The 115,343-nt window shown below is 56.8% G+C and carries 102 protein-coding genes, 1 tRNA gene and 2 pseudogenes (1 of these 105 running past the window's edge); 50 read left to right on the plus strand and 55 right to left on the minus strand.

Translation table 11 applies throughout. The features are described from left to right. Positions 1–319: 319 nt before the first annotated feature. The 3 genes from KOE80_RS03960 to KOE80_RS03970 all read right to left on the minus strand — a co-directional run bounded on the left by KOE80_RS03960 (position 320) and on the right by KOE80_RS03970 (position 3,134). Positions 320–1,294, minus strand: coding sequence for a Bug family tripartite tricarboxylate transporter substrate binding protein (locus tag KOE80_RS03960; RefSeq protein ID WP_009464016.1), 975 nt, complete (start codon positions 1,292–1,294; stop codon positions 320–322). Positions 1,295–1,315: 21 nt separating this feature from the next. Beyond that, entirely contained in the window at positions 1,316–2,209 is an 894-nt protein-coding gene (locus KOE80_RS03965; protein ID WP_035273671.1) for an MBL fold metallo-hydrolase, read from the minus strand. Positions 2,210–2,387: 178 nt separating this feature from the next. After that, positions 2,388–3,134: a GntR family transcriptional regulator gene (locus tag KOE80_RS03970; RefSeq protein WP_009464020.1), complete on the minus strand. Its 747-nt coding sequence runs from the start codon at positions 3,132–3,134 to the stop codon at positions 2,388–2,390. 195 nt (positions 3,135–3,329) lie between these two features. Between KOE80_RS03970 and KOE80_RS03975 the strand changes: the two genes are divergently transcribed. Next, on the plus strand, positions 3,330–6,938 hold the full coding sequence (locus tag KOE80_RS03975) for a BTAD domain-containing putative transcriptional regulator (RefSeq protein WP_083054517.1): 3,609 nt from the start codon (positions 3,330–3,332) through the stop codon (positions 6,936–6,938). 92 nt (positions 6,939–7,030) lie between these two features. Here KOE80_RS03975 and KOE80_RS03980 read toward each other — a convergent pair whose 3' ends face one another. Continuing rightward, positions 7,031–8,635 carry a phospholipase D family protein gene (locus KOE80_RS03980; protein WP_035273666.1) on the minus strand — a complete coding sequence of 535 codons (1,605 nt, stop codon included), beginning with the start codon at positions 8,633–8,635 and terminating at the stop codon, positions 7,031–7,033. A 154-nt stretch (positions 8,636–8,789) separates the two neighbouring features. On the opposite strand from KOE80_RS03980, the gene KOE80_RS03985 reads away from it, so the two are divergent. Next, the gene (locus KOE80_RS03985; protein ID WP_022983297.1) at positions 8,790–9,713 is read left to right on the plus strand and encodes an EamA family transporter; all 924 of its coding nucleotides are present in this window, start codon (positions 8,790–8,792) and stop codon (positions 9,711–9,713) included. Positions 9,714–9,716: 3 nt separating this feature from the next. Here KOE80_RS03985 and KOE80_RS03990 read toward each other — a convergent pair whose 3' ends face one another. The 11 genes from KOE80_RS03990 to KOE80_RS04040 all read right to left on the minus strand — a co-directional run bounded on the left by KOE80_RS03990 (position 9,717) and on the right by KOE80_RS04040 (position 22,917). Continuing rightward, positions 9,717–11,201 (minus strand): NAD(P)H-hydrate dehydratase, encoded by a 1,485-nt coding sequence (locus KOE80_RS03990; RefSeq protein WP_226348410.1) that lies wholly within the window; start codon positions 11,199–11,201, stop codon positions 9,717–9,719. A 188-nt stretch (positions 11,202–11,389) separates the two neighbouring features. Beyond that, positions 11,390–12,412 (minus strand): XdhC family protein, encoded by a 1,023-nt coding sequence (locus KOE80_RS03995; protein ID WP_226348411.1) that lies wholly within the window; start codon positions 12,410–12,412, stop codon positions 11,390–11,392. A gap of 24 nt (positions 12,413–12,436) precedes the next feature. Beyond that, positions 12,437–14,113 (minus strand): TRAP transporter large permease, encoded by a 1,677-nt coding sequence (locus KOE80_RS04000; RefSeq protein WP_226348556.1) that lies wholly within the window; start codon positions 14,111–14,113, stop codon positions 12,437–12,439. 11 nt (positions 14,114–14,124) lie between these two features. Further along, complete coding sequence (locus KOE80_RS04005) at positions 14,125–14,733, minus strand: TRAP transporter small permease subunit (RefSeq protein WP_179136468.1); 609 nt, start codon at positions 14,731–14,733, stop codon at positions 14,125–14,127. Between the two features lie 38 nt (positions 14,734–14,771). Next, the gene (locus KOE80_RS04010) at positions 14,772–15,533 is read right to left on the minus strand and encodes an ABC transporter permease (RefSeq protein WP_226348412.1); all 762 of its coding nucleotides are present in this window, start codon (positions 15,531–15,533) and stop codon (positions 14,772–14,774) included. Continuing rightward, positions 15,526–16,305, minus strand: coding sequence for an ABC transporter ATP-binding protein (locus tag KOE80_RS04015; protein WP_009464036.1), 780 nt, complete (start codon positions 16,303–16,305; stop codon positions 15,526–15,528). Before KOE80_RS04015 ends, KOE80_RS04010 begins: the two co-directional genes overlap by 8 nt. After that, positions 16,305–17,324, minus strand: a complete 1,020-nt coding sequence (locus tag KOE80_RS04020; RefSeq protein WP_137431454.1) for an ABC transporter substrate-binding protein — start codon at positions 17,322–17,324, stop codon at positions 16,305–16,307. The genes KOE80_RS04015 and KOE80_RS04020 overlap by 1 nt, the downstream gene beginning before the upstream one ends. A gap of 44 nt (positions 17,325–17,368) precedes the next feature. Then, positions 17,369–18,556: a xanthine dehydrogenase family Fe-S subunit gene (locus KOE80_RS04025; RefSeq protein ID WP_226348413.1), complete on the minus strand. Its 1,188-nt coding sequence runs from the start codon at positions 18,554–18,556 to the stop codon at positions 17,369–17,371. A gap of 3 nt (positions 18,557–18,559) precedes the next feature. Further along, the gene (locus KOE80_RS04030) at positions 18,560–19,396 is read right to left on the minus strand and encodes an FAD binding domain-containing protein (RefSeq protein ID WP_009464042.1); all 837 of its coding nucleotides are present in this window, start codon (positions 19,394–19,396) and stop codon (positions 18,560–18,562) included. After that, positions 19,393–21,795, minus strand: a complete 2,403-nt coding sequence (locus KOE80_RS04035) for a xanthine dehydrogenase family protein molybdopterin-binding subunit (protein ID WP_226348414.1) — start codon at positions 21,793–21,795, stop codon at positions 19,393–19,395. Before KOE80_RS04035 ends, KOE80_RS04030 begins: the two co-directional genes overlap by 4 nt. Before the next feature lie 24 nt (positions 21,796–21,819). Continuing rightward, a complete protein-coding gene (locus tag KOE80_RS04040) occupies positions 21,820–22,917 on the minus strand; it encodes a TRAP transporter substrate-binding protein (protein WP_226348415.1) in 1,098 nt (365 codons plus the stop codon). A gap of 382 nt (positions 22,918–23,299) precedes the next feature. Here KOE80_RS04040 and KOE80_RS04045 point away from each other — a divergent pair, with 382 nt between their 5' ends. The 4 genes from KOE80_RS04045 to KOE80_RS04060 all read left to right on the plus strand — a co-directional run bounded on the left by KOE80_RS04045 (position 23,300) and on the right by KOE80_RS04060 (position 26,811). Then, the gene (locus tag KOE80_RS04045) at positions 23,300–23,614 is read left to right on the plus strand and encodes a non-heme iron oxygenase ferredoxin subunit (protein WP_009460854.1); all 315 of its coding nucleotides are present in this window, start codon (positions 23,300–23,302) and stop codon (positions 23,612–23,614) included. A 31-nt stretch (positions 23,615–23,645) separates the two neighbouring features. Next, positions 23,646–24,923: an NAD(P)/FAD-dependent oxidoreductase gene (locus tag KOE80_RS04050; protein ID WP_115634381.1), complete on the plus strand. Its 1,278-nt coding sequence runs from the start codon at positions 23,646–23,648 to the stop codon at positions 24,921–24,923. Positions 24,924–24,989: 66 nt separating this feature from the next. Further along, positions 24,990–26,279: an aromatic ring-hydroxylating dioxygenase subunit alpha gene (locus KOE80_RS04055; RefSeq protein WP_009460850.1), complete on the plus strand. Its 1,290-nt coding sequence runs from the start codon at positions 24,990–24,992 to the stop codon at positions 26,277–26,279. Positions 26,280–26,292: 13 nt separating this feature from the next. Then, entirely contained in the window at positions 26,293–26,811 is a 519-nt protein-coding gene (locus KOE80_RS04060; RefSeq protein ID WP_115634382.1) for an aromatic-ring-hydroxylating dioxygenase subunit beta, read from the plus strand. A 1,234-nt stretch (positions 26,812–28,045) separates the two neighbouring features. Here the strand turns inward: KOE80_RS04060 and KOE80_RS04065 are convergent. The 4 genes from KOE80_RS04065 to KOE80_RS04080 form a co-directional block, all read right to left on the minus strand. Then, positions 28,046–28,669 (minus strand): N-carbamoylsarcosine amidohydrolase, encoded by a 624-nt coding sequence (locus tag KOE80_RS04065; protein WP_121739520.1) that lies wholly within the window; start codon positions 28,667–28,669, stop codon positions 28,046–28,048. Then, positions 28,656–29,708: a 2,5-dihydroxypyridine 5,6-dioxygenase gene (locus KOE80_RS04070; RefSeq protein ID WP_115634384.1), complete on the minus strand. Its 1,053-nt coding sequence runs from the start codon at positions 29,706–29,708 to the stop codon at positions 28,656–28,658. The genes KOE80_RS04065 and KOE80_RS04070 overlap by 14 nt, the downstream gene beginning before the upstream one ends. An 83-nt stretch (positions 29,709–29,791) precedes the next feature. Beyond that, positions 29,792–30,616, minus strand: a complete 825-nt coding sequence (locus tag KOE80_RS04075; protein WP_226348416.1) for an alpha/beta fold hydrolase — start codon at positions 30,614–30,616, stop codon at positions 29,792–29,794. A gap of 2 nt (positions 30,617–30,618) precedes the next feature. After that, positions 30,619–31,590 (minus strand): amidohydrolase family protein, encoded by a 972-nt coding sequence (locus KOE80_RS04080; RefSeq protein ID WP_083054534.1) that lies wholly within the window; start codon positions 31,588–31,590, stop codon positions 30,619–30,621. Positions 31,591–31,880: 290 nt separating this feature from the next. On the opposite strand from KOE80_RS04080, the gene KOE80_RS04085 reads away from it, so the two are divergent. Beyond that, positions 31,881–32,441 (plus strand): MarR family winged helix-turn-helix transcriptional regulator, encoded by a 561-nt coding sequence (locus KOE80_RS04085; protein WP_009460842.1) that lies wholly within the window; start codon positions 31,881–31,883, stop codon positions 32,439–32,441. A 15-nt stretch (positions 32,442–32,456) separates the two neighbouring features. Here the strand turns inward: KOE80_RS04085 and KOE80_RS04090 are convergent, their stop codons facing one another. From KOE80_RS04090 to KOE80_RS04105, 4 genes are read right to left on the minus strand one after another with little or no spacing between them, the layout of a single operon-like run. Beyond that, positions 32,457–33,224: an ABC transporter ATP-binding protein gene (locus KOE80_RS04090; protein ID WP_226348417.1), complete on the minus strand. Its 768-nt coding sequence runs from the start codon at positions 33,222–33,224 to the stop codon at positions 32,457–32,459. After that, the gene (locus KOE80_RS04095; protein ID WP_060186720.1) at positions 33,221–34,237 is read right to left on the minus strand and encodes a FecCD family ABC transporter permease; all 1,017 of its coding nucleotides are present in this window, start codon (positions 34,235–34,237) and stop codon (positions 33,221–33,223) included. Before KOE80_RS04095 ends, KOE80_RS04090 begins: the two co-directional genes overlap by 4 nt. After that, entirely contained in the window at positions 34,234–35,313 is a 1,080-nt protein-coding gene (locus KOE80_RS04100) for an ABC transporter substrate-binding protein (protein WP_226348418.1), read from the minus strand. The genes KOE80_RS04095 and KOE80_RS04100 overlap by 4 nt, the downstream gene beginning before the upstream one ends. Positions 35,314–35,352: 39 nt before the next feature. Beyond that, positions 35,353–37,398, minus strand: a complete 2,046-nt coding sequence (locus KOE80_RS04105; protein WP_035273513.1) for a TonB-dependent receptor plug domain-containing protein — start codon at positions 37,396–37,398, stop codon at positions 35,353–35,355. 363 nt (positions 37,399–37,761) lie between these two features. Between KOE80_RS04105 and KOE80_RS04110 the strand changes: the two genes are divergently transcribed. Then, on the plus strand, positions 37,762–39,075 hold the full coding sequence (locus tag KOE80_RS04110; protein WP_088452202.1) for a short-chain fatty acid transporter: 1,314 nt from the start codon (positions 37,762–37,764) through the stop codon (positions 39,073–39,075). Between the two features lie 49 nt (positions 39,076–39,124). Here the strand turns inward: KOE80_RS04110 and KOE80_RS04115 are convergent, their stop codons facing one another. Further along, on the minus strand, positions 39,125–40,030 hold the full coding sequence (locus tag KOE80_RS04115; protein WP_226348419.1) for a LysR family transcriptional regulator: 906 nt from the start codon (positions 40,028–40,030) through the stop codon (positions 39,125–39,127). Between the two features lie 117 nt (positions 40,031–40,147). On the opposite strand from KOE80_RS04115, the gene KOE80_RS04120 reads away from it, so the two are divergent. Together KOE80_RS04120 and KOE80_RS04125 are read left to right on the plus strand one after the other, a co-directional pair. After that, the gene (locus KOE80_RS04120; protein WP_226348420.1) at positions 40,148–41,635 is read left to right on the plus strand and encodes a chlorohydrolase family protein; all 1,488 of its coding nucleotides are present in this window, start codon (positions 40,148–40,150) and stop codon (positions 41,633–41,635) included. 26 nt (positions 41,636–41,661) lie between these two features. Further along, on the plus strand, positions 41,662–42,642 hold the full coding sequence (locus KOE80_RS04125; protein ID WP_226348421.1) for a Bug family tripartite tricarboxylate transporter substrate binding protein: 981 nt from the start codon (positions 41,662–41,664) through the stop codon (positions 42,640–42,642). Positions 42,643–42,664: 22 nt separating this feature from the next. On the opposite strand, the gene KOE80_RS04130 is transcribed toward KOE80_RS04125, so the two are convergent. From KOE80_RS04130 to KOE80_RS04155, 6 genes are all read right to left on the minus strand, one after another. Further along, positions 42,665–42,739, minus strand: a tRNA-Val gene (locus tag KOE80_RS04130). 94 nt (positions 42,740–42,833) lie between these two features. Beyond that, the gene (gene dnaQ, locus KOE80_RS04135) at positions 42,834–43,559 is read right to left on the minus strand and encodes a DNA polymerase III subunit epsilon (protein WP_009460833.1); all 726 of its coding nucleotides are present in this window, start codon (positions 43,557–43,559) and stop codon (positions 42,834–42,836) included. A gap of 86 nt (positions 43,560–43,645) precedes the next feature. Continuing rightward, positions 43,646–46,723, minus strand: a complete 3,078-nt coding sequence (locus KOE80_RS04140) for an efflux RND transporter permease subunit (protein WP_009460831.1) — start codon at positions 46,721–46,723, stop codon at positions 43,646–43,648. Positions 46,724–46,732: 9 nt separating this feature from the next. Beyond that, positions 46,733–47,779: an efflux RND transporter periplasmic adaptor subunit gene (locus KOE80_RS04145; protein ID WP_009460829.1), complete on the minus strand. Its 1,047-nt coding sequence runs from the start codon at positions 47,777–47,779 to the stop codon at positions 46,733–46,735. Positions 47,780–47,878: 99 nt separating this feature from the next. Further along, positions 47,879–48,322, minus strand: a complete 444-nt coding sequence (gene rnhA / locus KOE80_RS04150; protein ID WP_022983314.1) for a ribonuclease HI — start codon at positions 48,320–48,322, stop codon at positions 47,879–47,881. Further along, positions 48,319–49,080, minus strand: coding sequence for a class I SAM-dependent methyltransferase (locus tag KOE80_RS04155; RefSeq protein ID WP_009460825.1), 762 nt, complete (start codon positions 49,078–49,080; stop codon positions 48,319–48,321). The genes rnhA and KOE80_RS04155 overlap by 4 nt, the downstream gene beginning before the upstream one ends. A 23-nt stretch (positions 49,081–49,103) precedes the next feature. Here KOE80_RS04155 and gloB point away from each other — a divergent pair, with 23 nt between their 5' ends. The 10 genes from gloB (at position 49,104) to KOE80_RS04205 (ending at position 59,886) form a co-directional block, all read left to right on the plus strand. Beyond that, complete coding sequence (gloB, locus tag KOE80_RS04160; RefSeq protein WP_035273550.1) at positions 49,104–49,913, plus strand: hydroxyacylglutathione hydrolase; 810 nt, start codon at positions 49,104–49,106, stop codon at positions 49,911–49,913. A gap of 10 nt (positions 49,914–49,923) precedes the next feature. Then, positions 49,924–51,333 (plus strand): transglycosylase SLT domain-containing protein, encoded by a 1,410-nt coding sequence (locus KOE80_RS04165; RefSeq protein WP_026485385.1) that lies wholly within the window; start codon positions 49,924–49,926, stop codon positions 51,331–51,333. Between the two features lie 33 nt (positions 51,334–51,366). Continuing rightward, entirely contained in the window at positions 51,367–52,152 is a 786-nt protein-coding gene (gene fabI, locus KOE80_RS04170) for an enoyl-ACP reductase FabI (RefSeq protein WP_009460819.1), read from the plus strand. Positions 52,153–52,418: 266 nt separating this feature from the next. Next, positions 52,419–53,390 carry a tripartite tricarboxylate transporter substrate binding protein gene (locus tag KOE80_RS04175; RefSeq protein ID WP_060186711.1) on the plus strand — a complete coding sequence of 324 codons (972 nt, stop codon included), beginning with the start codon at positions 52,419–52,421 and terminating at the stop codon, positions 53,388–53,390. A gap of 9 nt (positions 53,391–53,399) precedes the next feature. Then, positions 53,400–54,392 (plus strand): 4,5-dihydroxyphthalate decarboxylase, encoded by a 993-nt coding sequence (locus KOE80_RS04180; protein WP_088452186.1) that lies wholly within the window; start codon positions 53,400–53,402, stop codon positions 54,390–54,392. Positions 54,393–54,404: 12 nt separating this feature from the next. Then, positions 54,405–55,280, plus strand: coding sequence for an FAD binding domain-containing protein (locus KOE80_RS04185; RefSeq protein WP_035273480.1), 876 nt, complete (start codon positions 54,405–54,407; stop codon positions 55,278–55,280). Then, a complete protein-coding gene (locus KOE80_RS04190; RefSeq protein WP_088452182.1) occupies positions 55,273–55,782 on the plus strand; it encodes a (2Fe-2S)-binding protein in 510 nt (169 codons plus the stop codon). The genes KOE80_RS04185 and KOE80_RS04190 overlap by 8 nt, the downstream gene beginning before the upstream one ends. After that, positions 55,775–58,135: a xanthine dehydrogenase family protein molybdopterin-binding subunit gene (locus KOE80_RS04195; RefSeq protein ID WP_226348422.1), complete on the plus strand. Its 2,361-nt coding sequence runs from the start codon at positions 55,775–55,777 to the stop codon at positions 58,133–58,135. Before KOE80_RS04190 ends, KOE80_RS04195 begins: the two co-directional genes overlap by 8 nt. Before the next feature lie 15 nt (positions 58,136–58,150). Beyond that, positions 58,151–58,945, plus strand: coding sequence for an SRPBCC family protein (locus tag KOE80_RS04200; RefSeq protein ID WP_115634393.1), 795 nt, complete (start codon positions 58,151–58,153; stop codon positions 58,943–58,945). A 380-nt stretch (positions 58,946–59,325) separates the two neighbouring features. Then, a complete protein-coding gene (locus tag KOE80_RS04205) occupies positions 59,326–59,886 on the plus strand; it encodes a MarR family winged helix-turn-helix transcriptional regulator (RefSeq protein WP_226348423.1) in 561 nt (186 codons plus the stop codon). Between the two features lie 53 nt (positions 59,887–59,939). On the opposite strand, the gene KOE80_RS04210 is transcribed toward KOE80_RS04205, so the two are convergent. Both KOE80_RS04210 and KOE80_RS04215 read right to left on the minus strand, forming a co-directional pair. Beyond that, complete coding sequence (locus KOE80_RS04210; RefSeq protein ID WP_042486267.1) at positions 59,940–61,280, minus strand: sigma-54-dependent transcriptional regulator; 1,341 nt, start codon at positions 61,278–61,280, stop codon at positions 59,940–59,942. Between the two features lie 2 nt (positions 61,281–61,282). After that, entirely contained in the window at positions 61,283–63,139 is a 1,857-nt protein-coding gene (locus KOE80_RS04215; protein ID WP_226348424.1) for a sensor histidine kinase, read from the minus strand. Between the two features lie 268 nt (positions 63,140–63,407). On the opposite strand from KOE80_RS04215, the gene KOE80_RS04220 reads away from it, so the two are divergent. After that, the gene (locus KOE80_RS04220; RefSeq protein WP_226348425.1) at positions 63,408–64,799 is read left to right on the plus strand and encodes a dicarboxylate/amino acid:cation symporter; all 1,392 of its coding nucleotides are present in this window, start codon (positions 63,408–63,410) and stop codon (positions 64,797–64,799) included. A 302-nt stretch (positions 64,800–65,101) separates the two neighbouring features. Here the strand turns inward: KOE80_RS04220 and KOE80_RS04225 are convergent, their stop codons facing one another. Then, a complete protein-coding gene (locus KOE80_RS04225) occupies positions 65,102–65,863 on the minus strand; it encodes an SDR family oxidoreductase (protein WP_226348426.1) in 762 nt (253 codons plus the stop codon). 259 nt (positions 65,864–66,122) lie between these two features. On the opposite strand from KOE80_RS04225, the gene KOE80_RS04230 reads away from it, so the two are divergent. Then, positions 66,123–66,545 carry a winged helix-turn-helix transcriptional regulator gene (locus tag KOE80_RS04230; RefSeq protein ID WP_226348427.1) on the plus strand — a complete coding sequence of 141 codons (423 nt, stop codon included), beginning with the start codon at positions 66,123–66,125 and terminating at the stop codon, positions 66,543–66,545. A gap of 100 nt (positions 66,546–66,645) precedes the next feature. On the opposite strand, the gene KOE80_RS04235 is transcribed toward KOE80_RS04230, so the two are convergent. The 5 genes from KOE80_RS04235 to KOE80_RS04255 all read right to left on the minus strand — a co-directional run bounded on the left by KOE80_RS04235 (position 66,646) and on the right by KOE80_RS04255 (position 70,507). Continuing rightward, positions 66,646–66,984, minus strand: a complete 339-nt coding sequence (locus tag KOE80_RS04235) for a tRNA-binding protein (RefSeq protein WP_226348428.1) — start codon at positions 66,982–66,984, stop codon at positions 66,646–66,648. Positions 66,985–67,050: 66 nt separating this feature from the next. Further along, a complete protein-coding gene (locus tag KOE80_RS04240; RefSeq protein WP_226348429.1) occupies positions 67,051–67,992 on the minus strand; it encodes a DMT family transporter in 942 nt (313 codons plus the stop codon). Beyond that, on the minus strand, positions 67,989–68,579 hold the full coding sequence (locus KOE80_RS04245; RefSeq protein WP_226348430.1) for a TetR/AcrR family transcriptional regulator: 591 nt from the start codon (positions 68,577–68,579) through the stop codon (positions 67,989–67,991). The genes KOE80_RS04240 and KOE80_RS04245 overlap by 4 nt, the downstream gene beginning before the upstream one ends. An 89-nt stretch (positions 68,580–68,668) precedes the next feature. After that, positions 68,669–69,352, minus strand: coding sequence for a glutathione S-transferase (locus KOE80_RS04250; protein ID WP_060186703.1), 684 nt, complete (start codon positions 69,350–69,352; stop codon positions 68,669–68,671). 147 nt (positions 69,353–69,499) lie between these two features. Next, complete coding sequence (locus KOE80_RS04255; RefSeq protein WP_226348431.1) at positions 69,500–70,507, minus strand: rhodanese-related sulfurtransferase; 1,008 nt, start codon at positions 70,505–70,507, stop codon at positions 69,500–69,502. 212 nt (positions 70,508–70,719) lie between these two features. Here KOE80_RS04255 and KOE80_RS04260 point away from each other — a divergent pair, with 212 nt between their 5' ends. Both KOE80_RS04260 and KOE80_RS04265 read left to right on the plus strand, forming a co-directional pair. Continuing rightward, on the plus strand, positions 70,720–71,823 hold the full coding sequence (locus KOE80_RS04260) for a metal-dependent hydrolase (RefSeq protein ID WP_035273464.1): 1,104 nt from the start codon (positions 70,720–70,722) through the stop codon (positions 71,821–71,823). Positions 71,824–72,035: 212 nt separating this feature from the next. Next, a complete protein-coding gene (locus KOE80_RS04265) occupies positions 72,036–72,989 on the plus strand; it encodes a DUF3829 domain-containing protein (protein ID WP_035273463.1) in 954 nt (317 codons plus the stop codon). Positions 72,990–73,290: 301 nt separating this feature from the next. On the opposite strand, the gene KOE80_RS04270 is transcribed toward KOE80_RS04265, so the two are convergent. Then, positions 73,291–73,674, minus strand: coding sequence for a DUF4168 domain-containing protein (locus KOE80_RS04270; RefSeq protein ID WP_035273462.1), 384 nt, complete (start codon positions 73,672–73,674; stop codon positions 73,291–73,293). A 116-nt stretch (positions 73,675–73,790) separates the two neighbouring features. Next, positions 73,791–74,210: a DUF411 domain-containing protein gene (locus KOE80_RS04275; RefSeq protein WP_096917395.1), complete on the minus strand. Its 420-nt coding sequence runs from the start codon at positions 74,208–74,210 to the stop codon at positions 73,791–73,793. A 117-nt stretch (positions 74,211–74,327) separates the two neighbouring features. Here KOE80_RS04275 and KOE80_RS04280 point away from each other — a divergent pair, with 117 nt between their 5' ends. Together KOE80_RS04280 and KOE80_RS04285 are read left to right on the plus strand one after the other, a co-directional pair. After that, complete coding sequence (locus tag KOE80_RS04280; protein WP_009460799.1) at positions 74,328–74,804, plus strand: YbaK/EbsC family protein; 477 nt, start codon at positions 74,328–74,330, stop codon at positions 74,802–74,804. A 352-nt stretch (positions 74,805–75,156) separates the two neighbouring features. Further along, a complete protein-coding gene (locus KOE80_RS04285; RefSeq protein WP_226348432.1) occupies positions 75,157–76,185 on the plus strand; it encodes a sigma-54 interaction domain-containing protein in 1,029 nt (342 codons plus the stop codon). 40 nt (positions 76,186–76,225) lie between these two features. On the opposite strand, the gene KOE80_RS04290 is transcribed toward KOE80_RS04285, so the two are convergent. Then, the gene (locus tag KOE80_RS04290; RefSeq protein WP_226348433.1) at positions 76,226–76,762 is read right to left on the minus strand and encodes a DUF4142 domain-containing protein; all 537 of its coding nucleotides are present in this window, start codon (positions 76,760–76,762) and stop codon (positions 76,226–76,228) included. Between the two features lie 235 nt (positions 76,763–76,997). Here KOE80_RS04290 and rpoN point away from each other — a divergent pair, with 235 nt between their 5' ends. Together rpoN and KOE80_RS04300 are read left to right on the plus strand one after the other, a co-directional pair. Then, complete coding sequence (gene rpoN / locus KOE80_RS04295; protein WP_226348434.1) at positions 76,998–78,368, plus strand: RNA polymerase factor sigma-54; 1,371 nt, start codon at positions 76,998–77,000, stop codon at positions 78,366–78,368. A gap of 63 nt (positions 78,369–78,431) precedes the next feature. Continuing rightward, complete coding sequence (locus KOE80_RS04300) at positions 78,432–79,832, plus strand: alpha,alpha-trehalose-phosphate synthase (UDP-forming) (RefSeq protein WP_226348435.1); 1,401 nt, start codon at positions 78,432–78,434, stop codon at positions 79,830–79,832. Here the strand turns inward: KOE80_RS04300 and KOE80_RS04305 are convergent. Next, positions 79,777–80,838, minus strand: a complete 1,062-nt coding sequence (locus KOE80_RS04305; RefSeq protein ID WP_226348436.1) for a mechanosensitive ion channel family protein — start codon at positions 80,836–80,838, stop codon at positions 79,777–79,779. The genes KOE80_RS04300 and KOE80_RS04305 overlap by 56 nt on opposite strands. Before the next feature lie 137 nt (positions 80,839–80,975). Here KOE80_RS04305 and KOE80_RS04310 point away from each other — a divergent pair, with 137 nt between their 5' ends. The 5 genes from KOE80_RS04310 to KOE80_RS04330 all read left to right on the plus strand — a co-directional run bounded on the left by KOE80_RS04310 (position 80,976) and on the right by KOE80_RS04330 (position 85,179). Continuing rightward, a complete protein-coding gene (locus tag KOE80_RS04310) occupies positions 80,976–81,398 on the plus strand; it encodes a KGG domain-containing protein (RefSeq protein WP_226348437.1) in 423 nt (140 codons plus the stop codon). An 85-nt stretch (positions 81,399–81,483) separates the two neighbouring features. Then, positions 81,484–82,455, plus strand: coding sequence for an SDR family oxidoreductase (locus KOE80_RS04315; RefSeq protein ID WP_022983321.1), 972 nt, complete (start codon positions 81,484–81,486; stop codon positions 82,453–82,455). Between the two features lies 1 nt (position 82,456). Further along, positions 82,457–83,251 (plus strand): trehalose-phosphatase, encoded by a 795-nt coding sequence (otsB, locus tag KOE80_RS04320; RefSeq protein WP_226348438.1) that lies wholly within the window; start codon positions 82,457–82,459, stop codon positions 83,249–83,251. A 45-nt stretch (positions 83,252–83,296) separates the two neighbouring features. Further along, a complete protein-coding gene (locus tag KOE80_RS04325) occupies positions 83,297–84,421 on the plus strand; it encodes a DUF3182 family protein (RefSeq protein WP_226348439.1) in 1,125 nt (374 codons plus the stop codon). Beyond that, a complete protein-coding gene (locus tag KOE80_RS04330) occupies positions 84,418–85,179 on the plus strand; it encodes an alpha/beta hydrolase family protein (protein ID WP_226348440.1) in 762 nt (253 codons plus the stop codon). Before KOE80_RS04325 ends, KOE80_RS04330 begins: the two co-directional genes overlap by 4 nt. Before the next feature lies 1 nt (position 85,180). On the opposite strand, the gene KOE80_RS04335 is transcribed toward KOE80_RS04330, so the two are convergent. From KOE80_RS04335 to KOE80_RS04350, 4 genes are read right to left on the minus strand one after another with little or no spacing between them, the layout of a single operon-like run. Then, positions 85,181–85,747: a cysteine dioxygenase gene (locus tag KOE80_RS04335; protein ID WP_060186695.1), complete on the minus strand. Its 567-nt coding sequence runs from the start codon at positions 85,745–85,747 to the stop codon at positions 85,181–85,183. Positions 85,748–85,802: 55 nt separating this feature from the next. Next, positions 85,803–86,555 carry an enoyl-CoA hydratase/isomerase family protein gene (locus KOE80_RS04340; protein ID WP_035273445.1) on the minus strand — a complete coding sequence of 251 codons (753 nt, stop codon included), beginning with the start codon at positions 86,553–86,555 and terminating at the stop codon, positions 85,803–85,805. Between the two features lie 43 nt (positions 86,556–86,598). Then, positions 86,599–88,701, minus strand: a complete 2,103-nt coding sequence (locus KOE80_RS04345; protein WP_060186693.1) for an acetate--CoA ligase family protein — start codon at positions 88,699–88,701, stop codon at positions 86,599–86,601. Positions 88,702–88,735: 34 nt separating this feature from the next. Beyond that, positions 88,736–89,734: a Bug family tripartite tricarboxylate transporter substrate binding protein gene (locus KOE80_RS04350; RefSeq protein ID WP_226348441.1), complete on the minus strand. Its 999-nt coding sequence runs from the start codon at positions 89,732–89,734 to the stop codon at positions 88,736–88,738. 342 nt (positions 89,735–90,076) lie between these two features. Between KOE80_RS04350 and KOE80_RS04355 the strand changes: the two genes are divergently transcribed. From KOE80_RS04355 to KOE80_RS04365, 3 genes are read left to right on the plus strand one after another with little or no spacing between them, the layout of a single operon-like run. Next, the gene (locus KOE80_RS04355; protein ID WP_035273442.1) at positions 90,077–91,063 is read left to right on the plus strand and encodes an MDR family oxidoreductase; all 987 of its coding nucleotides are present in this window, start codon (positions 90,077–90,079) and stop codon (positions 91,061–91,063) included. A gap of 45 nt (positions 91,064–91,108) precedes the next feature. Further along, positions 91,109–92,260, plus strand: coding sequence for a CaiB/BaiF CoA transferase family protein (locus KOE80_RS04360; protein WP_226348442.1), 1,152 nt, complete (start codon positions 91,109–91,111; stop codon positions 92,258–92,260). Then, entirely contained in the window at positions 92,257–93,009 is a 753-nt protein-coding gene (locus tag KOE80_RS04365) for an enoyl-CoA hydratase/isomerase family protein (protein WP_226348443.1), read from the plus strand. Before KOE80_RS04360 ends, KOE80_RS04365 begins: the two co-directional genes overlap by 4 nt. A 180-nt stretch (positions 93,010–93,189) precedes the next feature. Here the strand turns inward: KOE80_RS04365 and KOE80_RS04370 are convergent, their stop codons facing one another. Then, positions 93,190–93,939 (minus strand): IclR family transcriptional regulator, encoded by a 750-nt coding sequence (locus KOE80_RS04370; RefSeq protein ID WP_226348444.1) that lies wholly within the window; start codon positions 93,937–93,939, stop codon positions 93,190–93,192. Positions 93,940–93,964: 25 nt separating this feature from the next. Here KOE80_RS04370 and KOE80_RS04375 point away from each other — a divergent pair, with 25 nt between their 5' ends. Together KOE80_RS04375 and KOE80_RS04380 are read left to right on the plus strand one after the other, a co-directional pair. Then, entirely contained in the window at positions 93,965–94,411 is a 447-nt protein-coding gene (locus tag KOE80_RS04375) for a DUF2478 domain-containing protein (RefSeq protein WP_226348445.1), read from the plus strand. A 181-nt stretch (positions 94,412–94,592) separates the two neighbouring features. Beyond that, entirely contained in the window at positions 94,593–96,239 is a 1,647-nt protein-coding gene (locus tag KOE80_RS04380) for a long-chain-fatty-acid--CoA ligase (protein WP_226348446.1), read from the plus strand. Between the two features lie 222 nt (positions 96,240–96,461). Here the strand turns inward: KOE80_RS04380 and KOE80_RS04385 are convergent, their stop codons facing one another. Together KOE80_RS04385 and KOE80_RS04390 are read right to left on the minus strand one after the other, a co-directional pair. Next, a complete protein-coding gene (locus KOE80_RS04385; protein WP_226348447.1) occupies positions 96,462–97,766 on the minus strand; it encodes a hypothetical protein in 1,305 nt (434 codons plus the stop codon). 275 nt (positions 97,767–98,041) lie between these two features. Next, entirely contained in the window at positions 98,042–98,677 is a 636-nt protein-coding gene (locus tag KOE80_RS04390) for a LysE family translocator (protein ID WP_226348448.1), read from the minus strand. 363 nt (positions 98,678–99,040) lie between these two features. On the opposite strand from KOE80_RS04390, the gene KOE80_RS04395 reads away from it, so the two are divergent. Then, positions 99,041–99,919 (plus strand): LysR substrate-binding domain-containing protein, encoded by an 879-nt coding sequence (locus tag KOE80_RS04395; RefSeq protein ID WP_226348449.1) that lies wholly within the window; start codon positions 99,041–99,043, stop codon positions 99,917–99,919. 9 nt (positions 99,920–99,928) lie between these two features. Here KOE80_RS04395 and KOE80_RS04400 read toward each other — a convergent pair whose 3' ends face one another. Further along, positions 99,929–101,050, minus strand: a complete 1,122-nt coding sequence (locus KOE80_RS04400) for a transporter substrate-binding domain-containing protein (RefSeq protein WP_226348450.1) — start codon at positions 101,048–101,050, stop codon at positions 99,929–99,931. Between the two features lie 260 nt (positions 101,051–101,310). Between KOE80_RS04400 and KOE80_RS04405 the strand changes: the two genes are divergently transcribed. The 11 genes and pseudogenes from KOE80_RS04405 (at position 101,311) to KOE80_RS04455 (ending at position 109,263) form a co-directional block, all read left to right on the plus strand. After that, positions 101,311–101,634 carry an ArsR/SmtB family transcription factor gene (locus KOE80_RS04405; RefSeq protein WP_226348451.1) on the plus strand — a complete coding sequence of 108 codons (324 nt, stop codon included), beginning with the start codon at positions 101,311–101,313 and terminating at the stop codon, positions 101,632–101,634. 96 nt (positions 101,635–101,730) lie between these two features. Continuing rightward, the gene (locus tag KOE80_RS04410; protein WP_226348452.1) at positions 101,731–103,020 is read left to right on the plus strand and encodes an arsenic transporter; all 1,290 of its coding nucleotides are present in this window, start codon (positions 101,731–101,733) and stop codon (positions 103,018–103,020) included. Positions 103,021–103,042: 22 nt separating this feature from the next. Then, the gene (arsC, locus tag KOE80_RS04415) at positions 103,043–103,474 is read left to right on the plus strand and encodes an arsenate reductase (glutaredoxin) (RefSeq protein ID WP_125302597.1); all 432 of its coding nucleotides are present in this window, start codon (positions 103,043–103,045) and stop codon (positions 103,472–103,474) included. Then, positions 103,443–103,736: pseudogene (locus KOE80_RS04420) on the plus strand (NADPH-dependent FMN reductase); the annotation flags it as partial. The gene arsC and the pseudogene KOE80_RS04420, both read left to right, overlap by 32 nt. A gap of 222 nt (positions 103,737–103,958) precedes the next feature. Next, on the plus strand, positions 103,959–104,627 hold the full coding sequence (locus KOE80_RS04425; protein ID WP_063689874.1) for a response regulator transcription factor: 669 nt from the start codon (positions 103,959–103,961) through the stop codon (positions 104,625–104,627). Further along, positions 104,624–106,024, plus strand: coding sequence for an ATP-binding protein (locus KOE80_RS04430; protein ID WP_226348453.1), 1,401 nt, complete (start codon positions 104,624–104,626; stop codon positions 106,022–106,024). Before KOE80_RS04425 ends, KOE80_RS04430 begins: the two co-directional genes overlap by 4 nt. A gap of 87 nt (positions 106,025–106,111) precedes the next feature. Beyond that, the gene (locus KOE80_RS04435; protein ID WP_226348454.1) at positions 106,112–106,519 is read left to right on the plus strand and encodes a YgiW/YdeI family stress tolerance OB fold protein; all 408 of its coding nucleotides are present in this window, start codon (positions 106,112–106,114) and stop codon (positions 106,517–106,519) included. Positions 106,520–106,841: 322 nt separating this feature from the next. Beyond that, positions 106,842–107,645: a hypothetical protein gene (locus KOE80_RS04440; RefSeq protein WP_226348455.1), complete on the plus strand. Its 804-nt coding sequence runs from the start codon at positions 106,842–106,844 to the stop codon at positions 107,643–107,645. A 281-nt stretch (positions 107,646–107,926) separates the two neighbouring features. Continuing rightward, a pseudogene (locus KOE80_RS04445) lies at positions 107,927–108,043 on the plus strand (short-chain dehydrogenase); the annotation flags it as partial. A gap of 176 nt (positions 108,044–108,219) precedes the next feature. Then, entirely contained in the window at positions 108,220–108,978 is a 759-nt protein-coding gene (locus KOE80_RS04450; RefSeq protein ID WP_226348456.1) for a type 1 glutamine amidotransferase domain-containing protein, read from the plus strand. A 21-nt stretch (positions 108,979–108,999) separates the two neighbouring features. Further along, positions 109,000–109,263 (plus strand): hypothetical protein, encoded by a 264-nt coding sequence (locus KOE80_RS04455; protein WP_226348457.1) that lies wholly within the window; start codon positions 109,000–109,002, stop codon positions 109,261–109,263. A 91-nt stretch (positions 109,264–109,354) separates the two neighbouring features. Here the strand turns inward: KOE80_RS04455 and KOE80_RS04460 are convergent, their stop codons facing one another. The 5 genes in view from KOE80_RS04460 to KOE80_RS04480 are tightly spaced (at most 28 nt apart) and all read right to left on the minus strand, a layout consistent with a single transcriptional unit that may run on beyond the window. Continuing rightward, the gene (locus KOE80_RS04460) at positions 109,355–111,091 is read right to left on the minus strand and encodes a hypothetical protein (protein ID WP_226348458.1); all 1,737 of its coding nucleotides are present in this window, start codon (positions 111,089–111,091) and stop codon (positions 109,355–109,357) included. 17 nt (positions 111,092–111,108) lie between these two features. Next, complete coding sequence (locus KOE80_RS04465) at positions 111,109–112,401, minus strand: ABC transporter substrate-binding protein (RefSeq protein ID WP_226348459.1); 1,293 nt, start codon at positions 112,399–112,401, stop codon at positions 111,109–111,111. Between the two features lie 28 nt (positions 112,402–112,429). Then, entirely contained in the window at positions 112,430–113,557 is a 1,128-nt protein-coding gene (locus KOE80_RS04470; protein ID WP_226348460.1) for an ABC transporter ATP-binding protein, read from the minus strand. Positions 113,558–113,566: 9 nt separating this feature from the next. Further along, entirely contained in the window at positions 113,567–114,403 is an 837-nt protein-coding gene (locus KOE80_RS04475) for a carbohydrate ABC transporter permease (RefSeq protein WP_226348461.1), read from the minus strand. Next, a protein-coding gene (locus KOE80_RS04480; protein WP_226348558.1) for a carbohydrate ABC transporter permease crosses the window boundary here: on the minus strand, positions 114,396–115,343 show its 3' portion. It continues 42 nt past the right edge of the window; 948 of the gene's 990 nt are visible here — the last part of the coding sequence; its start codon lies beyond the right edge, outside the window; it ends in the stop codon at positions 114,396–114,398. The genes KOE80_RS04475 and KOE80_RS04480 overlap by 8 nt, the downstream gene beginning before the upstream one ends.

Here is a 115,343-nt window from a genome sequence, read left to right on the forward strand (position 1 = left end):
GGGATGCAAGGGGCGTGCTGTTTGAGGAGCACGCTTGCGGTTTGTCCGGGGGACAAACCGCGCTCCGAGTTCACGACCCGCCCGCCCCGGCACTCTGACAAGGGAACCCACGCGCAGCGTGGGCAAGAGACCCGCCAAGACAAGCCGTACCCGGGCCCCACAAGAAAACTAACCACCGCCCCCACGCAAAGCCCAAACAGCACGTCCAGAAGAAAGCCCCTTTCTGTCAGCTCCCCTCCCACTTCAAATAAACCCTCGCATACAAGGCTCGACAAAACACTCAATCCCAATCAAGCCAACCCTGTACCCAAGCGACATATCAATCCAAACTAATCCCAGCCTTAGTCACGATATCGTGCCAATAATCCGCCTCCGCAGGCAGTCCCTTCCGAAACTCCTCAGCAGAAACCTTGGACAGCAAATACCCTTGATCCAGCAACTTGCTGCGAATAGCCGGATCAGCCAGAACCTTCTCCAAAGCCCCTTCAATCCTGCTCACGATCTCCGTCTCCGTCCCGGCAGGAACAGCCAACGCCCACCAGTTGCTGATCACCACGTCCTTGTAGCCCAGCTCCTCCATCGTGGGGACATCAGGCAAAGCCGGGAAGCGCTCTGGCAAGGCCACTGCCAAGGCCTTCAAACGACCTTCAGGCAGAAAAGCCGCCCCCAAACCATAGCTACTGACAAACATCTGCACTTCATTGCTCAACAAAGCCTGAATCCCCGGCGCCGAGCCTCGGTAATGAATGCCCAACATGTCGCCCTCCAGGGCCTCGGACAACTTCCAGGCCGACAGCTCCGGCGTTGTGCCTGCTCCTGGCGTCCCGTAATTCACCTGCCCTTTGCGCTGCTGAACATAATCCCGGAATTCAGCCATGTTCTTGACCGGCAAATCCCCATTCACATAAACAAAAGCCGCCGCATCCGCCACCTTGTTGATCACATACAAATCCTTGAACGGGTCATAACCCATGTTCTTGTACAAGAACTGATTGATCACAAAATTATTGGTGGCTGAAAACAGCAAGGTGTAGCCGTCCGGCTTGGAGCGCGCCACCATCTGCGTGCCAATATTGCCGCCCGCGCCGGTCTTGTAATCCGTAATTACCGTCTGCCCCAGCTCCTTCGACAGTTCGGGCTGCAAGATACGGAAAATAATGTCACCCGCCGCTCCTGGAGGGTAAGGAATCACCACTCGCACAGGGTGATCGGGATAATCCGCCCAGACCGGACCTGCCGCAGCCAGACCAAGCGCAGCCACCAGGCCCACCACCGTCTTTTTAATTGCTTGCATCTTGTCTCCCCCGCGCGCCTTTTACAGGTCTATGCGCATCAAATCCGTTGCCAAGCGCAAATCGCCTTTGTAGCTTTTGCGAATATCCCGAGCCACTTCATCCAGACGCTCCGGCCCCATCAAATCAACCGGCAAATGATTGCCCGCCGCACGTTTAATCACCGGACTGGTGGAGTCGTAATGTCCAAAATGCGTGGCCACTAAACTCTTCACATTGGCTTTACGAGCGATCTCACCCAACTGCAAAGGACTGGTATGGGCAAACGTCCCTACCCCTGACTGCGCGCGATGCTTCAGGAAAGACTCCGGAAAAGTGCACTCATGTATCAGCAGATCCGCATCCTGCGCCAGGCGAATCATGGACTCACACGGAGCCGTGTCGCCACTGAACGCCACAACCTTGCCTTCAGCCTCCATACGAATACCAAAGCAGTCCGTAATTTCGCTAGGAATGTGGTCCACCACATCAATGTAGATTTTGACGTCCTCGTCCTCGTACATCAGACCTGGCTCCACCTCGAAGACCTCGGGGCGCACCGCTTCAATATTTTTCTGACGAGCCGGATAAGCCGCACGAGCCTGAATATCCACCCGGAACGCGCCATTCTCGAAGGAATGATCCACAAAATCCTGCGTGCCTTTGGGGCCAAAAACCTTCAGCTTGCCTTCACGGTTAAAAACCCAGCTGGACAGTACAAAAAAAGGCAGACCGCAAACGTGGTCATAGTGCAGATGGCTTAAAAACACCCAAGGCACATCGGCTGGATTGATATTGGCCTTCACCATCTGACGCGTGGACCCTTCGCCGCAATCAAACAGATAATTCTTGCCATTCTCCAGCGTCACCAAAATGGACGACTGAGCACGATCGGGATCTGGCAACGCAGCGCCGGTGCCAAGCATGGTTATCTTCACGTAAAACTCCTCCAAACAATAAAAACATCCAGCACCAGAACAGTGCCTTCCCTATAAAGTCATAAAGTTCTATTTTTAGGACTTTATGGAAAAAGTGTACACCTCGCTACCCAGCGGCATAACTTGGTGTTTTTACCTAGGAGTGTCGTAAAGGCGCAGCGCGCCTGGGATGGCAGCCTTAAAGGCCAGGTGTCAGCTCGGTCTGAATGCTGAGATATTTAGCGGGATAAAAGACCTGTGCCGCATAAACCAGTTGATTTGCACGGTTCACAATCAGGCGAATTACCCGCACCACAGGCATGCCTATGTCCATATTCAAATGGCGTGCTAAATCCGCATCGGCAACCCGTACGGTCAGTGTCTGACGAATAGTATGAATCTGCTCGCGAGCCAGACGATTTAACACCAGCAGCACTGGTTCCTGACTTAATTCCGGTTGCAAGGTCTGGGCCAGAGTATTCAACACGTAGACCGTATTCAGGCTGTAAGCCACGCCATCAGCGTAATTCACACGGCTGGTCCACCAATACTCATCGGGCAAGGACTGCCCGGTAATTTCAATGGGCAAGGCTCCCAGACCATTGCCCAGCTCCACCATGACCGAATCCAGACGCGTCAGATGTTCAATCAAGGCATCCCAATTGGTGGGCAACATCAGCCAATGGTCTTGCGCGACGTCGCCAATCACAAACGTGCCCTTGCCGCGTGTGCGCTCGATCAGGCCTTCGTGTTCCAGCTCATCCAGCGCCGCCCGCACGGTAGCGCGCGAGACGCCATACTCCTGCATCAACTCTTCCAGCGTGGGAATACGCGTGCCTACCGGCCATTCGCCACGCTCCAGGCGCGCTCGCAAGGTATATTTCACCTTGAGCGACAGAGGCAATTTGGACTGTTTGCGCAGCGATGAACGTGTGGGATCGACCATACCAAGAGGCAAGCAAGCACAGGAAAGTGACAAGTCCACATCATAGCCTGCGATGAGTTAAGCCGGAGTTATCCCAAAAAGGTTTAATCTTGAACAAGCAAAGCGTTTATTTTTGCAAAAGTTGGTAAACGAAAATTAAACGGATCGGATACATTATCCCAATCATTGCTTAACTCTTGATACGAGCCCGAGCCCATGGATGTTTTGCCTTCCTCCGCCTCGCACTTGGCCCAAATTTACCTGCTCGGTACCTACCGACTGCTGGTGAAAGGACAATGCCGCGCACAAATCATTAACTACGATAAAGCGCGTATTTTATTGTCCATGTTGGCCTTGGCCCAGGGCAAGCCGATTAGTCGCAGCCGTCTGGCTGAAACGATCTGGCATGAAGATCCCATCAGTGTGGGCCGCGCTCGTTTACGCCACGCGCTGCATGCCTTGCGCCGCGCCTTTGAGGGTTGTGATCAGGCCCTGCACATTACCAATGACACCCTGGCCCTGGACCCCAGCCACACCCAGGTGGATGTGCTCAGCCTGTTGCAACACCCCAGTCAGCCATCGCTTAACGATCTGGAGCGCCTGAACCTGTATCAAGGCCCCTTGCTAGGGCAGGTAAAACTGCACCATGGCGAGCAGTTACAGGACTGGTTGCAGGATACACAGCAAAACATTCGTCAAACTCTGTCGCAATGCCGTGACCGTTACATACAGTCTGGCCTGAGCACGCTGCCTACGCCGCAAGCAATCAGTTACCTTAAACGCTGGCTCCTGATCTGGCCAGAAGAAGAAAAACTACATCAAGAGCTGATTCGGCTGCTGAAACAGGAAGGCCAGCATGAAGCTGCCCTGCACGCCTACGAGCAGTGCTCGGTCTTGCTGGCCGACCGCCTGGGTTGCGAACCCAGTGCCCAGACACGCAGTCTGGTGGATTTGCCGGCACGCTCGATCAGCCCTGCCAAATCCTTACCCACGATGGTCTCCCTGCGCCTGCGCCCCTTGGCCGCGGTCGGCTTTTGCCTGCGCTTTGAGCCCGGTCACCGGCATGCTCGTGAGCGCGGCGGCCATCTGCTGGAACAATGTCGCCAGACCTTGCAAATCTTGATTGAACAGCATGGCGGCTGGCCCTGTGAGGCCGGTCCCAATCAGTTGATTGCCTACTTTGGCTATCCCGAGTTGCTGGAGTCGCCCGTTGCGCAAGCAGCCGCATTGGCACGGGTTGCGGCAACCTTGCGCATGGATGAAAACGTCAAGCTGAGCATCGCCCTCCACGCCGATCTGGCCATGGACGATCAAAGCACTTACCCCGATCCCTGGGGCCAATTGGCACAAGTGGTGCTGCCCTTGAGCTGGGAAGCCAGCCCCGGCACGCCACGTATCAGCGTGCAGGCCGCTCTGCGTCTGGACACCAAGGATGTGCAAGGCCCGCTGGGCCGCCAGAGCGAAGCGCTGTGGCTGAATCTGAGCCCTTCCGACGCAGACCCTACGCGTTTAACCAGCCGTGTCTATGGCCGCTCGCAAGAGTTCGACCATCTGGTGCAAGCCTGGTCGCATATCGGTCCCAACCGTGCCTTGCATCACATTGCCATTCACGGTCGGGCTCATATCGGCAAGAGTCTGCTGGTGCAGTCTCTGGCGGACTATGTGCAGAAAACCGCCCACCACTGCATTGTGCTCAATTGTCGTGAAGACAAGCGTCGTGTGGCCTGGCATCCGATTCGCCTCTGGCTGCACGAGCAGATTGCCGATTACCTCACCGCGCAAAACGGCAAGCAGCGTGATCCCTTCTCCGTGCAAACCTTGCAAGAGGCACTGGAAATCAGCCCCAAACAGGCTCAGTCCCTGCATCAATGGCTAAATAGCGGCCCGGACGAGCAAGACCTGAACGAGCCTTCCACGGCTCATATGGATTTATTGTTCAATTTGCTCAGCGGCCCAGGCAATTCGCCACGCCGTCGCTTGCTGATAATTGAAAACGTGCAATGGGCCGACCCGCCTACCCAGCGCCTGATCCGCTTACTGGCGCACACGGCCCCGCGTCACCCCACCTTGCTGCTGACGACCAGCCGCAAACCCGGTCATGGACTGGAACGTGCCGAGCACCTGAGCCTGCGTACACTGGATCGCTCCAGCATCAACAGCCTGTTAAGCGGCCAACGGGGGCAAAGGCTGGCGCGCGATAAACGCAGCCGCCTGGTCCGCTTAAGCGCAGGCAATCCGGGCCATGCCAACGAGCTGCTGCGCTGCCATGAGCTCAATAGTGAGTGCAGCGATGCCTTGTGCCTGACTGACCTGGTCTGCACCCAGTACCACAGCCTCCTGCCCGCAACACGCCACATCCTGACCAGCATCGCCTTGCAGGCACAGCCTATTTCCATCGACGAGCTGGCTCTGATGCTGCGCCTGGAAAACACCGCCTTGAGCAGTGGACTGGACACGCTGGCAACGCTGGATCTGATCGATGTGCATGACAAGCATGTCTCCTGTCTGCCGCTGGTCTCCCAAGCGCTGGAACGTGTAGCCATGCAGGAAGAACTGCGTCAGGCCCACTACGCCATCGCCCAGCACGGCATACGCCGCCGTCACGCGCCCGAGTACATTGCCCTGCATCTGTGCGAAGCGGAAAGTCCGGAAGCCGCCTTCTGGTGGCAGCGTGCGGCCCGCGAAGCGCTAGCACAGGACGACCTGCGCCAGGCCAGCCAATACTTGCAGCGCTCCTTGAACCGCAGCGAATTGATTGAAGATTTGCAGGTTCGCCAAACCCTGCAATTTGAATGTCGCATGTTGCAAGGCGCGATTGAGTCCTCGTTGTACGGCCCCGCCTCCGCCTCTACAGCCATGGCCTACGAGCTGGGCCATGAGCTGCATGACGAGCATGACTCGGATCAGGTCATGATCAGCTTGTGGACAGCCTGGACAGCCTTTCAAGCCCAGGGCAATTTCGAGCAAGCCCTGCAAAAAGCGCGCCAGTTACTGGCTCTGGCCAATGAAACCAGCCACGATCAGAACCGCAGCTGGGCCTTGTACGCCATTGGTCAGCACGAGCTGTGGAAAGGGAATGTCACCAATGCCATCCAGACGCTGAACCTGAGCCTGGCCGTCTTTGATGACCTGAAGGAGCAGAACGGTCGTCAGGCCATTGCCGAGCACTTTCCTCAGTCCATTACCTTTGGAACCCTGAGCGTCGCCCTGGCCTTGAAAGGCAATATGGATGCCGCTCAGCAGCATGTCCATCTGGCCTTGCAATCCTTGCGTGTGGATACCGCTTTTTCACTGCGCGCCATTACGCACTTGTTCGTCATGCAGGCCTACTACCTGATGGAACAGCTGGAAGACTGTCAGCAAGTGGCCGAGCTGTCCTTGCAAGAGCTGCAAAAATCGCATAACCCCGAGCCCTGGTCTGCACTTAGTCGCTCGTACCTGCACTATTGCCAAGTGATGTTGCAAGGCCGAGAAACCAGCCTGCAGTCCCTGCTCGATTGCGTACAGATCGCACAGTACGGTCTACCCATCAGCACCGATGGCCTGATGAGCCGCATTGCTCGCGCCATGATACGTCTGGGTCGCAGCAATGAAGCCATGCCCTGGCTGGACAAGGCTGCCGCTCAAGGTCTGCGTTATGACACCAATAGTCTGGGCACCGAGCTGCACTGTGTGCGCGGAGACGCCTGGATGGCGCTGGGCGAGAACGCACAAGCCTTGCAGGAGTGGAATCTGGCCGAGCAACACATGGAAAAACATGGCTTGCATCGCTACGCAGACTGGATTCAGACACGCCGACAGGCTGTGCAAAAGCTCAAGGTCTAGTCAATAAAACCCGTAACGACAAGAAAATGCCCCCAAGGATCAAGCTGACTCCTTGGGGGCATTTCAGATCCGCTACCGATAATTGAATCGGCTTAAAGCAGCCACTCGATCGGCAGGATAGACAAGACGCCTACCCCGGCTCGACGCCAGATACTGGCATTCGGCTCGGAGGTGAAAAAGCGCTGGGTGCCGTCTTCGTTCAACTGAATCCACACCAGATCACCCTTTTCATCCAGTTCTACACGATAGCTGCGGTAAGGCAGGACGTCCTCAAAACTCTTGGACAGGGCTTGCGCCATTTCAGGGCTCTCGATAATAAAGCCCAGCTCCGTATTCAAATTGACCGAACGCGGATCGAAATTAAAAGAGCCCACAAACAGGCGCTTACCGTCTACCGCAAAGGTCTTGGCATGCAGGGCCGAACCCGAGCTACCAAAAGGCCCGGAGCCGTGACGCGTAGGCTTGTCCATGGTGGGCCGCAGCTCCAGTAACTGCACCCCGGCTTCCAACAAGGCTTTACGTCGTTTCGCATAGCCTGCATGTACGGCCGTCACGTCCGTTGCAGCCAGGGAATTGGTCAGGATACGGACCTTCATGCCAGGCCGCTTCATCATGTCCTCAAAGGCCCGTACACCTGCAGCGGTAGGCACAAAGTACGAGGACACCAGGTCCACCTGGCTGGTGGGCTTGCCCAGCACATGGTCCATTTGCCAGACCATCAATTGCTCCGGGTTGACCGGGCCCAAGGCCTTGGCCGGATCATCACTGATCATGGTGGTCCGCGCCCACTGGAAATCCAGCTCACCACGCACCAAATGGCTGACCAGGTCCGACTCACGCAGCACCTGCTGGTAATCCTTGGCGCGTGGTTGCGCTTCGGCTTCCTGCAACTTGGCCTGAAACTTCATCAGAGCTTCCGAACCACCCGTTTTGATCAGGCTGTCCACCGGATAGGCCGATTGACTGGCCCAGTAACGGTCAAAATCCTTGGAGACGTCCTGCACCACCGCGCCAATCGCCATCACATCCAGATCCGCAAACAAGACGTCCTGAGTCGCACCGAAGTACTCATCGCCTACATTGCGCCCACCAATAATGGTGACCTGGTTATCCACGGTAAAAGACTTGTTGTGCATGCGCCGGTTCAGACGGGAAAAGTCCGTCAGAAAACCCAAAGGCTTGGGCCAGCGCAGCACAAAGGGGTTGAACAGCCGTACCTCGACATTGGGGTGAGCGTTCAGAGCGGCCAAGATATCGTCCAGCCCGGTGATGCCGTTGTCATCAATCAACAAGCGCACACGCACGCCACGCTCGGCAGCCTGCAATAAGGTGCCCAGCATCAAGGTGCCGGTGGTGTCGCCCCGCCAGATGTAATACTGCACATCCAGCGTTTTTTGAGCGGCAAAGGCCAACAAGGCACGGGCAGCATAGGCATCGTGCGGATCGAACAAGGGATAAATGCCTGTCAGACCGGGATGCTCCTGTGCCATGGGAGCCACTGCCTGGCCAATCATGGTTTCCTTGGCCTGATCCAGCGGCAAAGCCTCGCTTTGGCTACGTCCTTCCAGCGAAGGCAGGGCACAGCCTGTCAGGCCGGCCAGCAAGGCCCCACCCGCCATCAAGCTGCGCCAGAAAAAGGACGGCGCTTGTCCCGTAGAACGAGGAATCGTCGGCTTTTTGGCGGGGTCGATTTTCATGAAGGCATCTCTGTGGACATGGACATCGCTCAACATAGTAGCACCGCCCTCGGGACCAAGCCTGGGCATGTTTCGCAATCAATACTTGCAGCAAGTGACAGGGCGGACAACAATAAAGCATCCGCCCATTCTTTAAACTTGAAATAAAAGTAGCATGCCCCCCGCAACATCCCCTGCCTTACTGCCCCGTCACCTTGCCATTATGTTGCTGTTAATGCTGGGCAGCTCCTTCGCCGCCAACCATATCGCGGCCAAAGTGGCGCTGGACCATGGCACCGGGCTAATCATCTCGGTTATTTTTCGCTCGGCCGCGGCCACCCTGGCCTTGAGCATGCTGCTGATCTGGCGCAAGCAAGCCCTGTATGTGCCCCGTCAGTATCTGGGCTGGCAACTGATGCTGGGCGGGCTGATCACCATGCAGTGCATGCTGATTTATTCCTCCATTGCCCGTATCCCTGTCGCCTTGGCCTTGCTGGTGGCCAATATGTACCCGATTCTGCTGGCGCTACTGACCTGGATACTGGGCGGGCACAAACCCACGCGCAAAACCTCCATCATCATGGTGGCAATTCTGATCGGCCTCTTGTTGGCGCTGGACGCTCCCAGTCTGATCAAGGGCGCAACGCTGGATGGGCAGTGGGTCCTGGGCGTGGTGTGCAGCCTGCTGACCGCCCTGACCTTTGCGATTGGCCTGTGGATTACAGAAAATAAACTGGCACCCCTGCCCGGCCTGGTACGCAGTTTCTGCACCATCAGCCAAACTTTGGTCTGCCTGATTGCACTTAGCCCTCTGGGACTGCTGCCCGGTGGCTCTTCGCTGCCCCACGACGCTGTAGGCTGGATTGCCCTGTCGCTGGTCTGTGTGCTGTACACCACGGGCTTTGTGACCCTGTTTGTGCTGGCTCCCCGCCTGGACATGACACGCAATGCGCCCTTCATGAATATGGAGCCGGTGGCCTCGCTGATTCTGGGCTGGCTGATTCTGAAGCAGACCTTGAACTCCACCCAATTGCTGGGTGGCGCGGTGGTGCTGAGCGGGATTGTGGCATTGGCCTACCAGCGCGCCCCACGCAAGTAAGTCTCAGGCTCTGGACAGAAGGCGCTGCCAAACAAGGGGCAGCACCTCTATCAAATCCTCCGGGATCAATCCGGGACCAAACTCCAGGGCGGCCTGTGAATGCAGCCAGACAGCCGCCCCCGCCGCTTCAAAGGCAGGCATGCCTTGGGTCAGTAAGCCGCAGACCAGACCCGCCAATACATCCCCGCTGCCCCCGGTGGCCAACCACGGCGGGGCGCAGGCATTGATCAAGGCCCGCCCATCGGGCGCGGCAATAACAGTATCTGCTCCCTTCAACACCAGCACGGCACCACATTGCGTAGCAGCCAGTCGCGCTGCCTCCAGACGATCCGGCGCTTCCTCAAAAACGCGGGCAAACTCGCCCGCGTGAGGGGTCAGCACGCACTGCTCATGCAAGGCATCCCATAACTCCTGGGGCTGTGCTGCAAAGCTGCTGATGGCGTCCGCATCCAGAACACAAGGTCGCCCCGTTGCCAGCAAAGCCAAAGTCAGGCGACGGGTTTGCTCTCCCAGTCCCGCACCCGGCCCCACCAGCCAGGCGCGAATGCGCTCGTCCGTGGTCAAAGTGTCATCCAAGGGGGCCACCATGATGCTGTCCAGCGCACCGGCGTACACCGACCAGACCGAGGGCGGCACAGCCATGCTGACCAGTCCGGCTCCTGCGCGTTGTGCTGCACGAGCCGCCAGACGGCTGGCTCCGGTCATCCGTTCGCCCCCAACCACCAAAGCGTGCCCACGCGTGTATTTATGGCTCTGGGCGCCCAACTGCGGCAGATGAGCCTGCCACAAGGCAGGTTCATTCAACCAGGTATTGGCCTCTTGCAAGGCCGGCGCTGGCATACCGATTTCGGCCAGCTCAAGCTCGCCGCACAAGGCACGGCCCGGATACAGCACATGGCCCGGCTTGTAGCGCACAAAGCTGACTGTCACCGTGGCAGGGGCGACCACACCGCGCACCTGCCCGCTGGCCCCATCCAGGCCCGATGGCACGTCAATGGCACATACAGGAACCTTGGAAGCCGCCAAAGCCTGAATCAAGGCGGCTGTCTCGCCCTCCACATCACGATCCAGGCCTGCTCCCAGCAAACCATCCACCACCACGGAAAAGCGTCGAAAGTCCGGGCACTGGCTTTCCCAGCGACCCTGCCATTGCGTTTGCGCCCAAGCTGCCGTTCCCTGCCGCACAGACGGGTCCACCAGACTGAACACGGAAACCACCCGCCCCTGCTCGCGCAGAATCTGCGCCGCCACCAGAGCATCTCCACCGTTATTACCCGGCCCGCACAAGAACAGCACCGCTCCTTGCGGCCAGTGGCGCTGCACGGTACGCGCCACCGCACTGGCAGCGGCCTGCATCAATTGCTCGATGGATACCCCGAAAGCCGGAGCGGCTGCATCCATGCTGGCGCACTGTGCCGGACTGTACAGGGCCTGTTTTCCGGGCGCGGCACTCAGGGGCAAAAAACCATATTGGGACACAAAGGGCATGGCAGGCTCACAAAGGCAGAAATCAAAACGTCCCTACGCTGCACGGGCTGGTCACCCGCTGGCGGCCTGCTGAAAACAGAAGGCGTCAGGTCCTGGGCGGCCCGGAGACAAAAAAAGAACGGGTCGCCGCCCGTTCTCTTATCTTAGTGCGAAAAGTCTGAATGCAGAACTGTCGCAACAGCCACCACCTAGGCCGACGGCTGTTCTTGTCTATCCTTGACAGAGCCGACGGACAGCTCACGCGGTACCTCCACCCCGTTCTTGATCGCAATGATCTCGGCCATGATGCTGACGGCAATCTCTGCCGGGGTCTTGCTACCTATATACAAGCCAATCGGACCTTTGAGCTTGTCGATTTCCTCGGCCGTCAGATCAAAGTGCTCGGCCAAGCGTTCGCGCCGGCTCTGGTTATTACGTCGCGAACCAATCGCCCCCACATAAAAGGCACTGCTCTTGAGCGCCTCCAGCAAGGCCATATCATCCAGCTTGGGATCGTGCGTCAGGGCCACAATGGCCGTACGCCGATCCGGCACGCAGGCAATGACCTCATCATCCGGCATGCCCTTAACTACACGCGCACCCGCTACGCTCCAGCCTTGAATATGCTCGCTGCGCGGATCGCAGACCGTCACATCAAAGCCGTTGAACAAGGCAATGGTCGCCACGTACTCGGAAAGTTGCCCACCACCGATCAGCAAGAGCCGATAGGACGGGCCAAAAGTCACAGACAGGCTGTCCTGACTTAAATGCAAGGCAGCCGGAACACGGGTGGCACTGCCCCAGGCACGGCCAGTTTGCAGATCCACATGACGTTGCACCAGATGGCGCTGCTCCAGCAAGCTCAGCAATTCCGACAGTGCTTGCGGGCAGGGATTGAACTCCACCAGCAAACGGATCGTGCCACCACAAGGCAGGCCAAAGCGATGCGCCTCATCCGCGCTGACGCCATACGTCAGCATCTGAGGACAGCCATCGCCATGCAGGCGCCTATCCGCCCCTGCGGGGTCGTGATAGGCACGGATCAGGTCGTCCTCGATACAACCACCCGAGACCGACCCGACCACCGCCCCACCTTTTTCCAGAGCCATGACGGAGCCCTCTGGACGGGGGGACGAGCCCCAGGTCTGCACAACCGTAACCAAAATGGCATCACGTCCTTGTGCGCGCCACTCGTGCAACTGGCGCAATACCCTGACATCCAGGCTCTCCATATGTGTCTCCAGTCTTTCCTGTGTTTATTTGAATACCGGCATACCGCCACCCTCGCCCGAATTATCAAACGGATTCAGGTCGGCACCGTACTCGTCCTGCATGTCGATCGTGACTGTATTGGGATCAACTTGGGCGCCCGTTCCCTTGTAATGCGTCACCATGCCAGGGAACAACAGCACCACAGCAATCATCACGATCTGGATACAAATAAACGGTACGGAGCCCCAGTAAATGTCGCCTGTGGCCACACCCGGAATCTTTTTCTTGGTCACTTTATCGATGTAATCATCCTTGGGCGCCACCGAGCGTAAATAAAATAGTGAGAAGCCAAATGGTGGATGCATAAAGGATGTTTGCATATTAACGGCTAAGAGCACGCCAAACCAGATTAAATCGATGCCCATCTTGTCGGCCACCGGCCCCAGCAAAGGCACGATGATGAACGCCAGCTCAAAGAAATCCAGGAAAAAGGCCAGTACAAACACCAGCACACTGACCAGAATCAGGAAGCCGTATTCACCGCCAGGCAGGTCAATCAGCAGGTGCTCCACCCACAAGTCGCCATCCACGCCACGGAAAGTCAGCGAGAAGATGGTGGAACCGATCAGAATGAACATCACGAAGCAGGACAGCTTGGCCGTGGTATCCATGGCTTGCTTGAGCAGATCGGTGCTCAAACGACGACGGCTAACCGCCATCAGAATGGCACCGACTGCGCCCATCGCACCGCCTTCCGTGGGGGTGGCAATACCCAGGAAAATCGTGCCCAGCACCAGAAAGATCAGGCCCAGGGGCGGGATCATCACAAACACCACGCGTTCTGCCAGCACCGACAGCAAGCCCAGCTTCAGCCATTTGTTGATCAGGGCCAGCACGAACGCCACACCACCAACCAGCAAGATGCAGATAATGACTTTCTCATCTACGGGGCCGTTGGGGTCAACCCAAAATTCGTCCAAGACATAACCGGCCACCAGCGAGATCAGCAGCAGCACACACAAGGAGCGCGCACCCGAACGGCCATTGGCCTCCGAATAAGTGCGATGTTCGGCAGGAATCGGTGGCACATCCTTGGGACGCAGCACGGCCAGAATCAGGATGTAAAGCAGATAAGCGCCTGTCAGCACCAGACCAGGCACCATGGCACCGCGGTACATATCGCCTACCGAACGGCCCAACTGGTCAGCCAGCACAATCAGCACCAGCGACGGCGGAATAATCTGCGACAAGGTGCCTGAAGCGGCAATCACGCCCGTGGCCAGTCTGCGGCTATAACCGTAGCGCAACATGATGGGCAAGGAGATCAGGCCCATGGAGATCACCGAGGCCGACACCACACCCGTAGTTGCAGCCAGCATGGCACCCACAAACACCACGGCAATGGCCAGACCACCGGGCATGGAACCAAACAGCTGACCAATCGTATCGAGCAGGTCTTCTGCCATGCCGGAGCGTTCCAGAATCAGCCCCATGAAGGTAAAGAAGGGAATGGCCAGCAAAGTATCGTTGGCCATGATGCCAAACACACGCAGCGGCAGCGCCTGGAACAGGGACCAGTTGAACAGGCCCATTTCCACACCGATCAGACCGAACACCATACCGTTGGCGGCCAGCGCAAAGGCAACCGGAAAGCCCAGCAGCAAGAAAACAATCAGTGACGCAAACATCACTGGCGCCATATTGGCGACAAATAAATCCATCATGATCTGGTTCAGCCTTTGTGTTGATGCGCTAACTTGGCCTCGGCTTGCCGAGCAATTTCTTCAGCCAGCAGCTCTTCGGGCGATTTTTCCTGCAACTTCTTGTTGGGGTTGGGGCAGGCACCGCGCAAGAAACCAATGCACTTGATCAGGTGCGAGATCCCCTGCAAGGAAATCAGGGCAAAGCCGATGGGAATAATCAATTTGGCGGGCCAGCGAATCAGGCCGCCGGAATTAGAGGACACTTCCTGAGTCAGATAGGAGTCCATGAACACCGGCCAGGACAAGGCCATGATGGCAATACAGGCCGGCAGCATGAACAGCACCACACACATGGCTTCGATCACAATCTGCTTGCGCTCGGACAGGCGCGAGGCCAGCACGTCCACACGCACGTGCTCATTGCGCAAGAAGGTATAGCCGCCCGTCAGCAGGAACAAGGCGCCAAACAAATACCACTGCACCTCCAGCCAAGCATTGGAGCTGGAGTCAAAGAACTTGCGCGCGATGGCGTTATAAGAGCTGATCACGACAACCAGCAAAACCACCCACATGACCACCCGGCCACATAGCTGATTCAGGCTGTCGATCGCCCTGGATAGTTTGAGTAAAGATTGCATCAATCCCCCAGATTTTCTGCGTTGAAGTTAGTTGGAATCTAATGAGACCGAAAACGGGTGGCGCGCTTTTCAACTGCATCCAGCAGGAAGTACAGCGCCAGCCCCATGACGGCCAGAATGAACAGGGCGGAGAACACCCGCACCGTGTCGAACACCCCTTGGGCGCTCATGATCACAAAGCCCAGGCCACGCTGGGAGGACACGAACTCGCCCACAATAGCCCCTACCAAAGCCAGGGACAGAGCCACTTTCAGGCCCGCCATGATCGATGGCAGCGCAGAGGGCAGGCGCACTTTGAAAAACAGGGCAACCGGCCCGCCTTTCAAAACCCGGCCCAGGTCCAGAATGTCGGGCGAGACCGAGCGTAAGCCTTGCACCGTATCCACAATCACGGCAAAGACGGCGATCAGAAAAGCAATGGCCACCTTGGGCTCGTAGCCGGTACCCATCCAGACCACGAACAGCGGTGCCAAAGCCACTTTGGGAATGCTGTTGAAACCCACAATCAGGGGATAGCAAAAACGCTCGAAGAGCGGTGAACCCACGAGGGCGACGGCAATCAGCACGCCGCCTACGGCGGCCAATACAAATCCAGCCAGCGTGATGCCGAGCGTGTATAACGCTTGACCCATGTACCAACCCAGTTCGCCATACAAATCCTCCAGAATCAGCGAGGGGCGCGGCAAAATCACTTCCCGCACCTGACCCAGCCAACAAATTAATTCCCATGCCAACAGCACCACGACGGTAGAGACCACGCCCGCCAACCAGCTGGGCATGGAACTCAAGGCTTTATTCATGGCTGTCTCCTGCACCATCGGCAATGCCGAACAATTGACGGATATGAGCGACATGCCGGCCGAACTCCGGGGTCTCGCGCAAGGACAGCGGGCGCGGACGAGGAAAGTCGATCTTGATCTGCTCCAGAATGCGGCCTGGACGAGACGAGAACACCAGCACGGTATCGCCCAGGAAAACGGCTTCGGCAATGCCGTGCGTCACAAACAAGGTGGTGTTGCCCGTTTTCATCCAGATGCGCTGCAGCTCGGCGTTCATGTTGTCGCGCGTCAGTGCATCCAGCGCACCGAAAGGCTCATCCATCAGCAGCAGGCGCGGATCATCCACCAGGGCACGGCAAATGGAGGCCCGCTGGCGCATGCCTCCAGACAACTGGCGTGGATAGCTGTCGGCAAACTGAGACAGGCCGGTCAAGGCCAACAATTGGTCCACCTTGTCCAGATAATCGGCCGTGCGCTTGCCGGCAAACTCCAAAGGCAAAAGAATGTTGTCGCGTATGCTGCGCCACTCCAGCAAGGCATCGCGCTGGAACACCATGCCCACCTGGTCGGGCGGGCCGCTGACGGGTTGCTGGTCTACCGTCAGGGAGCCGCTGCTGATGTTTTCCAGCCCGGCCACGCAACGCAGGAAGGTGCTTTTCCCGCAGCCGCTGGGGCCCAGAATGCTGATGAACTGGCCGGGTTGAATATCGACATTGATGCCGTCCAGCGCCAGCACATCACGCGCGCCCTCAAAGCGCTTGCGCACATCTTGAGAAAGTACCCGCGCCGCCATTACTTCAGCTCCAGACTGCTCAGGGATTGCGGGGTGACCACGCCGGACTGGTAATAGTCCGTGGCCTTCTGACCGGCAGGAATCAGCTCTACCCGTTCCAGCGTGGCAACTGTCTTGTCCCAGTCCGCAGGCTGGTTCACGCCGATACTGCCTTGCTCCACAGCCGGGCCAAAGTAGGTTTTAAGAATGTTCAGCTGGTCCAGCAAAATGGCTTTGTCCAAACGCGCATTGGGGCGTTGCGCCACAATCGCATCCACCGCTTCTTGCTCGTGACCGCTGTAAATGTAGTTCCAGGACTTGGCCACCACATTGGAAAAAGTCGCCAGCTCCTGTCCCCGGCTGGCTAGCTTGGCTTCGCTGGTGAACAGGCCAAAGCTGACCATATCCAGGCCGTGCTGGGCGAAAGGAATGGCATTGGAGGCGCGCTGACGCGACACCGAAGCCAGTACAAATGGAATGGTGGAGATCACGGCATCAGCCCGCCCCACCGCATAGGTCGCTGCCTTGCCAGCCGCATCCACACTCAGCAGATCCACATCGCTGCGACGCAAGCCGCCCGCCGCCAGAAACGCATCGACAAAAGGCGCTTCCAGAGAACCGGCGGTATAGGCGATCTTGCGTCCCTTCAAACCCTCCGGCCCGCTAATACCCGAATCCTTGGGCACCAGCACGCCGATATCGCTGGACGTGGCAAAGGTGGCCAGCCCTTTGACTGGCAAGCCTTTGCTGCGTGCAATCACCATGGAGGCCAGCGCTGCCTGGCCCACATCAAAGCGATCACTGCCACCCACGATCTGCACCGCCGTGACAGAACCGTTGCCATCTTCCAGCCGTACATCCAGGCCAGCCTGCTTGAACCAGCCCTTTTCCACGGCCAGATGAAACGGTGCATGGACGGCCCAAGGGGTCCAGTCCAGCTTTACATTCAAGGGCTCGGCTGCCGCCCCCCAGGTGCTCAACAAGAAGGTGGCCCCGATTGCGAGGCGCACACGTCCCCCCAAAGCTTTACGCTCCGTCATCTCCTTACCCCCGTTTTATTTATCGTCTTGCGTCGTCTATGCGCTTATGAGCGCCGGAAAAGTCCCTTGAAGCGGTCCCACAAAATGCTGAAGAACATCTTGACCGGATTGAACTCGGCCACCACCGGCTCTTCGCCTTCGGCCAGCGGTTTTTCCAGGCGCAGGTTCACGTTCTTGCCGAACTCCGCAATCATGCGGCGCACGAAATCCTGAACCAGCCCGGAGCGCGAAAACTGCGCCAGTGGCCCTTGCAGCGAATACACCAGCTCCACTTCCACGCAGCTGCGCGCTTCGCCATCCGGCTTGACCTGAAAGCTGACATCGCCACGGGCACGCGATTGGCTCAAGGAGTCCACGCCCTCACCGCGCAGCACGGCAGCACGGCGTTCGTTATCCTCTTCCAACGTGGCATTACCCTTGAAGGCAGCCGACATGGGGCCAAATTTGATGGCGATCTTGCCCTGTACCGTGGCCCCTTCCTGGGACTCGATAATCGCGCCGGGCAGACAGCCCGCCACTTTGGGCAAATCCTTCATGAAAGCCCAAACCTGATCGGCCGGGAAACGGGCATCGAAACCACCTTGAATGGCCTGACCCTTGCCCTTGTCGGCACTACCGGACGCGGCAGGTGCAGCAGCGGCCACCGGAGCGGGCGTCTGCACTTCTTCCTGTACCGCTTCAAAAGTCGTAAAGCCGTTCTGGTTCCAGTCTTGCTGCACGTTCTGCACCACGGCAGCGCGCAAGGCTTCTACCTGGGCATCGGGCTGATCGCGCAGGGCTTGCAGCACGGACAGAATGGCGGCTGTAATGCCTTGATAGCCGGTGCAGCGACAAATATTGCCGGACAACTCAATACGCACACGGGCTTCGTCTGCATCGGGCAAACGCAGCACGATGTCGCGGCTGGTCGCCAACATGCCAGGCGTACAGAAGCCGCATTGCAAGGCGTGTTTTTCCGAGAAAGCCGTACGCAGACGGCTCATGATCGGATCGTCATCGTAGCCTTCCACGGTGGTGACTTCGTGGCCATCACAAGCACCGGCAAAAGTGATGCAGGAGCGCACTGGACGGCCATCCACCAACACCGTACATGCGCCGCACACACCGTGTTCACAGCTCAGGTTGGTGCCGGTCAAACGGCTTTTCTCGCGGATGAAATCACCCAGATGGGTGCGCGGTTCGGCCTCATGCTTTTGCTGACGGCCGTTAACTTGAATCGAGATTTCTGCCATGTCTTAACCTTTCACACCCAGCGCTTGCTTCAGGCTGCGCTCTACTACCGTACGGAACAGCACCTGATGAGCTTCATCCCGTTGTGCCAGATACGGCTGCAAGGCCGCTGCAATCGTGTCCCCTTCCAGGACGGCGGCCCCTTGTGCAGCCACGTTCACGGCCAGCTCGGGCAAGGAGCGCGGTGCGCCTTCCATGGCACCGATCACTACGCGCGCCGTGCGCGTGGCCGGGTCGAAGTAGCAGGCACAACTGGCATCGGCAAACTCGCCCACTTTGCGGGTAAATTTGTAATAACCCCAACGGGCCGAACCGGACACTTCAGGCACATCCACAGACTCGATGAACTCACCGGCTTCCAGCACCGTGGTGTAGGCGGCCAGCATGAATTCGCTCATGGGAACCGTACGGCTGCCTTGGGTTCCACGCACATTGATGCGTGCGCCCAGGGCGGCACAGGTCAGCACCCAGTCTGCCGCCGGGTCCGCATGGGCCAGGCTGCCACCCAAGGTGCCGCGATTACGCACACCCCGGTAAGCAATGCGGCCTGCCACTTTCTGCATCATGTGGCCGCGCAGCAGTTCGTGAATGCCATCTTCAATCTGGGCGTGAGTCACAGCAGCGCCGATACGCACTTGCCCTTTATTGGCCGTTACCTGTCGCAGCTCGGGCACTGCCGACACATCCAGCACTCGGGCAGGGCGCACCAGACGCAGATTCAACATGGGGCCCAGGGACTGGCTACCGCCCATCAAGCGCACGGCAGAAGGGTCGCTGCCATAAGCGTCCTGGATCTGTTTCAGGCTCTGGGCCTGTTCATACTCAAACTTGGCGGCCTTCATGCCTGAACCTCCGACACGGGCTGTTTATCTTGCTGATTGGCGGGCTGTGCTGCAGCGCGAATAGCGCTTAGCAGTCGATGCGGTGTCACGGGGGTATGTGAGACCTGTGCTCCCGTGGAGCGCAAAGCATTATTGATGGCCGACATGATGGCGGCAGGAGGTGCAATCGCTCCGCCCTCGCCCATGCCCTTGGCACCAAACTCGGTATTGGGCGATGGGCTTTCCATGTGTTCGATATGAATATTGGGCACCTCGCAGGCACCGGGCATGACGTAGTCTGCCAGGGTCGATGCCAGCGGCTGAGCAAACTCGTCGTAAGGCATTTCTTCGTACAAGGCGGTGCCGATCCCCTGGGCAATCCCGCCTATGGTCTGGCCTTCCACAATCATGGGGTTGATCATGACGCCGCAATCTTCCACCACCACGTACTTGAGCACTTCCACCCCGCCAGTCTTTGGATCAACAGCCACCACCACGGCATTGCTGGCGTAGGTGAAGCTGCCGGTATCGACTTTGGGTTTGTAGCCTACGGATAGCTCCAGACCTTGCGGGTCCACGTCCTCGGGCAAATGCTGCGGATTGATGTACCAGGCATCCGCCACTTGGGCGATGCTGATTTGACGGCCCTCGGCACTGAACATATCGCCTTGATGCTGCATGCTGTCCACATCAGTTTTCAGCATATGCGCGGCAATCTTGCGCACGCGCGGCAGCAGCTCTTTACAGGCCTTGGACACCGCACCGCCAGACATCACCAGGGAGCGCGAGGCATACGTGCCGGTAGAGAATGGCGTGCGGCCCGTATCGCCGTGCACCACTTTGATCTTGGCCACGGGAATACCCAGAATTTCGCTGGCGATCTGGGCAAACGAGGTTTCCATACCCTGGCCGTGCGAGTGCACACCCACACGCACTTCCAGCCCACCGTCCGGGGTCATGCGTACAAAAGCCTGATCAAAACCCGGAATCACCGCAGTGCCCCAACTGGCGAACACGGACGTACCGTGTGCGGACTGCTCGGTATAAGAAGCCACACCCAGACCAATCAGGCGACCATCGGGCTCACCCTTGGCCTGACGAGCCAGCACAGCCTCCACATCCACCGCAGCCAGAGCGCGGCGCAGGCTTTCTGGATAGTTGCCCGAGTCGTAGTGCTTGTTGGCCACGTTGACGTAAGGCATTTGCTCGCCTTGCACCAGGTTCATCAAGCGAATTTCCCAGGAGGGCTTGCCGACCGCCAGGGCGATCTGATCCATCATCTGTTCAATGGCCAGGCAGACACCCGTACGGGCTACGCCACGGTACGGCATGAAGCCTGGTTTGTTGGTGCCCACACCGCGTGTGCGGCAGCGGTAGCCACGAAAATCGTAAGGACCGGGCAAGTTGCCCAGGGCCTGGCCTACTTCCAAACCCACGGTAAAGGGCCAGACCGAGTAAGCGCCACCATCAATATCAATTTCAGCATCCAACGCCAGCAGGCGGCCTTCATTGCTGATGTGTGCTTTCAGGCGGTATTGGTGTTCACGGGTATTGGCGCCAGCAATCAAGTGCTCACGGCGGTCTTCCATGAAACGAAAGGGCTTGCGGAAGGTCTTGGCCAACCAGGCCACGCACAGCTCTTCCTGATGCAGCACGCATTTATAACCAAAAGCGCCGCCCACATCGGGGGAAATCACACGAACCTGCGCCTGATCCATACCCAGGAACTGGGCAATGCCAGTGCGGTGCATATGCGGAATCTGACTGCCGCAATACACCACCAGTTGATCGGCCTGGAAATCCCAATAGGCCAGAACGGCCTTGCCTTCCATCGGCAACATGCACTGACGTGACAGGCTGACCGAGTGCTCGATCACGCGATCGGCACGGGCGGCATGCTCTTCAAAGGCCACGTCCGAGCGCAGTGTCACAAACACATTATCCTGCCAGCCTTCATGCAGCAGATCACCCTGCGCGGCCAGCGAGGCCGGCACACTGCCGTAAACCGGCAGTTCGTCGTACAGCGCTTCAATCTCCTCCAGAACGTCCTCGGCCACGGCGCGGCTTTCACCAAAGGCCATGGCAACCGGCTCGCCCACATAACGCACACTGCCCGAGGCCAGCGGCGGCATGCTGGAGGCCTGGTAACTGGGCAAAGTGGAAGCGGCGTAAATATCCAGACAGTCCGGCATATCGGCGCGGGTAATAACCTGCGCACGTGCGCTGTCTTCAATATTGATCTGACGGATTCGGGCATGCGCCATGGGGCTGCGCAGGAAGGCGACTTCCTGCAGCCCCGGCATGGTCATGTTTCCGATGAAGTTGCCCCGGCCATTGAGATGGCGCGCATCCTCCTTGCGAAGAATACGCGCACCCACTCCTTGGCCACCCAGGCTTGACGGGTGACTGTGCTGACTCATTTCACTACCTTAAGAATGTGCTGCTTAACTGCGCTTGCCCAACTCGCTGAAGGTGAAGTTGTCCAGGGCGCTTTCAGCAACCCGGAACCAACTGGCCTCCTGCTCCTGGAAGGCCTTCCAGCTTGGATAAATCTTGGCAAAATCGGCGTTGCTATCCGACAGTTCCTTCCACAGTTCCTGGGACTTGTCGTAAGCGGCCTTCATGACGTCCTTGGGGAAGTAACGCAGCTTGGCCCCATCGGCCACCAGCTTGCGCAGAGCGCCGGGGTTCAAGGCATCGTACTTGGCCAGGCTGAGCATGGTCTGCTCATTACAGGCCGTCTCGAATGCTGCTTTGAAGTTGGATGGCAAGGCTTCCCAGGCATCTTTATTGACCATGGTGGTCAAGGACGCACTGCCCTCGAACCAGCCGGGGGAATAGTAAAAAGGAGCGACTTTGTTCAAGCCCAGCTTTTCGTCGTCGTAAGGGCCAATCCACTCGGCCGCGTCGATCGTGCCTTTTTCCAGCGAGGAGTAAATATCGCTAGGAGGAATCTGCTGGGGCACGGCGCCCAGTTTGGACAGCACCATGCCGCCGATGCCACCGATACGCATTTTCAGGCCTTGCAGGCTGTCCAGATCCTTGATTTCCTTGCGGAACCAGCCGCCCATTTGCACGCCCACATTACCGGCTACAAAGTTCACGATGTTGTACTGGCTGTACATTTCGCGCAGCAATTTCAGGCCACCACCAAAGTGCACCCAGGAATTGTGCTGACGGGCGTTCATGCCAAAGGACAAGCCGGTATCAAACGTTACGGCGGTGTTCTTGCCCACAAAAGCGGTACTGAGCACGTGGTTGCACTCGACCGTACCGTTGCTGATGGCATCCATGTTCTGGGCATAAGGCACCAGCTCGCCACCGGGGAAAGCGCGGATTTCGAACTTGCCTTCAGTCAGTTCGCTGACACGTTTGCACAACGCTTCGGCCGAACCATAAATGGTGTCCAGGCTTTTGGGCCAGCCGGTAGACATGCGCCAGCGTACGGTGGGGCTGTTCTGCGCAATTGCAGGGGCGGCTACGGCTGCCAAACCCGCACCCGCAACCGTTGCCGATTTCAGCAGAAAACTACGACGCTCCATCACTCACCTCTTTGTATTTTTTAATGTATTTACACCCCTTGCTCGATAGGGGTCTGGGTAGTTTGCCCGCCAGTCTGGCTTGCAGCCCCGACAGCAACTGCCCGAACCTTGCCAAACCGTCCCCCCCGAGGGGCCAGACGGACGTTCCAAGCAGTGTCAGCACACTATGAAATTGACATTCACCGCTTCGATAATAGTAAGTGTGCTGATTAATTAATTTTTGGTCAAGCAGGGAAACTACTGACGCATGTCCTTGATGAGATAAAGGAAAGCATCATCAATAGCTTAAGCCTCAACTAGCGCAATCCCTTATAAAAACGATATTTGATTTTATAATTTATACAGTATACTGACTAATTGAAAGCACAACCCGGAGACAACTTTGAACTGGATAAAAATTTCCGAAACTGATGCCATCGACAACGAAGAGTCCCTGGCAATCGAGTGGGAAGGCAAGAAACTGGCCCTGCACAAACTGGATGACGAGTTCCACCTGACCGACAACGTCTGTACCCACCAATATGCCCTGCTGTCCGACGGCTATCTGGAGGACGGTTGCGTGGAATGCCCTTTGCATCAGGCCAAGTTCTGTTTGCGCACCGGCAAGGCGATGAACGCCCCTGCCACGGTGGACATCAAGGTCTACCCGCTGCGCATTGAAGGCAACGATATTCTGGCCGACTTCAGTCAGGCCTGAGCTTTTTTCTGCTGACGAGACCTGCAACATCATGGCACACCACACTTCCGTACTGATCATCGGCGCTGGCCAAGCGGCTTCGGTGCTGGCGCGCGAACTGCGCAGCCTGGGCTTTAGCGGCAGCATCACCTTGGTAGGGGATGAAACTCACCTTCCCTACGAACGCCCGCCCCTGTCCAAAGACGTGCTCAAGTCCAGCGCGACCACTGACAGCGTGTTTTTGCAAAAAGCCGAGTTCTATCAAGAACAGAATATTGAACTCTTGTTGGGCACCAGCGTGCAGTCTCTGGATTGCGCCACGCGTCAGGCCAGCCTGAGCAATGGCCAGACCAGGAGCTTTGACCACGCGGTGCTGGCCACAGGCGGCGCGGCCCGCGAACTGGCTCTGCTGCCCGCCAGCCAGGCCAACGCCCTGTATCTGCGCACGCTGGACGATGCCCTGAGCCTGCAAGCTCGTCTGCAACCCGGTTTGCGCGCCCTGGTGATTGGTGGCGGTTTCATGGGTCTGGAACTGGCTTCAACTGCCAGTGAAACTGGCGCACAGGTCACCATCATTGAAGCGAATGAACGTCTGCTGGCCCGCAACGCCCCTGCCCTGCTGTCGCAATGGTTGCTGGAGCGCTTCGAGTCGCAAGGCATCACCGTGCGCTTGGGTCAGGGTGTGCGTCAGGCCCACTTTGCGGCAGAAAACGAGCACCCCGTTCAGCTGGAACTAAATGATGGTCAGATCCTGAATGGCGATCTGGCCATTGTGGCCGCCGGTCTGAGCGCGAACTCCGCCTTGGCGCGGGCCAGTGGTATCGCGGTAGACGATATGACGGCCGGGATTATTGTGGATCGCCAGGGCCGCACCAGTGTGGCGGGCATTTATGCCGCTGGCGATTGCGCCACACAGATCTGCCCCGATACCGCCGTGCGCACGCGCACCGAATCCTGGCAGAACGCCAACGAGCAAGCCCGTCAGGTGGCCCACGCCATTGCCGGGCAGGATGCTCCTGCTGCACCTGTCAGTTGGTTCTGGACGGATGTGCTCGGTTGCAACATTCAAATGCTGGGCCAAGGCAGCCCGGATCTGAACTATCAGGTACGCGGCGTCATGGACAGCCAGGGCGATGCCATCAGCTTCATGTTGCTGGCATTTGAAGGCCAGCATTTGCGACACGCAATTGGCGTCAATGCCGGCGCGGATCTACGCACTTTGCGCAGCGTCATGGAACAGAACTTGCCTGTGGACCCGGCCATCGTGCTGGACCCGGCCACCAAGCTGCGCCAGTACGTGAAAGAAGCGGCTCGTACAGCCCAAGTCTAAGAAAGAGAAGCGGCCTGCGCCGCCTCGTCATCACGAATCATTAAAGAGTTATCAGAGGAGAACCCCATGTATCAGACGCAAACGGTGATAGGCCAGACGGTCGGGTCCAAAGACCGCCCTGTCGAGGAATGCACCTGGCCCGAGGACGTGCTCAACACCATTCCGGACTGGGTCTACACCAGCAACGACATTTACAACCGCGAGATGGAACGCATTTTCCATGGTGACACCTGGAACTTTGTGGCCCTGGAGGCGGAAATTCCCGATTCGGGCGACTACAAGCGCTCGTATGTGGGTTCCACGCCAGTGGTCGTCGCTCGTGCGGAAGATGGCAGTATCAACGTATTTGAAAACCGCTGTGCACACCGTGGTGCCGAGTTCTGCCGCCACAATCAGGGCAATACCAATGAATTTGTGTGCCCGTATCACCAGTGGTCTTACAGCCTGAAGGGTGATCTGCAAGGGATTCCTTTCAAGCGCGGTGCGAATAAAGAAGGCGGCATGCCGCGCAGCTTCAAGAACTCCGAGCATGGTCTGAAAAAGCTGCATGTGACCACGCACAACGGCGTCATTTTTGCGTCCTACAGCGACAAGGTCGAGCCTATTACGGAATACCTGACGCCTGAAATTCTGAAGGATTTCGAGGCGGTGTTTCCCGGCAAGAAGCTGAAGATTCTGGGTTACTACCGTAACGAGTTGCCTTGCAACTGGAAGATGTACCACGAGAACCTGAAAGATCCTTACCACGCGACCTTGCTGCACTCTTTCCTGGTGGTGTTCGGTCTGCTGGTAGCGGGCAACAAGTCGCAGATGTATGTGGACCCTGTGCATGGTCGTCATGGCTATATGGCTTCGGCCAAGTCCGAGGACAAGTACGCCGAGGTCAGTGAGGACAACAAGAAGGAAATGCGTTCCTTTGTGGACGATATGCGTTTGCGCGATGAGCGTTTCCTGGACTACGTCAAGGAGTTTGATTCGCCGTGGTCGGTGACCATGCAGACGATCTGGCCCAACCTGATTGTTCAGCGCGAGATGAACACCTTGGGTGTGCGTCAGATCGTGCCCAATGGCCCCAACAGTCTGATCATGCAATGGACCATGTTTGGCTATGAGGACGATACCGAGGAGATGACTCGTCACCGTCTGCGTCAGGGCAACCTGATGGGTCCTGCCGGTTTCCTGGGTCTGGAAGACAACGAGGCCATGAAATTTGTGCAGGAAGGGGTACGTCGTTCCAGCAGCGAGGTGAACATCATCAAGCTGGATGAAAGCAAGCTGGGTACGTCCAATACGCTGATCTCGGAAGCGGCTATTCGCTCCATGTACCAGTACTACCGCCAAGTGATGGATCTGTAAGACGAGCTGACTTATGAAAATGGATTTTTCTTTCAAACCCGCCCAGGTTTCTGTTGAGCGTGCTTTGGCGTTAAAGGCGGAAATTGAGCTTTTCAATGCCGAGTACTGTGCCACTTTGGATCGTGGCAATGTTGAGGACTGGCCCATGTTTTTTGTGGAGGACGCGGTTTACCGAGTCACTTCACGCGAGAACGCGGATCTGAATTTGCCGGTAGGTCTGGTCTATGCCGAAGGGCGCGACATGATGCACGATCGTGCGGTGGCTATTGCCCGCACGCAGATGTATGCCCCGCGCTACATGCTGCATCTGGTCACAGATGTGCGCGTGATCAGCGAGGAGGATAATGGCGATATTGAGGCCGAGGGCAATTTCATGCTGATGCAGACCTTGGTGGAAGGGCCTTCCACGGTGCATCTGGTGGGTAATTATTTCGATACGTTCACGCGTGTGGAGGGTCGGTTGATGCTCAAGGAGCGTCAGGTGATTTTTGATACGTCCATCCTGGCGAATGATCTGGTGTTTCCGGTCTAAGTCCGGGGTTTGCTTCTGGTTTTAAAACTGTTTTTTGTGTGCTGTTTCCGAGCCACTTGAGTCAGAAGGTCTTCTGATTCCTTTGAGCACCCTTCTTTGTTGAGGGGTGCTTTTTTTTGCTTATTTATTGGGGCAAAGGGCTGATGCCTGGCGCAACGTCAGAGATATGAGGCTTTAGGGCTGGTAGCGCAGGTTCTGGGGGCCTATCAAGCCTGGAGGGAATTAAGGTTAATCAGGGGACCGGGGGTAAAAGAAGTCTCTGTGAAAACGCCATTCAGTCGGCCTGCTGGGGTGTCCGGGCTGAGCACTTGCCGGTGCTGCGCACCGGTGCCCTTGTCAGGAGATAGCTACGGGCGCATCCTGAACTCACCCGGTACTTGGTCCCCCGGACCAAGTACAAGCGTCGGGTTCAATCAGCAGGATGCTTGCACCCCTACGCTATCTCCTGCCCGCGGCAAGTACTCTGATCCGCCCTGACACCCCAGCAGGCCGACTGAACGGCTCACAATGGCTTTTTATCTACCAATCTCTTACGGACTCTTTGAACAAACAGGGCCTCGTGCCTTGCTCTTCTGCATTTCCTAAGCGCCTATCGTTCTGCTCTTCAGCCCCCCTCCCTTCCTTTCTCCACCCATTCAATCTGCACCCGTACTTTTCATCCCACCTCTGCCAGTGTCGTTTGGGCTTTAAACAATGTTGCTTGTTTTCTTGTGAGGCCCGTGTGCGGCTTGGCGGGCGAGTCAGGGCCCTTGCCGCGGGCAGAGTGCCGGGGTGGGATGCAAGGGTCGTGCTGTTTGAGGAGCACGCTTGCGGTTTGTCCGGGGGACAAACCGCGCTCCGAGTTCACGACCCGCCCGCCCTGGTACTCTGACAAGGGAACCCACGCGCAGCGTGGGCAAGGGACCCGCCAAGACAAGCCGCACACGGGCCTCACAAGAAAACTATCCACCCCTCTTACGCAAAGCCCAAACGGCACGTCCAGAAGAAAGCCCTGACACCGCAATCCTTGCAAACCCACAACGCTAGCAGACATAAAAAAGCCCCCGAGAGCCATACGGCTTCCAGGGGCACAGGTCCGATAGCCCGCCCCCAAGCGGCAGACCATCGATACTCAATTACAAGGCTATCAACACAGACTTGTTAACGACGAATCATGTCTCATCAAGCGCGGACGCCCATCCAGGTCGTGATGAAACACATCGTTCTTCTCGAAAGCTCAAGAGCTTGAACAACTTTAAAGACCGATCAACGTCATCGCCTCTTCACGTGTTGCCACGGTGGCGTACTTCTGACGCATATCGAACAGGTTCGCCTCGTGAGGGCCAATCGCACGGTCACCCACGCAATCCGATACCACCAGGGGGCGGAAACCCAGTTGCATCGCATCGACCACGCTGGAACGCACACAACCACTGGTGACAGCACCGGCAACCAGCAGTGTTTGCACACCACGTTGCGTTAGCCACGCCGCCAAGGGCGTACCAAAGAAGGCCGAAGGCACGTTCTTGCGAACGATGAACTCACCAGGTGCGGGAGCCAGTTCCGGCACAATATGGCTGTTGTGCGCGTCTTCAGTCAGACCCAGCATGCCGGGGACTTTGATGCTGAAGATATTGTTATCAGCGCCATCATCGGCATACACAATGCGGGTGTGAGCCACCGGCCAGCCCTGTTCACGCGCCGTTGCCAACAGCTTCTGTGTGTTCTCGATAGCTTCAGGAATATTGCCGCCACCAAACACCGCCGGGTCAGCAAAGCCATTCACCAGATCGATAATCAACAAGCCGTAAGGAGCTTTAGGCTCCAATGTCGACCCAAACCCTTGTTGAGCGTAAACCGCTCCCTCATTCGTACTCACCAACGCCTCCGTCCAGTACTTTGCCATCACGCACGACAGCGCGGCCATCCAGGCTGACCGTGCAATTGCGCAAAGGAATATCAATGTGGCATGCGGTTGTGCGCTTGCCGCCAGCTTCATTGTTCGGGCCCAGGGAGAACAGGAAGTTACCCTCGAACGCACGGGCATCCATGCCAATGGTGTTTTCACGCGAGTACAGACCCAGTGTGGACCAATGGCAACGTGGTTGCAGACCCCAGCCGATATGCGAGATAGCGTAGCCTTCGGGGTCATTGAAGGACTTCATGTACTCGTCCAATAATTGCGCCTCAATGCCGCCTTCGATCTTCGTGGCGTAACCATTCTCCACCGTCAAAATAATCTGCTCGGAGGAATACTTTTTCTGCGGCAGCAGGATGTCGCCCTTGTCGATCACAATGGTGCCGTTAGTGCCCAGCTCGTTCGGCCAGGTCAGCACGAAGCCACTAGGCCAGTGGTCCCAACGACCGGGCTCATCTACAAAACCGTATTCACGAATCGCGGGGAACTCACCCAGCGGGCAACGCAGATTGGTACCGGCAGGAGACGTAATGCTCATTTCCTTGGCCGCTTTAATCAGCCCCGCAGCCGCTGTCACACGCGCACGATCCGCTTCCGTTGGCACAGTGCGAACCAGAATCTCCGGTGGCTCCACGGCCAGCAGAATCTTCGTGCCCGACTTCAGAATGTCAATCTGCTCGGGCGAGAACAACAGAGTCATCAAGTCCAGCACCAGATCGCTGGCCTTCAAAGCCGCGATTGCCGCCTCATTACCCGTCAAAGGCGTCGTGCCCAGATAAGCCAAAGAATCCCGGCTCAGTGCCTTTTCTGCATTCACAGGCAACAGATCCAGACGATTTACCACCGCGCCCATGGACTGGGCCGCGATCTGCGCACACTGCATGGTTTGCTGATTCGTCGTGGAGCTGGTCAGCAGGGTCACGGTTTGACCTGCTTGCAGCTTGGACAGACGTAGAACCTCTTGCCATGCTTCGATAAGTTGATAATCACTCACTGCCATTTTGTCTCTCCTAGTGAGACACCTCGGCTTCAAACCGACATGCCTAATCACGACAGGGCCGCCTTGGCGGCCCCTGCTCAACATCACACCAAGCGCTGGCCCAGGAAATCACCGAAAGCTTCGTAAAAGCCTGCTTCGTTATCCCAAGGAATCATGTGACCGGCATCAGGCACGCGAACGTGCTGAACGCCAGGGGCCAGCTGCTGAATCTCGGCCACATCCTCGTCACGCACCACGTCACCACGCTCGGCTGTCATCAGCAAGGCAGGCACGGTCAAATGCGGGAAGTCGACATGAATATCGTCGGTATGAAAGCCCTCAAAGCTGGCCAGAATCGCAGGCTCATGGCAGGTGTGCAGCCACTGGGCACGCAATTGCAATTGCTCTTCGGTCCAGGTCGGGCAAAAGGCACGCATATCCTCAGCCGTGCAACCCTTGCGAGCCATCGCCATGGAATCCACGTACCAGGGCAACTTGGAGGGATAAGCGCGACGACCTGGGCCAGACACTGGCGGATCAACCATCACCAGACGATTCAGGCCCTCGCTGTTCTTGTGAGCGGCACGCAAACCAATGCGGGCACCCATGGAGTGACCAACCACGATGTAGTCCTTCAGGCCCAGCGCTTGAGCCAAGGCGATCAAGTCATCCGCCTGCGCATCCAGGCTGTAATCCATGCCTTCAGCCGCTTCGCTCAAACCGCGACCACGCACGTCTTGAATGTAGGTATCAAAGTGCTTGGCGAACTGCTCGCCCACAAAACCCCAGGTCACCGCCGGGCTGGTAATGCCGGGAACGATGATGACGGCAGGACGCTGGTCACGCCCACCAACGGAACCACCAAAACGCAGGTAATGCTGACGAATGCCATTGGCGTGCACATGAGCGCCGTACAGAAATGTGCTCATGCTTAGCTCCGGTCCAGCTTGAACAGACGGGCCGCATTGCCGTAGCAAACCAGCTCGCGTGTGTTGTCATCCATAGGCGCTGCCTCGATGAAATCAGCGGCCAGCTCAGTGGATTCGTAAGGGTAATCAACCGAGAACAGCACGGCTTCAGCACCCATTTCACCAATTGCGCCCATTAGCGTTGGGGCAGAACAGACACCCGAAGTAGTGATCAGGATGTTGCTGCCGATGTACTCGGAAGGCTTGCGCTTCAAGGTCACGCCATGTGGGTACACGGCAAAGCGGCTGTCGTAGCGCCAGCGCTGGAACGGCAAGCCTTCACCCATATGACCCAAAATCAACTTCACGTCTGGGCAACGGTCAAACACACCACCGAACAACATGCGCAGCGCGTGGGTGCCGGTTTCCACGCCCCAGCCCCAGGTTGCACCCATCAGCTCCGGGTGGCCCGTGTAAGCGTGCGGCATTTCATAAGCATCAAAGGGGTGCAGATAGAACGGCACATCCAGCTTCTGCACCGTTTCCCAGAAGGCATCATATTCGCGGCCATCGTAGTACACGCCATGCGTGTGACCGTTAACCAAAGCGCCTTTCAAGCCCAGATCCTGCACCGCACGCGTCAATTCCTGCGCGGCAGCAGCCGGGTCTTGCATGGGCAAAGTGGCAAAGCCGCCCAGACGATCGGGATGGCGTGCAATTTGCTGCGCCAGGAAATCATTGTTCTGACGTGAACGCTCGATAGCGACGGACACATCCTTTTCCACCTGTACCCCAGGGCCAGTCTGCGACAGCACAACGTACTCGATACCGGCACGATCCATCACCTCCAGACGCTGGGCGTCGAAGTCATGCAAACGAGCCATCAGTTCACGCGCGTCGGCACTGTCAATATGTTTGACAAAGGCCTTGGAATAATCCTCAAAGCCAACGGCGTTGAAGTGCTCCTCCAGTGCTATTTTTTTAATACGTTTCACCGTAAATTTTCCCTAAATTATTGATTTACATAAGGTCAATCGTTTGACCCCCCAACAATATCTATCAGTATGCTGATTATTATTGTTTTCAGCAAGTCGGGAAATCACATATACTTTGGGGCGTGGACAGCGCCTGTAGAAATGACTGCAAATCAGAAATCAGGGCTTTTGTTCACGTTAGCGTAGCCCTGCTTTCCTTGTAGACGCCGACCTTGCAGCCGTACCCTTTGCAGGTCGTCCCGCTTTCAGTGTGCTGCCTTGTTGGCAACGGGCTGAAGGCCACTCAATCGATGACTGACTTATCCATGAAGAATCACGCCGAGCTAAAGCAAGAAGAACGACTGGAAGCCGACGAGGCCGAAATCCTGGGTCCAGTGGAAGAAGAAAATGCCGAGCTGTATCGACGCAAACTGTGGTCCCGGCCTGGTTTTCTGGTCCGCCGTCTTAACCAGATTCACTACGCCATGTTTTACGAGGAGTGCAAAAGTGACCTCACCCCTGTCCAGCACGGTGTCCTGTCCGTGTTGATGGGTTCACCCTGGCTGGATCAAACCACGATCGGCTACGAGCTGGGGCTGGATCGCACCACCTCGGCCGATGTCATCCGCAGGCTGGAGGAAAAAGGTTTGCTGGGACGCCGTATCAACCCCGAAGACCGCCGCTCTCGCCAGACCTACATCACCGAAGCAGGATTGGCGGCGATGAAGGAAATCAGTGCTGGCATGAACCGCGCCCAGGAACGACTGCTGGACCCACTGACCGCCAAGCAGCGCCAGACCTTTATGACCATGCTGACGCGTGTAGTGGAGCACAACAACCAATATGGTCGTGCTGCCTTGAAAAACATGTGAGAAGCTCGGGGGGCCTCAGGCCCCTCGCGCATACCAATCAGGTAGTTCAAAGGCATGCGCTGGCAGTTGGTACAGCTGGCGCAAACTGGCCTGACTAAGCATGTCGCGGGGCTGTCCCTGCGCCAATATGCCCCCATCCCGGTACAAGATCACCCAGTCCGCCACGCGGGCCGCATGTTCGGGTTGATGCGTACACAAAAGCACACCCAGACCTTCCTGACGCAAGTGCGAGACTTGATCCAGCACCCGTAATTGATTCGCGAAGTCCAGGCTGGAGGCGGGTTCGTCCATGATCAAGAACTGCGAACGCTGCGCCAAGGCCCGTGCAATCCCGCACAGCTGGCGCTCTCCCCCGCTGATCTGATCAATGCGCTTTTGAGCTAGCTGCCCTATGCCCAACCGTTCCAGGCAAACGCCTACCCATTGCCGGTCGGCGGCCCGAGGTTGGGTGTACCAGGCCAGCTCACTGGCGCAACCCAGCAGGACCCATTGTTCTACCGTGAAGGCAAAGGCCGACTCCTGCGCTTGCGGTACATAGGCCAGTTGTCTGGCCAGGGCACGCGCACTCCATTGCTCCAGGGGCTTGCCCTGCACCTTCACCTGCCCTTTTAAAGGCGGCTGCAGGCCCAGCAAGGTGCGCAGCAAGGTGGACTTACCGCTGCCATTGGGCCCGAGCAAACAAACGACCTGCCCGGTCTGTACGCGCAGATTCAAATTACTGGCGACTTGCTTGCGCCCGTAGCCTACAGCCAGATCAATCGCTTCCAAGCCTTGCCCGCTCATCGCTGCCTCGCACCACGAGCCAGCAACAGCAAGAAGCCGGGAGCACCCACCAAGGCCGTCAGCACACCCAAGGGCAATTCCAGCGTGCCTATGCTTCGTGCCAAGGTATCGGTTAACAAGAGGAAGGCGGCGCCCACCAACAAGCAAACGGGCAATAGACGGGAGAAGTCCGGGCCAACCAATAAACGGGCCGCGTGCGGGATCAGCAAACCGACCCAACCTATAATTCCTGCCAGAGCCACGCACACCGCCGTCATCAAGGTCGCGCAAACGATCAGCAGACAACGCAAGGCAGAGACGGGCATGCCCAAGGAGCGGGCCTCCTCATCTTGCAGCGCCAGGACATTGATACGCCAACGCAAAAGCCAGACAGGGACGATGCACGCCAATACCATCAGCGCAGCCGGCCAGACTTCGTAGGAACGTACGGCGCTCAAACCTCCCAATAACCAGAAGGTCATGGAGGGCAATTGAGAGTAGGGGTCGGCCAGGATCTTGATCAGCGACAGGGCGGCACCCAGCAAGGTGCCCACCGCCATCCCGGCCAGGACCAATATCAGAATAGGTGGATGATGGCGTAGCATGCGCGCTAGGCTCAAGACAATGCCCACCGCCAGAAGGCCGCCAACAAAGGCCGCCATCTGCACGCCGAACAAGGAGAAATTCAAATAAATGGCCAGAATTGCTCCCAGACCTGCACCCGAGGACACACCCAGGATATCGGGTGAAACCAGTGGATTGCGAAACATGGTTTGATACGCCGCGCCTGCGGTCGAGAGCGCCGCCCCCACCAGCAAAGCCGCTGCAATACGTGGCAGACGCAAATCCCAGACCACGCGTACGGCCTGACTCTGCCCCGCTTCTGGATCGCTACCAAAACCGGCGACCAAGGCGCGCAGCACTTCTGTTCCGGACAAGGGATACGCCCCCTGCCCCAGGGCAAACACCACCAATACGGCCAGAACCAGCCCCAGCAAAAGCAGCAATAGCCCGTAGGACAAACCTGACTTCATGCGCCTTGCTGAGAACCCAGCGGGTCCAGCCCTTGTACCAATCGCTTGACCTGCTCGTCGCTCAAGGACATGCCGTAAAAAGCCGAGTAAAACTCCTGCAACTCTGAATACATGCGTGGCATGGCAGCACTGCCTTCCAGCAAGGCATTAAGCCAGATCACCCCGGCCAGACGATTGATACCCGGCGGGCCATCCAGCCAGCCAAAGGGCAAGGCGGGTACGCGGTACAAGCGTCCTTCCTTCACTGCCTTGAGCTGATTCCAGGGAGCCTGAGTACGGGCCAGCTCAAAGAAAGCATCATCCTGAGCAAACAGCATGTCTGGGTCCCAGGCCAATAATTGTTCGTAGGAAATACGGCCCAGGCGATTATCGGTTTTCTCGTCCCCCATCACCGTCAAACCGCAAAGCCGCAGCACCTCGGTATGAATGGATTGACCCATGCCGGTTTCCAGACCATCGTTACCGCGTGCCAAATAGGCTTTCAAGCCTTTGGCGCGGGGGTTGGCGGCCTGATGTGCGGTATCCAGAATCGCTTGTGCACGCACGGCCAGTTGCTGGCCGCGCTCGGCCTGCCCCAGGATATGACCTGCCTGACGCAACTGCGCGGGGCTGTCGTTCAGGCGACCATCCAGCAAGACATAAGGCACGCCCGTCTGCTCTTGCACGGATTTGGCGGCAGACTCGTAATAGGGATTCACATCGCCTATATCCACGACCATATCAGGCTTCAAGGCCAGCAGGCTTTCCAGGGACAAGGTACTGCCCCGACCAGCCAGACGGCCAAGATACGGCAAGGAAAAACCAGCGGCCTCCATCATGCTGCGTGCAGCAGGAGCCAGTTGAAAAGGCCAACCTAAAAGCGCGTGGGGTGCCAGGCAATACACCAGCACAGAAGCGGGCGGACCGGCTGCCACTATCCGCCCCACTTGAGCCGGATCAGGCAGTTTGCCCGCCACACTGACATGCAAGCTGATAGAGCGGCTGGTCCCGGCCTGCTCGGACCGGGCCAGCAAACGGGCATGAGGCGCCAAAACCGGCAGTGCCGCCAAGGCACGCAATATGTCACGACGCTTCATCCCGCCCTTCCTCTTTTAACTGCCAATAACAGCACGGCTTTAGAAACGATAGCTTCCGCCCACAAACCAGACACGTCCGGGCATGGGGTAGCCTTCTTTGTATTGATACAGCTTGTCGCCCAGGTTACGCACACCGGCTTCCAGGGTGATGTCCGAATTCGGACGCCAGATACCCTTCAAGCCCAACAAGGCAAAGCCCGGTGTTTTTTCGTAGATCTGATCACCCTTATTGTTTGCATAGGAGTAGTAACGGCCACTTTCGGTTTCCACCGAACCCATCACTTCCCACTGCGCAGTGGGCTTCCAGCTCAGGTGAGCAAACAGGCGGTGATTGGGTGTATCCACCAGTTTGACGTCCGGGTCAGACTGGTTGCGACGATTCAAATATGTGTACGCCAGGCCTGCCGACCAATGAGCAGAAAACTCCTGCTGCAAAGACAGCTCCAGACCCATTTGACGAGCCTTGCCGACGTTGGTGGCCTGATCACAAAAACCCACTGGACGGTACTTGTCACAACCGGGAGCCTGAATAACCGTGCTTTGAATCATGTCACGCACCTGGCTCAAGAACAGCGCCGATTCCAGCTGTGCACCTTCCCATGGCTGACCGCGCAAGCCCAGCTCGTAATGAATGGCGTGCTCGGGTTTCAGATCCGGGTTGGGCTGGGCGTAACCCATGCGGCTGGAGTAGCGATCTTTAATCGTGGGGAAACGAGTCTTGTAAGCCACGCTACCGTAGACCTGCATGGCATCGCTCCAGTCGTAACCCAGCTCCAGCAAACCGTTGGTGGCATCGGTATCGCCGGTTTCAAAGTTGTGCGCTTCTTTGGCTTTGCGACGTTCGTGGCTGGCACCCACGCGCAACTGCCACAGCTCACCCAAAGCAATACGGTCTTCAAACGCCAGAGACGTGGTCACGTCCTTATAGTGCTCAGTGCCCGATGGCTTGGGATCACGGTGCTGATCTTCCTTGTAGTGCAAGGCAAAATGCAGCTCGTGATTGTCCAGGCTGGTGTTGACCCACTCCAGAGCAGCACCACGGGTACGGTCCGTGTACTCGCTGGTCGGGCCAGTCAGGGTCGCGTATTGACCATCGCTATACATATCCAGACCGTTCTTGTACTTGTCTTCGTACACGCGGGTCTTGATCGTGTTGCTCTCGCCAATCTGGGTGGAACTCAGGAAATACAGGCTTTCCTTGTCCCAATATGGCCAGCGCCAGTAGCGTTGACCCAGCTTGGCATCGTTCACGCCGGTATAGACCGGATTGTCTTTCTGACCTTTCTGGTTCACGTAACCAATAACGTACTCATCCGTCGCATTGGGCGTGATACCCAATTTAAAAGACGCTTTCTTGTCCATTTGCGAGGCATTACTGCGCATGCCGCCGGTATCGGTAGGACGTGCTTTTTGATCTTCAAAGCCACGCCCCAGCGGGAAGGTACGCTCGCCCGACCACGACAGGCCCGCTTGCAAATACCAGAAGCCCTGGTTGGTACCCACGTTCAAGGCACTGTAGCGTTGATCGCCCGTGGCGTAACCGGCGCGGAACTCGCCTTCAAACTCCTTGACGGGCTTGCGGGTAACCAGGTTGATGGCACCACCCATGATGTTGGGGCCATACAGTAAGGAAGCTGCACCCTTGGCCACGCGAATTTCGCTCAGGTCCATGGTGGTGAAGCGGGTAAAGTCCACATAGCCGTCGTACGGCACGTACTGTGGAATACCGTCCAGGAACAAAGGCACCTGACGAGAATCAAAACCACGCACATAGACCATCTGTTCGTTACGGGCACCGCCCGCCGACACAGTCACGCCGGGTTGCACACTAACGGCGGCACCCACATCGCGCAAATCAAAAGCCTGCATTTCTTTCTGGCTGACTGCGCTCTCCCCCAACGGAGCCTCGCGATCCAGGCTGGACTGAACAACCACTTTGCCCAGTTGAAACACGCGGTCATTGTTTTCCTGAGCCTGAGCCTGGCTAACTGCCAAGGCCCCCATCATGCTCAAGACCAATGCGCGCGGCACAAAACAGACGGACTGATGACGCGCTGCTGTGGCGCGTTTGGACTGATGTCTCATTCCCCTTCCCTATTCGATCTTTCTAATTGATTTATGAACTGACGCCACACAAAGATGCGGCACAAAAAAAAACGGACCCCAGGGGGCCCGTAAATAGAACCCATCATCGAGCGATGAGTGATGGTTCTTTCGAAAACACCGCTATATAGTAAAGCATATAACGAAGAACAACAACTAGCCAGAAACTTTAAGGTTCAGGTTTTCCCGTCTTCCCAATTTGCAGCTTCTCGCCAACAATACGGCTGTACTGAGCATTTACATCAAAATGCTGCCAGCAAGGTGCCTGCACAAACGGGCACCCAAACGATCCCAAGACATCAGGACCCGCGCAAATACTGGCGCAAATCCACAGGAGCACAATTTATGTTTAAAGCCATGACGCGCGGTTCGGTCCGCCTGGTTGAACGCTATCTACCCGATCCGTATATTTTCGTCATCCTGCTCACACTGATTGCCGGTATTGCGGCCATGGCGTTTGAGCAACGCTCTCCCATGGAGATCGTCCAATATTGGGGTAATGGCTTTTGGGGCCTGCTGACCTTTGCCATGCAAATGCTGCTGGTCTTGCTGACCGGTCACATGCTGGCCAGCACGCCACTGGTAAAAAGCTGGTTGCGTGGCCTGGCCTCGCTGGCCCGTTCGGCTGGTTCCGCCATCATTCTGGTGACCCTGGTGTCACTGGCGGCCAGCTGGATCAACTGGGGTTTCGGCCTGGTGGTCGGTGCCCTATTCGCCAAAGAGCTGGCCCGTCAGGTCCGCGTGGACTACCGCTTGCTGGTTGCCAGTGCCTACTCCGGCTTTCTGGTCTGGCACGGTGGCTTGGCCGGTTCTGTACCACTGACCATTGCCACCTCGGGCCACTTTTCTGAAGACAAGATCGGCATCATCGGGACCTCCGACACCATCTTCGCCTTCTTTAACCTGGCCATTGTGATCGCCCTGTTCATTCTGGTGCCACTGATCAACCGTTTGATGTTGCCCAGTGACAAGGAAAGTATTTACGTCGACCCCAAGCTGCTGGAAGACACGCCAGACGACGTCAACCAGACCACCGATCGTCCAGCAGACCGTCTGGAAAACAGCCGTCTGATCTCCATCGTGATTGGTGTCGCTGGCCTGGCCTACCTGTTTGACTACTACGTGTTGCGCGGTGCGACCCTGAATCTGAACGTGATCAACTTCACCTTCCTGATTCTGGCCATCTTGCTGCATGGCACCCCTCGCCGCCTGCTGAAAAGCCTGGATGAAGCCATCCGCGGCGGTGCCGGGATTGTGATTCAGTTCCCCTTCTACGCAGGCATCATGGCCATCATGATCGACTCCGGTCTGGCTGCCAGCCTGTCCGAGTGGATGGTGTCCTTTGCCACGGCGACCACCCTGCCCTTCTGGACCTTCATGAGCGCCGGTCTGGTCAATATCTTTGTGCCCTCGGGCGGTGGCCAGTGGGCCGTACAAAGCCCGGTCGTGATTGCTGCCACACAGGCTCTGGATGCGGACATGGCGCGCACCGCCATGGCCGTTGCCTGGGGCGACTCCTGGACCAATATGCTGCAGCCTTTCTGGGCCTTGCCGGTATTGGCTATTGCCGGTCTGAAAGCCAAGGACATCATGGGCTTTTGCCTGATTCAGTTGATTGTCTCGGGTATTGTGATCTCGATTGGTTTGACCTGGTTGTAAACCCACCCAGCAATAAAAGTAAAAGGGCCCGCTAACTGCGGGCCCTTTGCTATGACAGCTCACTGCAGACGAGGCTGACTTGCTCCCGGAACCATGCGTAGGCAAAACTGGCACGCGTGCGTTCATGCCAAATCTGGTACACACAAAACGGGGCTAAATCCAAAGGATGATCCAGCACATCCAGCTTGTGCCCGGCACATAGCAGACGAGCCATGCGTTCAGCCAAACTGATTACAAAATCGGTACGCTCCAACACGCCGGGAACCGCCAAAAAATGAGGCAGGCTAACTTGTACTTGCCGCTGTAATTGACGTGTTTGCAAAGCATCAGCCAAACGACGCTCACGGCCGCCGTTATGACCAGGCACCCCAATGTGGCTGCGTCTGCAAAACTCATTCAAGTCCATCGCCTGGCCATTACGCCCACAAGATCGCATCACCACCACATAACGGTCATGGAAAAGCTCCTGGCGAAACAACGGATAGGACACAGCTGCCGACGATGAAAGCACCAGGTCAGCTCGCCCGCCCAACAGCCAGTCTTCAGCCCCCAAATCCGCCATATCCAGGACTTCCAGGCTGCACCGCGGAGCATGCAGCTGCAAATGTGCTGTCAAGGCCGGGATCAACAAATAAGACAAATATTCCGTCGTCGCCACCCGAAAACGTACATCCAGACTGGATGGTTCAAGCCGCTCCTTGTCGGTCTGCAACAAATCATCCAGCAAGCTCAAGGCCTGCTCAATACGGGGCGCCAAAGCGCGCGCCTTGTGGGTGGGCTCGACACCTTGTGCCGTCCGCAAAAACAAGGCATCACCAAAATACAAACGCAGCTTCGCGATTTCCTTGCTTACCGTGGACTGATTGGACTCCAGCGTCAACGCGGCACGGCTGACATTTCCTTCTCGAAACACAGCAAGAAAAGTACGCAACGAGACCAAATCCAGATTCTTCATCTCACTCCCCTGCTCACGTATTTCCATTTCAGCCTAATCAATCATTCCAATACGGAATTGCCTCGTTTTCAGGCCTCCCCGACACTAGTTCAACAACTTACTACCACAGGAAACCCCATGAGGACTCTGATTAAAGCGCGCTGGGTCATTGCATTCGAACAAGGACGCCACTGCGTGATCGACCACGGCCAGCTCGTCTACGAAGGCGAACATATCATATACGTGGGCACTCGTTACGACGGGCATGTGGACCAGATCATTGAAGCACCTGACAGCGTGCTGGCTCCTGGTTTTATTGATACCCATGTCCACTCCGGTCATCGGGCACTGCACAAGCTTCTGGCCGACGGTGGCCGCCCTGCATTATTCGGCCAGCCTTACATGGACGTGACCATTGCACGCCAAGGTACACAAATACGCGGCTACCCCAACTATCTGGATCAGGAGCAAGCAGCAAAAGACCCCGGTATCGCTCTGCATGCAGCCTTTACCGCAGCCGAGCTGCTGCGCAACGGCGTCACCACCTTTGTAGAGCTGGGGGGACACGTGCTTGTCCAGGAGGCATTGTGGACTCAATGCGAGGCTTTAGGTATTCGTGGATACCTGGGCCCTGGCTACGATAGTGGTCGATGGCAGTCCGATGATAAAGGTCAGCTTGAACGTATTCCCTATCCAGACCAGGGCGAGCAGCTCTTCCAGGATGCCCTGGCATTTATTCGCCGTGCACAAGCCCATGAATCCGACCTGATTCACGGCATCCTGGTCCCACGGGAAATTGAAAACTGCAGCCTGGACTTGCTACGTCAAACGGTACGTGCGGCCGATGAGTTGAAGCTACCTATGGCCACACATGCTGGCTACAACGTGATCGAGTTCATGGAGACCGTACGCGAACACGGCTTCACTCCTATCGAGCTGCTGAACCATGTCGGAATGCTACGTCCCACCTTGAATATTGGCCATGCCAACCTGATCTCCAATAACCCAAAAATGAATTATTCGGGTGGAGACGACCTGGGTTTAATGGGACAGAACAAGGTATCCATCTCACACTGCCCGGTCAATATTGTGCGCCGGGCTCGCACCCTGGATAACTGGAAAGCGTATCGCCAGGCAGGAGTCAATATCACCATCGGCAGCGATACCTACCCGCGCGACATGTTCATGAACATGCGTACCGCGTCCTACCACGGGAAAGTCATGAGCCATGACCTGACCGCTGCCAGTGCGGCTGAGGTATTTGAAGCCGCCACCGTGGCAGCAGCGCGCTCCCTGGGCCGGGAAGACTTGGGAAGACTGGCTGCCAATGCCCGTGCGGACATGATTCTGGTGCGGATCGGCCGCAGCGACGTGCTGCGCTATGGCCCAATTTGGGACCCTATCCGCAGCATGATTGAATGCGGCATCGGCGACGACGTGGACACCGTGATCTGCAATGGCAGAATCAGCATGCGAGACGGCGTCATACCGGAGGTGGATCTGCCAGCCTTGCGCCGTCAGGTTCAGGACTTTGCCGAAGACATCTGGCCCAGCCTGCAGGACTGGGATCAGCTCAAACGCAGTGCGCAAGATATGTGCCCCATCAGCCGCTGCACACATCTATAAAAACACCCTCAACGAGGAGACAAGACATGATCAGAAAAACAGCTCTCGCTATTGTCACAACGGCTTTACTGAACACACTTCCGATGGCACAAGCTCAGCAGGCAGATTTTCCGCAAGGCCCTGTGCGTGTCATCGTCCCCTACGGAGCAGGCGGAAGCGCGGACATTTTGGCACGCGCAATCAGCGACAAACTGACTCAACTATGGGGCCAGACAGTTATCGTAGAAAACAAGCCAGGGGGTATAGGTACGATTGGAATCATGAGCGTGGTCAAATCCAAGGCCGACGGCTACACCCTGGTCTCAGTGCCCGTATCTGACTTGGCTGTTAATCCACACCTCTACAAGAAACGATCTTTTGATGTATTGAAGGATCTGGATCCCGTCAGCCAGGTAGGTTCTGTACCCAACGTCTTGATCACGAACCCGGCGCTGGGACTGCACAGCACAGCGGATTTAATCAAGCTGGCCCAGCAACCGGGTCAAAACCTGACCTACAGCTCTCCTGGCGTGGGCAGTCAGGCACATTTGGCCGCCGAAGTATTTGCTCGTAAACATGGGCTGACACTAAACCATATTCCCTATAACAGCGTCTCGGCTGCCATTACTGACGTAGCAGGCGGTCATGTCGATCTGATGTTTGCGCAACTCCCCAGCGCCTTGGGCTTTATCCAAGGAAAAACAGTGACTTTGCTAGGTATCGCCGCTCAACAGCGCAGCCCACTACTGCCAGACACCCCCACACTAACTGAATCCACCGGCGAGACGTACGGCGATTTTATTTCGTGGTCCGGTTTAATGGCGCCAGCAGGCACACCACTAGCCATACGAGAAAAAATTGCACATGATCTAAAGCACGTGATGGACAACACGGATCTGAATCGCGTACTCGCCAGTTCAGGCACCGTGGGAATAGGTAGCACACCCCAGCAGCTGGATGCCGCCATACGCGAAGATTACGATCGCTATGGGCGCATCATTGCCGACCTGAAATTGACCTTGGACTAAATAAAAGAGGGGGAAATAGAGATGGTGGGCGGTACAAGGTTCGAACTTGTGACTTCCACCGTGTGAAGGTGGCACTCTACCACTGAGTTAACCGCCCGGAGCTTTAAAGAACTACAAAAGCTGCGAAGAAAAAAACTATAGCATGGCCCTGATTGATTTACAAGTTCAGGGCCAGCTCTTTTCTTAAATAATTACTCCGTTGCCGGGTTGAGCATCTCACGCCACATGGGCGGCTTCTTGTTCTGCTTTTCCAGCACGTCCATGTATTTCTCGTGCTCGGCCTGATCCGCTTCGGACGCGCGCAGCACTTTCAGCACGCTGGCGTCAAACTTGCCCAGGCTCAGATTGCTGCCATCCCCACCTTGCCCATCAGACTCGTCAAAGTCCATCAGCAAGGCGTCCTGGCCACGGGTCATGGCCAGCCAGACATCAGCCAGCAATTCCGAGTCCAGCAAAGCGCCGTGCAAGGTACGGTGAGAGTTGGAAATACCGTAGCGTTCGCATAGGGCATCCAGGGAGTTACGCTTACCGGGGTGCATTTCCCGCGCGACCAACAAGGAGTCGGTGATGCTGTCGCAGTACTGGGAGAACGGGCCTTTACCTACCTTTTGCAGCTCGGCGTCCAAAAAGCGCGTATCAAAGGAGGCGTTATGAATAATGACTTCCGCACCCTGCACAAAATCCAGCACCTGATCCACCACATCCTTGAAACGTGGGTGGCCGGACAGAAATTCCGTGGTCAAGCCGTGAATTGCCAAAGCTTCAGGATCAGAGTCCCGGTCCGGGTTTAGATACAAGTGCAGATGGCGGCCCGTCAATTTACGATTGAACAGCTCTACCCCACCCACTTCAACAATGCGGTGCCCTTCACGAGGCTCCAGACCGGTGGTTTCAGTATCCAGAATAATTTGACGCATTCACTTTCCCTACAAATTCAATCACAGTAATGGCACTCGACAAGGAGGCTATACAAACAGCTTCCCCGCAGACCAGCACTACAGGTTTAGACAGAGGCCTCGGGCTTATCAATCAATTCCAGTTGCTTGTCCTGCCCTTCTTTCTTGCCCGCAATCAGCGTATAGGCCACGGGCACCACAAACAAGGTCAGCAAGGTTCCCAGGGACAAACCGCCCACCAGCACCCAGCCAATCTGCTGACGGGATTCGGCACCCGCCCCGGAGGCGTAAGCCAGCGGCAAGACCCCCAACACCATGGCGCCGGTTGTCATCAAGATGGGGCGCAGGCGCATCTCGCAAGCGCGCACCACGGCATTGTACAAACTGGCCCCCGCTTCGCGTTGCTGGGTGGCAAATTCCACAATCAAGATACCGTGTTTGGTAATCAAGCCCACCAGGGTAATCAAGCCAATCTGACTGTAAATGGACAAGGTGCCACCCGACAGCCATAGGGCCAGCAAGGCCCCCGTCATGGACAAGGGCACGGACAGCATGATGATGAGCGGATTGCGCCAGCTTTCAAACTGCGCGGCCAGCACCAGATAAATAAAGGCCAGGGCCATCAGGAAAACCAGATAGATGCTGCCCGACGAATCCCGGAATTCTCGTGATTGCCCGTCCAGGTCTGTCTGCACGGTTTCGGGCAAGGTCTTGCGAGCCACCTCATTCATGTGTTCGAGCACTTCACCCAAGGCATAGCCGGGTGCCACCGATGCTTCCACAATGACCGCCCGCAAGCGGTTGAAGTGGTTCAGCGATTGCGGCGATACGCTCTCGCGCACATTCAGAAAGTTGGAAGCCTGCACCATGCCACCGTCTTTGGTACGCACGTATATATCCAGAATGTTTTGCGGGCTGGAACGAGCCTGCTTATCCACCTGCACAATCACGTCGTACTGCTCGCCATCGCTCTTGTAGCGCGTGACCTGACGCCCACCCAGCATGGATTCCAGAGTGCGGCCTACCGCTTCCACCGATACGCCGGTATCGGCCAGCTTGTCGCGGTCTACATCAATACGGATTTCTGGTGTGTTCAAGCGCAAGTCCGTGTCCACGTTCAACAGCCCTGGATAGTCTCGCAGCTCAGCCAGAAAACCGTCCACGATCTTGGCCAGCTCCGGATACGGTGCCTGGCTCATGATCACAAACTCCACTGGCTTGGAAGTGGCCCGCTGTCCCAACGACGGCGGGTTAGTGGGGAAAGCACGCGCACCGGGAATGGCGGAGAAATGCGGTTGCAGTTCACGCGCAATGGATTGCTGGTTACGTGTACGCTCCTCCCACGGCTTCAAGCGCAAAATTGCAAAGGAATCGGTGACGGTAGGGAAACCAATAATGGACTGGTACCCCTCTGTCTCCGGTATGCCGCGATATAGCTCTTCCACCCGCTCCACATTGCGCAAGGTGTAATCCAGCGTAGCGCCTTCGGGCGAATTCACAATCCCGAAAATCACACCTCGGTCTTCAATCGGAGCCAGTTCGCTTTTGATGACCGTAAACAGCAGCCCACTGGTCGCGGCAACGGCCACACCAATGAACAGGACCAGAAAACGCCAGCGCAAGGCGCGAATCAGGATACGGCGGTAGCCTCGTGTCAGCCAGACCAGGAAATTCTCGATACCCTGGCTGACGCGGCCCACTTTCGCACCATGTGGACGCAACATGCGCGAACACATCATGGGCGTCAGGGTCAGGGCCACGAAACCGGATACCAGCACGGCAGCCGCCAAGGTCAGGGCAAACTCAATGAATAATCGCCCGGTACGGCCTGTGGCAAAAGCCAGTGGGGCATACACCGCCACCAGGGTTAGCGTCATGGCAATCACGGCGAAGGCAATTTCACGCACACCCAAAAAGGCAGCCTGCATGGCCGTCTTGCCCTCTTCGATATGGCGGTACACGTTCTCCAGCACCACAATCGCATCGTCCACCACCAGGCCAATCGCCAGCACCATGGCCAGCAAGGTCAGCGTGTTGATGGAAAAGCCCAGCATGTACATGATGGCGAAGGCCCCGATCAGGGAAATCGGAATCGTCACAATGGGAATCACACTGGCGCGGAAACTGCGCAGGAAAAACACAATCACCAGCACCACCAGCAAGATGGCCTCGGCAATGGTGGTGTACACCGAATCAATGGATTTCTGAATGAAGATGGAGCTGTCGTAAGACACGGACAACTTCATATTGCCCGGCAGGCTTTCGTTGATGCGCTCCACTTCTGCTCGCACGGATTTGGACAGATCCAGCGGGTTGGCGGTGGACTGTTTAGTCACACCAATATTCAAACTGTTTTGCCCATTGAATCGGGCCAGTACCCGTTCCTCGGCAGGCCCGATACGCACGTCGGCAATATCGGAAATGCGCACCGGATAACCGGCTGCCTGACTGATGATGATGTTGCGAAATTCCTCGGGCGTTTCCAGGTCGGTGGAGGAAACCACGGAAAACTCGCGTGCATCGGACTCGATACGACCAGCTGGAATCAGCACGTTCTGTTTGCGTAGAGCATCTTCCACATCCTGCACGGTCAGCTGGTAGGCCCCCAAACGGGTGCGGTCCAGGTCGATACGCATGGCGGGCAAGCGCTCGCCAAACACGCGCACTTCGGCGGCACCAGGCAAGACGGACAAGCGCGTTTTAATGTAGCGGTTGATGTAGTCCGAGGCCTCCAGCATGCTGTAGTCGCCGGTATCCACACCTACATAAATAATTGGGGTGGAGTCTGCTTCCACCTTATTGATGATGGGCTCGTCCACCTCGTCGGGCAGGAAACGTCGGGCACGCGATACCTTGTCGCGCACATCAGCCGCAGCGGCATCGGGGGCCCGGTCCAAATTGAATTTAATGTTGATCAGGCTGCGCTCGGAACGGCTGCGTGAAGTCATCACGTTCACGCCCTCGATCCCCGACAACTGATCTTCAAGAGGTTTGGTCACCTGGGACTCGATCACCTCCGGTGAGGCCCCTTTATAGTTGGTGATGACGGAAACTACCGGCTCGTCAATAGCGGGGTATTCGCGTACGGTCAGGCGTTCATAGGAAATGAAACCGACCAGCACAATCACCAAAGACAGAACCGTGGCAAATACCGGGCGACGGATACATAAGTCAGAAAGAACCATGATTCCGTCCTATTGCTGCGGCTGTGTTTGGACGTCGATCACTTCCTGAATATCGACCGGCACTCCGTCACGCACTTTTTGCAGCCCGGCCACCAGCACATTGTCACCCGCTTTCAGATCGCCTGTGACTTGTACCCAGCCCTGCTCGCGTACACCAACCTGCACCTGACGGCGCTCTGCCCGACCATCTTTCACAATATAAATGTACTGATCCTGTCCCGAAGGAGCCAAGGCGGTTTCAGGCACCATCAAAGCCTGGTAACGCGACAGTTCAAGGCGTACCCGGCTGAACAAACCGGGGCGCAAAGCGCCATCTTCATTCGGGACCTGAGCCCGCAGCAAAATGGAACGGCCAGCCGTATCCACCGCCGGGCTGACAGCCAGTACCGAGCCATGGCGGGTTTCGCCCAGGAAGGCGTCAAAGCGCAGTTCCACCGGCATGCCGGCCTTCACATCGGCCAGATATTGTTCGGGAATACGGAAGTCCACGTTCAAGGTCGAAACCGCTTCCAGCTGCACCAGATCCGTACCCGGCCCAACATAGTCACCCACCGAGACATTACGCAAGCCGGTCACACCATCAAAGGGGGCACGGATACGGGTCTTGTCCAGCTGCACACGCGCCAATTGCACTTCGGCTTGCTGAACAGCCAAACGGCTACCGGACTCGTCTTTGGCCTGCTGGCTGATAAAGCCCTGACGGCTCAATTCCGAAGATCGCTTGTGCTGACTATTGGCCAGATTCAAATTTGCCTGTGCCTGATTCAGTTGCGCCTGCGCCATGGCCGGGTCCAATTGAATCAGGAGCTGGCCTTTTTTGACGGGCTGACCTTCTTCAAAGCTGATCGCTGAAATACGACCACTGATCTCGGGCCGCAGCACGACGGACTCTCTGGCCACCAGGGTTCCCACCGCCGCCACATCACGAATCAACTCACTTTGCCGCACGGGTAAAACTTCCACCCGCGTGGCGTCAGACTGCGCCCAACTGGGGCTGCTACTGGCAAACAGTACAAGAAACAGAGAAAAAATCGTGGGACGCAGCGTGGAAATCATGGGCGGCTTATCCTGACCGGCCAGGCCGGTGAAGCTGTCTGACAAAATATGACGGGTGGCTAATAGTACTATCAGCGGGCTACAACTCTGCCCAAGATCTTATAACTGCCTGGCAATTTCCACCCCTTCATTGGCCAACTGATCCGCACGCTCGTTGCCGGGATCACCCGCATGGCCACGCACCCATAACCAGGTCAGCTCATGTTTTGCGGCCTGCTGCTCCAACTCCTGCCACAGGTCGGCATTCTTGACGGGCTTTTTATCGGCAGTACGCCAGCCGCGGGCTTTCCAGCCGGGCAACCATTCGTTCATGCCTTTTTGTACGTACTGCGAATCGGTGTGTACCCGCACCTGGCAAGGGCGTTTCAAGGCTTTGAGAGCCTCGATCACAGCCATCAGTTCCATGCGGTTATTGGTAGTATTGGCCTCGCCACCGCAAATGGCTTTTTCACGTCCGCCATGACGCAACAAGGCGCCCCAGCCCCCCAAACCGGGGTTGCCCTTGCAGGCACCATCGGTCCAAATATCGACAACATCAGTCATGTCTTGCTAATTCCTTCATCGGCAGCGCGTCCAGCAACCACCATAGGCCGACGCACACGCCGACGGTTTTTCTTCCACTTGGGCCCGACCATACGCAAGGCCGGCGTGCGTTTGACCGCACTAATCATGTAGACGGCCCCCGCAAAGCTCCACCAGCGCGCACCGCTTTGCTCCATCCAGGACCAGCGGTCCAGCCAGGACTGCTGACGGCACAACGGTGCATAACAGCCCATCTGCGTACTTTGCACATCAAAGGACAAAAGCTTTAACCAGTCGCGCAAGCGCGAGGGTGACATCACATCTCCCGGCAAGGTAGGCGTGCCTCGCTCCAGACCCGGAATCCAGTCGTGGGCACCCCACAAACTCAAGGGGTTGAAACCCGTCAGGAGAATGCGCCCTTCTGGCACCAGAACGCGCTCGGCCTCTCGCAACACCTGATGCGGGTCGCGGGCGCTTTCCAATGTATGGGGCAGGATTAAAAGATCAATGCTTTGCGTATCAAAAGGCAGATGCTCGGGTTCGGCATAAACCAGGTTCTTCTGCTGAGCGGGCAAGACGCCGGCCTGAGCCGTACATACCTTGCAGGAGATGCGACTATGCGCCAGGAGGTCCCAATGCGGCAATCCAATTTGTATGGCATGATACCCGAAGGTGTTGACCACCTCCGCATCGATTCCGGCTTGTTCCCAAGCCCGCACATATCGCCCCGGTACGGTTTCCAACCACTGGGCAAATTGATCATTCAAAGTCTGCTCCACTGGCGCTCTCTCCCTCTACCATGATGAATGCATTTACCTGGCCTGTGCCAAGCGATGTTCGCCTGATTCCACTACCAGCCCTGAACGACAACTATATATGGGCTTTAAGTCGAAACGGTCATGCCCTGGTTGTGGACCCCGGCCAGGCCGCCCCGGTTCTGGATTGGCTGGAACGCGAGTCCTTACAACTGGATGCCATTTTACTGACACACCACCACGGTGACCACGTTGGAGGTGTCATGGATATCCTGGCCAAGCACCCGGCTCGCGTCTGGGGCCCCGCCAACGAGCGTCTGCCTGCCTGTGACGTGCGTGTCGGCCAGTCCGACAAGGTCGAGTTACCTACTCTGGAACTGACGCTGGACGTGCTGGACATCCCCGGCCATACCGCCGGACACGTTGCGTACTTTGGTCAAAATGAGGTAAAACAGCCCTTTGTTTTCTGTGGTGATACCTTGTTTGCTGCTGGTTGCGGACGCCTGTTTGAAGGCACCCCGGCACAAATGACGGATTCCCTGGGCAAGTTGGCAAAACTGCCATCGGACACCCTGATCTGCTGTGCGCACGAATACACTTTATCCAATTTACGCTGGGCTCTACAGGTAGAGCCGGACAATCCCCAACTGCATGAACGTTGGGAACAGGATAATCTCAAGCGTCAGCAAAACTTGCCTACGGTGCCCTCCACCTTGAAAACAGAATTGGCTACCAATCCATTTCTGCGTTGCGAGACGACTGCTGTTATCAAGGCTGCCGAGCACCATGCTGCCCAGTCCCTTAATAATCCTGTCGAGGTATTTGCCAGCCTGCGCGACTGGAAAAACAATTTCTGAAGATTCCGCAATGAACCTAATGAGACTTTTTGCGCTGCTATGCGCTTTCGTGCTGGCAGGCTGCGCCACAGGCCCCAAGGTCAGCCCTCAAAAAGCCGCCAAGACCTCCACCAGCATTGCCGCCGATACGTCTCGCACCATTGATCTGACCCACCCACCCAAAGACGCGTGGGACCGGATGCGCCGGGGTTTCTCCATCCCCAACCTGCATACCGATCTGGTTGATTACTGGACCAACTACTACGCTTCGCACCCCGAATCCATCCGTACCATGAGCCAGCGCGCCTCGCGCTATCTGTACCACATCATGGACGAGCTCGATGCCCGTGGCCTGCCTTCCGAACTGGCCTTGCTGCCTTTTGTGGAAAGTGCCTATAACCCCGTCGCCTATTCGCGCTCCCATGCGTCCGGTCTGTGGCAGTTCATCCCCAGCACCGGCACACAATACAAGCTGGAGCAGAACTGGTGGGTAGATCAGCGCCGTGACCCGGTCGAGTCCACTCGCGCTGCTTTGGACTATCTGTCTTACTTGTACGAGTTCCAGGGCGACTGGTATTTGGCCCTGGCCTCCTACAACTGGGGTGAAGGTTCGGTACGCCGCGCCATGGAGCGTAACGAACAGGCCAACCTGGATGTTGACTACTTATCGCTGAAGATGCCGGACGAAACACGTAATTACGTCCCCAAACTGCAAGCGATCAAAAACATTGTGGCTAACCCGGAGCGTTATGGCATCACCCTGCCTCCAGTCAGCAATACACCGTATTTCACAGCCGTGCGCAAAAACAAGGACATTGACGTAGCCCTTGCTGCTGAACTGGCTGAAATCTCCGTGGATGAGTTCAAAGCCTTGAACGCTGCCCACAATCGCCCCACAATCCCTGCCGATCGCGGCACCTTGCTGCTGCCCGCCAACAAGGTGGATATCTTCAATGCCAATCTGGCGGCCTACCAAGGCAAGCTCAGTAACTGGAAGGCCTACCAATCCAAGCGCGGCGAAAGCTATCTGTCCATTGCCCAGCGTCACGGCATTACCTTGTCGCAGCTGCGCTCCATCAACGGTTTGGGTAGCAAGAGCACCAAGGCCGTGGCCCAGACACTATTGGTGCCCAGCACCACCTTGGGTGAAGGCAGCCTGCAACTGGCTTCTCTGACCAATACACCTGCCGCCCCGGTAGCGCAAAGCACACGCCGTGCTCGTACGCAAACGGCCAGCGTCAACCGCAAGAATGACACTGTTGTTTTGCGTCGCGGCGCCAATGTGCGCACCCATACGGTTCGACAGGGCGATACACTTTACGCCTTGGCCAAACGGTACGACACTTCGGTGGCAGAACTGCGACGCCTGAACAATATCAAAGGCAGCTCTCTTTCCAGGGGGACACGTTTGCGTGTCCCCGGTTCCAATATTCGTGGCTAAGTCCACCCACTAATTACATAAAGGATTTTCAGCATGGGTTTCCTGCAAGGAAAACGCATCCTGGTCACAGGCGTCCTCTCGAATCGCTCTATTGCTTACGGGATTGCGCAAGCATGTCGCCAACAAGGTGCTGATATTGCCCTGACCTATGTGGGCGAGCGTTTTAAAGAACGTGTTGAAGGCTTTGCCAAAGAACTGGGCACGGATATCGTGCTGCCCTGTGATGTGTCTGAAGACGATCAGATCGAACAGGCCATGGCCTCGCTGGGCGAGCGCTGGGACGGTCTGGACGGTTTGGTGCACTCCATCGGTTTTGCACCCCGTGAAGCCATTGCCGGCAACTTCCTGGACGGCCTGTCGCGCGAATCGTTCCGCGTCGCTCATGACATTTCCGCCTACAGTTTTCCCGCACTGGCCAAGGCTGCCCTGCCCTTGCTCAAAGGCCGCAAGAGCTCGGTGCTGACCCTGACCTACCTGGGCGCTGAAAAAGCCATTCCTAACTACAACACCATGGGCGTGGCCAAAGCTGCGTTGGAAGCCTCGGTGCGTTACCTGGCGGTGGCGCTGGGCGAGTACGGCATTCGTGCCAACGCCATCTCGGCCGGTCCTATCAAGACACTGGCTGCCAGCGGCATCAAGGACTTCTCCACCATTCTGAAATTCGTAGAGACGCACGCTCCCTTGCAGCGCAACGTCACCATTGAAGAAGTGGGCAATGTGGCCTCCTTCCTGATGTCCGAATTGGCCAGCGGTATCACAGGCGAAATCACGCACGTTGACGCCGGCTTTAACTGCATCGTTCCAGGTATGCAGGAGTAAAAGCTAGCATCAGATGCCTACAAGCATCCTGATGACAAAAAGGAACAGGCTTTTGCACTGTTCCTTTTTTTTGGCCCTGGATCAGCTGCAATTTGCGCTACCGGCTTCTTATATAAGCAATAAAAAACATAAATAAATCAGTACACTGACTTTCTCGTTTTCCCTAGTAGGATATAAAAAATAATCTGTGAATAATATTTATGTCAGTGCACTGACTATTAAAGCATAAAAAATCAATCACAGAACTCGATTCTCGAGGAGACACAATGTTCCAACGCCAACCGCGTCTGCTGGCCCTGGCTGGGCTTTTGCTGAGCTGTGCAATGCTGGCCCCCGCCACCGCCAGTGCTAATAAACCAATCGAAATTATCGTCACCTTCCCACCAGGAGGGGGCACGGATTTACTGGCCCGTCTGATTGGGAATTACTTCAACGAACAACTTGGCCAGCCCGCGATTGTGGACAACCGCCCCGGTGCTAGCGGCAATATTGGCGCTCGTATGGTGGCCCAGCGCCCGGCCGACGGTCAGTCACTACTGATGGTCAACAGCTCCTTTGCTGTCAATCCGGCAGTGTTCGACAAGCTGCCGTTCGATCCCAAGAATGACTTCACAGCTGTCTCCAACTTCGCCTTTGTTCCATCGGTCGTTATCGTGCCGGCCAACTCCCCCTACAAGACACTGAAAGACATGCTAACGGCTGCCAAAGAGAAACCGGGCGAAGTGTTCTTTGGCTCTTGCGGCAACGGTACTCCGCAACATCTGGCTGGCGAAATGCTCAACGAAGCAGCGGGCGTGGAAATGGCGCATATCCCCTACAAAGGTTGCGGTGGCGCTCTGAACGATGTGATGGGTGATCAGGTGGGCTCGGCCTTCGTCACTGCCTCCAGCACCCTGCCCTTCATTGAAAGCGGGAAGGTACGTGCCTTGGCTGTGACCTCGGCAGAGCGCAGTCCCCTGCTGGCCGATGTGCCCTCGATCGCCGAGCTTGGCTACCCAGGCTACGAACTGAACCAGTGGCACGGCTTACTGGCTCCCGCTGGCACTCCCGAGCCTGTCGTGCAAAGACTGCATGAAGCAGTAGAAAAAATCATTGCGCGCGAAGACGTGCAAGCCAAGCTGACAAGCCTGGGCTACACCGTTGCCCACGATGGCCCGGCCCAGTTCCAGGCGATGATCAATGCCGACATCGATCGGTTTCGCGAACTGGCACAAAAAATTGGACTGACAATCAACTAAGGACCCACCATGAGCAAACTGAAGTTAAGCGTATCGATTGGCAATTACGACCGTACCCTGGCCTTGAAAGACGGACGTGTCGGCATTGAGGGCTGTGACATCAATGTCGTATCCCTGGAGCCCGAGGAAGCATTTCACCGTGCTTTTCGCTACGAGGAGTTCGACGTTACGGAAATCTCCATGAGCAGCCACATGATGACTACTGCGCGTGGCGACAATCAGTACGTAGGTATTCCAGCCTTTCTGTCACGTGTCTTCCGCCATTCCGGCATCTATGTGCGTACCGACCGTATCCGCAAGCCCGAAGATCTGAAAGGCAAAATCATTGGTGTGCCCGAATACCAGATCACAGCTAACGTCTGGATCCGGGGCATCTTGCAAGATGAGTTCGGTATCCACCCCAATCAGATCAAATGGGTACGCGGAGGGATCGAAGAACCAGGCCGGGGCGAGCGCGCTCCCATTGATCTGCCAGATGACATCAGCCTGGAGCAGATCCCGGATGACCGCACCTTGTCGGACATGTTGGAAAAAGGCGAAATCGACGGATACATCGGAGCACGAGCACCTTCATGCTTTCTGCGTAACGCCCCCAATGTGGGCCGTCTGTTCGGAGATGAGTACGTGGAAGTAGAAAAAGACTATTTCCGCCGCACGGGCATCTTCCCGATCATGCATATGGTTGGCATCCGCAAGTCTCTGGTACAGGACAACCCCTGGCTGCCGGTCAGTGTGTACAAGTCCTTTCTGAAGGCCAAAGAACTGGCCGTGCATGAACTGAACGAGTTGTGCCATCTGGCTGTCACCCTGCCGTGGATGGTGCACCATCACAATGAAGCCAAAGCCTTGATGGGAGAGGACTACTGGCCCTATGGCCTGGAGGCAAATCGCCACACCATCCAGACCTTTGCGCAGTACCACCACGATCAAGGCATGTCGCAACGCCTGGTCAAGCCCGAGGAACTGTTCGCGGCCTCCTCGCTGGACCTCTCCAAGATATAAGGCAAAACCGGCATGAAGGCTCCCGTTTTCAATTACTACGCCCCCGAAACGCTGGCTCAGGCACTGGGCTTGTTGGCCAATCAGGAAAACGCCCGTGTATTGGCTGGAGGCCAGTCCTTGTTGGCCATGCTCAATATGCGCTTTGCATTTCCGGACACGCTGGTCGATATCAACCAGTTGCCCGAACTGTCCTACCTGCAAGAGCAAGAGAATGGCGATATCGCGATGGGTGCCATGACACGCCAGCGCGACATTGAATTTTCCGAGCTGGTGGCAACACGTCTGCCGCTCTGGAAGGATGCAATCCTCAACGTCGGGCATCGCCAGACCCGTAACCGAGGAACAGTGGGCGGCAGCCTTTGTCAGCTGGACCCTTCTGCCGAAATACCGACAGTCAGCATGGCGATGGATGCTGTGTTGACCGTCGCCAGCATACGTGGAGAACGAACACTTTCAATGGCCGATTTCCCGGCAGCCTACATGACCCCCAACATGCAGGCTGACGAGCTATTGATCCGCGTCCAGGTGCAGCCGTGGCCCGCCAGTCACGGCTGGGCTTTTCTGGAGTTCTCCCGTCGGCATGGCGATTTCGCCATCGTGTCCTGCGCTGCGTTGCTGTTGCTGGATGAAGCCGGCTTGGTGAGTCGCGTCAGCATCACCCTGGGCGGAGTAGGTGCATTTCCCCTTCGCATGACCGAGGCAGAAAACGCCCTGCTGGGCACCCCGGCCAGCCCCTCAGATATCGAACTGGCCGCCGAACTATGTGGCCAGGTCGATGCTTCCAGCGATAGTTATGTCCAGGGCTGGTATCGCCAGCGGCTGGCCAAAGAATATACGGCGCGCGCCCTGCGGCTAGCGCTCTCTCGTACAGGACAACGGCATGAATAACCCCCTTCCTTCGGGCAGTCGCCCCATCACCCTGTGTGTCAATGGCCAGAACCTGACAGCCCATGCCGAGCCTCGTGTCAATCTGGCCGATTTCCTGCGCCACGATCTGGGTTTGACAGGGACCCATGTGGGCTGTGAGCACGGCGTCTGCGGCGCCTGCACCGTGCAGATTGACGGCCACTCAGCCCGTAGTTGCCTAATGCTGGCAGTACAGGCCCAAGGCAAGCATATCCGCACCATTGAAGGCCTTGCCAACGAGCAAGGCTGCTGGCATCCCATCCAGGAAGCCTTTCGCGAGCTGCATGCCCTGCAATGCGGTTTCTGTACGCCGGGCATCCTGATGTCAGTCGTCGAACTGCTGGAGAACCACAGCGATCCCAGCCCCGAACTGATACGCGACGTGCTGTCCGGTCATCTATGCCGCTGTACCGGCTACCAGAATATTGTGCGTGCGGTACAGAAAGCCGCTGCTGCGATGAGGGCCAGCCATGCTCATGAATGATCCTCACCAGCAGGAACAAGGCGCCTGCGGTCTGGGGCACTCCTTTCTGCGCCTGGAAGATGAAGCCTTGTTAACCGGGCAGGCCCAGTTTCTGGATGACATCCCCATGGAGGGTGTATTGCATGCGTGCTTTGTACGGAGTCCTCACGCGCACGCACGCATTCGTTCCATAGACCTGTCGGCGGCCCGAGCCTTACCTGGCGTACACGGAGTATTTACCGCGCAAGACCTGATGGGCGAATTAACTCATTGGCGTATGCCATTGGGCTTTGCCTTTGCCGTACTACCAGAAAATACCGTCCCCTTTGTCCTGGCACGCGAAGAAGTCGCCTTCGTTGGCGAAGCGATTGCCGTGATCGTCGCCCAGTCCCGTCACATAGCCGAGGATGCTGCTGCACTGGTGGCTATCGACTTCGAAGTCCTGCCAGCGATTTCTGACCTGCGTCTGGCTCTGGAACCGAACGCAGCGGTGGTACGCACCGAGCTACAAAGCAATAGCCTGCAAAACTACACGCTGGCCTATGGCGATATCGATGCCGCCTTCCTTGATGCAGACATCCTCATCGAGGAGTCATTTTCAGCCCACCGCGGCTGTGCTCATCCCATCGAAGGCCGAGGTGTGCTTGCACGACTGGACCCCGCCGGCAACGAGTTGACCGTTTGGTCATCCACCCAGATGGCACACGAACTGCACTACACCCTGGCCCTGATGCTGGGCCATCGCGAAGATCAATTACGTGTGATCACCCCCGACGTAGGCGGCGGTTTTGGGGCAAAGTTCATGATCTACCCCGAAGAAATCGTCATTCCAGCTGTCGCCCGCCTGCTACGTCGTCCCGTCAAATGGGTAGAAGACAGACGCGAGAACTTCCTGACCTCTATTCAGGAGCGCGACCAGGTATGGTCAGTATCTCTGGCGGCCGATAAAAACGGGCGCATACGCGGCCTGCGTGGCAGTTTCATCCATGACCACGGAGCCTACACGCCGCAGGGCACCAACGTCCCCTACAACGCAGCTTCATCCATGACGGGCCCCTATATCGTTCCGGCTTTCAGTCTGACTGCTGACGTGGTCTACACCAACAAGGTGCCAGTCGCTACGGTACGCGGCGCAGGCTATCCGCAAGCCGCTTTCGTCATGGACAGATTAATGGACCGGCTCGCGCAACAGATCGGCATGGACCCTATCCGCTGCCGCGAACTGAACCTGATTCCTGCCGCCAAAATCCCCTACACCAAGCCGCTGAAATCCAGAGCGGGTATACCACTGGTTATCGACAGCGGAGACTTTCCCCGCATGCAAGCCATGGCAGAGCAGGCGATGGACCGCGACGGTTTTGAACAACGACGACAGGCTGCCCTTGCTCAAGGCCGTTATCTGGGCCAAAGCCTGGCTAATGCCGTCAAACCTACCGGTCGCGGCCCCTATGAGTCGGCCACCGTCAAGATTTTCCCATCCGGTCGAATTGCCGTGTTCACGGGAGCCCTGGCCATGGGCCAAGGCATCAAGACCTCGCTGGCGCAGATTTGCGCAGCACATTTCGGCGTGGAGCCCGCAGGCATAGACGTTCATGCCGGCGATACACGTCACATCGGTGTGGGGATGGGCGGTTTCGCAAGTCGCCAGGCGATTATGGCAGGTACAGCCGTTGAACAGGCCTCCCGGCAACTACGTCATAAAGTGCTGCTGGCAGCAGCGGCCGTGCTGAAAGTTCCTCAAGAAACCCTGAACATTTCTTACGGCATCGTGCGTAGCAGCGCAACTGACACAACCATCAGCCTGGCTCGACTGGCCATGGAGCTCAAAGGTGTGCCGGGCTACAGCCTGCCTATCAAGACAGACCCTGGTTTGGAGAGCACCGCTCATTTTCACTGCGACGAGCAAACCTACGCCGGATCCACGCACGCCTGTGAAGTGGAGGTAGATGCCAGCACTGGCGCTATCCACATCACACGCTATCTGGCTGTGCAAGATTGCGGCACGCTCATCAACCCGATGATCGTGGAAGGTCAGGTCGTTGGCGGGGTCGTCCATGGTCTGGGCAATGCCTTGTTCGAACAGATGGCCTACGACGCCGAAGGTCAGCCCTTGTCCACCACTTGTGCAGAGTATCTTCTGCCCACCGCCCCGGAAGTACCAAATATCGAGGTGCTGTTCTGCCCCTCGCCCACACACTTGAATCCGCTAGGAGTCAAAGGCGTGGGCGAATGCTCCACCATCGCCGTCGCCGCCGTCGTCATCTCAGCCGTGGAGCAAGCACTGTCACCGCTGAATGTGCGCATCAACGAGTTCCCACTCAGCCCTATGCGGCTACTGGAACTGATCGATCAGGCCACGCAACCGACACAATAAAACAGGAAAGCTGCCATGAATTTCAAAAACCGGTTTCATATTCCTCTACCACTGGATCAGGCATGGACGCTCATGCTGGATGTACCGCGCATCATGCCTTGCCTGCCCGGAGCCAAACTGACTGATGTCTTGGACGGCAACAAGTACCAGGGTTCGGTTTCAGTCAAACTCGGCCCCATCAAGCTTTCTTTTGATGGCACTGCGGAGCTGGTCAACACCGATGAGGAAAATCATATTGCCTATCTGCGTGGCGCCGGTCTGGACCCCAAGGGACGCGGTTCAGCCAGCTCGGACTTCAGCTTTGCGCTGACACCGTCACCAGAAGGAGGCACCGACGTGGAGGTCAGCACAGAGCTGACCTTGTCAGGAGCGGTAGCCCAGTATGGACGCGGCAGCGGCATGATCGCCGAAGTGGCCGGACAGATCCTGGGCCAGTTCGAGCGCAATCTTGCGCGCATGGTGCGGGGTGACACCAATCCTGCACAGGGCTCTGACGCCCCCGTCTCCCCCAGCAGCCAGGGCATGACAGCCGCAGCTGGCGCTGCGGTTGCCAACATGCCCTCAATAGCTGCCACGCCAGTTTCCACTATCGAAGCCCAAGCCATCCTTTATCAATCCCAAGCCGTGCTCGCTCAAACCCAGCAGCTACAGGCCCAGATGCAACAAACCCTGCTAAGGCTGCAAGCACGTGGCCGACAGGATGATGACTCTGCAGGCGAGCTCAATATGCTATCTATCGGTCTCAAAGCCTTCTGGTCGCAGATACGTTATCGAGTGGGAAGACTGTTCGGGCGCAAGGACCCCGCGTAAAGCTTACGAGGAAACTAAGCGCCTTGTACCCGGCGCTTAGACTGCCCCTGAAAATGCCAATCAGGTATCAATCAGCAGCCAACACGCAGTAATTAAAATCGCCTGACAAACTCTTGATTTAAAAAAGAGAAACTTTCACCAAGCAAAAGCGATAAAGCAGCACACTGATTATATTTTTCAGCAAGTCGGGAAATAACTGAGAGACTGAGCATGGACAGCACCAGGTGGAAACGAATACAAAATAAGAATGCAGCGCCTACCTTTCCAAGTCTGGCGCTGTCCTCCCTATAATCGCCGACCTTGTTACTACTGCCCCGTTGGGGCTTATCCTGCCATCAAGCTGTGGCCTCACCAGTCACAGCTAATGGGTCACACTCTTGATGTCTGGCTTAAGCATGAAGAATCACACCGCGTTAAAGCAAGAGAAAGGACTGAAATCCGGCGAGGCCGAATCCCTCGGCCCAGTAAAAGAAGAAAATGCCGAATTATTTCGGCAAAAGCTGTGGTCGCGTTCCGGCTTTCTGGTTCGACGTCTGAACCAAATCCATTACGCCATGTTCTACGAAGAATGCAAAAGCGATATCACCCCTGTCCAGCACGGGGTACTGTCCGTCCTGATGGGCTCACCCTGGTTAGACCAAACAACCATAGGCTATGAGCTTGGCCTGGACCGCACGACCTCTGCAGAAGTTATCCGCCGTCTGGAGGAGAAAGGACTGCTGGGACGACGCGTCAACCCTGATGATCGCCGCTCGCGTCAAACCTACATTACCGAGGCCGGCCTGGCCGTCATGCAAGGACTGAGCGCTGGCATGAACAAGGCACAGGAACGTCTGCTGGACCCACTGACCACCAAGCAACGTCAGGTATTCATGGATATGCTGACCCGCATTGTGGAGCACAACAATCAATATGGGCGCGCAGCCCTGAGGAATATGTAGCCTGATCGTAAATTTGAGCAAAACCCCGATCTAGCTCACTTTTATCCCAGTCTTTATTCGCCCTGCGCCCCCTCTTCCACAAAGTCGCTGCGCAAAATCCCATGCCGCTGCAGCTTGTCGTAAAAGGTTTTGCGCGGGATGCGCAGATCCTGCAAGGTCGCCTTGATATCGCCACGGTGACGCGCCAGCGCCTGACGTATCTGCTGCGACTCGAATTGCTCCATGCGGGCGGGCAGGCTCAAGTCCTCGCTGTCCAGCTCCTTGATCTCCGGATGCTGCACACCTAATACCTCACGTTGCGCAAAGTGCGCCAGCTCGCGCACATTGCCCGGCCAATGGTGTGATTGCATATAGGCCAGGCTGCGCGCATCGGGCATCTTTTGCGGCATGCCGTACTTCTTGGCAGCCAGCGCCGCAAAGTGGGCGAACAGCATGGGGATGTCCTCCTTGCGCTCTCGCAACGGTGGCAGACGCAAGGTGACCACATTGAGTCGGTAATACAAATCGGCGCGGAAGTTGGCACGCTGGGCAGGGTCGGACAAATCCACCTTGCTGGCCGCCACCACGCGGATATCGACCGGATGCTCTTCGTTCGAACCCAAAGGAGTCACACAACGGGTTTCCAGCACACGCAGCAAGCGAACCTGCGCAATCATGGGCATGCTTTCGATTTCATCCAGAAACAGCGTGCCCTGATGTGCATGCTCCACACTGCCCACGCGTCTGCGCTGCGCGCCGGTGAAGGCCCCCGCTTCATGACCGAAGAGCTCGCTTTCAATAATGGTTTCGGGCAGGGCGCCACAGTTCAGCGCCACAAAACGGTGTTGGGCTCGGGCGCTCCAGCGGTGCAACAACATGGCCACCACTTCCTTGCCTGTGCCGGTTTCCCCTTCCACCAGCACGTCCACATCGGACTGAGCCAGATGCCGCAAAGTGCTGCGCAAATTGACCATGACCTCTGAATTACCCAATAGCGCCGGGCCTTGGCCGTCCTCGTCCAGTTCCTCGCGCAAGGCACGGTTTTGCAGAACCAGGCTACGCTGCATGGCGGCATGGCGTATCACCGTCAGCAAGCGTTCGGCCTGATAGGGTTTAGTCAGAAAATCAAAGGCGCCATCGTGCATGGCCTGTACGGCCATATCAATATCGCCGTGGCCGGTAATCAGCACGACCGGCTGCTCGGGATCGCGAGCATGCAAGGCTTGCATCAGCGCCAGACCATCCATGCCCGGCATGCGAATGTCCGTCACCACCACGCCGGGATAATCCTTGGGCAAGCGACTCAGGGCCTCCTGCCCGCTGGCACAGGCCACCACTTTCAGGCCCGCCAGTTCCAGACTTTGCACCACGGCGGCACGCAAGTCCGCATCATCATCAACAAACGCGACTTCCATTCTTACCTCTCTCCCTGGCCCAGCTCGCTATCGGCATTGCGCAGCACGATGTGAAACGTGGCTCCGCCCAGGCGCGAAGGCCCTTCTTCCAAACGGCCACCCAGGGCCGCCACAATATCGTGCGAGATCACCAACCCCAGGCCCACGCCTTGCCGGCGGCTGGAGCTAAAGGGGGTAAACAGGCGCTGGCGGATTTCCGGACTCAGGCCGGGGCCGTTGTCGGAAACCACAATGCGCACATGCTGCTGCTCGCTCATCACTTCAATACGAATGCGCCCCTGACGGCTCCCTTCCAGAGCATCAAGCGCATTACGCAGTAAATTCACCAGAACCTGTTCCAGGCGTACCGGCAAAGCCCATACACGCACAGATTCGTTCACGCCTTCCAGCTCCAGATCTACGCCCTGTGCCCTTGCCCGGTGTTCCAGCAACTGCCAGGCACTGTCCACGGCTGAGCGTACCCGTACCGGGCCCTCCTGCTCCTGGGGCTTGCGGGCGTAATGACACAACTGGGAGGTGATGCTGCCGATGCGTTGGGTCAATGTCTGGATACGAGACAAGTTCTGCCTGGCCGTTTCCGTCTGGCCCTGATCCAGCAAACGCAAGGTGTTGTCGGCATAGACCTCAATCGCCGCCACGGGCTGGTTGATTTCGTGAGCGACACCAGCCGTCACCTGCCCCAGAAAGGACAGTTTCTCGGCCTGCTCCAATTGCTCCCGCAGATCACGCGCACGCGACCGGGCTTCTTGCAGGGCCTGCATCTCCTGTTCCAGGCGGCGACGCGCCACCTGCAACTGGGCGGTGCGGGACTCCACCGCTTCTTCAAGGGCATCACGCAGCAACTCCTGCCGCGCCTGGGCTTCCCGTCGCTGTTGATTGCGTTGCAGCGCCAAGGCCGTCAGCACCAGCGCCGCGAATAACAGTCCCATCACCGTCAGACGGGATTGAAAGGCCTGGGTCTGCAACGCGGCATCCATAGGAGCCATCGCATGCAAAGTCCAATCACTGCCTGCGACTGGCTGCTGCACATGCAAAAAGCGCTCCTGCCCCAGTGTCCAGAAAGAGGCCCGTTCGCCGGAATCCGACATGCTCAAGCCCACTGATTCCAAGGGCTCATTACCAAACTGCTGACTGGCCCGCAGCTTGACCAGTTGCTCGGGCGCGGCTTGATCCAGACTATGCAAACGCCAGTCCGGTTCACCGCTTAGCAGGATCACGCCATTGGGATCACTGACAAACATGCGATCGCCATAACCTTCCCATTCTTTTTCCAGCAGATCGAATACCAGCTTGATGACGACCACACCAACGGGCTTGCCATCCTGATCTTGCACCATGCGTGAAATGTACAAACCCGCCTTGCCGCTGGCAGTCCCCAAGGCAAAGTATTCAGCATGCCCCTGCTCCAGGGCTTTGGTGAAGTAAGGGCGGAAACCGTAGTGATTGCCCACGAAGCTGTCGGGCTCCTGCCAGTTACTGGACACAAGCGTCTGCGAATGAATATCCAACAGGTACAGAACAGGAGCGCCCGTATCTTCGGCCAATTGCTCGAACTTGCGATTCAAAGCCTCGGCATCACCATAGGCAGGATTGCCCATCAGGTATTGGCGCAGCGCCTCGTCCTGGGCCAGCGCAAAGGACAGGGTGTGAAATTTGTCTCGGATCGTCCTGATCCAGCCCGCATTGCCGCGCATCAATGAGTCAAGCCGCTGCTCGCTTTGTGCCAGCAAGCGAGCCGTCCCCAAATCGGCCGAGCGCCAGAAGGCAAACAGCCCCAGCACGACGGCCAAGCTCAGCAGCAGCAACCATTCGAGCCTGAAGCGCCGCCGCATGCCCGAAGAAACCGGAATGGAGTTCATGAAACCTGTGCGAAATATCGCCAAAAAAGAGTAATAGCTGTGCGGATTTTCGCACACATCAGCCGCAAGCGGGAAAGTCTTCTGCCGGCAAGCCGCTTATTTGCTGCTTTCCCCTTTACGCACAGATTGGCACGGATGTTGCTTTAGTCATGAGCTTATGGGCCGGGGCATGGATCCCGGCGAGCGTAAACCGCCTGCCTACACAAAATTCCAAGCAGGTCACCAGCCGACTGCCAGGTTGGCTACATCAAGTCACGGAGACGACATCATGATGGATATAAGCACAGGAGACCGTCCGGTACCGCAAAACGTCAGAATCAAGTGGTATCGGATTTTGTACGTACAGGTCATCATCGCCATCACTATCGGGATTTTGCTGGGCCATTTCTACCCCTCGCTGGGCGAGAGCATGAAACCCCTGGGCGATGCCTTCATCAAGCTGGTCAAGATGATTATTGCGCCCGTCATTTTCCTGACGGTAGCCACCGGCATTGCCGCCATGACAGACCTGCAAAAAGTGGGCCGTGTGGTGGGCAAGGCCATGATTTACTTTCTGACCTTCTCCACGCTGGCCCTGATTGTAGGCTTGGTGGTCAGCAATATCGTGCAGCCCGGCCATGGCATGCACATTGATCCCAGCACCCTGGACCCCAGCTCTATCCAGGGCTACGTGCAGCAAGCCCATGACAGCACACTGACGGGCTTTTTGATGAACATCATCCCTGTCACCCTGATCAGTCCCTTTACCGGCGGCGACATCCTGCAGGTGCTGTTTGTAGCCGTGCTGTTTGGTATTGCCCTGGCTGCTGTGGGCGATCACGGCAAGCCAGTGCTGAAACTGCTGCAAGCCTTGATGACGCCTGTATTCAAGCTGGTGGCCATTCTGATGAAAGCCGCTCCCATCGGGGCCTTCGGTGCCATCTCCTTCACCATCGGTAAGTACGGGATTGAATCCGTATCCAGCCTGGCGTTGCTGGTGGTGACCTTCTACGTCACCTCTGTGCTTTTTGTGCTGATCATTCTGGGTGCTGTGGCGCGCTACAACGGCTTTTCCATCACCAAGCTGATCCGCTACATCCGCGAAGAGTTGCTGTTGGTGCTGGGCACCAGCTCCTCGGAAGCGGCTTTGCCTACGCTGATGCAAAAGATGGAACGTGCCGGGTGTGCCAAGTCGGTTGTGGGCCTGGTTGTGCCTACCGGCTATTCCTTCAATCTGGACGGCACCAATATCTACATGACCATGGCGGCCCTGTTCATCGCCCAGGCTTGTGATATTCCCCTGACCTTGCAACAGCAGATTCTGCTGTTGCTGGTTGCCATGCTCAGTTCCAAAGGGGCGGCGGGTGTGACAGGTGCCGGGTTCATTACCCTGGCAGCCACCCTGTCCGTGGTGCCTTCAGTGCCTATCGCAGGCATGACCTTGATCCTGGGTATTGACCGGTTCATGTCCGAATGTCGTGCACTGACCAATCTGGTAGGCAATGCCGTTGCCACCATTGTGGTTGCCCGCTGGGAAGGCGAGCTGGATGCCGATCAGCTCAACAGCGCCATGAATGGTGAGTTGCCACCGCTGGATACCAGCGTCACCTTGCATCAACATGGTGAGGTGGGGATTCCCGCACACGAGACCAGCGAGCCACGCGCTACTGCTACGGCCTGATCCGGGCACTTAAAAAGAAAGGCCGGTTTTCAATTGAAAACCGGCCTTTTTTGTTCACTTTTGAGCGCATGGAGGAGATGGAGCCCCTGGCCTACGTGCCACTTGGCGAATGACATTAGCCACACGCTGGCTCGGGGAGCAGGCCTTAAGCCTCAATGAAATTGCTCAACGGATCCATCACAGCTGGGCAGGCACATTCAATATTGCGTCGATTTGGTGTAAGGAACTCTCTCCCGTACGCTGCCGCAACGAAGTCCTAGTTATATGGGCGATGGCCTTGCGCTAGACACTATTGCAACGCATCAACGACGCTGTTGGGCCGCGTTGGCGTTGATGCGATCGAAGACTTGCGCAAAGCGGCCTTCGCGCTCGGCCAAGCGTTGCAGGCGAGCGCGCTCTACCACAATCTCACTTGGCGTCGGTTGTTCATTGAGCAAGTCCATCACTTCACCGATAAAGGCATGCAACGGCTGATAGCCCTCACGCTCCGATTGCCCCGGAGTCAATTCGGTCTGAACCGCTGGCGGTACAAGCTCAATAACTTCCACCAGTCCTGCCAACTGCTGGCGCAAGCATTGGGTATAGACATGCACGGCAGCCTTGGTGGCGCTATAAACTGCCGCATCGGCGCGTGGAACAAAAGCCAACCCCGAGGACACACTAACAATGATGGCATCAGACTGCGCTTTAAGGTGATCCACGAAGGCATTGGTGACACGGATCGTTCCAAGCAAATTTGTGGTGATCTGAGCCTGGGCATCGCTCAAATCCGCCTGTGTACTCAGATCATCGTAGCGCATGATGCCAGCGTTATTGATCAGCACGTTGATTTGCGGGAACTGCTTTATTATCTGCTTCGCAAAAGCGGTGATCGCCTGCGGATCATCCACGTCCAAAGCAAAGGCGTGCATATTGTCTTGACCTGCGACGGTGGTTTGTAACGCTTCCAAACGACGACCAGTGACAATGACGATATTGCCCTGCGCTTGTAGGCGCACAGCCAGCTCTCGACCAATACCGGATCCCCCGCCAGTGATGAGGATAGTGTTTTCCGAAGTTTTCATATTCCTTGCTCCTGAAGGGTGAGGCAAGAGCTGTACCGACATCGGTGTAGTGACGTCCTCAGGCACCTGATACGCTCTGGACATCGGATCTACGCTCTTTTCCATCATTCATACGATAGTCAAAACAGAGCATATGGCTAATGCTTTCTTTTTGAAAGAAGGCACTTTAAAGTGCCGTACGCACTATAAAGTAAGATAGCAGCCGAGGCAGAAGTGGCTACCACCACCCTAAGGACTAAACACCCACACGAGGACAGGCATGAAGGCCAATGTTACTGAACACGTACAAATACAGGCCAAGTTGGCGAACGAGGCATCACTTGACCCTCGCCTCCAGGCCCTGGTCAATGAAGTCATTGCGCGGATAGCCAACAAGTGGACGATGATCGTCCTCGATGTCTTGGCCGAGCACGGCGTGCTGCGCTTCACTCAGTTAGCCCATCAAGTCGTAGGTATCAGCCAGAAGATGTTGACTCAGACGCTGCGTGAGATGGAACGTGAGGGCCTGGTGTCTCGCACCGTCCACCCCGTGGTGCCGCCGAAAGTAGAGTACCAATTAACCGATTTGGGACTTGGTCTGGGTGCGGCGTTTTGCGGTGTGTGGGTCTGGGCCGAACAAAATTTAGAGAGCATCGAGCAAGCCCGCGCTACTTATGACCTGCGCTATCAAGCAGGCAAGTAGGTGCACGTGGCAGCAGCCCCAAGAAAGCCGACCACTCGCTGATGCTGGCATTTTATTATCGCCAGCTCGGTGCGTAGCGCGACGGCGGGCGACAAAACAGTTAAAACAACTTTGCGCCCAACGGCACAGTCTTGTCCGGTACGCAAAGGACCACACGGCCTTGCTCATCAGGAAAACCCGTCACCAGACATTCAGACAGAAACGGGCCGATTTGCTTGGGCGGGAAATTGATGACAGCGACGACTTGCTTGCCCACCAACTCCTCTATCACATACAAATCGCTTACCTGAGCGCTGGATTTGCGCTGTCCGATCTCCTCCCCAAAATCCACCAGCAGCTTGTAAGCCGGTTTGCGGGCTTCGGGAAAAGGTTCGGCCTTGATGATGCGCCCAACACGCAGTTCGACGTTTGCGAAGTCGTCCCATGAAATGGTTGTCATGATGTTTTCTATTATTGCAATAGTTGAAAAATTGAAGTGCGATGCCAGACAGCCCTAAGACGCCCGCTAAGCCGGGTGGGTCGAGGACACCGGAGAAGTTCGACCGCGCGACCGCAATGGCAACGTGATGCATACCAGACACGCGAAGATGAGGGCAACACCCACCCATCCCATCGCGGGGAGCCGTTCGCCTACGATGAGGGCGGCAAGCGCCGCCGCGACGACCGGCTCCACCAGCGTGATGGTGGTGGCAGTGCTGGCCTGGATGCGGGCCAGACCATAACCAAAGCAGACATAGCCCAGGAACATCGGCACCAAGGCCATGTAGATGCCCACAGCGGCATTGTTCCACGAGGCCAGGAATGGCGCGCCCGTAGCGAACAGTACCGGCATCAGCAGTAAACCGCCGATGCCGAAGGTGGCCCCCATCGCGGCCCGGGCGGGAATCTGGCGCTGCATCAGGCGGCGAGCTGCCCAGGAATACAGCGCATAGGTCAGACCGGCCAGCAGGCCCAGGGCCACGCCGAGCATGATTGAGGGCGCGGCGGTCACAGCGCTGTGACCGCTGCTCTCAGCAATGCAAAGCAAGGCCATCCCCAGCAGGCCAAAACCCGCTCCGATGACCCATCGGGTACTGACACGCAGGCCGTCCATGACCATCTCGATAAGGGCCGAGAGCAGTGGTGCCGAGCCGATAGATACCACGGTGCCCACTGTGACACCAGCCAGGCGCATTGAACCGTAAAAGGCCAGCGGATAGATCGCCACCGCCAACGCGCCTAGTAGCAGCCAGTGCCATTGCATGCGCAAGGCACTCGCATGGCGAGCAATGGCGCGGGTGGCGATGCCAGCTTGCAACAAACCGCCAACGCCCATGGCCGCCGCGCCGATCGCGACTGCGCCGACTTCCGGCGCGAAGGTGGCCGAAACGCCGGTCGTCCCCCACAGCACAGCGGCCACCAGGACGCCCGCCACACCAAACAAGTGGTCTTTCGAAGAGGCAGTCATGCAGCCTCCAATAACGAAGCCGCGATGCACTTGGACTGGACGACGCAATCGCTATTGCCTTCCAGCCCAGCGCGAACAACCCCGCCTTCCAGCAAGAAGGCCAGATGGCGAGCAAGCTGAGTGACGCGCGCATCGTCGCTAGGCATCAGTTCGGCCAAATGCGTCAGCAACAGTGTTTCCACTTCTTCCTTGTGAGCGCGTACCGCCTCGCGGCCAGCATCCCCAGCTGGAAATTCGGCGGCGGCATTGAGCAGCCCACAGCCGCGAAACCCTCGCTCGTAAGCATGTTCAGCGTGATCGGCATAGGCATCAAACACCGCCAACACACGCTCCGCTGGCCCCTGGGCCTGGCGCACGCGGGCCTCGTAGAGTGAAATCCATTCGGCATGGCGGATTTGCAGGTACTGCGCTACCACATCGGCTTTGGAGGCAAAGTTGTTGTAAAGGCTTTTCTTGGCTACGCCGGCTTTCTTGACAATGGCGTCGATGCCGGTAGCGGCGATGCCATCGTTGTAAAACAGAATGGCGGCAGCACTCAACAGCCGGTCGTGAGCGCTTTCCTTCCTGTGGCTAGTCGCGTTTTCCATACTTTTTCCTATTTCAACTAGGTATACCATTCTACCTACTTTTGAAGAAAAGTATCGAATTACGTGTGTAAAGGAATAAGCCCTATCAGTCAGACAGAAGGAAACTGCACAATCTCGCTGTCTGGCGTCCAGGCAGGGTATTTATCCATGATGCTCAGGAACAAAGGGCTGGACTGAAAGTTCAGCAACCAGGTCGACAAGGCCGTCCAAGGCTGCGCATCAAACCAGCCCCTGTTCACTTGTGCGAATTGCCGCACAAAGGGGGCAATCGCCAAATCTGCCAGACAAGGACGCTGTCCCATCAGGTAGCCCTGCTGTTCAATGCGGGCATTCAGGCCCATCAATAATTCACTGGCTTGGGCTCTATGCAGGGCCGAAAAACTGGCTGCATCCGTGAATTGTTCATCCTCGGTATGGCGATCCGGGTATTTATAGCAATCCAGATGCCGCTTGAAAGGCCCGTCATTGGCCGCAATCAGGGCCAGCATTTGCTCGACATCGCCCTGCTCAGGCTGCAAATACTGCTTGGGATCTTGAATCGCCAAAGCCCAACGCATGATGTCCAGGCTTTCATCAATAACCTTGCCATCGGGCAAGACCAGCACCGGGACGGTGGCTTTGGGAGAGGCCAGGCGCAGGGCCTCGGGTTTGTCGCGCAGTACGACTTCGCGCAACTGACAAGTTACGCCGCTGGCCGCAATAGCCAGCCGTGCCCGCATGGCATAGGGGCAACGGCGAAAGGAATACAAAATGGGCAGATCAGATAAGGACATGCTCAATCCGTTAAAAAGCCGCGCCACAGGCACGGACTTAAAGCGCTGGCGTTTATGCAAAGCGCCCTTCTGTAGCAGAAGGGCGGACTATAAACGACGCAGCGCCAGAATCAAGCTAGTAGAGGTAACACAGTGGCCCGATCAGGGCTAGGCGTCCTTGCCTTGCTGAGCCAGCAGGCGTTGCTCTTCCGCCTTGCGGCGGGCGGCTTCACGGCGCGCGGTCAACTCGTCCATGCTGACGCCAATGTGACGCTCTTCACGCTCGCGCGCCAAGGCCACTTGCTTTTGACGCTCGCGGAAACGCTCGATCTGCTCGGGGGAACTGTGGCCGTGGCAGTAGGGACAGCTGACGCCTTCTTCGAACTGGGGCGAGGCTTTTTCCTCTTCGCTGATAGGCATGCGACAGGCACGGCAGAAATCATAATCGCCGGGTTCCAGACCGTGACGCACCGATACGCGCTCGTCGAACACAAAGCAGTCACCATCCCACAGGCTTTCTGCTGCTGGAATCTCTTCCAGATATTTCAGAATGCCGCCTTGCAGGTGGTAAACCTGATCAAAGCCTTGCGAACGCATGAAGGCTGTGGATTTTTCACAGCGGATACCGCCGGTACAGAACATGGCCACGCGCGGTTTGCCATGCAAGACACCGCCTTCCTTGGACTGCTCGGCCACCCACTGAGGAAACTCGGTAAAGCTTTGGGTCTTGGGGTTAATGGCACGGTTAAAAGTGCCAATACCCACTTCGTAATCGTTGCGGGTATCCACCACCACCACGTCCGGATCGCTGATCAGGGCATTCCAGTCTTCGGGAGCAACATACTCGCCCACCATTTCGGCGGTTTTCAGATCCGGTACGCCCAGGGTAACGATCTCTTTTTTCAGCTTCACCTTGAGGCGGTAAAACGGAGCCTTGTCGGCATAGGATTCTTTATGCACCAGGCCAGAAATACGTGGATCGGAGTTCAGATATGCCAAGACGGCACGAATACCCTCCTGAGGGCCGGCAATCGTGCCGTTAATCCCTTCGCGCGCCAGCAACAGCGTGCCCTTGACCTCGTGCTGCTCGCAAAAAGCAAACAAGGGGTCGCGCATTTGGGCGAAATCGGGCAATTCCACGAACTTATATAAAGCCGCGATCAGGTAGGTAGACATAGGTAAACGAATTCTCTGGATAGAAGCGGTGGCGCAGCCCGCAGGCGGTAGGACAGCGTAGGCCGTCGTACACTATACGCGACTGATACCCCTTGGGCCTTTGACGCCCGTCAAAAAAATAGGGCGGGCCGGGGATTCAACTTTAAAATCATAACGCTAAAGCCGTCAGGCCGCATCTGGCCCCGGTCCCTGTTTCACTTTGCACGAGAGCTATGGATTCCGTAACACAAGCAGTCCTCGGTGCCAGCATCTGCGGCTCCCTCCTCGGGCGGCAGTATGGCCGCAAGGCGGTCCTGTCCGGTGCCATCATCGCCACCCTGCCCGATCTGGATGTCTTCATTCAATATGGGGACCCGATTACCTCCATGGTCAGTCATCGGGGTTTCTCGCACTCTTTGTTTGTGTTGAGCGCGGCAGGCATCCTGGTCACCCTTTTATGGCGACTGCTGTTTCCACAAGCACGTGCCTCTGCGGGGAGGCTGGGGCTGGCGGTCTGGCTGGCGCTGATTACCCACCCTCTTCTGGATGCCTTTACCAGTTACGGAACGCAATTGCTGTGGCCTTTGGCCGCTACCCCGGCAACCTGGTCAAGCATCTTCATTATTGACCCGCTCTATACCGTGCCCTTACTGATCGCCACGATCATAGGCTTGATTCGTGGGCCGGTACCCGCAACGATACGGGCCTGCAACTGGGCCTTGCTCTTGAGCAGCCTGTATCTGGCAGCCTCGGTAGGTGCCAAGTTCTGGGCCGAGCAACAGGCAACCGCACAGCTCAAACAAGAGCAGGTGGAAATCGCGCGGGTATACTCCGCCGCCCAACCCATGAACATCCTGCTCTGGCGTGTACTGGTGCGCGACACACAGGACCGGGAATGCGAAGTCATGGTGGGCCTGCTGGACCGACTGCGTGCACCCAAGGGGCATCAATACGAATCCCTGTGCCTGCCCGTTCATAGCGACTACACCCAGCTGTTCCCCCCCTTGAAACAGCTGGAGCAACTGCGCTGGTTTTCGGACGATTGGCTGCGCTACGACATCATCGATGACCTGCTGGTGGTCAGTGATATACGCATGAGCCTGGGCCCTGGCCAGTACAGTTTCCGCTTTGTCGTGGCCGAACGCATTGCCGACGACACCTGGTTGCCGGTGATTCCGTATCGTTGGGCCAGTGGCCACAATATTGCTTTGCTAAAGCCCGTTCTGCGTCGTATTTGGGAGCCGACTCCACCGCTACCGCTACAAGAATGGGCCAAACGCATTGATGCCGGTGTACCTATTCCCAGGGCAAGCCCAGACTTCCAGGACATGGATTAAGCAAGGCCAAAAACCAGAGACGGAGACGGGCCTGTGCAGGGTGGGCATAGCCAACTGTTGCTAGCCCGCCCGGCCGCGTGTAGCACGCACTCCTGAAACATAAGGTCCTAGCTTGATACAAAATACGAAGTGGTGAAGCTATAAAATTGCGTCCTGCCCGATAGGGGTTTTAACGTATTGCCAACGCATCAAAAGCATCAATCACTTTCATCATGAATTTAAAAAAACTATCTGTTTTCGCCACGCTGGGCCTTTGCATCGCTATTGCGGGCTGCAACAGCGAAGAAGCGACAGAAGCACCATCTCAAGCGGTCTCGTCCGAGCAAGGCTTTATCCAGAAATACAATGCCTATGTTGAAGTCGCCAATAGCTTGCATACGCCTTTCTACCGTGCGCTTTCCGATTATCAAACCGTCTACGAGCCTGCCGTGCGCTCAGGCAAGAAACTGGATAACTATTCCGTTGTTTCACTGGTAAGCATCAAGAACACCCAGGAAAAACTGAAATCCGCCTTGGCACTGGAAGCCAACATGCCGGAAATAGATGGACCAGCAAAGCAGTTTGACGACTCCTTGACCAAGCTGGCACCTCTCAATTCCGAGTTGAACAACTATGCCGAATCAAAAGAGTTTCTGACGGATGGCGGCAAGAAGGCAGCCGACAATAACGAGGCGTTCGTCAGCGCCCTGACAGAAGTCGTACAGGCAGAGGCTGCATTTCTCCAAGGTATTCAGAAACAGGATGAGATAAACATCCAGACCTCTTTCGATAAAGCTCCCAAGGACTCAATGGAGCATTACCGTTTGGGTGCCGTGCTGTTCAGCAAGCAGGCCATGAACAAGGTCGATGCTATTTTCGAGCAGCAGGGAGCCAAAGAGAGCATTCCCCCCTTCCAGGAAAGTCTTGACCAGGCAGCCGCGATGATCAGCAACTGGGATAAAAAATTCAAGGAAGAAACGCCACAAGGATGCCCAAGAATCATGTCGAAGATGAATGAATTCCTGGCTCAGGGCAGAAGCGTCATCCAGCATGCCTCTGAAGGCAATTACGTACCTCAGCAAGGCTCGATCAGCTGGCAGATCAATAACCCCATAAAAAATGACGCCAGCAGCTTGCAATTGAAATTCAATGCAATGATCGGGGCGCTTAACTATCCCCGCTGCTAATGGCGCCCAGAGACTGAGCTTGAAGCCGTAAATCTGGCGTCAGGCTCCAGTCTCAATGCAGGCAGTCATGCCGGCTCTGGCCGGCACGCTTTGTATTGAAGCGACCTACACAATCAGCACCCACGCTGCGCCTTTGGCTTAGTGCCTCCGAGGGGGCTTTTTACCGGGGGCGCCGAGCTTTGGGGCAGCACGGCGACAAAAAAAACCCTGGACGATTACGTCCAGGGTTTAAATTTACCCACTACGGTCACTACAAAATGACACCCGGCGCTCTGTCAAACCCGAGGATCACAAACAAGCCTTACTTCAGCATCCCTTCAACACGCTGGCGCAAGGCCGGGTCCTGCTGAATCGCCAGACTGATACCGTTGTAGTCCGCCAGATCCATGCCATTGGCACTGACCACGCCTACCAGGCGCTGGTCGGCTTCCTGAACAATAGCCTGACGCTCTGCATCACTTTTGGCCGCATCCAGACGCGGCTGATATTCCGAAGCAGTTTGAGCGACCTTCTTGTAGGTGCGCGCATATTGCTCCAGCTGAGAATCCGTAGGTTTAACGACCTGGGTGGCAGCAGGGGCTGCCGAGTTGGCCGGAGCCGCATTGCCCTGGGCCATCGCAAAAGGGCTGTACATGCCAAATGCGACTGCGGTAGCAGCAAGAAAAGCTTTAACTGAGGGCTGCATGGATAGAACCTCCTAAACAGAGTCAATGAACGATCATCATGACAAGAGCGGCAGCAGCTTACAAGTTTCTCAATGTAGTTTCGTGTATCTGCATGCCACCCTTCCCGTTACAGACTTCAGTCGCGCGAGTAAGGACGTCCGTTAAAGTCCACGGTTACCAAATTGCCGTCCATCTGGCCCATGCCGGGTGAATTGGCGGGCATGCCTGGCGCGGCCACTCCACGCACACTGCCATCATTCATCATGCGTTTGACGACCTTGGCAGGCACATGGCCTTCAATCAATTGCCCCGTCTCTTCAATCATCGCGGTGTGGCAGGACGCCAGGTTCTCCGGCACTCTCAAAAGCCGCTTCACGTCTTGAATCTTCACGACCTTGACCTCTTTGACCTCAAAGCCTTCATCGCGCATGTGCTGTGCCCAGCCCCCACAACAACCACAGTTAGGATCCTGGTACATCGTAATAACGGGACCCTCTGCCAACGCCATGGAACTGAAGGCCATCAGGCTGGCCGTCAACAATAAAGGTTTAATCACAATTACATTCCTGTTTTGCAGCGCCACAGCGCTCTGGTTGACACTCTCATGCACTTGACTAAGACTAGGCACTCGCAAAAAAGTTTAACAAAACACACTAATCCGTCCTGATCCGCCATGAGTCTTGATTCCGTCAAACAGTTTTTTAACGAACACGCTGCCGATATTCAGGTAATTGAAACCACCGAAAGCACAGCCACCGTCGTGCTGGCTGCGCAAGTGCACCAAGTCGAGCCGGGACAAATTGCCAAGACGCTTAGCTTGAAAGTGGGCGATAAAGTAGTGCTGCTGGTCGCTCGAGGTGATGCCCGTCTGGACAACAAGAAGCTGCGTACCGCCTTCGGTACGCGCGTAAAAATGCTGGACCTGGAAAGCACCGAAGCCTTGACGGGTCACCCGGTTGGCGGGGTCTGCCCCTTTGGTCTGGCTACCCCGCTGGAGATTTACTGCGATCTGTCCTTGCAGGACTACGACACGGTCTTGCCCGCAGCGGGCTCTATTAATTCTGCGGTACGCATCACCCCGCAGCGCTTGGCCGAGCTGACCCGCGCGCAATGGATTGATGTGACGCAGCCGCCCCCAGCTCAGTCCTGACCCCCACCTGCGATTGGGTCAGAGGTTGACCTGCTGCCTTGTGCCCCCAGGCACAGGCAAGCCTGCCCGTCGCTGACAGGTAAACAGATGTGTAAGTTGAATACGTACATGACCAGGCGACAAAAAACGCCATAAGAGCCCAGGGCATGGGGACGCGGCCATAAGGTATTTTCAGAAAATAAGCGGGCTCGTCCTTGCCATATCTGGTAACGAATGCCCTTTCTATCCTGATTAGGATAAGACATCGGATTTCAAATTAACTTTGTCTATCCCAGAGGAAAAAATGCCCCACCTATTATTGCTGGAGACAGATTCAGCTTTTATAAGCCTTTTTTTGGCACTGGCGCGGCAGATGAACTTTTCCGCCATCGCTGCAAATACGCCAGAAGATGTTCTGATCCGTTATCACCAGAAAACTCCTGATGCCCTGCTGTTTGGCCCCAGTGTCAGCGCCCTGCAGGCTCAGGAGTTGAGCCGTCGCATCGGACTGGATGCGGTGGAAAGCTATACCTTACACGCCTACAGTGGCTCGACCCGGCAAGACCAGGCGCAATTGCGCACCTTGCTGGAGCAATTAAAAGCCAAGTATCAAAACGGTGCCTGTGCTTTTCAAGCCGAGCAGCATCATGACTTTGGCGAGTTTGTAGGCTGTTCCGCCCCCATGAAAAAACTCTATGAAGAAATCAGCAAAGTGGCCAGCACCGACCTGCCTGTGCTGCTGATTGGCGAGAGTGGTACCGGCAAGGAACTGGCGGCCCGGGCTATTCACCGCTGCAGCGCTCGCAAGGAACAGGCGTATGTGCCCATCAACTGTTCAGCCATTTCAGAACAACTGATCGAAAGCGAGCTGTTCGGCCACGAAAAAGGCAGCTTTACCGGAGCCGAACGTAATCGGCAGGGCTACTTTGAACTGGCGGACCAGGGCACGCTGTTCCTGGACGAAATCACCGAAATGCCCATAGACGCCCAAACCAAGCTGCTGCGCGCATTGGAGAATGGCGAATACATGAAGGTAGGTGGCGACAAGTTGATCAAACATGATGCCCGCATCATCGCTGCGACCAATCGCCCGCCCATGCGCGCTATTGAGGACAAGAAACTGCGCGAAGATCTGTATTACCGCCTGGGGGTCTTTCCGATTCAAATCCCCCCCCTGCGTGAACGCGGCGACGATGCCGTCCTGATCGCCCAGCACTTGGTAGAACAGCTGAATCAGGAGCATCAGCAGAACCGCTCACTGAGCCTAGCCAGCATGAAGGAGATCGAGCGCTATCACTGGCCGGGCAATATACGCCAGCTACGCAATGCGGTACTGCGCAGCTATGTAATGAGCAACAGCGATCAAGTGGAAATCAATATGGAGGCCGACCCCATGGAATAAATGCTTGCCCAGTGTGGAACTGAGCAAGCTTGGCAAAAGCTTACTGGGCAACGGCAGGCTTCATGGAGTCTGCCAGCGCATGAGCATGCCGCAAGTGTTGCTGCAGCATGGGCAAAGCGTCCTGAGCAAAACCCATGACTTCCTTGTCTTTACCATCCTTGATGTAGTCCTCAAAGAGCTTGATGGTGTCCTCATGCGCTTTGACTGCCGCTTCGTTGGCATAGTCCGCATCGAACTGTTCACCCTCCGCGCCCTCAAGCATGGAGATCTTGCCGCGCTGCATCAGGCTGGGCTCGGTGGGCAGCTCCACCTTGCGGGCCTGTGCCAGCGTCTGCAGTTCCTTGGCCAGCTGTTCGTGATCGTCGATCATCATTTGTGCAAATTCGACCACTCTATCGTTGTTGCTGCGCTCCAGAGCCAGCTTGGCTGCCTTCACTTCAAAATGTCCCGATTGTGCCGCATCTCTCAAGAACCCTTTATCCGGAGAAAACAGTTCAATGGCAGAAGCACTGCGAACACTCAAACCCAATACCAGACCCGCCGCCAGTGCCAAACACATCAGATGTCTTACTCGCATCACACACCTCCAAAAACGTCAGTCATTGCCTGAAACCAGAACATCTTTGCTGACCTGAGGCCAATCAGCATGGCCAGCAAAGCCTTGACGGTGTCCTAGCAAGGACCGTACCCGCGCCTTGAACCTTGGGGCAGGAACGGAACTTGCTATGTAGATAGCACAGGGCCCGGATCATTCCGGCAACTGTGTCCGAAGAACTGTCGGTTCTCATCACCAACCACAAGGAGACGCCACCATGAAGCTGGAAATGGTTCCGCAGCTGCACATGCAGCAAACCCTCTCGCAGCGACTGCAACAGTCCGCACAAATCCTGCAGCTCTCGGCGCAGGAGCTGCAAACGCTGGTACAAGACAGCCTGCAAGACAATCCCCTACTGGAACCCGCTCCAGAACCCGCCGCCCCCGTACGAGAGGGCCTGTCCCATCCTGTGTCCAGCCAAAGCGCTCACCTGATCGAGAAGCACGACATAAGCCCGGCTCCGCGCAGCCGTGACGAACAGATCCTGGAGCATGTACGTTTGAGTCACGCCAGTGAGCGCTGCAAGGCCTTATGTGCCCTGATCGTGAACGCACTGGATGACAACGGATACTTGCGCGATCACTTTGAAGACCTGCTCCCCGCCGGCTACGAACACATCCCCCTTGCCGAATGGCAAACCGCGCTGGCGCTGGTCCAGTCCCTTTCTGTTCCCGGCACAGGTGCCCACTGCCTGTCCGACGCGTTGCGCTTGCAGATCCAGGCGCGTCAGTCTCTAGACCCGGTTCTGAAACAGAGACTGCTCAAGTTAGTGGCTACCGAGCTGCCCGCGCTGGCGCAAGGCGAATGGTCACAAGTGCAGAGCCGTCTGAATCTGTCCGATGCAGACTTTCATCAGGCGCTGCGCGAACTGCAAAGCCTGGACCCCAACCCCGGTCTGGCTTATCTGGAGCCGTTACGCCAGGCCATTACGCCAGACGTTCACGTCTACCGCGATGGCAAGCATTGGCGTGTGCTCGCGGACCCTCGCAGCCTGCCACGCGTTCAGGTGCATCAAGAATATGCCGCCACCCTGGAGCAACAGGCACGCACGCAACAGAACCGCCCTTTGCACAGCGCCCTGACTCAGGCTCGCTGGCTGGCCGAGAGTCTGGCGATGCGACGCAGTACGGTGTGCCGTGTCGCTGAATTCATCGTCCGGCACCAGATCCTTTTTTTCGAGCTAGGTGAGCAAGGCCTGCAACCCCTGCGCATCAGCGATCTGGCCAAGGAGCTGGATCTGCATCAATCCACCATCTCCAGAGCGACTGCTAACAAGTACATGAGCACTCCCTTTGGCACCTTGAGCTTCAGGCATTTTTTCTCCGGCGAGCTGGAGACTGATTTCGGTGGCAGTTGCTCCACCGCCCTGGTCAAGGAGCAGATACGCCGGCTGATTGCCAGTGAACCAGAGCGTCAGCCTTTAAGCGATGTCGACTTGCATCAGGCGCTGCGTCAGAACAGTGTGGAGCTATCCAAACGAACCGTCACCAAGTATCGCCTGCAACTGGGTATTCCCAATGCCCGCGAACGTTTGCAACGGGCACGCTTGCGTGCTGTCAGCGGGCAGGATGTGCACCCCTTGAACTGAGCGGGTACGCAATTTGCTGATTCTCCAACGAAGATCCCTTAATAAAACAAAGCGAGAATCAGCATGAGCAAAATCATTGTGGTGTCCGTACGCGTGGCCAGTTCCGATCAACCTTGCACAGGCGGACTGGCCGTCGCAGTAGATCAATTGTTAAAGCACCCGCAGACCCAGGGCATCTGGCTGGGGTGGAACGGCCAATGTGATCCACAGCCGGGGGCGTTGCGTACCGAAGATCGGGGCAGCTACCAAGCCGTCACCTTCTCCTTCACCCAGGAGCAATACGAACAGTTTTACTGCGGTTACGCGAACACCTGCCTTTGGCCCGCCTTTCACTACCGCCTGGACCTGATGGACTTCCAGACCCACCACTTCCAGCAATACCTGGAGATCAACCGGCAAATTGCCGCTTATTTGCGCCAGATTGCCGAAGAGGACGACTTGATCTGGGTCCATGACTACCACCTGATGCCATTAGCCCATTTTTGCCGAGAGCAAGGAATGCAGCAGGCTATTGGGCTGTTCTTTCACACCCCCTTTCCGTGCCCGGAGATTCTGCGCTCCATTCCCCGCTATGAACAATGGCTGCCCATGCTGCACCATTACGACCAGATTGGCGTCCAAAGCCGTGGCGACCATCATGCGCTGACAGCCGCACTCCAGACCTTAGTGCCACCACGCAAGAGCGAGTCAGGCGCCCGTACCGTCAGCACAGACGTCTATCCCATCAGTATCGACGTGGATCTGGTTCAGGCTCTGGCCAAGGCCCCCTCATGGACCGACAGCGCCACACCAATCGAGCCAGTCAACGGGCCTGACACCATTATCAGTGTGGACAGGCTGGATTACACCAAGGGTCTGGCCTATCGGCTGCGCACCCTGGATACGCTGCTGCGCAGCTACCCGACGCTGCACGGGCAAACAACCTATGTCCAAATCGCCCCCTCTACCCGCGGCGATATTCACGATTATCAAGTCATGCGTGAAGAGCTGGAAAGTCTGGCCGGACAGATTAACGGTCAATTTGCCACGCCAGGCTGGAGTCCGGTGGTGTACATGAACCGCGCCTTTCCGGCCGGCCAGCTGATGCGCATGTTGCGCCGCGCCCGCGTCGGTTTTATCGCACCCTTGCGTGACGGAATGAATCTGGTGGCCAAAGAATATATCGCTGCCCAGGACCCCGCCGACCCCGGTGTCCTGGTTCTGTCCACCTTTACGGGCGCGGCACAATCCCTGCAAGGCGGCTACCTGCCCGTCAACCCATTTGATGCGGACGCCACCGCACGCAGCCTGTATCAGGCCTTGAACATGCCGGTAGAGGAACGACGCCGACGCCACCAGCATTTAATGATGCAACTGCGACAGCAGGACCTGAGGCAGTGGTGCGAACAGTTCCTGCATGATCTTGGCATCAGCTCGGGCTTGAATCAGGCCCATGACCCTCTGGCTGAGCTTCCAGCATCCTGACGCGTACAAATGCATCCGGTTGGTGCTGACCCAGATAGGCCACCAAGCGCTCGCGCAACAAACAGCGCAAGTCGAACAAACGGCCCGAGTCGGCAGCACTGACCAGAAAGCGCAACTGCATCCCCCACTCATTGGTATCGGTCACCTGCAACACCTGAACGCGCCCATCCCACAATTCAGAGGACTCGCACAAGTCCTTGAATGCCGCGTTCAAGCCCTGCATTTCAACCTTGTAGTCCACCCATAGAAATACCGTGCCCAGCAAAGAGGCGCTGCGACGGGTCCAGTTCTGGAAGACAGTTTCTACAAACCATTGCAAGGGAACGATCAGACGGCGCTCGTCCCACACACGTACCACCACATAAGTGGCCGTGATTTCCTCTATCCGGCCCCACTCCCCTTCCACAATCACCACATCGTCAATGCGTATGGGCTGGGTGAATGCGATCTGCAAACCGGCAATAAAGTTACCCAGCACCGGCCGGGCAGCAATACCGGCTACCAGCCCCGCTACCCCGGCCGATGCCAGCAGGCTGGTGCCCAGTTGCCGTGCGCCGGGTAGAACCATCAAAGCAAAGGACAGCCCGAACAAGACCAGCAAGAAATGCACACTGCGTGCCAGCACGCGCGCCTGGGTGTAGATCTGACGCGAACGCAGATTGTCGGACACATTCAAGGGATGACGCACCACCACAAGCTGGAACAGAGATTCGACTGCACTCATCAGCATCCAGGTCGTGCAGATAATCAGCACCAGCATGTCCCCAACGATCAGATAGGACTGCCACTTGGCCGAAATAGGGGCCAGCGGAATACATATCCGTAAAAATACGGCCAGAAAAAACAGCCGCGACGGCCAGCGTATCCGCTCGCTGAAAAACCGCAGAAAGTGCTCTGGCGAGGCCAGTCTTTCAATAATCTTGCCACCCAGAAAATGCACCAGCAGCAGTATCGCCCAGCCGCCCAGCAATAACAGCAGCCACATCCACCACGTCATTGACATCATGATTGCTCTCCTGAAAACCATGTCTCCAGATACAGCAACTTGTGTGCCGCGCCCCGCCCCCAGGCAGTCAGGCACGCTTTGTGCTGGGTCAGTCATAACCAATCACGTGATTGGTGTTCTTTCTCAAGGAGAGTTATATGACCCAGCACACAAACAAACAGGATCATAAAGATCAACGTGGCTTTGCCTCCATGGACGACAAAAAGCAGCGCGAGATTGCTGCTGAAGGTGGGCGTGCCTCGCACGAAAAAGGCACCGCGCACGAGTTCACCTCGGAAGAGGCCCGTGAGGCTGGCGCTAAAGGCGGCCGTGTAGCCCATGAACGCGGTACGGCGCACGAGTTCAACTCTGAAGAAGCTCGCGAAGCCGGTGCCAAGGGCGGTCGCGCCGCTCATGAAAAGGGCACAGCTCACGAGTTCACTTCCGAAGAAGCCCGTGAAGCCGGTGCCAAGGGTGGCCGGGCAGCCCATGAAAAGGGCACGGCCCATGAGTTCGACTCCGAGGAGGCCCGCAAGGCCGGCGCCAAAGGTGGCAAGGCCACCCAGGACCAGCGACGCTAAGCCTTAACCAAGCCCCAGTTGGACGCGGCGCACCCACCAGGGCCGCCGCGCCCTGTCCCATTCCTTGTCTATTTCAGGAGCCGTCATGACAACGCGTCAAACAGTGAAAGAGCAACGTCACCTGCAAGAACAGCAGGACCAGAAGGACAAGAACGGGGTCGGCCAGAACGAGCCCGTCACGCACGATAAGAGCCACCCAGGCAGCGATTACCCCACTCCCCCCCTGCCGCAACAACACCTGGAAAAGCCTGGGTGTGAAAGTGACCTGGACCCGGCCCCCCGCTACGAAGCCTCCAGCTACAAGGGCAGCGGCAAGCTGGAAGGAAAAGTCGCCGTGATTACTGGGGGTGACTCGGGCATAGGTCGAGCCGTTGCCGTGCTCTATGCCCGAGAAGGTGCCGATGTGGCGATTGTGTATTTGCACGAGGATGAAGATGCCGGACGCACTCGTCTGGCCGTCGAGGCCGAAGGCCGCCAATGCCTGACACTGCGCGGCGATGTGAAAGACCCTGAATTTTGCCGACAAGCGATTGAGCAGGTACTGGACCGCTTCGGTCACCTGAATATTCTGGTCAACAATGCCGGCTTTCAGGAACATGCCCAATCCTTGCTGGACCTGACCCCGGAGCGACTCAATGAAACCTTCCACACCAATATCTATGGCTATATCTACATGGCCCAGGCCTGCCTGCCGCACCTTCACGCGGGCGATGCCATCGTCAATACCAGCTCGGTCACAGCCTTGCGCGGGGCCGCTCATCTGCTGGACTACTCCAGCACCAAGGGCGCCATTATTGCCTTCACGTACTCCCTGGCGGCCAACCTGGCGCCCAAAGGTATACGTGTAAACGCGGTCGCTCCCGGACCCGTCTGGACCCCCTTGAACCCCGCCGACTCCCCGGCCGAAAAAATCCCCGAGTTTGGTGCCGATACGGTCTTTGGCCGCCCCGCCCAGCCGGAAGAACTGGCGCCTGCCTATGTCTACCTGGCCAGCCCGATCACCGCCAGCTACATCACCGGCACCGTGCTCCCCATCACGGGTTACCCAGGAAGCTGATATGAATAACGCTCTGCATTTGGATCAGACCGCCTTGTTTCTGGATCTGGACGGCACGCTGGTCCCCTTGGCTGCGCGGCCTGACCAGGTATTTCTTCCCCCGTCCACCGCCGGCCTGCTGCTGAATCTGCACGCTGCCTGCGACGGCGCGGTGGCACTGGTTTCAGGCCGCGACTATGACAGCCTGCATATCGCCTGCACCAAGCTTCCGCTTGCCATGATCAGCAGCCACGGCGCAGCCATGTATGACGCCGAGGGTCAGGAATGCTGGAACATCCCGATCAACCCGGCTGAGCACCACAGCCTGTCCCGCTCTGTCGCCGCCCTGATCCACCCCTACTCACTGGTTTGGATGGAGCGCAAATCGCACGGTGTGGCTGTGCACTTTCGGCAACGCCCTGAAGTTGGCGAGGCCTTGGCCACCGAACTGCACGTGCTGTGCTCAGAGTATCCCGGCTTTGATCTGATCCGCGGACATTGTGTCATCGAACTGCGCATGAGCGGCTTTGACAAAGGCCAAGCCCTGGCCCGGGCCCAACGCCTGCCCGCGTTCGCCGACCGCAAGCCCGTCATGATTGGCGACGACTTGACCGATGAGGCCGCCTTTGAGTTTGTGAACCAGAAAGGCGGGCTGAGCATACGCATCGGTCCTCAGGAGCCAGCCAGCGCGGCCCAGCTTTCCTTGCCACACCCCTCTGACCTGCTGACTCTTTTACAAACCAGCCTGCTGGAGACACGTTTTTTCTCCGACCTGGCACAACGAACGCCATCAGGCGCCAAGATGGTGGCGCCATGAGCCACTGACACCTGCCGCACTCTCTTTACTCAGAAGGATGGCCCCATGAGCAAGATTCTCACCTCTCCGCCCAAGACCTCCTTGCAAATCAGCCTGCCCAGCAAAGGCTGCAACAAAGGCACGCTCCAGGGTCTGGAATTCATGGCCAGAGAACTGGCGCAATTCCTGGATCTGCCTCGCATCCGTATTGACTATGAAGACCAGCTAAAGCCCAGTATGGGGGATGCCTACTACCTGCCCCTGCATACGTTGAAACTGGAGCAGGCGCAGCAACTGGGTATCGAACAGCCCTCGCAGCTGTACGGGGGCGTGGTGCCGTATGACTTTCTGGCTCATAAAACAGTCGCTCATCCCCTTCCCCAGGACGATATGGATCGCCCGCAAGGCTGGAACAATGAGTTGGGCCTGGCATTACGCCATACCGTCTTGCAGGGCTACAGCGTCTTTTCAAGAAACGACGCACTGCGCACGATGAGCCTTCTGGATGAGGCAGGCCAAACCGGTATACGGGCCAAGCTGGCCAGCGGCAATGCAGGCAAAGGGCAAAAGGTGATCTACAGCCGTCAGGAGCTGGAAGAGCTCTTGAAACTGCCTCAGTGGCAAAGTGAGCTGGCACACGGCCTGGTACTGGAAGAGAACCTGCTCGATGGTGAGACCTTCAGCATTGGCCAGACCCAGGTGGGCGAACAGCTTTTTTCCTATATCGGCCAGCAGCGGCAGACGAGCACCTGTCAGCAAGAATCCGTATACGGCGGTACCAGTCTGCTAATGGTTCGAGGCGGATTCCTGCAATTGCTGAAACTCTCTGGCATGAAGCGCATTGCGCACCTGGTTGAGATGACCATGAGCTACGAAAAAAACATCAGCCAGGCTTTTCCGCAACTGTATGCCTCACGTCGCAACTATGACCTCATCGTGGGCAAGAATGCGCGTGGCCATTACAAGGCTGGCGTGCTGGAACACTCCTGGCGTTTCGGCGGGGCTTCCATTGCCGAGATTCTGGCCATACGCAACCTGCAATTGCACCCTGAACTCCAGCACACCCACGCGTGGACACGCGAGCGTTATCTGGACGACGCCAGCTCCATAGAGAACTCCCCTCATCTCTACAGCCTCGACCAAGAAGGCGAGGCTTATCTGGCCCGCTTTGGAGGTCCCCTGCCATCATGAGTACGGAAATCTTCAATACCACGATCAAAGTGCCACACCAGCAACTGGATGCACGCCTGCTAGTCCCCCAATCCCCTGTCCCTGGCATTTTGTTCGTGCACGGTTGGGGCGGCAGCCAGCACTTTGACCTGAAACGCGCCCACACCATTGCCGGTATGGGCTGTATTTGTCTGACCTTTGATCTTGCCGGGCACAATGCCAATCAGCACGAGCGCGAGAACGTCACCCGAGAACAGAACTTTCAGGACATCTGCGCGGCCTTTGACACCTTGAGCAGCCACCCTATGGTGGACTCCAGCTCCATCGCCATTGTGGGGCACAGTTATGGCGCCTATCTGGCCTGCCTGTTAAGTGAATTTCGATCGGTACGCTGGCTCAGCTTGCTGGCTCCTGCCTTGTACCCGGACGACGACTGGCTGTCTCCAAAGGATCAGCTCAACCGAGAGTTGCTGCAGGACTACCGTCTGCATACTCATTCTCCGCAAGAGAACCGCGCCTTGCAGGCCTGCTCCAAATTCACGGGAGATGTTCTGCTGTTTGAAGCGGAATACGATGAGCTGATTCCCCGCCAGACCTTGCTAACGTATCGCCAAGCCTTCAGCCAGGCTCACTCCCTGACACATCGAGTGCTGGAAGGCAGCAACCACGCGCTGGACGAGAAAGTCGCCCAGCGTGATTACTCCGTGCTGCTTTATCGCTGGATTCAGGAAATGATTATTGGCGCCCGTATTGGGCACCTGCCCAATAACACCACTTGACTCACGCGACAGCCGGACGGTTGGCATAGCCGGAGACAAACTCCTTGGCCTGCCCAGTCTGCGGGTCAAAGACGTGACGGCGTACCTTGCCGATATCCGCACCATAAACGTGAATGCTGATGGACACCTGGTCGTCATACATATTGGAGACCTCGTGTATATCACCCACCGTGGGTGACACCACTTCCACCACGCCTGGTTCCAGAGTCTGTGTGTCTTGTTCTGTCATATGGCCGGTATCGGGATCACGGTCAAAAGGCCGGGAGCGTTCCGCGCCACGCAACATACCAATCAAGCCCCACACGGTGTGGTCGTGGATAGGGGTTTTCTGGCCGGGCCCCCACACAAAGCTGACCACGGAAAAGCGTTCCTGCGGACAGCAATACAGCAAGTACTGCTGATAAAACTGGGGATGGGGCTGGGTGTACTCCGGGGCCAGCCAATCGTCCTGGGCCACCAGTTCGCCCAGCAGGACACGGCCATCACGCAGGATATCCGCCTCGGCGACAGCCGGGCGGCCGGTCAATTCATTCATCCCTTGAATAAAACGCTCAAAACGGGGGTGCATAAGGGGATGTCTCCATAGTTGACTGGGCCTTGCGGCCCAATTCGTGAATCAGTTCTTATTTGTTCAGATACACCGGGGCACGTTTTTCTTTGAACGCGTTCATCCCTTCCTTGGCATCATAACTATCCTCGATCGCTTTCAGTTGCCGCATGGTGCGCGCCATTTGCTCGGACGGGCCGCGCGTCAGCACTTCATTATTGATAAAGCGCTTCAAGGTTTGCAAAACACGCGGCGACATCTTGGCCAAGTCCTGCGCCATACGCACAGCAGCCTGGACTTGCTCGCCTACCGGCACCACTTCATTGGCAAAACCCAGATCGTAAGCACGGCGGGCTTCCAGCGTACGGCACAACAAGATCACTTCCATGGCGGCATGATGCGGAATGCGCGAGGCCAGGCCCGAGATGATGCCGCCAGTAAAGCCCAGCTTGGCTTCGGGGTAGGAGAACTTGGCGCTCTCGGACGCTACCAGCAAATCCGTCATCATGGCCATCACCAGGGCTCCACCCACACACCAACCACTAACGGCCGCAATAATGGGCTTGTCGGTTTCAAAGCCTACCGTGGGAATGGCGCGCCACAACTCGGGCCACTCATTAATATCCGCCCCGGCAGAAAAAGCATCATTGCCTGCCCCGGTCAGCACGGCTACACGACGTGTGGGGTCTTCGTCAAAGGCCAGAAATGCCTGCTGCAGTTCCTTGACCACGGTAGCGCTCAAGGCATTGCGGCGATCAGGACGGTTGATCGTGAAGATGGAAACACCGTCATCATGGTTTTCTACAAGAATGCACTGATAATCCGACATGGTTTACTCCTCCTGGGTATTTTTCAAAGAATAGGTTTTGGTTTTATTCGCCTATGGACAGGCGGGCATCGACGGCGTGACAGCGGGTAGCCGCCACGATCAAGGGGTTGATATCCAATTCAAAGTTGGTGTCGCGCAAGTCGTGGGCCAGGAAGCTGACACGCACAATCGCATCGAGCACACCGTCACGATCCAGCATGCGTCCCCGGTACCCCTTCAGCAGCTTGTCGATCATCAAGGTAGATAAAAGTCGATCTGCATCAGCCAGGGTTAAAGGGGCCGCGGCAATCACCCGGTCTGACAACATTTCCACCAGAATGCCGCCTGCACCAAACACCACGACCGGGCCAAACTGCGCATCCTGACGTGCCCCGATCAGCAGTTCCACATCCCCTTTGGCCATGGCCTGTACCAGCACGCCTTCCAGACGGGCATCTGCTTTATAGGCTTTGGCATTGGCGTAGAGCCGGGCAAAATCGCGTCGCAAGCTGGCGTCGTCGGCCACATCCAGCGCCACCCCACCCGCTTCGGTTTTATGGACGATGTCGGGAGACACAATCTTCATCACCACCGGATAGCCAATCTGTTCGGCCAGCACCACAGCCTGTTCCACGTCCTCGCACACCTGGCCCAGATTCACGGGCAGGCCGTAATGCGCCAGCAGACGTTTGGACTGATCTTCATTCAAAACACCGCGCGGCATGACCGTGGGCGCTTGGCAGGCACTGGGACGCAAGGCTTGCTGGCGCGGCACGAACCGAGCGTGACGCTTCCAGGCGGACAAGGCCAGCGCTGCTTCCAGGCTGGAGCTGGCATACGCATGGCCATGCTGGGCCAGTTTCTGCCGCAAAGGCTCGGATGTTGCGCCCGCATCAAACGCCACCATCACGGGCTTGGCCCAGTGCGGTTCGGGGTGGATGATTTTTTCAATCAGGGCCGCCATCCACTCCTGCGGACACATGGAAGCCGTGATCAATACCGCGTCACTTTGCTGATCCTGCATCAAGGCATCCAAAGTAGCGCGGGCCACTTCTGTGGAGTCCTGCGTCAGACGCGCTCCCAGATCAACCGGGTTATCCGCCTGCCCTGCCGGGTAGTGGGCAGCCAGAGCCTGCTTGGTAGTAGCGGAAAAACTGGACAGTTCCACGCCATGCTCAGCCAAAGCATCTGCAGCCAAGGCCCCACCGCCACCCGAAGGCGTCACAATCGCGACTTTGGAGATCTTGTTGCTGGTAAAGCGCACCATGCTGTTTGCCAGCAAGAGCATGGCCCCCATATCGTCCATCAGGCTGATGCCTTCATCGCGACAGACACTGGCAAACACATCATGGTCGCCCGCTACGCTGGCAGTATGCGAAAAGGCGGCCGCCTTGCCCGCACTGGAGCGCCCTGCCTTGACGGCCAGCCAGGGCTTGCCCGCGGCCTGCGCCCGACGAGCTGCGCGACGCAAAGCCTGGGTATCTTTAATGCCCTCTATATAAGTACAGATCACTTGCGTCTTGGGATCATCAATCAGGAAATCCACAAAGTCGCACAGATCCAGGTCAGCCTGATTACCCACCGAAAAACCGTAGGTAAAGCCACCGCCCATCGCCCAGGCCCGATCAAAATAGGTAGTCATCAAGGCACCGCTTTGGCTGACAAAACCAATAGGCCGTTCCGGCAGGCTGTCTCTGTCCAGCACCGGCGAAGAGCACAGCACCAGACTGCGGCTGGGGCTGATCATGCCCAGGCAATTGGGGCCGATCAGTCGCATGCCCGAGTCACGACAGATACGCAGCAAGGCCTGCTCGCGCTCCAGCCCGCGCTCGCCTGCATCAGCAAAGCCTGCGGAGATCACCAGCAAACCGCGTACCCCCATTTGGGCCGCAATCTGCGCCTGTTCCAGAACGGTATCGGCCCCCACCGTAAACACGGCCAGATCCGGAGCGCTATCCAGTGCAGCCAGACCGGGCACAGCGGGCAAACCAAACAAACTGCTGCGGCTGGGATTGATAGGCAGGACCTTGCCGCCATAACCGTGCTTGAGCAGCATACGGAACAGTCGCCCGCCAAACTTGGACTGATCTTCCGAGGCGCCGACCAAAGCTATGGATGCCGGGTCCAGCAAAGCGTCCAGCGTGCTGGCGCAAGTGACGGTTTCCATCACGTTTGTCTCCTGTTGGTGTTTCTGTGAGCGTTTAGTCATCGCTCATCTTGATGGTCTTGAGCAGCTCGCTGTAATAAGCCCGACTCTGCTCCAGATCCTTGGCATACGCATCGCCGTCTTTCCAGCTGGCACTGACACTGATGCGGTGGAAACGCTCTTGAGTCTGCGGCTCGGCCAGAATTTCTTCGGTAGCCTTGGCCAGCTTCTTCATGACATCGTCAGGGGTGCCAGCCGGCACCGCCAGCCCCCAGAACCCTTCAAAAGGCAGGGCCAAATCAAAACCGGCTTCTTTCGGTGTGGGCACATCCGGCAGTTCGGGATGACGCACGCTGGCATAGGTCACCAGGGCTTTGGCCTTGCCGCTTTTCACCAGCTCCAGCCCGACTCCATCAATAAAGAAATCGATGTGATTGCCCATCAAAGCCGTCATGGTGTCTGCCGAGCCTTTGAACGGCACGTGCAACAGGTCCAGCTTCTGGGAGTTTTCCAGAATCTCGCCCGCCAAATGACCGCCAGACGCAATACCTGCCGAACCATAGGTCAAGGTGCCGGGCTCCTTACGGGCCAGCTCGACAAACTCTTTCAGATTGGAGACGGGCAAATCATTGCGCACCGTCATGATGGGCAGGTAACCGGCCAGACTGCCTACAAAATCAAAGCCCTTGATCGGGTCATAAGGCACGTCGCGTATATAGGGCAGCACGGTAAAGGCGGTGCTGGTGGCCAGCAACAAGGTGTAGCCATCAGGTTTGGCGCGACCGACGATCGACGTGCCCAGCGAGGTGGTGCCGCCGGGCCGGTTTTCAATCACGATGGGAACGCCAAGCTTGACGCGCAGACGGTCGGCAAACAGACGCGCCAGATTGTCGCTGTTACCGCCTGGGGGATAGGGAACCACAAAGGTCACTTCACGGCTGGGATAGGTATCGGCCGCGATGGCCGCCGGGGCAGAAAAGCTGCTGACTGCCGCCAGTCCCGAGACCAGCACTGTGCGTAGAAACCCTGTGCGCGAAAAAAAAGAACTGAACATGATCCTTGCCTCCTGTGTGAGAGTTTTTCTCTCTTGGTGTTCCAATATATAGAACGCTGTTCTTGTTTTTGATATTAAAAATGCCGTGAGAACGGCTTGAATACAACAGACAGCAACAACACAAGCAACTTAGGACAACGGTTCAAATAGTGGGATATTTGATTTCAGGTGTCAACTATTAAACCCCTTCGGGATTTCCCCAGTTCGATCATCTGGTCGCATTGGACTTGACCGCAACGAGCTTCTGGATAAAATGAAAACACTGCTTTTTCCATGTCAATTTGAAGAACGCTGTTCCAAATATCAGAACACAAACCCTTAACTGATCGAAGGAATTCACTCATGTTCTCTGCCATCGTCATCGACAAAACCGACGGCCAATACAAAGCCAGCCTGCAATCCCTGGACGAGTCCGCCCTGCCCGAAGGCCAGGTTACCGTCCGCATCGACTACTCCACCCTGAATTTCAAAGACGGCCTGGCCATGACGGGTAAATCCCCCGTAGTGCGCCAGTTCCCCATGGTGCCCGGCATCGACTTTGCTGGCACAGTGACCGACAGCAGCGACCCGAATTTCAAGTCCGGCCAGAAAGTGGTGCTTAACGGCTGGGGCTTGGGTGAGGTCCATTGGGGCGGTCTGGCACAGCAAGCACGCGTGAAAGGCGATTGGCTGATTCCGCTGCCCGACGCTTTCTCCACCCAGCAAGCCATGATGATAGGCACCGCCGGCTATACCGCTGCCCTGTGCGTGCGTGCCTTGCAGCGCCAAGGCGTCACGCCGGACAAGGGACCGATTCTGGTGACAGGTGCCGCGGGTGGCGTGGGCAGTGTCAGCGTGGCCCTGCTGCATGCCCTGGGCTACACCGTCATGGCCAGCACGGGCCGACCTCAGGAAGAAAGCTATCTGAAGGCGCTGGGCGCCAGCGAGATTGTGGACCGCAACACCTTGAGCGAACCGGGCAAGCCACTGGGCAAGGAGCGCTGGGCCGGAGCCATCGACAGCGTAGGCAGCCATACCCTGGCCAATGTTTGCGCAGGCACGCAATACCTGGGCGCAGTCGCCGCTTGCGGTCTGGCCCAAGGCATGGATTTCCCCGCTTCCGTGGCCCCCTTCATTCTGCGTGGTGTGCAATTGATTGGGGTGGACAGCGTCCATTGCCCCAAACCCGAGCGCCTGGCGGCCTGGGACTTGCTGGCCAAGCATTTGTCTATCGAAGCCCTGGAGCGCATCGGCGCCAGCACCATCACACTTTCCCAAGCCATTGATCAAGCCGGCCAGTTACTGGAAGGCAAGGTACGCGGCCGCATCGTGGTTGATGTGAACGCATAAGGCCCTGTCGGCCCCCATCTACCTATCATGCTCTGGAGCTGATTCATGGATACGACATTGCCCCTGAACGGGGTTCGGATACTGGAATTTTGCAATGTGGCCGCTGGCCCGTACTGCGGTATGTTGTTGGCCGATATGGGGGCTGACGTCATCAAGATCGAACACCCCAAAGGGGGTGACACCTTGCGTAGCTGGCCGCCCATCAACCAGGGCTATAGCGAGAACTTTGCTTCGCTGAACCGTAACAAGCGCTCGGTAACGCTGGATCTGAAGAACCCCGAAGATGTGGCCAAAGCGCGCCAGCTGGTACTGGATGCAGACGTCTTGTTGGAGAACAACCGGCCCGGCGTCATGCAGCGTTTAGGACTGGACTACGAAAGTCTGAAAGCTATTAATCCCAGACTGCTGTATTGCTCAATTTCCGCCTATGGACAAAGCGGCCCTCGATCGCAGGAAGGCGGTTTTGATCTGACGATTCAGGCCATGAGCGGCGTGATGAGCGTGACGGGCGAAGCAGGTGGAGCCCCCGTCAAATGCGGTGTTCCACTGGCGGACTTTGCAGCCGGTTTGTATGCCGCTTTTGCCATCAGTGCCGCTTTGCCACAGGCCCGCGCCACCGGCCAGGGTGCACATATCGACGTGCCCATGCTGGGAACCACGCTGGCCATCGCTGCGCTGCAAACATCCGAGTATTTCGGCAATGGTCGCGACCCGGACAAGCTGGGTTCCGCCCACCCCCGTAATGCCCCCTACCAGGCGTTCCAGTGCAAAGGCGGTTACTTCGCCATGGCAGCGGGCAACGATGCGCTGTGGCGCTCCGTCTGTCAGGTTGTAGAACGCCCGGACCTGACCGAGGACGAGCGTTTCACCAGCACCACCCTGCGCGCCAAACATCAAGACGCCTTGCGTGAACTGCTGGAAGCTATTTTTGCGCAGCACGACTCCGAACATTGGCTGACGCAATTCCGTGCCCAAGGCGTACCCTGCAGTCCCATCAACCGCTATTCCGACGTGCTGCGAGACCCGCAGGTCGAGCACATGGAATGGGTGCAAAACATTCGCCTGCCGGGCACAGACACCGAAACCCGCACCTTTGTCTCGCCCCTGCGTATCAATGGAGTGGGCTTGCCCGTCCGTCTGGCACCACCCGCGCTGGGCGAACATAACGACAGCATCTTGCACGGAGTCACCCCATGACAGCGCCGTATTGCAGCAGCAGTCCCAGTCTGAATGTGGACTGCGCGGGCAAAGTCTGGACCCTGACACTGAACCGGCCCGACAAACGCAATGCCTTGTCGGCCGATCTGGTCGAAGCCTTGATCGCGGCCGTCCAGGCCGCGGAACGGGCCCAGGCCGATCTGCTGATCTTACGCGGTGAAGGCCGCAACTTCAGTGCCGGTTTTGACTTCAGCGACTACGAGCAACAAAGCGAGGGGGATCTGGTGCTGCGCTTTGTCCGCATTGAAACCCTCTTGCAGATGCTAGCCCACACACCCTGCGCCACCCTGGCCCTGGCGCATGGACAAAACTTTGGTGCAGGCGTGGATCTGATTGCTGTCTGCCGTCAACGCGTCGCCAGTGCCGATGCCCGCTTTCGCATGCCTGGACTGCAGTTTGGCTTAGCTCTGGGAACCGGCAGATTGGCGGCCTTGATTGGCGGCCAGCAGGCTCATCAGCTGCTGGCGGGAAGCCAGGTTTTTGATGCTGCCAAAGCGGAACAACTGGGTTTTATTGAAGGCATACAAGCGCCCGAGGCCTGGCCTGCTGTCATCGAACAAGCTCAACAGACAGCGGGCTTGCTGGACGCGACCAGCCGCGACTATCTGCATCAGTTAACGGGCTGCCCACAACAGGCGGATCGGGATATGGCGGCCCTCGTGCGCTCTGCTTCCGCACCCGGTATCAAGCAAAGAATTGCGGCCTTCAGGCAGGCCGCAAAATCTTGAACGCTGACATTGAACTGCCCCAAAAAAAGCCCCCACGCTGCGCCTTCGGCTTGCTGCCCCCCAGGGGGAGTTTTTGCCTTGGGGCGGCCCGGCGACAAAAAATGGGAGGGGCGTCCAAGCTTTAACAGCAGTTCCAATCCGGGCTGTTTCATCCAGCCCGGAACCTATCTTCTACAACGTTTAGCGACCGCTATAGCCCAAACGGCGCGAGATCTGCGCGGCTGCCGTCATCAAGGTTTTACCGGCCTGAACCAAGCGGGCTTCTTCCAGACGCTCGGCCGGCCCGGAAATACCCAAAGCCGCCACTACCATTCCTCGACTGTCGTAAATAGGCGCAGCCGCACCCACAACCTGTTCACGCCACTCGCCACGGTTGATGGCATAGCCTTGTTCGCGCACCTGTTCCAGCTCTCGGCGCAAATCACCGAACTTGACCAGGCTGCGAGGCGTATAAGGCTTGAGGCGGTTCTTGACCAGATTCAAGGTCTCTTCACTGGCCCAGGCCAGCAAGGCCTTGCCGGTTGCCACACACTGCGCGGGCGAGCGTCCACCCACCGTGGTGTAGGCACGCACCGGCTGCGGGCTGTCGATCTTTTCGATATACAGCACCTCTACCCCGTCCAGCAGCGATAAATGCACCGTTTCCTGGGTTTGCTCGGCCAGCTCTTTCATAAAGGGCAAGGCCTCCACCCGCACATCCAGCCGGTTGGCCAGGCCCGAGCCCAGTTCCCAAAGCTTCATGGTCAGCTCGTAGCGTCCGGTATCGTCGTTCTTGCGTGCAAAGCCCTGGTGGACCAGCGCCTGCAACAGACGATGCACATTGCTTTTATTGAGCATCAGTTGATTGGCCAGCTCGGTCACACCCGAGCCTCGTTCGTGCTTGGCCAGGGCTTCCAGGAGCACCAGGCCCTTAACAAAAGTCTTGTCCAATCGAATATCCCATCAGTCACTAAAAGTGCATGAATTGTCTCATGGAAGCCGAACGAGCCATAGCCAGACAAGTCCGTATAGCAAAGCAACAAGCGGCTTTCGCAACAAGCTCATCAGACATGCAGGCAAAGGCAGTGCCGACGCCTTGCTAGAGGCCAGCGAAGTGCTGCGGCAGGCTCTGGAAAGCCCTGCCGATCTGGTGATTGTGAATCGCTTTGGAATGATGGAAGCGGACGCCAGGGGTTCAACAACGAGATATGGCTTTGATCGACCAAGGCTACCCGATGCTGACTACAGTGGCCTGGCGGTGGAGCTGGCGCCAGACCGCACAGCGCTATGGAACTGGTTCGAGAGCAGTCGTCAGGCGGCCTCACTGTCTTTCATTCTGTGCAAACCCCAAAACCGCCCCAATCAATGGACTTCTTGCTTGACCAAACACTATCGGGCAAAACAGGACTCGCTTTCTCTATAAAAACCTTAGTCTCGCGCAAGCAAATACAAGCGACTACATAGACGCATTTGTGAGTTTTAGGCTACTGTGCATCAGGAGGCCATGACAGTCAGTGATGTGTTTCGTCCATTTTCTGCGCGTAGACTCACAGTTTCAAGGCCCATCAGTTCTGTTTGATTGACTCCCAGGGAGGACGAAAACCATGCTTGGCATGATGATGAATACCCCGCTGTTAGTGTCATCCATACTGCGTCATGCGGCCAACTACCACGCAGACCGCGAAGTTGTCTCTCAAACGGTACAAGGCCACATCCACCGCTACACCTATGCAGATCTGTCCAAGCGCAGCCAGAAACTGGCCAATGCGCTTCAGAAAATGGGCTTGCAGCAAGGCGACCGCGTGGGCACCCTGGCCTGGAACGGCTATCGTCACCTGGAGCTGTATTACGGCGTATCAGGCTCGGGCCTGGTGTGTCACACCATCAACCCGCGTCTGTTTCAGGATCAAATCGGCTACATCATTGAACACGCAGACGACAGCGTGCTGTTTGCCGACCTGAGCTTCATGCCAATTCTGGAAGCCTTGGCCGATCAGTTGTCCAAGCTGAAAGCCGTGGTCATCATGACCGACGAAGAGCACATGCCCAAGTCGGACTTGCTGCCCAATCTGAAGTGCTATGAAACCCTGATTGCCAACGAGTCAGATGAATTCGACTGGCCGGTGTTTGACGAGAACACTGCATCGGGCCTGTGCTACACCTCCGGCACTACAGGCAACCCCAAGGGCGTACTCTACAGCCATCGCTCCACCATCTTGCACGCCTTTGCCTTGAGCCTGCCCGATGCTCTGAGTCTGTCGGCCTCCGACACCATTACCCCGATTGTGCCCATGTTCCACGTCAACGCCTGGGGCCTGCCCTACGCCGCCTTGATGGTGGGGGCCAAGCTGGTCTTGCCCGGCCCTAAACTGGATGGCGCCAGCCTGCACACCTTGTTTGAAAACGAAGGCGTCACCATGACGGCCGGTGTGCCGACGGTCTGGCTGGGCCTGCTGGACTGGATGCAAGCCAATGGGAAAACCTTCAGCAGCCTGCAACGCCTGGTCATTGGGGGCTCGTCTGCGCCACCAGTCATGATTACCCGCTTCCAGAAGCTGGGCGTAAAAGTGCGCCACGCCTGGGGCATGACCGAAACCAGTCCAGTCGGCCTGGCTGCGGCCTTGCTGCCCCAGCACGAAGCCCTGCCCGAGAACGAAAAACTCAAGCTGCTGGCCAAGCAAGGGCGCCCGCTATTTGGCGTCGAGTTCCGGGTGGATGGCGACGACGGCCAACCCATTGCGCGCGACGGCAAAATGTTTGGTGCCATGATGGTGCGCGGACCCTGGATTGCCAGCGCTTACTTCAACAGCAAGGACTCTTCCGCCCACACGGAAGATGGCTGGTTCAATACCGGCGATGTGGTCACCATTGATAAAGACGGCTTTATCCAGATCGTGGACCGGACCAAAGACGTAGTGAAATCCGGTGGCGAATGGATCAGCTCGATCGAGCTGGAGAACATTGCCCAGGCTCACCCAGCCATCAAGGAAGCAGCCGTAGTTGCCAAGCCCGACGAGCGCTGGGGCGAGCGTCCGGTGCTGGTGGTGCAGTTGCAAGAAGATGCCACCTTCACCAAGCAGGACATGATTGATCTGTTTACAGAGCAAGTCTCCAAATGGAGCATTCCTGACGAGCTGATCGTGGTGGATGAACTGCCCCACACGGCAACGGGCAAGCTCTTGAAAACCGCTATTCGCAAGCTGATTCAGGAAGACCTGGACAGGCTGGCTGCGCAAAACAAGGCGATCTAAGCGATGCCCAAACAGACGTTAAACCAGGCGTCTGACAGCAAAATCAAGGAGCCGGTCTAGGCGGCCTTGAAGTGCGATAGCAAACTGCCCCCCGAAAGCTGGATAACTATCCAAATATTCGGGGGGCAGTTTTTTTGCTTTTAGCTTTACCTTCGCCTTTGCCAGGACCAGAGACATAGGCTTTGGTCCTGGCTATGGCTATGGCTATGCAACAGGCCCTTCTCAAGGATGAACGGGTGTAGGAATGTCCCAGATATTCAGGTCCGCATTCTCACGCTCCCAAGCCCTTACAGAGAACTTGGCACGGTTGAACAGCGCCAGATAGTTTTCATAGCGAATCTTGTTGCCAACGTCCAAAGGCAGTTCTCCCAGGAAGTCCCTCATCTTGGACAGATCCGCATGGTACTGAGCCGGTTCCATCAAACCGCCCGGTGTCACTGAAGTGGGAGGGTCTGACTCAAAGCGATTACGCGTAAAAATCACCACATCTGAACCCCACAGAATCCGGTTCTGGTATTCATTGAAGAAATTCAGCCAATCCTGACGGCTGGGCATTCCGGGCTCGGGATTGAGCATATAGTCCTGCACCAGATCCCAGGAAATATCGGTAGACCAACTGGGGCAAGCATCCAGCACTTTCTTGACGCGCGTAAGGTGATCCTGAGTCGGTTTCACAAAGCGCCCCAAGCCAGTATGCGCCCACACCACCCTGGCCTTGGGTGCATGGCCGCACACATGCTTCAAGCCATCGACATAATCCTGGTCGGGGTAGGCATGCTCCAGCTCGCCCTGATAATTGACCTCAACCCGGTACATATCGTTGTGCAAGATCGCGACCAAACCAATCTCTTCAATGGTCTTGAACAAATACTCCAGCGACTCGGAATACAGCGACACCTTGCTGCCATCGCCCGCATCCGGTGGCAAGGGCACCGAGGGAGCCTTGGTTTGCTCTACGGTTTCACCAGCCAGTTTGCTGGACACCAGCTCCTTATGAATGGTGAATTCCCCCACCCCGGAAAACACGCCTGGAAAGCTGAGCACCGCACGCTTGATATGTTGCGAGGCATACACGTCCATCGGGTTGAACGCCGTGATCATGACATCCAACTTTTCCTGATATTGCGGTGGCAGCCGCTCGTACTCGCGTGCAAACATGGCATCGACAAAGGAGTAGTAATACAGGTCTGCCTTGGGGCCAATATAGTAATTGGGCCCGTACATCTGATTGCCTGGGCCCTGAGCCTGATATTGCTCGAACCCGTCCCACCGTTGCTGCAAAGGAATGGGCATGATGGTCGAGCGCACAATCTGCTGCAGGTTGCCACGCATATACCGTTCTGCGTATTCCTTTAAAGGAATCCCCTGCATGGCATAGTTGGATGCATGAAAATGTACGTCAGCATAGAGCTGGCTGGTATCCAGCCGGGGTTCCAGGCTTTGGGCCATGGCAGGGCCCTGCAAGACAGCTAATAAAGCCAGGCAGGAACCCGCTATCGTTTTTGCATTTAGATGATGGCAAGTCATTCGAGTCTCCCTATCTACAAGTAGTGTGCGAAACCTGATACTGCAACTTGTCGATAATACCCAGACACTCATCAACAAATGACAAAAAATAACAGATATTATTTTTAAAATTTTATTTATATTATTTTCTATATTTTTAATATTAATCACCTTATAAAAAATTACTGAATAATTAAAAAACAAAAACTCGAAAATCATTTCAATTATTCAACCAATAAAAAACTCATTAAAACTTGAATAATCAGGTCATTCACACCACCTTTTCTCCCCGGCACCTATCCAGCAAGCTCCCCGGGGGACACCGAGTTGGCAAAGAGAAGTGAGGCGCCCAGCCCCAGCAAGGCCACACCAATCACCTTGTCCAGCAATCTTTGCCGAGCCAGCATGGCCGCCCGCAGGCGCTTGTTTGAAAACACCAGGGCCACAATGCTGAACCAGACCCAATGCGCGAAGGACATCCAGAAACCGTAGGCAAAATTCAGCCAGAACGGCGCATCCGGCTGCACCAGCTGGGTGAAGGTGGCCACCACAAACAACATGGTTTTCGGATTCAGGGCATTGGTTAAAAAACCCATGCCAAAAGCCTGCCAGACGCTGGGCACACTGCCCGAGTCGCCATCGGTATCAAGCGCAGCACGGTTACTGAAAGACTGATAGCCCAGGTACATCAGGTACGCCGCCCCCACTACTTTCATCACCCAAAAAAGAGTGGGAGATTGAGTAATCAGAATCGCCACGCCTAGCACCGTGTAGACCACATGCACCTGCACTCCGGCCGCAATGCCCAAAGCTGAAATCAGACCCGTCTTGCGACCAAAGGAATAACCATTGCGGGTGACCATGGCAAAGTCCGGGCCGGGGCTGATCACAGCCAAGATAGTGATAGTGGCAACAGCCAACAGTTCATGCATGTTTAACAAGCCTAAGTTTGATGAAATCGGCCTTATGAGCGACTGCACGAGCAGCCAAAACACAGGACCAGTCCTACACTCTTGGCTAGAGATACTGTCTTGCCCTGCGGGACAGCAATCTGCAAAAAGGCAGTTTTGTTAGGTACAGAGCATATTTTCGGAGAACTTATGATTCCGTCGAATTTCCAAGGCATTTTCATTCTTGATCCGAATAATCAAAATGCGTCAGCCACAGGAAATAAAATCAACCACAAACAATTCATGTCCTGTTCACACCTGCCCTGACAGGATGTCATTATTGATAATCCTGTGCTAATTTAAAAACGATAATTACTGCGTCACTTCTGTGAGTTTTCATCGACCATGCAAATCCCCAATCTCACGGCCTTTCGCTACTTCGATACTGCGGCTCAGGCAGGCAGTTTTGTGCAGGCAGCCCAGCTGCTTCATGTCACTCACGGCGCTGTCAGCCGACAAATTCGTGCATTGGAAGAATCTCTAGGGGTAGAACTGTTTGAAAGGCGCAATCGGGCCGTGTTTCTGACGCCTGCAGGCCGCCAGCTTTTGCACGTTACCGCCCCCATGTTTGAGCGCCTGGAAGATGTGGTTTACCAACTGCAGCAAACCCAGCGCGAACATGCTCTGGCCGTCTCCTGCGAGCCCACTATTGCCATGAAGTGGCTGATTCCGCGTCTGGGAGATTTTCACACTCTGTACCCCAACATCACCGTGCACCTGATAACGGCCGGAGGCCCGGTGAACTTTGCTCAAATGGGAGTGGATCTGGCCATACGCCGCGACGACTTTCATTGGGCAGACTCGGTGTGCGGCCTGAAGTTGTGCGAAGAGATGATAGGGCCGGTCTGCCAAGCTCAATACCCGCACATACAAGACACGACCAAGCAGATATTGATACAGAGCAGCTCCCGCCCTCAGGCCTGGGCCACGTGGGCACGGCTCAGCGGCAACTCCCTGCGATCTGCCGGCAAGCTGGAGCTGGAGCATTTTTATTTATGTATCCAGGCTGCCCTGTCCGGACAAGGCATGGCTATCGTGTCGCGCCTGATGGTGGAGGATGAGTTGCAAAGCGGCCAGCTCATCGCCCCGCAAGGCTTCATCCCCGATGGTTCGGCCTACTACCTGCTCTCCCCGCAGGCTCTGGATCAGAACCCGCGCGCAGAGGTGTTCGCCAGCTGGTTAAGCGAGCAGCTCGATAGCCAAAGGACGAATCCACACCAATGAGCCAGGCTGTTACTGGCCCAAGCCAAAATACTTGGTCTTGAATTCGTCCACCTTGCCTTCGTCCACGGCTCCGAGAACGGCCAAGGTGACTTCTCGGGAGAGCTCACTTTGCAGTGGCAAAGCAAACCCATACTTGTCACGCTCGAATAGCCGCCCCACCACATTCACAGGCAAACCAGGATTGGAATGCACGTAGTATTCCAATACCGGGGCGTCGGCAATCACAGCCACGACATCCCCATTGCCCAAGGCTGTCGTTGCCTGCTCCAAATCAGGATAACTGCGCATGGCCAGCCCCTGTTTGCGGGCATAGTCTTCTTCTACGGTTCCGACCAACACACCAACCGGCCGCCCCTTTAAGTCATCCACGCTATTGATCTGGTTTGAGATAGCCAAGGTCGTCATCACACTGGTGACAGAGGACGTTACAAAGGCCAGAATGCCTACCCCACAGACCAGCCATAACCCCTGCCAGATACGCCCCAACCAGCCAAAAAGGTTCTTTCTGGCCGGAGCACGCCCCGAGGTCACGACAGACATCACGGTATAGAAACTCTCGGCCACGCCATCACGCCAGCGAGCGGGAAAAGACTGATCAAAACGTCGGTCAAACAAGGTCAAAACACCAGTGGCAAACAGAATGACAAAGGCAATCCATGCATACGCGGTGATAAAACCAGCCTGTGCCAAACCCTTGATGACACTTTGAAAACCCGTTCCCTGATCGGAGCTGACCATCAGGCGCATACCACCATCAAACCAGGGCTGTGTGAAATCCACCTTCAGCGCCCGTTGCTGAGTAATGGTCAGATTGGTCATGGCAACATCAAGCGCTCCGGACTCTGTCGCCCCCAGCAAATCCCGAAATGTGCGGTATTCCTTGTATTCGTACGCCCAGTCTTTCTCTGCTGCCAGGTTTTCCCAAAGGTCGATCGCCAAGCCGGTAAAGGCCCCATCATTTTTCATCACGAACGGCGGCGAGACCAATACGCCTACCGTCAATGGCGGCTCTTTGCCATGTCCTGTTTGGGGAAAGGCGACCAGTAAAACCAGGAAAAAAGCCAAGCAAAAAAGTCGTGCTTGAGCAATGCGGCGGCCGAGCTGATGGCGGCTCAGAAGAGATGTTTGCATAGTCAGTCTTGTCGGAGCAGTCAGAAATTCCGTGTACCAGGCGGGCTGAGAATGACACGGACGGACGAACATTCTGGTAGAGGATAGCAAATTGAAACCGGGCCTGTTCCCCGTTCCCCGCAGATCCGCAGATGCAGACTGACGGTTTCACAATGCCTGACAAATGAATATGCTCACGCACATTCGCATGAACAAACGGCCTGCCTTGCGGCCATAAACACATTCATTCAATAATTCAAGAATTATTGTATTATATGTTTATGAAAGAATCTCAAGTTATCCGTTCACTGGCCGCCCTGGCCCACGAAGCCCGCCTGCGGGTGTTTCGTGTTTTGGTCGTCGCAGGCCCATCCGGGCTGACTCCCAGCACCCTCGCGGAACAGCTAGGCATCGCCCCCAATGCCCTCTCCTTCCATTTAAAGGAATTAAGCAATGCGGGGCTCATCCATGCCGAGCGCCAAGGCCGCAACCTGCTCTACAGCGCCACCTTTCCAGCCATGAATAATCTGCTCGCCTACCTGACTGAAAACTGTTGTCAGGGGGAAAGCTGCATCAAGGCACCCAGCTCGTGCCAACTTCCCTGAACGAAGGGGTCAAATCACACCAGTTCGGCTCGGCAGGCCACCTGTTGGCCCTGTCCCCACTCCCCTTGCTACCTACCCTTCTCGACAAGCATTCCCATGATTACATCCGCCCTGATTTTCCTTGCCACTCTGATCCTGGTCATCTGGCAGCCCAAAGGTCTGGGCATAGGCTGGAGCGCCTCTCTGGGAGCTGCCGCCGCCCTGCTTTCAGGCGTGGTGCAGTGGAGTGATCTGGCCGTGGTCTGGGGCATAGTCTGGAATGCAACGGCTACTTTTATAGCAATCATTATCATCAGCCTGATACTGGATGAAGCCGGTTTCTTTGAGTGGGCCGCCCTGCATGTTGCACGCTGGGGCGCAGGCAGTGGGCGCAAGCTCTTTGCTTTTATCGTGATTCTTGGGGCTGCCGTTTCTGCGCTGTTTGCCAACGATGGCGCTGCACTGATTCTGACGCCTATCGTCATGGCCATGTTGCTGGCCTTGGGCTTCTCGCCGGCCGCGACCTTGGCCTTTGTCATGGCGGCGGGCTTTATTGCCGACACCGCCAGCTTGCCACTGGTCGTCTCCAACCTGGTCAACATCGTCTCGGCGGACTATTTCAAACTGGGTTTCACGGACTATGCCGCCATCATGGTGCCCGTCAATATCGTGTCCGTATTAGCCAGCCTGCTCGTCCTGATCTTGTATTTCCGGCGTGACATTCCTGCCCGATATCACCTTGAGCAGTTGAAACCACCCGCACACGCCATTACGGACATGGCGACCTTCAAGGCAGGCTGGATAGTACTGGCCTTGTTGCTGGCAGGATTTTTTGCACTTGAACCCATGGGCATTCCCGTCAGTGCAGTTGCCGCCGTGGGAGCCATGATCCTCCTGGCCGTTGCTGCCCGTGGCACGGTCATCAGTACCAGGAAAGTCCTGCGTGGTGCTCCTTGGCAGATCGTCGTGTTCTCGCTGGGCATGTATCTGGTGGTGTATGGTCTGCGAAATGCGGGCATGACAGACTACCTGGCCCTGCTGCTGGACAAATTCGGCCAGGCTGGAATCTGGGGGGCCGCCCTGGGCACGGGGGTTCTGTCTGCCCTGCTGTCCTCGGTCATGAACAATATGCCCACTGTGCTGGTGACTGCCTTGTCGATTGATGCTTCCAGCGCCCAGGGCGCAATCAAGGAAGCCATGATTTACGCCAATGTCATTGGCAGCGACCTGGGCCCCAAGTTCACCCCTATCGGCAGTCTGGCTACCTTGCTGTGGCTGCATGTACTGGCCCAGAAAGGCACAAGAATCAGTTGGGGCTACTACTTCAAGGTGGGAGCCATCCTGACCACGCCCGTATTGCTGATCACCCTGGCGGCCCTGGCCCTGCGCTTGGGTATCGCTCACTAAGCCCTGAGATCAAGACAGCGCCATGACAGCCATCATCATCTATCACAACCCTGCCTGCGGCACCTCCCGCAATACCTTGGGCCTGATCCGCAATAGCGGACAAGAGCCCACCATCATCGAGTACCTGCACGCACCGCCAGACCGCGCCACGCTGACGAGACTGATAGCAGACAGTGGCCTGAGTGTGCGTGCAGTCCTGCGCCAAAAGGGAACGCCCTATGAGGAGCTGCAACTAGGCGACCCGAAGTGGAGTGACGAGCAGCTGATTGATTTCATGTTGCAGCACCCGATTCTGATCAACCGCCCCATTGTTGTCACACCACTGGGCACACGCTTGTGCCGCCCCTCGGAACAGGTGCTGGAAATACTGCCCCAGCCTCAACAAGGCGCATTCCGGAAAGAAGACGGCCAAGCTGTCATTGATGAAAAAGGACAAAGAATTGAGCCATCCTGACCTGGACAATCTGGACGAGCACGCATTTAAAATCCCGGACATGGCGCGGTTGCTGCCTCCACAACGTGCCACACATCCACCTCGGATTCTGCTTTTATACGGTTCCCTGAGAGAACGCTCCTACAGCCGATTCCTGACGCAAGAAGCAACGCGACTCCTGCAATCAATGGGCGCCGAAACCAGGGTTTTTAATCCCCACGAGCTGCCCTTGCCCGATGGCGCACCAGAAGAGCATCCCAAGGTGCAGGAATTGCGCCAATTATCTGGTCGACAGATACAGTGAACGCAAGGAAACGGCACAGGAACTGTCAGCACGGGTGCAACAGCGAAATATCTAATAGCCCGATCGGTATGGAAAACGCAGAACCTGCGTGCTTTTAAAATACACGACAGCTATACAAGCACTTCCGGGCTTGCAGCTGCTTTGAGGCATGCCTCACACTAGCATCAGATTCCCTTCATCTTTCCCTACCAGGCTTTGCACATGCGTATTCTCTTAATCGAAGACGATCCCTCGCTAGGCAGCTCCTTGCAGTCCTGGCTGCATCTGGACGGTTATGCTGTGGACTGGTTGCAACGTGGCGATCAAGTTGCAACGGCTTTGGCGACTCATACCTATCAATGCATATTGCTGGATCGGGGCCTTCCCGGTCTGGACGGTGATGCGGTCCTGCGCACCCTGCGAGGGGCCGGTGGATCCCATGCACAGGTTCCAGTCATTGTGATCACCGCGCGCGATACCCTGGCTGACCGGGTGCAGGGTCTGGACCTGGGAGCAGACGACTATCTGGTCAAGCCGTTTGACCTGGAAGAGCTGTCCGCACGGGTACGCGCCGCCTTGCGTCGAAGCGCTGCGCAAGCAAGTCCCGAATGGCGACACGGCCCTGTCGCCATAGACCCGACAGCCAAACGCGTCACATTGAACGATAAGCCCGTGCCCGTAACAGCCCGTGAATTCGCTGTTCTACAGGCATTGATGCACCATCCCACCCATATTTTGAGTCGCGCCCAGCTTGAAGAAGCCCTCTATGGCTGGAGCGAAGAAGTAGAGAGCAACGCTATCGAAGTCCACATCTACAATCTGCGCAAGAAACTGGGCAGCGACTTCATCGTCACTGTACGGAATCAAGGCTACGTGTTGGCACCCGCATGAAACGTTTGCTCCAGAAACTGACTCCTGGCCGCGCCAAGCCCAGATCCTCGGCATCACGCGCTGAAGGCTGGTCACTACGGCGTCGCCTGCTGCTGACTGTCATGGGCACCAGTATTGGCCTGTGGCTGGTCAGCCTGTCCATTGTGGTCGGTGTCGCCTGGCACGCCACCGGTGATGTTCTGGATGACGCCCTGGAGGAAGGTGCCCGTCTGGTCTTGATGCTGGACCCGCAGGAGGCATCGGCCGGGGCCACTACTACTGGCACGCGCCTGAACCGTGACGACGCACTCAAGCTGCGTATGTACTACCAGTTGGTCGCGGCAGACGGCCGTGTGCTGCTGCGCGGCGACGATACCCCTGAAACGGCTTTTTTACCGCAGGCACACAGCAAGCAAACCACAACTGTCTGGGTCGACGATGAGCTCTGGCGGGTTTACGTCCGCCCCGGTTCGGGAGGGGTCACCGCCCAGGTCGCCCAGCCTATGGAAGAGCGCCTGGAACTGCTGGAAGATATGGCCGAAAATCTGGCCTGGCCCGCATTGGGGCTGCTGGCGCTGCTGGGCCTATCAAGCTGGCTCTTGATACGACGCCTGATGCGGCCGTTAGAAGACACCGCCAAGCTGATCAACTCCAAATCACCCGATGACCTCACGCCCGTGCAAGGGGGCAATCCGCCACGTGAACTGCAGGCCATGCTGGATGCCCTCAACACCTTGATGGCACGGCTATCCACCGCCCTGGAAAGCGAGCGACGCTTTACTTCCGATGCTGCGCACGAGCTGCGTACCCCGCTGGCCGGGCTGCGCATGCGCGTTCAATTAATTGAGCGCGAGCTGCAACTGCCCGATGCCCATCTGCAACAATTGCGTGCGGACCTGGACCGTTGTACCGCCCTGGTAGAAAGCCTGCTCGCCCTGACGCGACTGGAGCCGCAGGCCGAACCCTTGAAGCGTGAAACCGTAGACCTGAATCAGCTCCTGGACAGTCTGACTCCATCATGGCCATCTGTATCAGTGAATATGGAAAGAGTCTTGGCCGTCACAAGCTTGCAGGCGGCGCCCCTATTATTAAGCAGCGCTTTACGCAACCTGATTGGCAATGCCATTCGTTACGGCGGCACAGGTGTCCGGGTACGAATCGAAACGACGCGCAGACATGATGGCGGTGTCCGTCTGGCAGTTCGCGACAACGGGCCTGGCGTTCCCTTGGAACAGCGATCCAGACTAGGTGAGCGATTCTTTCGCGTACTGGGCACCGGCCAAGCCGGCAACGGTCTGGGTTTATCTATCGTGGCCCGCATCGCTGCCTTGCACAATGCCACGCTATCCTTTGAGGATGGCCTGGACGGCCAGGGCCTGAGCGTCGTGCTGGATTTTCCACCCAATCACGTGTCTTAAGATTGCCTTCAGGTTCGGGGGGTTTAATAAAACCATTCCGCAATCGGCGGAACATTGACCCGATAACCCGATACAGGAAACCCAATCATGCGATTCACTTTACCTACCCTCGCCGCCGTCCTTGCCCTGAGCGCCACCGCTGCTATCGCACAACCGGCCAGCTACACGGGCCCAAGCAATGTCCCTCAGGCCACCAACGCCACAGGCTCTTACTCGGGCCCTAGCAATGTGCCGCTAATGACGGTCAAGCAACTGTTGGAAACCGGCCGCGATGACCAGGTCGCGCGTTTGCAAGGTCGCCTGGTCTCCTTTGAAGGCGACGAACGCTATACGTTTGAAGACGCCACCGGTCGTATCACCGTAGAGATCGACAACGAAGACTTCCCGGCCGGCCAAAGCATCAGTGCTGAACAAAAAGTGGAGCTGACCGGGGAATTCGACAAAGGACTGCGCAAGACTGAATTTGAAGTCGACCGCCTGACCTTGATTCCTTAAACAGCGCCTGTGCTGCGAAGCATCACCACAGCAGAAAGACGCCGACACCACCGGCAATAAAAAAACCCGCCTAGCTTTGAACTGCCCCCCAAAAGTTGGACATTAGTCTGACCTTTGGGGTGTTTTATATGACGAAATATGAAGAAGGACTCAAGCGCGAGGCCGTGCAAGCGTATCTGGCCGGTTCATTGGGATTTAAATCTGTGTCGGCCAAGTCCGGGCCATACTAAGCACCTATCAGCAACTGCTGACTGACCGGCGATTTATTGTTCCTGCGCTTACCGTCAGTCTGGCCATTGGTGCCCTGTACACCTTTTTCGCCATGGCACCTGCCATCCTGATGACAGGGTTCCGCTTCTCCTCATTCGGGCTGGGCCTATTCTTCGCGTCCACCGTTATCGTCGTATTCGGCGCAGGCTTTCTGGCTCCTCGTCTTGTCCATCAGTGGGGACAGGTCAGGACAGCCCGGATCGGTCTGCTTATTGCACTGGTGGGCAGCACTGTACTGCTGGTTGGCAAGGAAAATTTCCTGTTCTTTGCCGTTGCACTGACAGTCTTTCTCCTTGGCATAGGGATGGCCAATCCATTGGGCACCGACGACTATGGCGGCTCTATCGAAAATCGCAGCCGCATCGTGCTGGAAGTTGCTCAAGCCGTCAGCAATGTGTTCGGGGCCGACCGCGTGGGCATACGCCTATCGCCATTCGGCGTCGCCAATGGAAGCGGGGAGGATGAACCACTGCCGCTCTACAGCCATCTCATCACGCACCTGGCACGCCTGAATCTTGCCTATCTGCACCTGATCGAGCCGCATGCCAGCGGCGCAGGACAGGCAGAAGTCGATCATCAGAACGTACCTTTCGCATCGGAGCTGTTCCGCCCCCTCTGGCCCACGGTGCTGATCGCAGCCGGCAACTACACGCCAGTCACGGCGACGGCAGCGATCAACGCAGGACGAGCAGATGCCATCGCCTTCGGACGCCTGTTCATCGCCAACCCGGATCTGCCGGAACGAGTGCGCACCGACGCGACGCTCAACAAATATGTTCGAGCAACGTTCTATGGTGGCGGCGCCGAGGGATACACGGACTATCCCCGTCTATCATCCTCGCCTCAAACGTGTTGATCGACCTCGGTCCGATCGCGACTCAAGGTCGAGCAGGCCACGGAGCCCAGCCAGGGTACAACCCTCGCCGGGCAGCGCAACACATAGGGCTTGGTGACCTTCATTTGTCTACACCCTTGATACGCTCTATACAGTAACAATCAAACCACACGAGTAGAAAAATACAGCCAATGCATCCTGATTGTATTGATTCTCTGGATTATCAATCCAAAGACGGACGCTTTATCCGCTGCCTTCCTCTTTCTATGCTGGGACCTCATCAACCCGCGAAGGAGATTCTCATGACAGACCATTCGATCAACGGCAAGATCGTTCTGATTGCCGGTGGCGCCAAGAACCTTGGCGGCCTGATCGCGCGTGACTTGGCCGAGCAAGGCGCCAAGGCCATCGCCATTCACGTCCTCTGACCTGACCCACATCGAGGATGTCGTGCCATTCATCCGCCATATGATCAGCGGCGGCTATACCACCAAGTAAGCTTGCCGAGCGCACCGACAGCCATTCCAGGGACACTTTGTCCGGGTACGGCGGGCGGACGCACCTACTCCACCTACATTCTCTAGAAGGAGCGTATATGCCAGCATTGGATCTGATCGTCCAAACCCGTATCGGCATCAAGCGCAAACCTCGTCGCATCTTGTCTATCGTCTCCAACACGGCCGAACTCAAGGGCTTTCCAGTGGGCTTCTTCGCCGAAGAAATGACTCGCCCCTTCTTGATTTTTTCCAACGCTGGCCATCGCGTGGATTTGGTCTCACCGAACGGTGGCCCGGTCATGTTCGATACGCACAGCGACCCACGCACACCGGGCAGCGCCTACGCCGATGACTTAATCAGCCTGGGTTTCACACACCACCCCACATTCTCGGCAATGCTCGAGGACACACCGTCCATCCGCGACATCGACGTAGACGACTACGACGCCGTATGGGTGGCAGGCGGCGGCGGTCCACTGGTCAGCTTCAAAGAGGACACGACGCTGCACCAGTTGATCGCAACCTTCTACGAGCGCGGAAAAATCGTTGCCCTGATTTGCCACGGTTCAGCCCTGTTGCTTTGGACACGTTTATCTGACGGACGACTGCTGGCGCACGGCAAGAAATGGACCGGCTTCACCGACGAGGAGGAAAATGAAGTGAACGCGGCCTTTGGCATGACGCTTAACGACGACACCATCGAGAGCGAAGCGGCCAAGATCCCGGAAACGAACTTCATGTGTCGCGAGGCCAATACACCGTTCGCTATCCGTGACGGGCGTTTGATCACAGGGCAACAGCAGCACAGTAGCGCTATCACGGCCGAGCTCGTGCTGGAAGCCCTGGACGAATACTAAGTTGAGGGAGTATCAATCATCATGCACATGCTGATGGTCATCATCGGGGGCACAATCCTTCTGGGCGTGTTCCTGCTCTTCGGTAAGCTATGGGGCGGCGAAATGGCCGCATGGGCACTGTCTGCCAAGCTGTTCATACCTGTATGGCTGGCAATCTCCATCACCAATCTGTGGATCGGTGTCAGTCATGCCGGCTACACCGTGCGCGAGGAACTGCCGATCCTGCTGGTCGTATTTCTGGTGCCGGCTGCGCTGGCAGGCCTGGTGATCTGGAAGCAGGCATAAAGCCTGCAAATACGCCCAGAGCCGTTGACGTAGACCCCCTACGAACAAAGTCCGGTAGTGGTAGTCAACGGTCCGCTGGGCGCTCGCTATATTACTTGCGGCCGTTAGGTCGCAGCGACTCTCCGACCTTGAGCGCAAACAGCTCAAAATCACGGGTCGCCACTCGCTTTCCACCATCCGGCATTCGATGCGCCCCTTCCGTAAAACCTGCACCATTAAGGAACGTCGGCATGGCATCAGGCTTGTCGGCCAATACACCTGCCAGGGCCAGCAGCGCGTAAGGCTCAATCGCATCGATGTTGGCGTACTGGTAGTCCGGGCCTGGCATGAAGTAGCCATGATGCAGGCGCTTGTCCAGAATATTGCCGGCCACCGCACGCGCCAGGGTCAGGTATTCCTGGCGGCGGCTGGCAGCATACAAGTCCAGCAACACGAAAATGGCACGTGGATCGTCATTATCCGTCTCGATATTCAGTTTCATGCCGTGTCCAGGCTGGCTACCCAAGTCCCCCAAGCCTTGAGCGCTGGCAATGCCGCGCACGACCTTCCACAAAACGGGATCCTGATCGACACGGTAGGCGCGCGCATAGGAAAGCATGAACTCTCCCCCAGCAACATACGGCTCCAACACCTGACCGCGCTTTCCGTAATAGCCGTCCCTGGGCAGGACGTAGCCGCTAAGGTCGCGACCATCGGCCAGCATGGGCGTGAACGTATTGGTCTGCGGCTGATAGGCGTGCTTGGCAAAGGCCTTGAGCCCATCAAGCGTCCAAGTCAGCAGATCCTGGCCTACCGCCCCTAAGTCCTGCGCAGCCTGCAACTGCATCAAGGCGTTTTCGGCATAGAGCGTGCTGGTCTTGCCTTTGAGCAACATATTGCCTTCCAGCGCATTGGGGCCAAATTCCGGGCCGAACTGGCGCTGAGCGCGATCACCGAACTTGGAGTGGGTATCATTATCATCCTTGCTTGTGTCACGCTTGAGCGGCTGGGTAAATTGGTAAACCCCCAGACCGGTCCCCGGATCACGCGCCAAAACGTACTGCTGTGCCAGCCGCTGCGCCCAGCGTAGCGCACCCGCTTCGTTCTCGCGCTGATAAAGCTTCAGGCCGGCATAGATCAGATCATTGCCGGTATTCAAAAAACTCAGTCCCTTGGTCGCCTGAAACGGCGGCGGCTGCTCGAACTCGTGTTCCCAGCCTTTGCCAGGCCCCAGACCATACTCGCCATGGCGACTGGTTTCAAGTGTGCGCCAGTTGTGAACGTGCGCCTGCCAGAAGGCCCTTATCATGCGCACGGTAGCCGGTGTATCAACCTCGAACATCAAGTCGTAGTACGGATAGGCATTCTTTAGTTCATGCACTTGCTCCTTTTCACTAGGGCCCTCGGGCTGCAAGGTCTTCAGATCGATGAAGCGATGCCCTCCCCAAATCAACAGACCGCCTGCATCCTGGTAATGGTCGAAGTGATAGCGCACCAGATCGACCGCACGCTGCCGGTACGCCGATGTACCGGTCAGCGCAGACAGCCCCGTCAGCACACGCAAAAAATTCTGCTGCGCGGAAAAATTCGACAAAACCGCACTGCGCCCATCAGGAAATACCCAGCTCAGTTGCGTACCATCGTGGGGGTTGAGTCCATCAGCCAGCAAGGGTGTGGCCGCATCGCCACGATAGTGGTCTCCCGCATTCACCAGAATGCGATCGACATAATCACGCACTTCACGAATAAGCATGTCCGCATCCGGCAAGGTCGGCCCTTGCGCAAATGCCATAATCGGTGCCATCGTGCAGGCCATAACGGCAATCATATTCCTCGAATATCGTTTCATGTCTTCCTCCTTCCAGCTCAACGCATGACGCGCCGCAAGATGCGATTGGTGTCACGCTTAAATTGCATCGCCGCCTCCTGAACGCTCCGATTGCCATAGTCGATGGACTGGATGGTCTCCCCAAACAGCGCGACAATCTGCGGATCGTCGAAATAAGGCGAAACCACCACTCGCTTAGGCAGTTTCGCCGCCAACTCCAGGCCTGCCACCGCCGGCAACTCGGGCTTGATGACGTCGGCTTGCTCCAGACGCGCAAAGGCGACCTTGCTCAAGGGAATGCCCCTTTCCAGCCCCAGACTGTCCACCCCCTCATCACTGTTGAGCAAGAAGTTAATCAATTGAGCCGCCTCACGCGGATGGCGCGATGACTTCCCGACGGCGAACAACATCGAGGGTTTATTGAACAATCCGGCGTCGATCGCACCCGGCAACATAGGATGCGGTCCCAGCGCCAGCGTTGCAGGAGGGGTCAGATTGTCCGCGTACTTGGAAATAGTGGAGTTCCACATATAGGTGCCGCCCCAGTCGCCCTGAATCCAGGGTCGCTTCTCATACATATTGCTATGCCCGAACGACGCAAACTCCTTGGCTGACGGCATGACATGCGCATCAACCATTTCCTTGTAGAGGCTGAAGAACTCCACCCACTGCTCATCGCTATAAGCGAAGGACTTCTTGTCCTCGTCGATCTCAGCGATGTTGTACTTTTGCACCATGTAAGCGCGCAGCAGCGCCAAGGCGTCCTGATGCTCAAGCACGACTGGGTAAACCCGCTCGCCCAGCTTCTCGCGAAAAGTTCGGCCTGCGGCAAGCAGTTCATCCCAGGTACGCGGATAATCAATGCCTGCTTTCTGCCAGGTTTGCGTGTTGTAGTAAAACAGTCGTGCAGTGCTGGATACCGGCACGCCATTGAGCTTGCCCTTGATGGTGACCATATCCAGCTCCGATTGCGGAAACTGCTCAAGGTCGATATCCTGCTGCAGTTGATACATGTCCATAAAGCCAGTGCCATTGCGCGAGATCTTGGGTAGCCAGTTCCAGTTGACCTGCAACACATCCGGTTCGGTATTGCCGGCGATCTGCGTAGTCAGGCGCGCAAGATGACCGTCCCAGCCGGTGTACTCAGCCTTGACTTTAATGTGCGGATAATGCTTCTGAAATGCCGCCAAGGCCTTCAAGGTCACGCTATGGCGCGAGTTGCCGCCCCACCAGGACATGCGTAGTTCTACGTCCTTTTGTTGAGCCAGCGTTGGCATTGCGGCCACCAGCAGCCAGACACTGATGACGCCCGCCAGAACTTTCTTTTGCACCGTATTGTCTCCCCTAGGTTGGCTCCGTTCAGAGCGAAATGTTTTCTTGAGTGCTCGTATCGAACACATGGCATTGCCGGGACTCAAACTGGAAATAAACGGTCTGGCCCAGGCCATTGACCACGACATCCGAAGCGTGCTCGGCACTCATGCGACTGATGATCTCGCCATCATCCACCGAGATGTAAAGATAGAACTCATGCCCCATGTTCTCCACGCGCAGCAAGCGCCCCTGGGCAGATTCGCCATTTGGCTTGGCGATCGATACGCTCACAAACTCCGGGCGTATACCGTAATGCACGTCCTGCGCGCCATGCGCTGCAACTTTCGCGGCCACCGCCGCAGGCAGGGTGAACACCGAACCGCCTACACGCAAGCCAAGCGTGCCGTTCTCATGCACCAACTCAGTAGGCCGGATATTCATCTCTGGTGCGCCGATAAAACCTGCCACAAACATATTGCGGGGATAGCGATACAACTTGTCAGGCGTATCTACCTGCATGATGTGGCCCAGTTTCATAACACATATGCGATCGCCCATGGTCATGGCCTCCGTCTGATCGTGGGTTACGTAGACGCTGGTCGCAGGGCGACCACTTTGCCGCAGTTGCCGGTGCAAATCGGAAATCCGCACACGCATGGAGGCACGCAGCTTGGCATCCAGATTGGACAAAGGCTCATCAAATAAAAAGACGTCCGGTTTTTTGACAATGGCGCGTCCCACCGCCACTCGCTGGGCCTGACCGCCCGAGAGCTGACGCGGCAATCGATCCAGCAAATCCTCAAGCTCCAACATCCGGGCTGCATCGCTGACCTGACGTTCGATTTCCGCCTTGGGCAAACGACTAAGCTTCAGACCAAACGCCAAATTTTCACGTACCGTCATGTGGGGATAGAGCGCGTAATTCTGAAACACCATCGCAATGCCCCGATCCTTCGGTGGCAACGGATTGACCACCCGATCGCCAATGCGTATTTCACCCCCACTGATCGATTCAAGCCCCGCCAGCATACGCAGCGTGGTGGACTTGGCGCAGCCCGAGGGGCCCACGATCACCATGAACTCGCCATCTTCGATCTTCAGATCAATGCCATGCACCGCCTCAAAACCGTTGGAATACGTTTTCCGTAATTGCTTGAAAATCACTTCAGCCATGAAAATTCCTCAACCTTTGATGCCGCTGCTGGCGACACCCTGGACGAAATAACGCTGTGCCAGGAAAAACACAATGATGGAAGGCAGTATGGAGATGCTGGACATCGCAAGGATCTCGTTCCACGGTGCCCCTTCCGTCACGTCAATCGACATCTTCAGAGCCAGGGCGATGGGGTATTTCTCCACGCTGTAAACATAAATGAGCGGACCGATAAAATCGTTCATGGACCACATGAACTGAAACAGAGCGACCGAAATGATCGCCGGTTTAAGTATGGGTACGACCACGTGCCAGAGCACCTGCAAGGAGTTGCAACCATCGATCTGCGCCGCTTCTTCCATGTCGCGCGGCACGCCTCGCAAGAACTGAACCAACATAAACACGAAAAAACCCTGCGTAGCGAAAGCCAACGGCAGATACAGCGGCAAATAGCTATCGAGCATTCCCATTTCGCGAAACATCAAATACTGCGGGATCAGCAGTACCGCGCTGGGTAGCAACATGGTGCCGATCAACGTTGCAAACCAGAATTTCTTCCAGGGAATCTCGAAGCGGGCAAAGCCATAGGCGACAATGACCGATGACACCACCGTCAACACCACCTTGGGAATAACGTATTTGAACGTGTTCACGATATAGTGCCCAAAAGTGTATTCCGTGCCTGTGCGCCAACCATTGACGAACCCTGCGCTGGTGGGCTCCCGAGGAATTAACGATAACGTGCTGAAAATCTCATTATTAGGCTTGAAAGCCGCCGCAAACATCCATACCAAGGGATAAAGCATCAGCAAACCCACTATCGCCAGGACCGAAACCCGAACCCAGGCGCTCCATTTCTTATCCATGCTTGCCTCCTTTGTCGGCCGAATAGAACACCCAGTATTTCGACGATTTAAAGGCTAGCGCGGCTAATATCCCCACTAACAGAAATAGCACCCACGCCAGCGCTGCGCCGTAACCCATCTCGAAATGCTTGAATGCGGCTTCGTAGATATAAAGAGAAAACAGATAGGTGTATTGAGTCGGCCCGCCACCGGTAATTACATACGGCCCGGTAAACTCCTGGAACGCCTGGGTCAGTTGCATGATGAAATTGAAGAAAATGACGGGCGTAATCAACGGTATCGTCACTTTCATGAATATCTGCCAGCGCGATGCGCCGTCGATCAAGGCGGCCTCGTATTGAGATTGCGGCACGTTCTGCAGCGCGGCCAGGAAAATCACCATGGCCGAACCAAATTGCCAGATACGCAGCAAGGTCACTGAAGCCAGCGCCAGCGAAGGCTCACCCAGCCAATTGACCGGATCAAACCCGACCGCACCAATAAAGCTATTGAGCAAGCCATCAATAGAAAACAAGGCACGCCACAAAACCGCAATAGCAACACTGCTGCCTAATATCGAGGGGATGTAATAAGCCGTGCGAAAAAAACCAATCCCACGCAGCTTGAAATTCAAGACAAATGCAATCCAGAGCGCGAACGCCAACTTGAGCGGCACTGTCAGAAACACATAGGCAAATGTCACACCCATAGACTTCCAGAACAAATCATCCTCGAAAAACATACGTTGATAATTGCTCAAGCCGACATACTCGGGAGGATTCATCAGGTCATATTCTGTGAAGCTGAGTAGAAAAGACGAGACGAAGGGAAATGCCGTGAACAGGACCAACCCGATGATATATGGCGACAAATACGCCAATCCCAGGATTCTGTTTTCGTTCATAGCAACCCCAAAACGGAAAAGAAGGGGGGATGCATCATAAGTGTCTCCATGAACTCC

Origin of the sequence: Alcaligenes sp. 13f (assembly GCF_020496585.1) — a bacterium.
Classification (GTDB): domain Bacteria; phylum Pseudomonadota; class Gammaproteobacteria; order Burkholderiales; family Burkholderiaceae_B; genus Alcaligenes; species Alcaligenes phenolicus.

Bases quoted from the DNA above. Each gene is read 5' to 3' on its own strand.
- KOE80_RS03960 (WP_009464016.1), bottom strand. From the start codon at position 1,294: ATGCAAGCAATTAAAAAGACGGTGGTGGGCCTGGTGGCTGCGCTTGGT.
- KOE80_RS03970 (WP_009464020.1), bottom strand. From the start codon at position 3,134: ATGGTCGATCCCACACGTTCATCGCTGCGCAAACAGTCCAAATTGCCT.
- KOE80_RS03975 (WP_083054517.1), top strand. From the start codon at position 3,330: ATGGATGTTTTGCCTTCCTCCGCCTCGCACTTGGCCCAAATTTACCTG.
- KOE80_RS03980 (WP_035273666.1), bottom strand. From the start codon at position 8,635: ATGAAAATCGACCCCGCCAAAAAGCCGACGATTCCTCGTTCTACGGGA.
- KOE80_RS03985 (WP_022983297.1), top strand. From the start codon at position 8,790: ATGCCCCCCGCAACATCCCCTGCCTTACTGCCCCGTCACCTTGCCATT.
- KOE80_RS03990 (WP_226348410.1), bottom strand. From the start codon at position 11,201: ATGCCCTTTGTGTCCCAATATGGTTTTTTGCCCCTGAGTGCCGCGCCC.
- KOE80_RS03995 (WP_226348411.1), bottom strand. From the start codon at position 12,412: ATGGAGAGCCTGGATGTCAGGGTATTGCGCCAGTTGCACGAGTGGCGC.
- KOE80_RS04000 (WP_226348556.1), bottom strand. From the start codon at position 14,113: ATGGATTTATTTGTCGCCAATATGGCGCCAGTGATGTTTGCGTCACTG.
- KOE80_RS04005 (WP_179136468.1), bottom strand. From the start codon at position 14,733: ATGCAATCTTTACTCAAACTATCCAGGGCGATCGACAGCCTGAATCAG.
- KOE80_RS04010 (WP_226348412.1), bottom strand. From the start codon at position 15,533: ATGAATAAAGCCTTGAGTTCCATGCCCAGCTGGTTGGCGGGCGTGGTC.
- KOE80_RS04015 (WP_009464036.1), bottom strand. From the start codon at position 16,305: ATGGCGGCGCGGGTACTTTCTCAAGATGTGCGCAAGCGCTTTGAGGGC.
- KOE80_RS04020 (WP_137431454.1), bottom strand. From the start codon at position 17,324: ATGACGGAGCGTAAAGCTTTGGGGGGACGTGTGCGCCTCGCAATCGGG.
- KOE80_RS04025 (WP_226348413.1), bottom strand. From the start codon at position 18,556: ATGGCAGAAATCTCGATTCAAGTTAACGGCCGTCAGCAAAAGCATGAG.
- KOE80_RS04030 (WP_009464042.1), bottom strand. From the start codon at position 19,396: ATGAAGGCCGCCAAGTTTGAGTATGAACAGGCCCAGAGCCTGAAACAG.
- KOE80_RS04035 (WP_226348414.1), bottom strand. From the start codon at position 21,795: ATGAGTCAGCACAGTCACCCGTCAAGCCTGGGTGGCCAAGGAGTGGGT.
- KOE80_RS04040 (WP_226348415.1), bottom strand. From the start codon at position 22,917: ATGGAGCGTCGTAGTTTTCTGCTGAAATCGGCAACGGTTGCGGGTGCG.
- KOE80_RS04050 (WP_115634381.1), top strand. From the start codon at position 23,646: ATGGCACACCACACTTCCGTACTGATCATCGGCGCTGGCCAAGCGGCT.
- KOE80_RS04055 (WP_009460850.1), top strand. From the start codon at position 24,990: ATGTATCAGACGCAAACGGTGATAGGCCAGACGGTCGGGTCCAAAGAC.
- KOE80_RS04060 (WP_115634382.1), top strand. From the start codon at position 26,293: ATGAAAATGGATTTTTCTTTCAAACCCGCCCAGGTTTCTGTTGAGCGT.
- KOE80_RS04070 (WP_115634384.1), bottom strand. From the start codon at position 29,708: ATGGCAGTGAGTGATTATCAACTTATCGAAGCATGGCAAGAGGTTCTA.
- KOE80_RS04075 (WP_226348416.1), bottom strand. From the start codon at position 30,616: ATGAGCACATTTCTGTACGGCGCTCATGTGCACGCCAATGGCATTCGT.
- KOE80_RS04085 (WP_009460842.1), top strand. From the start codon at position 31,881: ATGACTGACTTATCCATGAAGAATCACGCCGAGCTAAAGCAAGAAGAA.
- KOE80_RS04090 (WP_226348417.1), bottom strand. From the start codon at position 33,224: ATGAGCGGGCAAGGCTTGGAAGCGATTGATCTGGCTGTAGGCTACGGG.
- KOE80_RS04095 (WP_060186720.1), bottom strand. From the start codon at position 34,237: ATGAAGTCAGGTTTGTCCTACGGGCTATTGCTGCTTTTGCTGGGGCTG.
- KOE80_RS04100 (WP_226348418.1), bottom strand. From the start codon at position 35,313: ATGAAGCGTCGTGACATATTGCGTGCCTTGGCGGCACTGCCGGTTTTG.
- KOE80_RS04105 (WP_035273513.1), bottom strand. From the start codon at position 37,398: ATGAGACATCAGTCCAAACGCGCCACAGCAGCGCGTCATCAGTCCGTC.
- KOE80_RS04110 (WP_088452202.1), top strand. From the start codon at position 37,762: ATGTTTAAAGCCATGACGCGCGGTTCGGTCCGCCTGGTTGAACGCTAT.
- KOE80_RS04115 (WP_226348419.1), bottom strand. From the start codon at position 40,030: ATGAAGAATCTGGATTTGGTCTCGTTGCGTACTTTTCTTGCTGTGTTT.
- KOE80_RS04120 (WP_226348420.1), top strand. From the start codon at position 40,148: ATGAGGACTCTGATTAAAGCGCGCTGGGTCATTGCATTCGAACAAGGA.
- KOE80_RS04125 (WP_226348421.1), top strand. From the start codon at position 41,662: ATGATCAGAAAAACAGCTCTCGCTATTGTCACAACGGCTTTACTGAAC.
- dnaQ (WP_009460833.1), bottom strand. From the start codon at position 43,559: ATGCGTCAAATTATTCTGGATACTGAAACCACCGGTCTGGAGCCTCGT.
- KOE80_RS04140 (WP_009460831.1), bottom strand. From the start codon at position 46,723: ATGGTTCTTTCTGACTTATGTATCCGTCGCCCGGTATTTGCCACGGTT.
- KOE80_RS04145 (WP_009460829.1), bottom strand. From the start codon at position 47,779: ATGATTTCCACGCTGCGTCCCACGATTTTTTCTCTGTTTCTTGTACTG.
- rnhA (WP_022983314.1), bottom strand. From the start codon at position 48,322: ATGACTGATGTTGTCGATATTTGGACCGATGGTGCCTGCAAGGGCAAC.
- gloB (WP_035273550.1), top strand. From the start codon at position 49,104: ATGAATGCATTTACCTGGCCTGTGCCAAGCGATGTTCGCCTGATTCCA.
- KOE80_RS04165 (WP_026485385.1), top strand. From the start codon at position 49,924: ATGAACCTAATGAGACTTTTTGCGCTGCTATGCGCTTTCGTGCTGGCA.
- fabI (WP_009460819.1), top strand. From the start codon at position 51,367: ATGGGTTTCCTGCAAGGAAAACGCATCCTGGTCACAGGCGTCCTCTCG.
- KOE80_RS04175 (WP_060186711.1), top strand. From the start codon at position 52,419: ATGTTCCAACGCCAACCGCGTCTGCTGGCCCTGGCTGGGCTTTTGCTG.
- KOE80_RS04180 (WP_088452186.1), top strand. From the start codon at position 53,400: ATGAGCAAACTGAAGTTAAGCGTATCGATTGGCAATTACGACCGTACC.
- KOE80_RS04185 (WP_035273480.1), top strand. From the start codon at position 54,405: ATGAAGGCTCCCGTTTTCAATTACTACGCCCCCGAAACGCTGGCTCAG.
- KOE80_RS04190 (WP_088452182.1), top strand. From the start codon at position 55,273: ATGAATAACCCCCTTCCTTCGGGCAGTCGCCCCATCACCCTGTGTGTC.
- KOE80_RS04195 (WP_226348422.1), top strand. From the start codon at position 55,775: ATGAATGATCCTCACCAGCAGGAACAAGGCGCCTGCGGTCTGGGGCAC.
- KOE80_RS04200 (WP_115634393.1), top strand. From the start codon at position 58,151: ATGAATTTCAAAAACCGGTTTCATATTCCTCTACCACTGGATCAGGCA.
- KOE80_RS04205 (WP_226348423.1), top strand. From the start codon at position 59,326: ATGTCTGGCTTAAGCATGAAGAATCACACCGCGTTAAAGCAAGAGAAA.
- KOE80_RS04210 (WP_042486267.1), bottom strand. From the start codon at position 61,280: ATGGAAGTCGCGTTTGTTGATGATGATGCGGACTTGCGTGCCGCCGTG.
- KOE80_RS04215 (WP_226348424.1), bottom strand. From the start codon at position 63,139: ATGAACTCCATTCCGGTTTCTTCGGGCATGCGGCGGCGCTTCAGGCTC.
- KOE80_RS04220 (WP_226348425.1), top strand. From the start codon at position 63,408: ATGATGGATATAAGCACAGGAGACCGTCCGGTACCGCAAAACGTCAGA.
- KOE80_RS04225 (WP_226348426.1), bottom strand. From the start codon at position 65,863: ATGAAAACTTCGGAAAACACTATCCTCATCACTGGCGGGGGATCCGGT.
- KOE80_RS04230 (WP_226348427.1), top strand. From the start codon at position 66,123: ATGAAGGCCAATGTTACTGAACACGTACAAATACAGGCCAAGTTGGCG.
- KOE80_RS04235 (WP_226348428.1), bottom strand. From the start codon at position 66,984: ATGACAACCATTTCATGGGACGACTTCGCAAACGTCGAACTGCGTGTT.
- KOE80_RS04240 (WP_226348429.1), bottom strand. From the start codon at position 67,992: ATGACTGCCTCTTCGAAAGACCACTTGTTTGGTGTGGCGGGCGTCCTG.
- KOE80_RS04245 (WP_226348430.1), bottom strand. From the start codon at position 68,579: ATGGAAAACGCGACTAGCCACAGGAAGGAAAGCGCTCACGACCGGCTG.
- KOE80_RS04250 (WP_060186703.1), bottom strand. From the start codon at position 69,352: ATGTCCTTATCTGATCTGCCCATTTTGTATTCCTTTCGCCGTTGCCCC.
- KOE80_RS04255 (WP_226348431.1), bottom strand. From the start codon at position 70,507: ATGTCTACCTACCTGATCGCGGCTTTATATAAGTTCGTGGAATTGCCC.
- KOE80_RS04260 (WP_035273464.1), top strand. From the start codon at position 70,720: ATGGATTCCGTAACACAAGCAGTCCTCGGTGCCAGCATCTGCGGCTCC.
- KOE80_RS04265 (WP_035273463.1), top strand. From the start codon at position 72,036: ATGAATTTAAAAAAACTATCTGTTTTCGCCACGCTGGGCCTTTGCATC.
- KOE80_RS04270 (WP_035273462.1), bottom strand. From the start codon at position 73,674: ATGCAGCCCTCAGTTAAAGCTTTTCTTGCTGCTACCGCAGTCGCATTT.
- KOE80_RS04280 (WP_009460799.1), top strand. From the start codon at position 74,328: ATGAGTCTTGATTCCGTCAAACAGTTTTTTAACGAACACGCTGCCGAT.
- KOE80_RS04285 (WP_226348432.1), top strand. From the start codon at position 75,157: ATGAACTTTTCCGCCATCGCTGCAAATACGCCAGAAGATGTTCTGATC.
- KOE80_RS04290 (WP_226348433.1), bottom strand. From the start codon at position 76,762: ATGCGAGTAAGACATCTGATGTGTTTGGCACTGGCGGCGGGTCTGGTA.
- rpoN (WP_226348434.1), top strand. From the start codon at position 76,998: ATGAAGCTGGAAATGGTTCCGCAGCTGCACATGCAGCAAACCCTCTCG.
- KOE80_RS04300 (WP_226348435.1), top strand. From the start codon at position 78,432: ATGAGCAAAATCATTGTGGTGTCCGTACGCGTGGCCAGTTCCGATCAA.
- KOE80_RS04305 (WP_226348436.1), bottom strand. From the start codon at position 80,838: ATGATGTCAATGACGTGGTGGATGTGGCTGCTGTTATTGCTGGGCGGC.
- KOE80_RS04310 (WP_226348437.1), top strand. From the start codon at position 80,976: ATGACCCAGCACACAAACAAACAGGATCATAAAGATCAACGTGGCTTT.
- KOE80_RS04315 (WP_022983321.1), top strand. From the start codon at position 81,484: ATGACAACGCGTCAAACAGTGAAAGAGCAACGTCACCTGCAAGAACAG.
- otsB (WP_226348438.1), top strand. From the start codon at position 82,457: ATGAATAACGCTCTGCATTTGGATCAGACCGCCTTGTTTCTGGATCTG.
- KOE80_RS04325 (WP_226348439.1), top strand. From the start codon at position 83,297: ATGAGCAAGATTCTCACCTCTCCGCCCAAGACCTCCTTGCAAATCAGC.
- KOE80_RS04330 (WP_226348440.1), top strand. From the start codon at position 84,418: ATGAGTACGGAAATCTTCAATACCACGATCAAAGTGCCACACCAGCAA.
- KOE80_RS04335 (WP_060186695.1), bottom strand. From the start codon at position 85,747: ATGCACCCCCGTTTTGAGCGTTTTATTCAAGGGATGAATGAATTGACC.
- KOE80_RS04340 (WP_035273445.1), bottom strand. From the start codon at position 86,555: ATGTCGGATTATCAGTGCATTCTTGTAGAAAACCATGATGACGGTGTT.
- KOE80_RS04345 (WP_060186693.1), bottom strand. From the start codon at position 88,701: ATGGAAACCGTCACTTGCGCCAGCACGCTGGACGCTTTGCTGGACCCG.
- KOE80_RS04350 (WP_226348441.1), bottom strand. From the start codon at position 89,734: ATGTTCAGTTCTTTTTTTTCGCGCACAGGGTTTCTACGCACAGTGCTG.
- KOE80_RS04355 (WP_035273442.1), top strand. From the start codon at position 90,077: ATGTTCTCTGCCATCGTCATCGACAAAACCGACGGCCAATACAAAGCC.
- KOE80_RS04360 (WP_226348442.1), top strand. From the start codon at position 91,109: ATGGATACGACATTGCCCCTGAACGGGGTTCGGATACTGGAATTTTGC.
- KOE80_RS04365 (WP_226348443.1), top strand. From the start codon at position 92,257: ATGACAGCGCCGTATTGCAGCAGCAGTCCCAGTCTGAATGTGGACTGC.
- KOE80_RS04380 (WP_226348446.1), top strand. From the start codon at position 94,593: ATGCTTGGCATGATGATGAATACCCCGCTGTTAGTGTCATCCATACTG.
- KOE80_RS04385 (WP_226348447.1), bottom strand. From the start codon at position 97,766: ATGACTTGCCATCATCTAAATGCAAAAACGATAGCGGGTTCCTGCCTG.
- KOE80_RS04390 (WP_226348448.1), bottom strand. From the start codon at position 98,677: ATGCATGAACTGTTGGCTGTTGCCACTATCACTATCTTGGCTGTGATC.
- KOE80_RS04395 (WP_226348449.1), top strand. From the start codon at position 99,041: ATGCAAATCCCCAATCTCACGGCCTTTCGCTACTTCGATACTGCGGCT.
- KOE80_RS04400 (WP_226348450.1), bottom strand. From the start codon at position 101,050: ATGCAAACATCTCTTCTGAGCCGCCATCAGCTCGGCCGCCGCATTGCT.
- KOE80_RS04405 (WP_226348451.1), top strand. From the start codon at position 101,311: ATGAAAGAATCTCAAGTTATCCGTTCACTGGCCGCCCTGGCCCACGAA.
- KOE80_RS04410 (WP_226348452.1), top strand. From the start codon at position 101,731: ATGATTACATCCGCCCTGATTTTCCTTGCCACTCTGATCCTGGTCATC.
- arsC (WP_125302597.1), top strand. From the start codon at position 103,043: ATGACAGCCATCATCATCTATCACAACCCTGCCTGCGGCACCTCCCGC.
- KOE80_RS04425 (WP_063689874.1), top strand. From the start codon at position 103,959: ATGCGTATTCTCTTAATCGAAGACGATCCCTCGCTAGGCAGCTCCTTG.
- KOE80_RS04430 (WP_226348453.1), top strand. From the start codon at position 104,624: ATGAAACGTTTGCTCCAGAAACTGACTCCTGGCCGCGCCAAGCCCAGA.
- KOE80_RS04435 (WP_226348454.1), top strand. From the start codon at position 106,112: ATGCGATTCACTTTACCTACCCTCGCCGCCGTCCTTGCCCTGAGCGCC.
- KOE80_RS04440 (WP_226348455.1), top strand. From the start codon at position 106,842: ATGGCACCTGCCATCCTGATGACAGGGTTCCGCTTCTCCTCATTCGGG.
- KOE80_RS04450 (WP_226348456.1), top strand. From the start codon at position 108,220: ATGCCAGCATTGGATCTGATCGTCCAAACCCGTATCGGCATCAAGCGC.
- KOE80_RS04455 (WP_226348457.1), top strand. From the start codon at position 109,000: ATGCACATGCTGATGGTCATCATCGGGGGCACAATCCTTCTGGGCGTG.
- KOE80_RS04460 (WP_226348458.1), bottom strand. From the start codon at position 111,091: ATGAAACGATATTCGAGGAATATGATTGCCGTTATGGCCTGCACGATG.
- KOE80_RS04470 (WP_226348460.1), bottom strand. From the start codon at position 113,557: ATGGCTGAAGTGATTTTCAAGCAATTACGGAAAACGTATTCCAACGGT.
- KOE80_RS04475 (WP_226348461.1), bottom strand. From the start codon at position 114,403: ATGGATAAGAAATGGAGCGCCTGGGTTCGGGTTTCGGTCCTGGCGATA.